The sequence below is a fragment of the Gluconacetobacter aggeris genome (assembly GCF_014174395.1).
Lineage (GTDB): Bacteria > Pseudomonadota > Alphaproteobacteria > Acetobacterales > Acetobacteraceae > Gluconacetobacter > Gluconacetobacter aggeris.
Genome location: NZ_JABEQD010000010.1, coordinates 57,672 through 164,829 on the forward strand (window position 1 = coordinate 57,672; position 107,158 = coordinate 164,829).

General features: G+C 67.1%; 88 protein-coding genes, 1 tRNA gene, 1 other RNA gene, 1 pseudogene and 1 CRISPR repeat array (1 of these 92 running past the window's edge). Of the genes and pseudogenes, 53 read left to right on the top strand and 38 right to left on the bottom strand.

Annotated elements, in window-relative coordinates:
* The 7 genes in view from HLH36_RS13850 to HLH36_RS13880 are tightly spaced (at most 27 nt apart) and all read left to right on the top strand, a layout consistent with a single transcriptional unit that may run on beyond the window.
* Positions 1–1,250: the 3' portion of a TonB-dependent receptor gene (locus HLH36_RS13850; protein WP_182986947.1), read on the top strand. Its footprint begins 1,141 nt before the window's first position; 1,250 of the gene's 2,391 nt are visible here — the last part of the coding sequence; its start codon lies beyond the left edge, outside the window; it ends in the stop codon at positions 1,248–1,250.
* 11 nt (positions 1,251–1,261) lie between these two features.
* Entirely contained in the window at positions 1,262–2,626 is a 1,365-nt protein-coding gene (locus HLH36_RS13855) for an MFS transporter (protein WP_182986948.1), read from the top strand.
* Entirely contained in the window at positions 2,623–4,158 is a 1,536-nt protein-coding gene (locus HLH36_RS13860) for an aromatic amino acid lyase (RefSeq protein ID WP_182986949.1), read from the top strand. The genes HLH36_RS13855 and HLH36_RS13860 overlap by 4 nt, the downstream gene beginning before the upstream one ends.
* The gene (locus HLH36_RS13865; protein WP_220792848.1) at positions 4,151–5,515 is read left to right on the top strand and encodes a dihydroorotase; all 1,365 of its coding nucleotides are present in this window, start codon (positions 4,151–4,153) and stop codon (positions 5,513–5,515) included. The genes HLH36_RS13860 and HLH36_RS13865 overlap by 8 nt, the downstream gene beginning before the upstream one ends.
* Positions 5,512–6,765: a Zn-dependent hydrolase gene (locus tag HLH36_RS13870; RefSeq protein ID WP_182986951.1), complete on the top strand. Its 1,254-nt coding sequence runs from the start codon at positions 5,512–5,514 to the stop codon at positions 6,763–6,765. The genes HLH36_RS13865 and HLH36_RS13870 overlap by 4 nt, the downstream gene beginning before the upstream one ends.
* A gap of 27 nt (positions 6,766–6,792) precedes the next feature.
* A complete protein-coding gene (locus tag HLH36_RS13875; RefSeq protein ID WP_182986952.1) occupies positions 6,793–7,899 on the top strand; it encodes a DUF917 domain-containing protein in 1,107 nt (368 codons plus the stop codon).
* Positions 7,900–7,902: 3 nt separating this feature from the next.
* The gene (locus HLH36_RS13880) at positions 7,903–9,561 is read left to right on the top strand and encodes a urocanate hydratase (RefSeq protein WP_182986953.1); all 1,659 of its coding nucleotides are present in this window, start codon (positions 7,903–7,905) and stop codon (positions 9,559–9,561) included.
* Positions 9,562–9,618: 57 nt separating this feature from the next.
* Here HLH36_RS13880 and HLH36_RS13885 read toward each other — a convergent pair whose 3' ends face one another.
* The 11 genes from HLH36_RS13885 to HLH36_RS13935 form a co-directional block, all read right to left on the bottom strand.
* Entirely contained in the window at positions 9,619–10,665 is a 1,047-nt protein-coding gene (locus tag HLH36_RS13885) for an aromatic ring-hydroxylating dioxygenase subunit alpha (protein WP_182986954.1), read from the bottom strand.
* Positions 10,666–10,674: 9 nt separating this feature from the next.
* The gene (locus tag HLH36_RS13890; protein WP_246376856.1) at positions 10,675–12,063 is read right to left on the bottom strand and encodes an amidohydrolase family protein; all 1,389 of its coding nucleotides are present in this window, start codon (positions 12,061–12,063) and stop codon (positions 10,675–10,677) included.
* Positions 12,060–13,061: an ABC transporter substrate-binding protein gene (locus HLH36_RS13895; protein WP_246376858.1), complete on the bottom strand. Its 1,002-nt coding sequence runs from the start codon at positions 13,059–13,061 to the stop codon at positions 12,060–12,062. The genes HLH36_RS13890 and HLH36_RS13895 overlap by 4 nt, the downstream gene beginning before the upstream one ends.
* On the bottom strand, positions 13,058–14,059 hold the full coding sequence (locus tag HLH36_RS13900; protein ID WP_182986955.1) for an ABC transporter substrate-binding protein: 1,002 nt from the start codon (positions 14,057–14,059) through the stop codon (positions 13,058–13,060). Before HLH36_RS13900 ends, HLH36_RS13895 begins: the two co-directional genes overlap by 4 nt.
* Positions 14,056–14,826, bottom strand: coding sequence for a cysteine hydrolase family protein (locus HLH36_RS13905; protein WP_182986956.1), 771 nt, complete (start codon positions 14,824–14,826; stop codon positions 14,056–14,058). The genes HLH36_RS13900 and HLH36_RS13905 overlap by 4 nt, the downstream gene beginning before the upstream one ends.
* Positions 14,823–15,239 (bottom strand): cupin domain-containing protein, encoded by a 417-nt coding sequence (locus tag HLH36_RS13910; RefSeq protein WP_182977280.1) that lies wholly within the window; start codon positions 15,237–15,239, stop codon positions 14,823–14,825. The genes HLH36_RS13905 and HLH36_RS13910 overlap by 4 nt, the downstream gene beginning before the upstream one ends.
* Before the next feature lie 4 nt (positions 15,240–15,243).
* A complete protein-coding gene (locus HLH36_RS13915) occupies positions 15,244–16,887 on the bottom strand; it encodes a CocE/NonD family hydrolase (protein ID WP_246376860.1) in 1,644 nt (547 codons plus the stop codon).
* Entirely contained in the window at positions 16,884–17,660 is a 777-nt protein-coding gene (locus HLH36_RS13920; protein WP_182986957.1) for an ABC transporter permease, read from the bottom strand. Before HLH36_RS13920 ends, HLH36_RS13915 begins: the two co-directional genes overlap by 4 nt.
* The gene (locus HLH36_RS13925) at positions 17,657–18,454 is read right to left on the bottom strand and encodes an ABC transporter ATP-binding protein (protein ID WP_182986958.1); all 798 of its coding nucleotides are present in this window, start codon (positions 18,452–18,454) and stop codon (positions 17,657–17,659) included. Before HLH36_RS13925 ends, HLH36_RS13920 begins: the two co-directional genes overlap by 4 nt.
* A 26-nt stretch (positions 18,455–18,480) precedes the next feature.
* On the bottom strand, positions 18,481–19,494 hold the full coding sequence (locus tag HLH36_RS13930; protein WP_182986959.1) for an ABC transporter substrate-binding protein: 1,014 nt from the start codon (positions 19,492–19,494) through the stop codon (positions 18,481–18,483).
* Positions 19,495–19,604: 110 nt separating this feature from the next.
* The gene (locus HLH36_RS13935) at positions 19,605–20,120 is read right to left on the bottom strand and encodes a DUF2165 family protein (RefSeq protein ID WP_182967094.1); all 516 of its coding nucleotides are present in this window, start codon (positions 20,118–20,120) and stop codon (positions 19,605–19,607) included.
* A gap of 229 nt (positions 20,121–20,349) precedes the next feature.
* On the opposite strand from HLH36_RS13935, the gene HLH36_RS13940 reads away from it, so the two are divergent.
* The 6 genes from HLH36_RS13940 (at position 20,350) to HLH36_RS13965 (ending at position 28,594) form a co-directional block, all read left to right on the top strand.
* On the top strand, positions 20,350–21,168 hold the full coding sequence (locus tag HLH36_RS13940; RefSeq protein WP_182986960.1) for a creatininase family protein: 819 nt from the start codon (positions 20,350–20,352) through the stop codon (positions 21,166–21,168).
* A 48-nt stretch (positions 21,169–21,216) separates the two neighbouring features.
* The gene (locus HLH36_RS13945; RefSeq protein ID WP_182986961.1) at positions 21,217–22,557 is read left to right on the top strand and encodes an FAD-binding oxidoreductase; all 1,341 of its coding nucleotides are present in this window, start codon (positions 21,217–21,219) and stop codon (positions 22,555–22,557) included.
* Positions 22,558–22,560: 3 nt separating this feature from the next.
* Positions 22,561–23,874: a cytosine deaminase gene (locus tag HLH36_RS13950; protein WP_182986962.1), complete on the top strand. Its 1,314-nt coding sequence runs from the start codon at positions 22,561–22,563 to the stop codon at positions 23,872–23,874.
* A gap of 725 nt (positions 23,875–24,599) precedes the next feature.
* The gene (locus HLH36_RS13955) at positions 24,600–26,711 is read left to right on the top strand and encodes a TonB-dependent receptor (protein WP_182987025.1); all 2,112 of its coding nucleotides are present in this window, start codon (positions 24,600–24,602) and stop codon (positions 26,709–26,711) included.
* A 273-nt stretch (positions 26,712–26,984) separates the two neighbouring features.
* The gene (locus tag HLH36_RS13960; RefSeq protein WP_338030462.1) at positions 26,985–27,674 is read left to right on the top strand and encodes a TetR family transcriptional regulator C-terminal domain-containing protein; all 690 of its coding nucleotides are present in this window, start codon (positions 26,985–26,987) and stop codon (positions 27,672–27,674) included.
* Positions 27,675–27,700: 26 nt separating this feature from the next.
* Positions 27,701–28,594 carry a LysR family transcriptional regulator gene (locus HLH36_RS13965; protein ID WP_182967104.1) on the top strand — a complete coding sequence of 298 codons (894 nt, stop codon included), beginning with the start codon at positions 27,701–27,703 and terminating at the stop codon, positions 28,592–28,594.
* A 15-nt stretch (positions 28,595–28,609) separates the two neighbouring features.
* On the opposite strand, the gene hydA is transcribed toward HLH36_RS13965, so the two are convergent.
* The 4 genes from hydA to HLH36_RS13985 all read right to left on the bottom strand — a co-directional run bounded on the left by hydA (position 28,610) and on the right by HLH36_RS13985 (position 34,040).
* Complete coding sequence (gene hydA, locus HLH36_RS13970) at positions 28,610–30,016, bottom strand: dihydropyrimidinase (RefSeq protein ID WP_182986964.1); 1,407 nt, start codon at positions 30,014–30,016, stop codon at positions 28,610–28,612.
* Positions 30,017–30,100: 84 nt separating this feature from the next.
* Positions 30,101–31,351, bottom strand: a complete 1,251-nt coding sequence (locus HLH36_RS13975) for a M20 family metallo-hydrolase (protein ID WP_182986965.1) — start codon at positions 31,349–31,351, stop codon at positions 30,101–30,103.
* A gap of 41 nt (positions 31,352–31,392) precedes the next feature.
* Positions 31,393–32,661, bottom strand: coding sequence for an NAD-dependent dihydropyrimidine dehydrogenase subunit PreA (gene preA, locus HLH36_RS13980; protein WP_182986966.1), 1,269 nt, complete (start codon positions 32,659–32,661; stop codon positions 31,393–31,395).
* The gene (locus HLH36_RS13985; RefSeq protein WP_182986967.1) at positions 32,661–34,040 is read right to left on the bottom strand and encodes an NAD(P)-dependent oxidoreductase; all 1,380 of its coding nucleotides are present in this window, start codon (positions 34,038–34,040) and stop codon (positions 32,661–32,663) included. Before HLH36_RS13985 ends, preA begins: the two co-directional genes overlap by 1 nt.
* Positions 34,041–34,256: 216 nt before the next feature.
* Here HLH36_RS13985 and HLH36_RS13990 point away from each other — a divergent pair, with 216 nt between their 5' ends.
* Positions 34,257–35,198, top strand: coding sequence for a nucleoside hydrolase (locus tag HLH36_RS13990; protein WP_182986968.1), 942 nt, complete (start codon positions 34,257–34,259; stop codon positions 35,196–35,198).
* Positions 35,195–35,458, top strand: coding sequence for a hypothetical protein (locus HLH36_RS13995; RefSeq protein WP_182986969.1), 264 nt, complete (start codon positions 35,195–35,197; stop codon positions 35,456–35,458). Before HLH36_RS13990 ends, HLH36_RS13995 begins: the two co-directional genes overlap by 4 nt.
* A gap of 33 nt (positions 35,459–35,491) precedes the next feature.
* On the opposite strand, the gene HLH36_RS14000 is transcribed toward HLH36_RS13995, so the two are convergent.
* The 4 genes from HLH36_RS14000 to HLH36_RS14015 all read right to left on the bottom strand — a co-directional run bounded on the left by HLH36_RS14000 (position 35,492) and on the right by HLH36_RS14015 (position 42,184).
* On the bottom strand, positions 35,492–35,899 hold the full coding sequence (locus HLH36_RS14000) for a hypothetical protein (RefSeq protein ID WP_246376873.1): 408 nt from the start codon (positions 35,897–35,899) through the stop codon (positions 35,492–35,494).
* A 501-nt stretch (positions 35,900–36,400) separates the two neighbouring features.
* Positions 36,401–36,598, bottom strand: a complete 198-nt coding sequence (locus tag HLH36_RS19860) for a hypothetical protein (RefSeq protein ID WP_246376862.1) — start codon at positions 36,596–36,598, stop codon at positions 36,401–36,403.
* A 54-nt stretch (positions 36,599–36,652) separates the two neighbouring features.
* The gene (locus HLH36_RS14010) at positions 36,653–39,079 is read right to left on the bottom strand and encodes a bifunctional YncE family protein/alkaline phosphatase family protein (protein ID WP_220792849.1); all 2,427 of its coding nucleotides are present in this window, start codon (positions 39,077–39,079) and stop codon (positions 36,653–36,655) included.
* 243 nt (positions 39,080–39,322) lie between these two features.
* On the bottom strand, positions 39,323–42,184 hold the full coding sequence (locus HLH36_RS14015; protein WP_246376874.1) for a TonB-dependent receptor: 2,862 nt from the start codon (positions 42,182–42,184) through the stop codon (positions 39,323–39,325).
* Between the two features lie 289 nt (positions 42,185–42,473).
* On the opposite strand from HLH36_RS14015, the gene HLH36_RS14020 reads away from it, so the two are divergent.
* Together HLH36_RS14020 and HLH36_RS14025 are read left to right on the top strand one after the other, a co-directional pair.
* Positions 42,474–43,100: a sigma-70 family RNA polymerase sigma factor gene (locus HLH36_RS14020; protein ID WP_182986970.1), complete on the top strand. Its 627-nt coding sequence runs from the start codon at positions 42,474–42,476 to the stop codon at positions 43,098–43,100.
* Positions 43,101–43,172: 72 nt separating this feature from the next.
* Positions 43,173–44,108, top strand: a complete 936-nt coding sequence (locus HLH36_RS14025) for a FecR/PupR family sigma factor regulator (protein WP_182986971.1) — start codon at positions 43,173–43,175, stop codon at positions 44,106–44,108.
* Between the two features lie 345 nt (positions 44,109–44,453).
* On the opposite strand, the gene HLH36_RS14030 is transcribed toward HLH36_RS14025, so the two are convergent.
* Positions 44,454–44,543, bottom strand: a tRNA-Ser gene (locus HLH36_RS14030).
* A gap of 280 nt (positions 44,544–44,823) precedes the next feature.
* Here HLH36_RS14030 and rplU point away from each other — a divergent pair.
* The 4 genes from rplU to proB all read left to right on the top strand — a co-directional run bounded on the left by rplU (position 44,824) and on the right by proB (position 47,779).
* Positions 44,824–45,138, top strand: a complete 315-nt coding sequence (gene rplU, locus HLH36_RS14035) for a 50S ribosomal protein L21 (protein ID WP_114727576.1) — start codon at positions 44,824–44,826, stop codon at positions 45,136–45,138.
* A gap of 69 nt (positions 45,139–45,207) precedes the next feature.
* A complete protein-coding gene (gene rpmA / locus HLH36_RS14040; RefSeq protein WP_114727575.1) occupies positions 45,208–45,477 on the top strand; it encodes a 50S ribosomal protein L27 in 270 nt (89 codons plus the stop codon).
* A gap of 122 nt (positions 45,478–45,599) precedes the next feature.
* Positions 45,600–46,652 (top strand): GTPase ObgE, encoded by a 1,053-nt coding sequence (gene obgE, locus HLH36_RS14045; protein ID WP_182986972.1) that lies wholly within the window; start codon positions 45,600–45,602, stop codon positions 46,650–46,652.
* Positions 46,649–47,779: a glutamate 5-kinase gene (proB, locus tag HLH36_RS14050; RefSeq protein ID WP_182986973.1), complete on the top strand. Its 1,131-nt coding sequence runs from the start codon at positions 46,649–46,651 to the stop codon at positions 47,777–47,779. Before obgE ends, proB begins: the two co-directional genes overlap by 4 nt.
* Before the next feature lie 181 nt (positions 47,780–47,960).
* Here the strand turns inward: proB and HLH36_RS14055 are convergent, their stop codons facing one another.
* Positions 47,961–48,677 (bottom strand): hypothetical protein, encoded by a 717-nt coding sequence (locus HLH36_RS14055; RefSeq protein ID WP_182986974.1) that lies wholly within the window; start codon positions 48,675–48,677, stop codon positions 47,961–47,963.
* A 431-nt stretch (positions 48,678–49,108) separates the two neighbouring features.
* A complete protein-coding gene (locus HLH36_RS14060; protein ID WP_114727655.1) occupies positions 49,109–49,384 on the bottom strand; it encodes a DUF2312 domain-containing protein in 276 nt (91 codons plus the stop codon).
* 260 nt (positions 49,385–49,644) lie between these two features.
* Here HLH36_RS14060 and zwf point away from each other — a divergent pair, with 260 nt between their 5' ends.
* The 3 genes from zwf (at position 49,645) to petA (ending at position 52,435) form a co-directional block, all read left to right on the top strand.
* Complete coding sequence (gene zwf, locus HLH36_RS14065; protein WP_182986975.1) at positions 49,645–51,126, top strand: glucose-6-phosphate dehydrogenase; 1,482 nt, start codon at positions 49,645–49,647, stop codon at positions 51,124–51,126.
* Positions 51,127–51,140: 14 nt separating this feature from the next.
* A complete protein-coding gene (locus HLH36_RS14070; RefSeq protein ID WP_182987029.1) occupies positions 51,141–51,581 on the top strand; it encodes a hypothetical protein in 441 nt (146 codons plus the stop codon).
* Positions 51,582–51,772: 191 nt separating this feature from the next.
* The gene (gene petA, locus HLH36_RS14075; RefSeq protein ID WP_182986976.1) at positions 51,773–52,435 is read left to right on the top strand and encodes a ubiquinol-cytochrome c reductase iron-sulfur subunit; all 663 of its coding nucleotides are present in this window, start codon (positions 51,773–51,775) and stop codon (positions 52,433–52,435) included.
* Here the strand turns inward: petA and HLH36_RS14080 are convergent.
* Entirely contained in the window at positions 52,419–53,405 is a 987-nt protein-coding gene (locus HLH36_RS14080; protein WP_182986977.1) for an alpha/beta hydrolase, read from the bottom strand. The genes petA and HLH36_RS14080 overlap by 17 nt on opposite strands.
* Positions 53,406–53,494: 89 nt before the next feature.
* Between HLH36_RS14080 and rnpB the strand changes: the two genes are divergently transcribed.
* The 21 genes and pseudogenes from rnpB (at position 53,495) to ligA (ending at position 80,313) form a co-directional block, all read left to right on the top strand.
* Positions 53,495–53,907, top strand: an RNA gene (gene rnpB / locus HLH36_RS14085) — RNase P RNA component class A.
* A 342-nt stretch (positions 53,908–54,249) separates the two neighbouring features.
* A complete protein-coding gene (gene mraZ / locus HLH36_RS14090; RefSeq protein ID WP_182967157.1) occupies positions 54,250–54,726 on the top strand; it encodes a division/cell wall cluster transcriptional repressor MraZ in 477 nt (158 codons plus the stop codon).
* A 5-nt stretch (positions 54,727–54,731) separates the two neighbouring features.
* Positions 54,732–55,748, top strand: a complete 1,017-nt coding sequence (rsmH, locus tag HLH36_RS14095) for a 16S rRNA (cytosine(1402)-N(4))-methyltransferase RsmH (RefSeq protein WP_408871897.1) — start codon at positions 54,732–54,734, stop codon at positions 55,746–55,748.
* On the top strand, positions 55,745–56,620 hold the full coding sequence (ftsL, locus tag HLH36_RS14100) for a cell division protein FtsL (RefSeq protein ID WP_182986979.1): 876 nt from the start codon (positions 55,745–55,747) through the stop codon (positions 56,618–56,620). Before rsmH ends, ftsL begins: the two co-directional genes overlap by 4 nt.
* Positions 56,621–56,671: 51 nt before the next feature.
* Complete coding sequence (locus tag HLH36_RS14105) at positions 56,672–58,732, top strand: peptidoglycan D,D-transpeptidase FtsI family protein (RefSeq protein ID WP_246376878.1); 2,061 nt, start codon at positions 56,672–56,674, stop codon at positions 58,730–58,732.
* Complete coding sequence (locus tag HLH36_RS14110) at positions 58,729–60,201, top strand: UDP-N-acetylmuramoyl-L-alanyl-D-glutamate--2,6-diaminopimelate ligase (protein ID WP_182986981.1); 1,473 nt, start codon at positions 58,729–58,731, stop codon at positions 60,199–60,201. Before HLH36_RS14105 ends, HLH36_RS14110 begins: the two co-directional genes overlap by 4 nt.
* On the top strand, positions 60,198–61,592 hold the full coding sequence (locus HLH36_RS14115) for a UDP-N-acetylmuramoyl-tripeptide--D-alanyl-D-alanine ligase (protein WP_182986982.1): 1,395 nt from the start codon (positions 60,198–60,200) through the stop codon (positions 61,590–61,592). Before HLH36_RS14110 ends, HLH36_RS14115 begins: the two co-directional genes overlap by 4 nt.
* A complete protein-coding gene (mraY, locus tag HLH36_RS14120; RefSeq protein ID WP_182986983.1) occupies positions 61,592–62,683 on the top strand; it encodes a phospho-N-acetylmuramoyl-pentapeptide-transferase in 1,092 nt (363 codons plus the stop codon). Before HLH36_RS14115 ends, mraY begins: the two co-directional genes overlap by 1 nt.
* A complete protein-coding gene (gene murD / locus HLH36_RS14125) occupies positions 62,680–64,074 on the top strand; it encodes a UDP-N-acetylmuramoyl-L-alanine--D-glutamate ligase (RefSeq protein WP_182986984.1) in 1,395 nt (464 codons plus the stop codon). Before mraY ends, murD begins: the two co-directional genes overlap by 4 nt.
* Positions 64,071–65,234, top strand: coding sequence for an FtsW/RodA/SpoVE family cell cycle protein (locus HLH36_RS14130; protein WP_182977588.1), 1,164 nt, complete (start codon positions 64,071–64,073; stop codon positions 65,232–65,234). Before murD ends, HLH36_RS14130 begins: the two co-directional genes overlap by 4 nt.
* Entirely contained in the window at positions 65,231–66,415 is a 1,185-nt protein-coding gene (gene murG, locus HLH36_RS14135) for an undecaprenyldiphospho-muramoylpentapeptide beta-N-acetylglucosaminyltransferase (protein ID WP_182986985.1), read from the top strand. Before HLH36_RS14130 ends, murG begins: the two co-directional genes overlap by 4 nt.
* The gene (murC, locus tag HLH36_RS14140) at positions 66,412–67,851 is read left to right on the top strand and encodes a UDP-N-acetylmuramate--L-alanine ligase (RefSeq protein ID WP_182986986.1); all 1,440 of its coding nucleotides are present in this window, start codon (positions 66,412–66,414) and stop codon (positions 67,849–67,851) included. Before murG ends, murC begins: the two co-directional genes overlap by 4 nt.
* 2 nt (positions 67,852–67,853) lie before the next feature.
* Complete coding sequence (gene murB, locus HLH36_RS14145; RefSeq protein ID WP_408871898.1) at positions 67,854–68,831, top strand: UDP-N-acetylmuramate dehydrogenase; 978 nt, start codon at positions 67,854–67,856, stop codon at positions 68,829–68,831.
* Positions 68,828–69,784 carry a D-alanine--D-alanine ligase gene (locus HLH36_RS14150; protein WP_182986988.1) on the top strand — a complete coding sequence of 319 codons (957 nt, stop codon included), beginning with the start codon at positions 68,828–68,830 and terminating at the stop codon, positions 69,782–69,784. Before murB ends, HLH36_RS14150 begins: the two co-directional genes overlap by 4 nt.
* Before the next feature lie 25 nt (positions 69,785–69,809).
* Positions 69,810–70,718 (top strand): annotated as a pseudogene (locus HLH36_RS14155) (cell division protein FtsQ/DivIB); the annotation flags it as partial.
* A 254-nt stretch (positions 70,719–70,972) separates the two neighbouring features.
* Positions 70,973–72,364, top strand: coding sequence for a cell division protein FtsA (gene ftsA, locus HLH36_RS14160; RefSeq protein WP_182986990.1), 1,392 nt, complete (start codon positions 70,973–70,975; stop codon positions 72,362–72,364).
* 80 nt (positions 72,365–72,444) lie between these two features.
* Positions 72,445–73,887, top strand: coding sequence for a cell division protein FtsZ (gene ftsZ, locus HLH36_RS14165; protein ID WP_182986991.1), 1,443 nt, complete (start codon positions 72,445–72,447; stop codon positions 73,885–73,887).
* 430 nt (positions 73,888–74,317) lie between these two features.
* Positions 74,318–75,298, top strand: coding sequence for a UDP-3-O-acyl-N-acetylglucosamine deacetylase (lpxC, locus tag HLH36_RS14170; RefSeq protein WP_182986992.1), 981 nt, complete (start codon positions 74,318–74,320; stop codon positions 75,296–75,298).
* Positions 75,299–75,459: 161 nt separating this feature from the next.
* Positions 75,460–76,434, top strand: coding sequence for an outer membrane protein assembly factor BamD (locus tag HLH36_RS14175; protein WP_182986993.1), 975 nt, complete (start codon positions 75,460–75,462; stop codon positions 76,432–76,434).
* A 40-nt stretch (positions 76,435–76,474) separates the two neighbouring features.
* Entirely contained in the window at positions 76,475–78,181 is a 1,707-nt protein-coding gene (recN, locus tag HLH36_RS14180; RefSeq protein ID WP_182986994.1) for a DNA repair protein RecN, read from the top strand.
* Between the two features lie 8 nt (positions 78,182–78,189).
* Positions 78,190–80,313, top strand: coding sequence for an NAD-dependent DNA ligase LigA (gene ligA, locus HLH36_RS14185; protein ID WP_182986995.1), 2,124 nt, complete (start codon positions 78,190–78,192; stop codon positions 80,311–80,313).
* A 72-nt stretch (positions 80,314–80,385) separates the two neighbouring features.
* Positions 80,386–82,148: direct repeats of the CRISPR family, unit length 32 nt; unit sequence GTTTCGATCCACGCCCCCGCGTGAGGGGCGAC.
* 183 nt (positions 82,149–82,331) lie between these two features.
* Here ligA and cas2 read toward each other — a convergent pair.
* The 9 genes from cas2 to HLH36_RS14230 all read right to left on the bottom strand — a co-directional run bounded on the left by cas2 (position 82,332) and on the right by HLH36_RS14230 (position 93,042).
* Positions 82,332–82,622, bottom strand: a complete 291-nt coding sequence (gene cas2, locus HLH36_RS14190) for a CRISPR-associated endonuclease Cas2 (RefSeq protein ID WP_182986996.1) — start codon at positions 82,620–82,622, stop codon at positions 82,332–82,334.
* Positions 82,623–82,625: 3 nt separating this feature from the next.
* On the bottom strand, positions 82,626–83,666 hold the full coding sequence (gene cas1c, locus HLH36_RS14195) for a type I-C CRISPR-associated endonuclease Cas1c (RefSeq protein ID WP_182986997.1): 1,041 nt from the start codon (positions 83,664–83,666) through the stop codon (positions 82,626–82,628).
* A gap of 3 nt (positions 83,667–83,669) precedes the next feature.
* Positions 83,670–84,290: a CRISPR-associated protein Cas4 gene (gene cas4 / locus HLH36_RS14200; RefSeq protein ID WP_338030463.1), complete on the bottom strand. Its 621-nt coding sequence runs from the start codon at positions 84,288–84,290 to the stop codon at positions 83,670–83,672.
* Positions 84,291–84,663: 373 nt separating this feature from the next.
* On the bottom strand, positions 84,664–85,584 hold the full coding sequence (cas7c, locus tag HLH36_RS14205; protein WP_182986999.1) for a type I-C CRISPR-associated protein Cas7/Csd2: 921 nt from the start codon (positions 85,582–85,584) through the stop codon (positions 84,664–84,666).
* Positions 85,581–87,371 (bottom strand): type I-C CRISPR-associated protein Cas8c/Csd1, encoded by a 1,791-nt coding sequence (cas8c, locus tag HLH36_RS14210; RefSeq protein ID WP_182987000.1) that lies wholly within the window; start codon positions 87,369–87,371, stop codon positions 85,581–85,583. The genes cas7c and cas8c overlap by 4 nt, the downstream gene beginning before the upstream one ends.
* On the bottom strand, positions 87,368–88,039 hold the full coding sequence (gene cas5c, locus HLH36_RS14215) for a type I-C CRISPR-associated protein Cas5c (protein WP_182987001.1): 672 nt from the start codon (positions 88,037–88,039) through the stop codon (positions 87,368–87,370). The genes cas8c and cas5c overlap by 4 nt, the downstream gene beginning before the upstream one ends.
* Positions 88,040–88,179: 140 nt before the next feature.
* Entirely contained in the window at positions 88,180–90,501 is a 2,322-nt protein-coding gene (locus tag HLH36_RS14220; RefSeq protein WP_182987002.1) for a CRISPR-associated endonuclease Cas3'', read from the bottom strand.
* A 22-nt stretch (positions 90,502–90,523) separates the two neighbouring features.
* Entirely contained in the window at positions 90,524–91,402 is an 879-nt protein-coding gene (locus tag HLH36_RS14225) for an alpha/beta hydrolase (protein ID WP_182987003.1), read from the bottom strand.
* Positions 91,403–91,425: 23 nt separating this feature from the next.
* Positions 91,426–93,042, bottom strand: coding sequence for a GH39 family glycosyl hydrolase (locus HLH36_RS14230; protein WP_182987004.1), 1,617 nt, complete (start codon positions 93,040–93,042; stop codon positions 91,426–91,428).
* 241 nt (positions 93,043–93,283) lie between these two features.
* On the opposite strand from HLH36_RS14230, the gene HLH36_RS14235 reads away from it, so the two are divergent.
* Positions 93,284–94,630, top strand: coding sequence for a hemolysin family protein (locus HLH36_RS14235; RefSeq protein WP_182987005.1), 1,347 nt, complete (start codon positions 93,284–93,286; stop codon positions 94,628–94,630).
* Here the strand turns inward: HLH36_RS14235 and HLH36_RS14240 are convergent.
* The 3 genes from HLH36_RS14240 to HLH36_RS14250 are packed head-to-tail and all read right to left on the bottom strand — an operon-like array spanning position 94,621 to position 96,187.
* On the bottom strand, positions 94,621–95,250 hold the full coding sequence (locus tag HLH36_RS14240) for a glutathione S-transferase family protein (RefSeq protein WP_182987006.1): 630 nt from the start codon (positions 95,248–95,250) through the stop codon (positions 94,621–94,623). The genes HLH36_RS14235 and HLH36_RS14240 overlap by 10 nt on opposite strands.
* Positions 95,247–95,915 carry a Rieske (2Fe-2S) protein gene (locus tag HLH36_RS14245; protein ID WP_182987007.1) on the bottom strand — a complete coding sequence of 223 codons (669 nt, stop codon included), beginning with the start codon at positions 95,913–95,915 and terminating at the stop codon, positions 95,247–95,249. Before HLH36_RS14245 ends, HLH36_RS14240 begins: the two co-directional genes overlap by 4 nt.
* A complete protein-coding gene (locus HLH36_RS14250; protein WP_182987008.1) occupies positions 95,912–96,187 on the bottom strand; it encodes a hypothetical protein in 276 nt (91 codons plus the stop codon). The genes HLH36_RS14245 and HLH36_RS14250 overlap by 4 nt, the downstream gene beginning before the upstream one ends.
* A gap of 88 nt (positions 96,188–96,275) precedes the next feature.
* On the opposite strand from HLH36_RS14250, the gene pncA reads away from it, so the two are divergent.
* The 6 genes from pncA (at position 96,276) to HLH36_RS14280 (ending at position 102,607) form a co-directional block, all read left to right on the top strand.
* Positions 96,276–96,878, top strand: coding sequence for a bifunctional nicotinamidase/pyrazinamidase (gene pncA, locus HLH36_RS14255; protein WP_182987009.1), 603 nt, complete (start codon positions 96,276–96,278; stop codon positions 96,876–96,878).
* 105 nt (positions 96,879–96,983) lie between these two features.
* Positions 96,984–98,108, top strand: a complete 1,125-nt coding sequence (locus HLH36_RS14260) for a BMP family ABC transporter substrate-binding protein (protein ID WP_182987010.1) — start codon at positions 96,984–96,986, stop codon at positions 98,106–98,108.
* Positions 98,109–98,142: 34 nt separating this feature from the next.
* Positions 98,143–99,708: an ATP-binding cassette domain-containing protein gene (locus HLH36_RS14265; protein ID WP_182987030.1), complete on the top strand. Its 1,566-nt coding sequence runs from the start codon at positions 98,143–98,145 to the stop codon at positions 99,706–99,708.
* Positions 99,705–100,790 carry an ABC transporter permease gene (locus HLH36_RS14270; RefSeq protein ID WP_408871899.1) on the top strand — a complete coding sequence of 362 codons (1,086 nt, stop codon included), beginning with the start codon at positions 99,705–99,707 and terminating at the stop codon, positions 100,788–100,790. The genes HLH36_RS14265 and HLH36_RS14270 overlap by 4 nt, the downstream gene beginning before the upstream one ends.
* Positions 100,787–101,725, top strand: coding sequence for an ABC transporter permease (locus HLH36_RS14275; RefSeq protein WP_182987012.1), 939 nt, complete (start codon positions 100,787–100,789; stop codon positions 101,723–101,725). The genes HLH36_RS14270 and HLH36_RS14275 overlap by 4 nt, the downstream gene beginning before the upstream one ends.
* Positions 101,726–101,734: 9 nt before the next feature.
* Positions 101,735–102,607, top strand: a complete 873-nt coding sequence (locus tag HLH36_RS14280) for an aromatic ring-hydroxylating oxygenase subunit alpha (RefSeq protein ID WP_182987013.1) — start codon at positions 101,735–101,737, stop codon at positions 102,605–102,607.
* Positions 102,608–102,614: 7 nt separating this feature from the next.
* Here HLH36_RS14280 and HLH36_RS14285 read toward each other — a convergent pair whose 3' ends face one another.
* On the bottom strand, positions 102,615–104,126 hold the full coding sequence (locus tag HLH36_RS14285; RefSeq protein WP_182987014.1) for a succinate CoA transferase: 1,512 nt from the start codon (positions 104,124–104,126) through the stop codon (positions 102,615–102,617).
* 291 nt (positions 104,127–104,417) lie between these two features.
* Positions 104,418–105,443: a zinc-binding alcohol dehydrogenase family protein gene (locus tag HLH36_RS14290; protein ID WP_182987031.1), complete on the bottom strand. Its 1,026-nt coding sequence runs from the start codon at positions 105,441–105,443 to the stop codon at positions 104,418–104,420.
* Between the two features lie 100 nt (positions 105,444–105,543).
* Between HLH36_RS14290 and HLH36_RS14295 the strand changes: the two genes are divergently transcribed.
* Positions 105,544–105,936: a winged helix-turn-helix transcriptional regulator gene (locus tag HLH36_RS14295; protein WP_182987015.1), complete on the top strand. Its 393-nt coding sequence runs from the start codon at positions 105,544–105,546 to the stop codon at positions 105,934–105,936.
* Between the two features lie 48 nt (positions 105,937–105,984).
* Here HLH36_RS14295 and HLH36_RS14300 read toward each other — a convergent pair whose 3' ends face one another.
* A complete protein-coding gene (locus HLH36_RS14300) occupies positions 105,985–106,554 on the bottom strand; it encodes an NADPH-dependent FMN reductase (protein ID WP_182987016.1) in 570 nt (189 codons plus the stop codon).
* Between the last annotated feature and the right edge of the window lie 604 nt (positions 106,555–107,158).

Consider the following 107,158-nt stretch of genomic DNA (forward strand, 5'->3'; position numbering starts at 1 on the left):
ACATGCCCTCGCCCAACGGCGCGCCGCTCTCCCAGCGTATCCAGACGCCCAATGTCGCACGCGGCGGCTTCCAGAGCGCGGTGACATGGAAAATCGCACGCCATGCCGTCAATGCCGGCGTGTGGTACGAATACGGCAATTTCAACGAAGGCCGCTATTTCTCCGAAGCCCCGCTGCTGGGCCAGGGCACGCTCGGCAACCCCACCACCGGCTTCCCGGCCGACAAGGTGTTCGCGACGGCCTGGCAGGAAGCGTTCTCGACCCGGACCTTCGTGTTTCACCTGCAGGATACCTACAAGGTCACGGACAATTTGACGATCAATGCCGGATTCAAGTCCATGATCGTCAATTCCGGCAATTCGGTGCCGACGCAGGACGGCACCATCAACGGCACGCGGGTCGCTCAGGGGCATCTGGAGGCCTCGAACGCCTTCCTGCCGCAGGTCTCGGCCAACTGGCGCTTCCTGCCGCATAACGAACTGTTCTTCGATGTGTCGCACAATATGCGCACCTTCCCGCTCGACGGGTACGGCACCAACGTATCGGCCACGCCATGGACCGCGTCGCAGGCCTCGTTCCAGGCCACCCGCAACACGCTGAAGCCCGAAACCGACTGGGTCTATGAAGGCGGCTACCGCTACACCTCGCCCCTGATCAGCGCGCTGGCCTCGCTGTATCGCGTCAATTTCTCCAACCGCCTGCAATTGATCACCAGCCAGGCCGGCATCAATCCGGTCACCGCGGTGCAGAATGTCGGCGGGGTCACGACCAACGGCGCCGAGGCCAGCGTGACGCTGCGCCCGGTGCGCGGGCTTTCGATCTACAATTCGTTCTCCTACGCCCATTCGACCTACGACCAGAATGTCATGACCGCGACGGGGCCGCAGCCGACGCGCGGCAAGCTGGTGCCGAACTACCCGCAATTCATGTATAAGGGGAACATCTCATACGCCATCGGCAATTTTGACGCCCATGTCGATGGCACCTACCTGTCCCGCCGCGAGCTGACCTACACCAACGACCTGCGCGTGCCGGGCTATTTCCTGATGAATTTCGGCATGCGCTATCATTTCGGCCAGGTGGGGCCGTTCAAGGGCCTGACGGCCAGCTTCAACGTCTACAACCTCACCAACAAGACCTACATCGCCACCACGAACGAGCTGGGGAACAATTTCGTCAATACGGACTTCAATTATTTCCTGATGGGCGCTCCTCGCCAGTTCTTCGGCACCGTCAGCGCGGATTTCTGACCGGAACCGTCATGACGCAACAGCCACAGGGACGAAACGGAAAAGCGCTGATTGCCGCTGCCTGCATCGGCAATCTTCTGGAGTGGTACGATTTTTCGGTCTACGCCCTGTTCGCGCCCTATATCGCCCATGCGCTGCTGCCCCCGGCCGACCGCCTGTCGCAACTGGCGCAGGGCCTGCTGGTCTTTGCCCTGGGGGCGGTCGCCCGCCCCCTCGGCGCGCTGCTCCTGGGCCAGCTTGCCGACCGAAGGGGGCGCGGCCCGGCACTGATGCTGACCTGCCTGCTGATGGGGGCAGGCACGGCACTGATCCTGTTCGACCCGCCCTATGCCACGGCAGGGCGCGCCTCCATCGTCATCCTCTGTCTTGCGCGGCTGTTGCAGGGCATTTCGGCGGGCGGCGAGATCGGCGGCGCCGCCTCCTTCCTGGTCGAAGGCGCGAACAATGGCCGCCCCGGCTTCGCCGGCTCGTTCCTGCAGGCCACCATGGGCCTGTCCAACATGCTCGGTGCCGCCGTCGCCGTAGGCCTGACCGCGCTGCTGAGCGATGCACAGATGGCCCAGTGGGGCTGGCGGGCACCTTTCGCCGTCGGGCTGCTGATCGTCCCCTTCGGCATCATCCTGCGTCGCGGCAACGCGGCACCGAAGCGCCCTGCCACCGACCATGGCCCCATCCTGCGCGACCTGGCCCGCCACCATGGCGGCCGCTTCGTCGCGGCACTCGGCCTGTCCCTGCTCTGGGGTGCCGCACCCTATGCGCTGGTCATCTACCTGCCGCTTTACGCCCAGCGATTCAGCGGCGTCATCCCCCATGGCAGCTATGTCGCCGCGCTGGCCGGCAATCTCGCCCTGGTCGCCGGTTCGCTGACGGCGGGGGCGCTGGCGGATCGGATCGGCGTCCGGCGGCTGCTGGTGGCGGCGACGCTGATGCTGATCGCCCTCCCCGGCCCGATCCTGGGCCTCCTGAAATACGATCACGGCACGGCCGCGATGATCGCGGTCGCGGCCAGCCTGTGCGGCCTGGTGGCGCTGTTCGTCGGCGCCGCCCCGCTCGGCATCGCCAGCCTGTTCCCGACCCGTATCCGCGCGACCGGTATCGCCCTGTCCTACAACGCCTCCGTTTCGCTGTTCGGCGGCTTCGCCCCTGCGCTGCTCGCCAGCCTCGGCCTGGCCTGGCACGGCATGCCCAGCCCGGCCCTTTATGTCGCGCTCGCCGGGCTTCCGGCCCTGGCGGCGCTGCTGTCACCGCCCTTCGCCCCCGCCCGCACAGCCCGGATTGCAGAAAATTCTATAGGCCTTGCACAAAAAAGCATAACCGCGCCGATACCCCGGAATGGGAGACTGGCTTCGGCAACCAGGGACGAAACGCTGTCGTGACCCCCATCTCCCTTTCCGGCGAAACGCTGCCGCTGACCCGGCTCACCGCCATCGCCGATGGCGCGCCGGTCACGCTGGGCCCGGACGGCATCGCCCGCCTGCGCATGGGCGAACGGGCACTGCACGAGGCCCTGGCCCGGGGCGACGGCATCTACGGCACCACCAGCATGGTGGGCGCCTTCAAGGATCACGGCGTCACGGATGACGACCGGCCGAAATACGCCCTGCGCCTCCTGCGCTCCCACCTGCTCGGCACCGGGTCCTACCTGCCGCGGCGGGTGGTCCGGGCCGCGATGGCGATCCGCCTCAACACGCTGCTGACCGGTCACGCCGGGGCCAGCCTCTATCTGGCTACGGCCCTGGCGGACCTGCTGAATGCCGGAATCACCCCCGCCGTGCCCGAATACGGGTCGATCGGCTGCGCGGATGTCGGCCTCATGAGCCATATCGGCGCGACCCTGCTGGGCGAGGGCCTGGCCTTCGCCCCCGAAGACGGCCCGGCGCTGCCCTCCGCAACCCTGCTGGCGCGGTTCGAACTCAAGCCCATGGTGCCCGGCCCGAAGGACGTGATGTCGGTCCTGTCCAGCAATGCGCTGGGGGTCGCGGGGGTGGCGCTGGCCGCGGCCGACCTGCGGGGCCGCCTGCCGCTGCTGCTGCACGTCTTCGTCCTGGCCGCCGCGGGTTTCGGCGCCTTCGGCATCCCGTGGGAAACCGCCCGCCTGGACGGGCTGCGGGACGAAGCCCGCATCGCCCGCTACCTGCAAGGGCTGACAAGTCCCGGCGACTGGACACCACGCCGCAACCTGCAGGACCCGTTGAGCTTCCGCTGCATGCCGCAGATCGCAGGCGCCCTGGTCGCGGCGCTCGATCGCGTCGAGGCCACGCTGGCCCACAGCATCGCCCATGCCGACGACAACCCGATCCTGTTCGACGGGCGGGCCATGACCTCCGGCGCCTCCCTGCCGCTCGCCCTGGCGCTGGACGCGCAGGCGCTGGTGATCGCGCTGTGCCATTACGCCCGCAGCACGCTCGGCCGCATCCTCGCCTCCTGCCGCGAGGATCTGTCCGGCCTGCCGCGCAACCTCACGCTCGATCCCGGCCGGCAGGTCGCCTTCGGCGCCGCGACCAAGCTGGCCGCCGACCTCACGACCGCGATCCTGCGCGAATCCACCCCGGCCTCGCTCTACCAGATCCCCGTCGCCAACGGGTTCGAGGACGAGGCCAGCTACCTGCCCTCGGTCGCCCGCGCGCTGGGCGTGCAGATGGACCTGCTCTCCCCTCTGATCGCGCTGGAAGCCATGGCCGCCCGCCAGGCCATCCGCCTGTCGGACGCCAGGCCGACCGGCAGCCCCGGCGCATTGCTGGCCGAACTCGACCGTCATGTGCCGCTTCTGGACGATAGCGGCGCCGTGTCCGACGCCGTGCATCGCACGGAAGATATCCTGGTCCGCTTCGCCACCCGCCTTGCCGACCCGCTCCCGGCGGATCTCGCCTTTCCGCCACCCCCGTTTCAGGAGAATGCCCGTGCATGACCTGCTGTTCAAAGGCCATGTCGTCACCGCGAATACGGTGCTCGAAAATGGCTGGGTGGCCGTCGATGCCGGCCGCATCAGCCACGTCGGCCAGGGTCTCCCTCCCACCGCCCGTCAGGTCGAGGATCACGGCGACGCGCTGATCCTGCCCGGCGCCATCGACGCGCAGGTCCATTCCCGCTCGCAGAAGGGGCAGGAAGATTTCGTATGGAGCACCCGCGCCGCCGCCGCCGGCGGCGTCACGACGATTGCCGATATGCCCTATGATGACGGGTTCCTGGTCTGCACGGCCGACAATCTGCGCCAGAAGGCGCGGGAAGCCGGTGAGCAGGCCCGCGTCGATTTCGCGCTGTGGGGCACCATCGCCCCCGATGACGGCCCGCACCATATCCCCGAAATGGCGCGGGCCGGCGCCTGCGGCTTCAAATTCTCGACCTTCGGCACCGATCCCGTCCGCTTCCCCCGCATCCCGCCGGACCTGCTGGCCGCCTGTTTCGAATCCGTGGCCCAAACCGGCCTGATCGCCGGCGTGCATAACGAGGATGACGAAATGGTCCGCGCGCGGATCGCGGCGGTGACCCGCTCGGGCATCACCGACTGGCGCGCCCACGGCCTGTCCCGCCCGGCGCTGGCCGAAACGCTGGCCATGGCCCAGATCTACGAGACGGCAGCCGCCACCGGCTGTTCGGGCCATGTCGTCCATTGCTCGGTCGCACGCGGCTATGCGCTGTGCGAATCCTATCGTCGGCAGGGGTTCGATACGACGATCGAAGCCTGCATCCACTATCTGGTGCTGGACGAGGAGCATGACGTCGCCCGGCTGGGCGGCCGCGCCAAGATCAATCCCCCCATCCGCCCCCGCGCCGAGGTCGAAGGCATCTGGCACCATCTGGCCGCCGGCAACGTCACGATCGTCTCGACCGACCATGTGTCCTGGTCGCTGGCCCGCAAATCCGACCCCGACATGCTGAAGAACGCGTCCGGCGTGCCGGGACTGGACGTAATCTATCCCCTCCTGCTGACCGAACTGTCCCGCCGCAACCTGTCCCTCACCCACGCCAGCCGGCTGCTGTCGGAAAACCCGGCCCGCCTGTTCCGCCTCACCGCCGGCAAGGGCGGGCTGGCCCCGGGCCGGGACGCCGACATCACCATCGCCCGGCGCGAGACCTGGCGCTACGACCCAGCCGCCAGCGACAATGTCCTGACGGACTGGAGCCCCTATGCGGGCCGCGAACTCGACTGGCGCATCGCCGGAACATGGCTGCGCGGGCAACAGGTCTTCGACGGGCGGACCGTCCTCGCCACACCGGGCACCGGCCGCTTCGTCACGCCCGAACAGCCCTCCGGCCTGCGATGAGCATCGCCACGCACGTCCGGCCCGACCGGCTCCAGGCCGATCTCGACGCCCTGGCCGCCATTACCGATCCCGGCCGCCCCCATACGCGCCGCTCCTTCTCGCCCCGCTTTCTCGAAGGCCGCGCATGGCTCGCGACGCGCTTCCAGCAGGCCGGCCTCACCACCCAAATCGACGAGTCCGGAAACCTGATCGGCCGCCGCGGCGGCACCACGCCCGGCCTCGGCACGCTCATGACCGGCTCGCATTCCGACACGGTGCCCGATGGCGGCCGTTTCGACGGCATTCTCGGCGTCCTGGCGGCGCTGGAGGCCGCACGGGCCTTCGCCGATGCCGGGATCGCCCTGCGCCACGACCTCGAAATCGTCGATTTCCTGGCCGAGGAACCCAGCGATTTCGGCCTGTCCTGCATCGGCAGCCGTGGCATGGCCGGCGCCTTGTCGGCCGAGCATCGCACCCTGCGCGCCCCGTGGGACGAAAGCCTGGCCGACGCCCTGGCCCGCATGGGCGGCGATCCCGGCCGGCTGGACACACCGCGCCGCACCGATATCCGGGCTTTCTTCGAACTGCATATCGAACAGGGCATCGTCCTGGAGCAGGCACAGACCCAGATCGGCGTGGTCGACGCCATCGCCGGCGTCACCCGGCTGGAAATCGTCTTCTCCGGCCGCGCCGACCATGCCGGCACCACGCCGATGGACCTGCGGCAGGACGCCGCCGTCCCCGCCGCCGCGATCGTCGGCTTCGTCCACCAGCGGGCCAGCGCGCTGGCCCGCTCCGGCGCAGGCCATGTCACAGCTACCTGCGGCGTGCTCGCCCTCTCCCCCGGCGCCTCCAACGTCATCCCGCGCTCTGCCCGGCTGGTCGTCGATATCCGCGTCTCCGAACGCCCGGTCGCCGAAGACCTCGTGGCATCGATCCACGCGGCCTGCACCGACGCCGCCCAGGCCAGCCGCACCACCCTCGCCCGCTTCGCGATCCAGTCCGACACGCATCCCACGCCATGCGACCCGGCACTGGCCGCACTGGTCGAGGCCGCAGCCCACGCGCAGGGCTTCACCACCCGCCACATGGTCTCCGGCGCCGGGCACGACGCCGCCTTCGTCGCACGGCTGGCGCCGATGGCCATGCTCTTCGTCCCCTGCCGCGACGGCCGCAGCCACGATCCGGAAGAATGGTGCGCGCCCGAAGACGCCACGCGCGGAACGATGGTCCTCGCCGAAGCGATCGGCCTGCGCGACCGCACCGACTGAACCAGGAACACACAGGAAAGAACCAAGATGGGCCGTATACTGGTTGAAAAGGATGTCGAATCCGCCATCGCGGGCGGTTCCATCTTCGCCTGCGGCGGCGGCGGCTGGGTCGAGCATGGCCGCATGCTGGGCACGGCCGCGGTCAATGCGGGCCAGCCCGAACTAGTCGGCGCGGACGAGATCGCCGACGACGCGATCATCGCCACCGCCGCCGCCATCGGCGCCCCCGCCAGCACCACCGAATGGCAGATGCTGGGCGTCGATTACGTCAACGCCGTCCGCCTGGTGGAGAAGGAGCTGGGCCGTCCCATCTACGGGCTGATGATCGGTCAGAACGGCAAGTCCAGCACGCTGAACGCCTGGCTGCCGGGCGCCATCCTGGGCACCAAGGTCATCGACGCGGTCGGCGACATGCGCGCGCACCCGACGGGCGACATGGGCTCGATCGGCATGGCGGGCTCGCCCGAGCCCATGATCCAGGCCGTGGTAGGCGGCAACCGCGCGAACGGCGCCTATCTCGAAGTCGTCGCCAAGGGCGCGACCGCCCGTGTCTCGCCCATCCTGCGCACGGCCTCCGACATGTCCGGCGGTTTCATCGCCTCATGCCGCAACCCGCTGCCGGCCGCCTACGTCAAGCGCCATGCCGCATGGGGCGGCATCTCGCGCGCCCTGGCATTGGGCGAGGCCGTGCTGGCCGCCCGCCCCAAGGGCGGCAGCGCGGTCATCGACACCATCACCCGCGCGCTGGACGGCGCCATCGTGGCCCAGGGCAAGGTCTCCCGGAAATCGGTGGCCTACACGCCGGAAGCCTTCGATATCGGCACCATCACCGTCGGCACCGGCGAACAGTCCGTCACGCTGCACGTCATGAACGAATATATGGCCCTGGACGATGCCGGCGGCAGGCGGATCGCCTCCTTCCCCGACATCATCACCACGCTGTCGCCCGAAGGGCACCCCCTCAGCGTCGGCGAAATCGTCGAAGGCATGGAAATCCTTGTCCTGCACGTGGACAAGAGCAAATTCCCGCTCTCGTCCAGCGTGCTCGACCCCGCGGTCTATCCCCCCGTCGAACGCGCGCTCGGGATCGACCTGACCAGTTACGCCCTCAGCTTCATCGGCGACAGGGGCTAGACCATGACGAAACAACAGTTCGGCGTCACCTCGGGCGGCAATCTGCGATGCCGCGGCTGGCGGCAGGAAGGGCTGCTGCGCCTGCTGGAAAACGTGCTGTCGGTCGGCGAGGACCCGGCCAACCTCGTCGTCTACGCAGCATTGGGCAAGGCCGCCCGCGACTGGCCGTCGCACGACGCCATCGTCCGCGCCCTGACCACCATGGGCGATGACGAAACCCTGATCGTCCAGTCCGGCAAGCCGATCGGCGTCGTGAAAACGCACGAACGCGCGCCCATCGTCGTCATGGCCAACTGCAACATCGTCGGCCAGTGGGCCCGCGCCGAGGAATTCTACCGGCTGGAAAAGCAGGGGCTGATCTGCTGGGGCGGGCTGACGGCCGGCGACTGGCAATATATCGGCTCGCAGGGCGTCATCCAGGGCACATACGAGATCTTCCGCCGCATTGCCGAACGGCATTTCGACGGCGACCTGACCGGGCGCCTGATCCTCACCTCCGGCCTCGGCGGCATGGGCGGCGCCCAGCCCCTGGCCGGACACCTGGCCGGCGCGATCATCCTGTGCGTCGAGGTCGATGACGCCCGGATCACCCGCCGCATCGAAAGCGGCTACCTGCAACATCGCGCAACCTCGCTGGACGACGCATTGCGCCTGGTCGAAGAGGCCCGCGCAACGGGCGATGCCCGTTCCATCGGCCTGTGCGGCAATGCGGCGGATATCTTCCCCGAACTGCTGGCCCGCGGCATCATCCCGGATATCGTCACCGACCAGACCTCGGCCCACGATCTGGTCTACGGCTACGTGCCGGCCTCCCTCACCCTCGACCAGGCGAAGGCCCAGCGCCAGAGCGACCCGGAATCCCTCTCCCGCCTGGCCCTGCAATCGATCGCCCGCCACGTGCAGGCCATGCTCGATTTCCGCGCCGCCGGCGCGGTCGTCTTCGACAATGGCAACCTGATCCGCACCCAGGCCCAAAAGGCCGGGATCGACCACGCCTTCGACATCCCGATCTTCACCGAAGCCTATCTCCGCCCGCTCTTCGCGCGCGGCATCGGCCCGTTCCGCTGGATCGCGCTCTCCAATGACGAAGCGGATCTGCGGAAAATCGACGAATACCTGCTGGAAACATTCGCCGACAATCCATCGATCGTAAACTGGATCACGCTCGCCCGCCGCTTCATCCCCATCGAGGGCATGCCCGCCCGCATCGCCTGGCTGGGTCATGGCGACCGGACGAAAGTGGGGCTGGCCGTCAACCGCATGGTGCGCGAGGGCATCCTCTCCGGCCCGGTGGCCTTCACCCGCGACCATCTGGACGCGGGCGCGATGGCCCACCCCAACATCATGACCGAAAACCTCAAGGACGGCTCCGACGCCATCGCCGACTGGCCGCTGCTGAACGCCATGCTCGCCTGCTCGTCACAGGCCGACCTGGTGGCCATCCATTCCGGCGGCGGCGGCTATGCCGGCTATATGACGAGCGCCGGCGTCACCACGATCGCCGACGGCTCGTCGGAAGCCGACGAACGCCTGCGCCTGACCCTGACCAACGACACCAGCCTCGGCGTCATGCGCTACGCCGACGCCGGCTACCAGGAGGCATTCGAGGAAATCGACCGCCAGCACATCCCCTATATCAACCTCGCCACGCCCCATCCCTGAAAGCCTGACCGAAAATGCGCGCTGGCGGCGATCCGACGCGCATTTCCAAACAGGCTCTCAGATCCCCGGCAGGTCCTGATGCCCCTCATCCTGCCGGGATATTTCCTGCTCGCCATGCGCCCGGAGCAGGGCCAGAAGCCGCCGGCGCATGATCAGCCCCGGCCGGTCCGAGGCCATGTGCATCTCGACCCGGCGGGAGACATCCAGGATCGCATCGCAATCGGTCGCCTCCAGGATCTCGCGATCCTCCTCGATGATCGCCCGGTCCCAGGCGATCAGCTTCTCCGCGCTGCACGCGGCCTCGGTATCGTTGCGGTAGAGCAACTGGACGAGCTGGATCTTCCCGTCTTCCACCGGGGTCGCGCAATTGATGATGATGTGCCGAATCCCCGAGGGATACAGCATGTCCATCCGGCGCGCGAAGGGCAGGTACCAGTGATTGTGCATCGTGCGCGTCGTCGTCGGATTCGGATCGCCCGTAATCGCCACCGCATGGGGCGGGTTGACCACATCCACGACGGTCGTGGCCTGGAACCCGTAATCGGTCTCCTCGATCCTGTAGACGCGGGGCCGGGGTTGCGCCATGTCGCCGAAGGTGCCGCGATGGACGAAGGCGAAATGCGCGTTGTCGAATGAATTTTCCATCAGCCGCAGCGGCGCCGTGTTCCACTGGTCGTAGAACTGGAAGATGCGCCGGAACCCCGGATCGCGATCCTCGGGAATATCGAACAGTTCCACCAGCGGCTCATCCAGCGCGACCCAGGCATAGCCATAGCGCGCCTGGCAACCATAGGCCCGCGCGCGGAAATCCGGCAGCGCCGCGCCGGGCGCCTGCTGCGGAATCGCCACCACCGCGCCCGTCCCGTCATAGCGCCAGCCATGATAGCCGCAGACCAGCTCGCCTTTGTCGCACCACCCTTTGGACAGTTTCGCAGTGCGGTGGCAGCAGCGATCCTGCAAGGCCCTCGGCGCGCCCTCCGCGTCGAGGAACAGCACGATATCCTCGCCCATCAGCCGAAAGGGTTTCGGACCGTCCGACAGATCCGCCAGCGGAACCGTCGCATACCAGAACCGGCGCAGGACTTTCTGCCGGGTCGTCAGCATCGCGCTCTCCTATCCTGCAAGGGACATCAGCCGTGCGACCACGGCGCGGGCACGCGCCATCAGGCGCGGCAGGTCCAGGCCGGGAATGGCGCCGTCCACCACCACGGGCCGCCCCGCGCACAGCACATGCCGCACCGAGGACGGGCCGCAGATGACCGGGGCAAGCAGCGGATCGTGCAGCCCCGCATGGCGCGGCGCGTCCAGCGCGTGAATCGCCAGGTCCGCGACCTGGCCGACCGCGACCGTCCCCAGTTCCGTAAAGCCCAGCATGGCGGCGCCGGATGCGCTGGACCAGCGCAGCACGTCCTCGACCCGCGCCGCATCGGGGCCGCCCATCGCCCGCTGGATCAGCCAGGCATTGTGCATCTCGCTGGCCATGTCGCACGCCTCGTTCGACGCGGCCCCATCCACGCCGATCGCCACCCGCCCGCCGGCACGCTCCAGCGCGCTCGCCGGCGCCACGCCGGAGCCGAGGCGCCCGTTGCTCTGCGGACAATGGACCATGAAGGTGCCGGTAGCCGCCAGCAGCGCAATCTCGTCGGCATCGATATGCACCAGATGCGCGAAGGACACGTCGGGCCCCACCCAGCCGCAGCGCGCGGCGAACGCCACCGGACGGCAGCCATGGGTTTCGGCGCAGAACGTCACGTAATTGGTGGTTTCCGACAGATGGGAATGCAGCCCGATCCCCAGGCGGCGGGCGGCGGCGGCCATCTCCTTCAGCTCGGCCGGCGTCGCCCCCCAGGTCGGCGTGTTCGGCGCCAGCAACACGCGCCGCATGCTGTTCGGGCCGCTATCATGATAACGCGCGGCCAGCCCCTCGACATGGCGCAGCATGCCGTCCAGCGTCTCGACGGGCATCGGCACGACATCGTCATTGTCATAGACCCGGTCGCGGGTGGTGCCGCCGCGCGACAGGCACAGGCGGATGCCCATCCGCTCCGCCGTCTCGAACAGGATCGCCGCCGGATCGTATCCGCTCTCTCCTACGGGAGAAAAGGAGGCGAAAGGATAATGATGGTCATTGACCATCGTGCAACCGGACAGCAGCAATTCCGCCATCCCCACCTCGGCGGCGGTGCGCAGCGCCTCCTCGTCGAAACGGTGCCAGTAGCGCACGGGCACCAGCCGCAGCCAGGTTTCCAGCCGGGCGTCGATCGCGGCGGGCACGGCCTTGAGCATGCTCTGGAACAGATGATGATGGGCACTGACCAGCCCCGGCGTCACCACCCCGCCGGCGGCATCCAGCACATGGTCGCCGGGCCGGGCCGCCACCGCGCCGATCTCGGCAATGCGCCCGTCATGGATGCGGATATCGCCCCGGCACCGCTCGCCGGGGCCGCGCAGCCCGGTCAGGATGCCAACGGCATTGCGAATGACCAGATCCGCGCCCATCATGCCGGCACCACCTGCGCCGCATCGGCAAAACGCGTATCGAATGCCGCGCGCCAGTCCACCCCCGGCGCGATCAGCCCGTTGCCGACCATGAATTCATATGTCGCCCGCCAGCGCGCCTCGGTCATCGACCCCAGGGCCCGCAATCCGCCCTGGCCGCCCGTCAGCACACTGGCGGCACGCATGGTCGCGATGCCATAGGCCAGCCGCGCCTCGTCCTCGCGCGCCGAGGCCTGCCGGATCAACGCATTGCCCGGCGCCGGATCGCCATGCAGATACTCCCGCCAGCCCATCATCGACGCCCGGACAAACCCTGTCACCGAAGCCGGATCACCACCGGCCAGTGCGCGGGTGGTCACGATGGCCGTGCCATAGGGCGGATAGCCCTCATCGGAAAAAGCAAAGAACCGCGCGGCGACCCCGGCCTGTCGGATATCGAACATCTCTGAACTGGCATAGCCCTGCACCGCGACGTCGGGAGAAACCAGAAAAGGCTGAAGATTGAACGTATAAGGCGCCGCCTGCGCAGCACTGAGTCCATAGCGCCGGCTGAGCCACGGCCAGAATGTCTGGCGCGACGAACTGGCGATCAGTATCCGCCGCCCCTTCAGGTCGGCCAGCGACCGGGCGGGCTCATGCAAAATCATGCCCTGTAGATCGTGCTGGAACGACGCCCCGACCGTCACCAGCGGCATGCTGGCGGCAACGCCATGCAGCGTCTGGAAATCATAACCGGTGATCAGGTCGCATTGCCCGGCCAGCAGAAGCTGGACCGCATTCACCTGCGGCCCACCGTTGGAAATCGTCACGTCCAGCCCGGCATCGCGATAGAATCCCCGTGCCAGCGCCTGATAGAATCCGCCGACCGGCGCCTGGGCATACCATGCCAGGGTGAGGCGCAACGGCTTCAGCCCCCGCGCGCGAGCCGGACGGGCACGCCCCACGCCGGCCAGCAGCATGGCGCCGAGCATCGCGCGACGCCGCGCCACTAGCGCATTCATGCCACCACCGAAGTCAATGCGCTGGCGAACGAGAAATCGCAGGCATCCTGCCAACGCGCACCAGCGGGCAACTGCCCCGTCGCCACCAGAAAATCGCGGATCGCCTGGCAGCGCGGGGCCGTGATCGTGCCGTAGCGGGCACCCGCCGGCCCGAACACCCCCATGGCGCGGAAACGCTGCCGCGACCACATGATCTGGTCCAGCCCCATCTGCGGATTGGCCGCCCGGATGGCATCGTTGCCCGGCGTGGGGTCGCCGCTCATCCAGTCCGCCCAGCCGCGCATGCTGGCCTGGAGAAACCGCACAAGATCCTCGCGACGATGCGTCAGCACATCGCGCGTCGTCACCAGCGGATTGCCGTAATCATGATAGGTGGCGTCATCGAGCGGAAAGAACCGGCAGGGCACCCCCGCCTTCTGCAACGCATAAGGCTCCGACGTCGCATAGGACTGGATGACCAGCCCGGGATCGAGGATGAAGGGCTGGATGTTGAAACTGTAAGGCCGGACCTGGCTCTCATCGAACCCGTAATGATCGCGCAGCCACGGCCAGAACGCGGCACGGATCTCGGTACTCAGCAGGATCGTATGCCCCTTCAGGTCCGCCAGCCGCGTAATGTCGGGATGGGTCAGCAGCCCCACCAGCGAACTCTGGAAACTGGTCGCGACCGCAACCGTCGGCATCCCCCGCGCCGCCGCCATCATCGTCGCGCCGATCGACCCGATGACGACGTCATACCGCCCGGCCACCAGAAGCTGCGTGTTGTTGCTCTGCGGCGCGCCATGGTCGATCGCCACGTCCAGCCCGACGTCACGATAGAACCCCCGCGCCAGCGCCTGATAGAATCCCGCATGCTCGGCCTGGGCATACCAGTTGGTCAGGAAGCGGAACGGCACGGAGACCGCTCGCGCCGGCCGGCTCCCGGCAACGCCCCCCAGCGCCGCCGCCGCCAGCAAGGCGCGCCGGGACAGGGCGCGCGACAGCACGGGCCGGGTCATGCCCCCTCCCCCGCCGCATCCAGCGGAAACGCGTCGGCACGCGCGGTAAAACCGAAACATTGCCGGACATTGTAAAGCGTCGCCTCGGCGCAGAAGCCGGGCGATGTCGTCGCTACGCAATCCTCCAGCAGCACGACGTCATATCCCAGCCCGTTGGCGTCCATCAGCGTGCCCAGCACGCACTGGTCGCTGTTCACCCCGGCGAAAAGCAGCGTGTCCACACGCAGATTCCGCAAAATCGAATCCAGAGGCGTATCCCAGAACCCGCTCATCCGATGCTTGGCGATCCGGATATCCTCCTGCGACGGGGCCAGCTCGTCCACCACCTCCGCATTCCAGCTTCCATATTGCAGGACAGCGCCACTCCCCCCCGGCAGCGTGCCGCCAATCCCGCCCCCTTCGCCGGCGGGATCGTAGACATGCAGCACCGACGGGCTCAGGTTCAGCCGGTCGGGCCGCGTCCCCCAGTTCACCCACAGGATAGGCACTCCGGCCTGGCGCAGGCGCGGCAGAAAGACCCGCAGGGGCACGATCGGCGCGCGAAGGGGCGCGATATCAACCCCGATGCCGGCCAGCCAGCCATCGGGGTGGCAGAAATCGTTCTGCATATCGATCACGATCATCGCCGTGCGGGAAAGGTCGATCGTCAGCGCCTGCGGCAGCGCCGGAACCGCCACCGGCCGCGCGCCGCGCGCCGGGCGCACCAGGCTGACCGCGTCCTGCGACACCTGCCAGCGATTGGCCGCCGTCGGGCCCAGGCCCTTCATGCGCACAGCACCCGCCGATCCTCGTCATCCAGCACGACCGGCGTGCCGCTGCGGATCAGCGCCCCGAACGCCTCGTCGGGCATCATGACCGTCAGCGTATAGAGCTTTCCCGCCCCCGTATTCTCCACCACATGCTCGCTGCCGGGCTTGACCAGCAGCGCATCGCCTTTCTTCAGCGTGGTCCGCTCACCATCGCACCAGGCCACCCCCTCGCCGCTGAGGACGAAGAACAGCTCGTCCGCCGCCTGGTGGGTATTGGGCGGCGTCCTGCCGCCGACGGCAAAGATCTCGACCACGGCGACCGACGCGCAGTCCCCCGCCTGCCGGTCGGCCAGGATCGCGAAATAATTGCTGTCGGACGGCGAGATGCGAAAGGCTTCGATCTGGTCGATCGATCTCTTGAAGAACGGCATGGGGCTACTCCTGGTCGGATCGGCGCAATGGCGCGTGCAGGCGCGATCCCGCGCGCCGGATGGTCAGGATCAGGACCTGCTGGTCGGCCAGCGCCGCCATCCATGGCGCAACGCCGGTGCCGGGATTGACGGGAAAGGCGGGAAAACAGGCCGGCGACAGCGACAGCCGCAGCCGTTCGCCCACATCCAGCGTGCAGCACGTCGCCCGCATCGCCACGTCCCCACGCCCCGGCGCCAGCGTCGCGTACCCCTCGGCCAGCGGATAGGCGGCGCCCGACGGCGTGACGCGCGACAGCGTGGCCAGCAGGTCGAAGGACAACGCATCGGTCTCGACCTCCACCGTCACCGAAACCGGCCCGGCCAGCAGCGCGGGCCGTTCGAACGGCGCCGAGGTAAAGGTCAGCACATCCGACCGCGCATCCACCTGCGCCCGGTCCACCGGCCCCGGCGGCTGGCCGAACGCACCGCCGCACGGGCCCGCCGGGCGCCAGGGGTCCAGCGTCAGGCGCTCGGTCGCGGTCACCGCTTCTGCCTCCACCGCAGCTTCGTCCAGTTCCAGGCCGCCATCGCGCATATCGATCGCCGCCCGGCCCGTGCCGCTGAGCGGCAGCGCAATCGTATCCTCGGGAAAGGACGGGAAATCACGCCAGACCGCCGCCCCCATGTCGAACAGGCACACGCCCCGATCGGGACCGGACGGTTGGTCCTTCAGCCAGCGATCGAACCAGGCGACCTGCTGCCGGTCGATATCGGTGACGGCGGCATCGCCGAAATCCAGGGCACCGATCTTGCGATCCCACGGAAAATGCGCCCATGGCCCCACGACCAGGCGCGACGGCACCGCGCCCTCCAGCGCGCGATAGGCGGCCATCGTCCCGGGCAGATGGCTGTCATACCAGCCACCGACAAACAGGATCGCCGGCCCCGCCGCGACGATCCGTTCCAGCCGTGCGGCGGGCGAAATCAGCCGCCAATAGGGGTCATCCAGCGGCGTATCGCGCCAGCGCGCGTAATGGCTGTAACGCGCCAGCAAGTCCTCATGCGCGGGAAAAGCCGGCCGCGCGCCGGAAAAGGACAGCGCGCGGCTGGCCGCGAACAGGGCGGCCTGCGCGTCATGGTCGCCCGCCAGCCGCGCGGTCTCGGCGGCAAGCTGCGTCGCCCAGCCGACATTCCCCCGCAACCCGAAGGCCCCGCCTTCATAGGCCCAGTCGTCCGCCAGATCCCAACCGATCATGGCCGGCGCCAGCGCCCGCAGCGCCGGGCACCCCTCGCCCGCCGCCAGAAGCTGGTTGCTGCCCTGGAACGAGAAGCCGAACATGCCCACCCGCCCATTGCTGCCCGGCAGCCCCGCCGCCCAGGCCACGCTGTCGGCCCCATCCTCGGCCTCATGCACGAACAGGTCGAACGCGCCCTCGGACGCCCCCCGGCCGCGCACGTCCTGAATCACGACGATATAGCCCTGCGCGGCATACCATTCGGGCGGCGCATAGCACAGCGAGGTGCCGATCCGCCGTCCATAGGCCTGGCGCATCAGCAGCACGGGAAACGGCCCCGGCGCATCGGGCTGCCAGATATCGGCCACCAGACGGGTCCCGTCGCGCGTGCGCATCGCCTCCGTGCGCGGCTTCAATACCGAAAAGCCCATCATCCCTGCGCCTGCCAGCGACGCAGGACCAACCGTTGCAGGGCCGCCGTCGCGCCATACAGGACCAGCCCGGCGACGGTGATCAGTGCGAGTGCCGCGAACATGCGAGGAATATCCATCTGGAAACCGGATTGCAGGATCTCGTACGCCAGCCCGGCGCTGCTGCCGCCGGTGCCGGCGACGAATTCCGCCACCACCGCGCCGACCAGGGCCAGCCCGCTGGAAATCCGCAGCCCGGCCATGAACATCGGCAGCGCACTGGGAATGCGCAGGCGCAGCAGCATCTGCAACCGCGACGCCTTGTGCATGCGAAAGAACGATTCCAGCCCCGGATCGACGCTGCGCAATCCCTGAAGCGTGTTGGAGATGATGGGAAAGATCGCAATCAGCGTAGCACAGACCACCAGGGCCGGCATCGTCGCCTTGACCAGGATGATGATCAGCGGCGCAATCGCCACGATCGGCGTCACCTGCATGATGATCACATACGGCATCAGGCTGGTTTCGATCAGCCGGCTCTGCACCAGCAGAAACGCCGACAGCACCCCACCGGCCACCGAAATCGCCAGCGCCGCCATCGTCACCGCCAGCGTGCTGCGCAGCGCATGCAGCAGCGCCGGGCCATTGGCGGCCAGCGACGCACCGATATCGGTCGGCGCCGGCATCAGATAGGGCGGAATATGCCACAGGCGGCACGCCGCCTGCCACGCCAGCAGAACCAGCACCCCAACCGCAATGGGCGCGGCAACGGCAATCGCACGCGGTGATACTGTCATATCCCCTCCTCCCCGGCGCGGCGAGGCGAGACCTCGCTCAACAGCGCCGTCAGGTCGCGGCAGATCCGCGCGAAGGCGTCGCTCATGCGAAAGGCCTCGTCACGCGGCATGCCGGGATCGATGACGTATTCGGCATGAATCCGCCCCGGATCGGCCGCCATGACGATAACGCGCGAGGACAGGAACGCAGCCTCATAGAGCGAATGGGTGACGAAAATCGTGGTCAGCCCGTCGCGCGCGCACAGCCGCGCCATATCCTCGTCCAGGCGGTTGCGGGTGAACTCGTCCAGCGCGCCGAACGGCTCGTCCATCAGCAGCAGGTCCGGCCGCGTCACCAGCGCCCGCGCGATCGAGACACGCATGCGCATCCCCCCCGAAAGCTGGGCGGGATAGCGTTTCGCCGCATGCTCCAGCCCCACCTGCCGCAGCGCCGGCATGATCCGCGCCTCGGCCTGGGCACGCGGCACGCCGTCCAGGTCCAGCGGCAGGCGCACATTCGTCGCGACGTTCGACCACGGCATCAGGGTCGGGTCCTGAAAGACGAAGGACAGGCGCCGCCCCTCTCGTCCGATCGCCGAGAAATCCTCGCCCCACCAGCGGACGGCGCCGCCGCTGGGCTGGTGCAGATTGGCGATCAGCTTCAGCAGCGTGCTCTTGCCGCAACCGGACGGCCCGATCAGGCTGACCAGCTCGCCCTGCCCCACGGCCAGGTCCAGCGGCGCCAGCCCGCGCACGCCATTGGGAAAAACCTTTTCCACGGACTGAAGATGTATAGTCGGTGCTGGTGCGAGCATGGAAAGCAACTCCTCTCCGGCGCGTTTCATGCGGGCAGCGTGGCGGTCAGTTGCCTGACCAGGTCCAGCGTATAGGCCCCCTTCCAACGGCCGGTATCGGCGATGCCGGCCGTCTGGCAGACCATGGTGCCGATCCGCCCCCATTGATGGTCGTCCATCGCCATCGCCAGCCCGCCCGCCGGCCCCATGCCATGGACGGCCCGCAACCGCGCCCGCGACCAGGCCAGATGATCGGCGGTGACGTTCGGATTATCGGCACGGATCGCCGCATCCCCCGGCCGGGCGTCACCATGCAGATAGTCGATCCACCCCTCGGCCGACGCCCGCAGAAAACGCAGCAGCATGTCGGGCCGCTGCTCCAGCAGCCGGCGCGAGACCACGACCGCATTCGAATAAGACGGATAACCGGCGTCGTCGAACAGCAGAAAACGGAAGGGAATGCCCTGGCGCTCCGCCGCATAGGGCTCCGAGGAAATAAAGGACTGGATCGCCATCGCCGGATCATGGACGAAAGGCTGCATATTGAACGTATAGACGCTCGCCTGCGCATCGCTGTAGCCGAACGTCCGGCGCAGCCATGGCCAGTAGGTCGCCCGCGCCTCGGTACTGATCAGGATCGGATGCCCCTTCAGCGCCGCCAGGTCCGCAATGTCGGGATGGACCAGAAATCCCGTCATGCATTTCTGAAAAGTCGCGCCGATCGTCACCACCGGCAGGCCGTTCAGCACCGCCGTCACCACGGCCTCGGGCTGGGCGATGATCATGTCGCATTGTCCGCCCAGCAGAAGCTGCATGGCATTGACCTGCGGGCCGCCCGACCGGATGGTCACGGCCAGCCCCTGCCTCTGGTAACACCCCGTGGCGACGGCGCTGTAGAACCCGCCCAGTTCGGCCTGCGCATACCAGTTGGTGGCCAGCGTCAGCGGCTCGGCGGCCTCAGCGCGGCGCATACCCGCCACGCCCACCGCCGCCATCCCGGCCAGCAGCGAACGCCGACCGATGAACCCTCCCCCCGGGGAATGCGATACGACAGAAGCCATGGACGCTCCACACTCCGTGACCATATTGGCAGCGTAACGGAAGCGCATGGAATTTTTACAGAGGCATTTTCAGGGCGCGCCGCTGCTTTTTCGGCAGCACTGCGCCCCCCTCACTCCTCCTGCATCACATAGATGCAAACCGCCAGCATGGTGATGAAAAACCGAAACGCCGGCTGCTGGCCGTTCCAGGCCGGGGACTGCCACATCACGAACCACTCGCCGCCGACCACCGAAAAACCAAAGAACCAGACCAGGAAACCCAGCGCCGTGCCCAGCGGAACAAACCGCTTCGCCCGCGCGAAGGCAGCACCATCGCCCCGAAAGGCCCGCCCCATCGCATAGGCGGCCACCGCAAACACCACGCCGGTCGCGGCCTCGCCCGCGATGATCAGCGCATACAGCGCATGCCAGGCCCATTCGGCGGAAATCGCCCGCCACATCAGCCGATTGCCGGAAAAAGTCGTATCCATGCTCAGAACATGCCGAACGAACAGGAAATTGGACCGATAGTCGGTCACATTATTGAACGCGACCAGCAGGCCGAAGACGGACAGGGCCGCAACCATGACGAGCTTCGCCGCCCGCGCCGGCCACGCATCTTCACGGGAATCGATCGGACGGGTCATTTTGCTTCCATGACGATCAGGGACGGAACCCGCTTTTACCCTGCGGACACGGCAGTCGGGCAAGCGTCGTCGCGCGACAAAAAAGGCAGCGCACGAGGCGCAATTTGATGCTTCATGTGCTGCACGCGCTGCCCCATCATAACGGATAAGAAAAGAAACGGTATCGACCCGACCAGGCACGTCCCGCTTTCGTCCGGGGCCCGTCCGGGGAAATGGAAGGACCATGGGAATGACCGACACCCTGCCCCGCCACCGGTGGGAAGACATGGCTTCGCGCGATTTCCGCACGCTGACGCCGGCAACGGTCGCCGTATTGCCGGTCGGCGCGATCGAACAGCACGGGCCGCATCTTCCCGTCTGCGTCGATAGCTGCATCAATGCCGGCCTGCTGTCCCTGGCGCTGGAACGCGCGCCCGCCAACCTGCCCATCACCGCACTACCGATCCAGACGGTCGGCAAGAGCGACGAGCACATCGCCTATCCCGGCACGCTGACCCTGTCGGCCGCCACGCTGACCGCGATCCTGCTGGAACTGGGCGCCAGCGTGCACCGCGCCGGCATCCGACGGCTGGTCCTGCTCAACTCGCATGGCGGACAGCCGCAGATCCTCGAAATCGTCGCGCGCGAACTGCGCCGCACGCACCAGATGTTCGTGGTGACCACAGCCTGGTGGGCCTTCGGCACGCCCGAAGGCATGTTCACGCCTGAGGAACGCCGCTTCGGCATCCATGGGGGCGATGCCGAAACCTCGATGATGCTGTTCCTGCGCCCCGACCTGGTTCATATGGACCGCGCGGCGCATTTCCGCCCCTGGTCGCAGGACATGACCGAGCAGTTCCGCTGGCTGGAACCGGAGGGCCGCATCGGCTTCGGCTGGCACGCGCAGGATCTGCATCCCGCCGGTGCGGCAGGCAATGCCGCCAACGCCACGGCGGAAAAGGGGCGGCTGATCGCGGACAAGCTGGTCACAGGCTTCCTGGAACTGGTCGACGAAGTGTCGCGCTACCCGCTGGACCGGCTGCGCCCCGCCTCGGCCGATCTCGGCTGACCGGGCCAGGGATCGATCGTGTCCGCCGCCAATATGGGATCTCCCGACATGACGCAGCCCTTCCTTTCGCTTCTCGGCGATATCCCCACGGTCACCGATCCCGCGATCGTCCGGCGCAAGAGCCGCGATTTCTACTGGTACAGCCCCCTGCTGAAGACCCTGCTGGACGGGCTGCATGCCGACTGCCTGGTCGTCCCGCGCGACGAGGCCGACGTGCTGGCCGTCGCGCGCGCGGCCCGCCAGACCAGCACCTACCTGACCGCGCGCGGCGGCGGCACCGGCAATTACGGCCAGGCCGTGCCATTGCATGGCGGCGCGGTGGTGGACATGTCGGCCCTCGACCGGATCCTGTGGGTCCGCGACGGGGTGGTGCGGGTCCAGGCCGGGATGAACATGCTGGCGATGGACCGCGCCCTGCGGGAGCACGGCCATGAGCTGCGCATGTTTCCCTCCACCAAGCGCACGGCGACCATCGGCGGCTTCATCGCCGGCGGCTCGGGCGGCATCGGCTCGCTGGTCTGGGGCGGATTGCGCAATATCGGCAATGTGCTGGGCGCGCGGGTCGTGACGCTGGAGGCCGAACCCCGCGCCGTCGAACTGCGCGGCGAGGAAACGCGCGCCATCAACCATGCCTACGGCACCACCGGCCTGATCACCGAACTGGAACTGCCGGTGGCACCCTTCACCGACTGGCAGGACCTGGCCTTTTCGTTCCCTACCCTGGCGATGGCCGCACGCTTCGCCCGCACCCTGGCCATGCAGAACGGCATCGACAGGAAACTGGTCTCGCTGTCCGACGGCGGCCTGCTGGCCTATTTCGCCCCCCTGCGCGACACGGCCCCGGCGGGTCATTCCATCGTCATCGCCATGATCGCGCCATCGGGGCTGGAAGCCACGCGCGCGCTGGCCGATGCCCATGGCGGCGCCCTGGCCTATCACGCCGGCACCCGCGAGGCCGAGGATGATCCCGGCCGCATTCCGCTCTACGAACTGACGTGGAACCACACGACCCTCCAGGTCCTGAAGAAGGACCGTACCTACACCTATCTCCAGGCCGCCTTCCCTGCGCGCGACACGCTGGCGCTGGTCGAGGAGATGGCCCGCCTGCTGCCCGACGAGATGATGACCCACCTGGAATTCATGCCGATGGACGGCGAAATCTCCTGCGCTGGCCTGCCGGTGATCCGTTTCACCTCGACCGAGCGGCTGAAGGAGATCATCGCCCTGTACGAACGGAACGGCATCCTGATTGCCAATCCCCATGTCTATACCATCGAGGATGGCGGCACCCACCGCGTCGTCTCGCCGGCGCTGGCAGCGGACAAATGGCGCTTCGACCCCGCCGGGCTGCTCAATCCCGGCAAGATGCGCAGCTTCGCCCAGGGCTAGCCGATGGGCAAAACCCCCTCCCTGATCCGAGACGTGCGGATTCCGGTCGACCTGCTGGCGGCGGCGCCCGACGGGCTGCCGCCGGCAAACGGGCTGACACGCTGCGACCTGCTGGTCGAACAGGGCCGCATCGGCGCCATCTTCGGCCACGGCACCGCGCCGGAGGGCCTGCCGGTCGCGCACGACCATGGCGGCCGCATCGCCCTGCCGCTATTCGCCGACATCCACACCCATCTGGACAAGAGCTTCATCTGGGACCGCACCGCCAATCCCGACGGCACCTTCGCCGGCGCCATCGCCGCCGTCACGCGCGACCGGGAAGGGTTCTGGACCCCGGACGATGTCCGCCGGCGCATGATGTTCGCCCTGGAATGCGCCTGGGCCCACGGAACCGGCCTGCTGCGGACCCATCTCGATACGATCGGCAGCCATGGCGAGGCCGTGTGGCTCCTCATTCGCGAAATCGCGGTTCAATGGCAGGGGCGGATCGCCTTGCAGGCGGTCGCGCTGGTCATGGTCGAACGCTATCTCGAACCCGGAGCCCGCGCCCTGGCCCGCACGGTCGCCGACATGCCGGGCGGCATGCTGGGCGCCGTCATCATGCAGGACAACGCAACCGACGAAAGGCTGGACGCGCTGATCGGCCTGGCCGCCGATCATGGCTGCGACCTCGATCTGCATGTGGACGAAAACGGCGTCACCCCCGGCACGGCATTGGAACGGGTCGCCGACCGGGTGATGGCCGCGCGCTTTCCCGGCCGCGTCCTCTGCGGCCATTGCTGCAGCCTGGCGCGGCAGGATGACGCGGACCAGAAGCGGATCGTCGCGAAAATCCGCGATGCCGGCATGGGAATCGTCAGCCTTCCCACCTGCAACCTCTATCTGCAGGATCGCGGTGCGGGAAAGACCCCCTTCTGGCGCGGGGTCACGCTGGTGCAGGAACTGGCGGCCGCCGGCGTACCGGTCATGTTCGCCAGCGACAATGTGCGCGATCCGTTCTTTCCTTATGGCGACTACGATATGCTGGACGTCTTCGCGCAGAGCGTCCGCATCGCCCAACTCGATGCCCCGCCCGGCGACTGGCTGGCGGCGGTGACTACCCGTCCGGCAGCCTGGATGGGCCACGACCTCACGATCCGCGCGAACGGACCGGCCGACCTGGTGCTGACCGACGCCCGTTCCCTCAACGAACTGCTCAGCCGCCCGCAATCATCGCGCCGCGTGCTGCGCGACGGCGTCATGACCATGCCGATCCCCCCATCCTACGAGCAGATGGACGGGATTCCCGGCATGAATCCTGTTTCGGCCGTTTCATAGCAAGCCAGACCGACAGGGGCCGACGGCACGGCTCTCCCAACGTTATTTGTATCGTTATCGAAATATAAATCCCCTGCCGTCCGCCCCCAAGGGCGGATTATGCGTGTCCGTGTCACGCATACCGGACCCATCACAAGGCCAACACGGCTCTCCTCGCCGGACGGATAGCGGACGCATAGAGATTGGCATTGTTTCAATGGATACAAAGCATCTCTCCACGTCACAGGTCACGATCCGTGCAAGCCGGACGACGCGGCACCCGGCGCGCGGCACCCCGTCCCCCTCGGAGACCGCCCGCCCGCTCCTCCCCCGCACCGGTTCGCGACAGGAGCGGATTTCTGTCCATACGATCAGAATCATATTGCGACTTCGAACAGACACGTATACCGTTCGTAATGAATTCCGATGCGGGATCGACACAAGATTTCACGTCCGCCCGGCCAGGTCGGGCGCCAGGCCCGCGATGCTACGATTAGGAGACCTTCGTGAGGTTCCATACACAGATATTGCTGGTCGGCACGATCCTCGCCTCATGTTCCGGGGGGCATATGGCCTGGGCCGCGACAGCCGGACACCATTCCACCCCGCAGGCGAAGGCCACCAGGAACAAGCCGCCACCGACCGGGGCGACCGTCCCCGCAACCCGAAAGCCGGCCACGGTCCGGTCCGACCCCGAAGCCATCACGGTGCAGGGCAGCCAGGCCGCCCGCGATGGCGGCGGCGGCATGATGCGGATGGAAACCGCCGCCCACGCGGTGCAGAGCGTCGGCCGCCAATATATCGAGATGCGCAGCCCGACTTCCACGGGCCTGGACCTGGTGCAGAACCTCCCCAGCGTCAGCGTCGCGATGCCGGACACCAGCGGCTTCAAGGGCGGCGCGATCTATATGCGCGGCCTGAACGATTCCGACATGGCGCTGCTGCTCGACGGCGCGCCGGACTCGCTCGCCGCCTACCTGCAGCAGAATGTCGATCCCGAAAATATCGAAAGCGTCAACATCACGCCGGGCAGTTCGCCGGTCGACGCGCCGGCCTCCAACGCGGCCGCCGGCACGCTGGAGGAACGCACCATCACGCCCAGCCAGAAGATGGGCGGAATGGTCGATTTCTCATACGGCACGAACAATCTGTCGCGTGAATTCATCCGCCTGGAATCCGGCCAGATCGGCAATTCGGGTGTGCGGGCCTATATTTCCTTCTCCAACGCGCATGCGCGGCAATGGATGGGCGCCGGGACCAACGAACGCAAGCATGTCGACGTCGGAATCCAGAAGGACTTCGCCAATGGCTCGTATCTCAAATTCTTCGGCTCGTGGCACAATTCGCTGTTCACGATCGACGCCTATCCGACCGAAAGCCAGTTCTTCGCCTACAAGCATACGGGCCAAGGCTATAACCGCACCAATGTCTGGGACCCGACATCGCCGACCGCCGGAAATTACTGGAAATCCAACCTCGATTCCTGGAACCAGTTCTTCCTGACCGCGCCGATGCATTTCGTCGTGAACCGCGCGCTCGATTTCGACCTCACGCCCTATTTCACCACCGGGTTCGGCTGGGACGGGTCCACGGGGGGCACCGTCGGCACGTTCGGCGCATGCACGGGCGGATGTTTCTACGGCAATGGAACCCAGGCGTCCGCCGGCCAGCAGCTCAGCACCTACTGGTCGCAGGGCTGGTCCCCGGATGTCGGCCTGACCGCCAAGGTGAACTACCGGATCGACCGTCACAACCAGCTGACATTCGGCTACTGGTACGAAAACAACGCCATCGATTACGCCTTCCCCTACCAGGCCACCATGCCCGACGGCCGCAATCCGACATCCAACAACAGCGCCTACAAGCTCTATACCGCCGACGGCGTGCGGACGACTTTCCAATATAATGCCGGCTACGAACTGAATTCCTTCTTCATCGAGGACACGGCCAAATATCTCGACGACCGCCTGGTCATCAATGGCGGCTTCAAATATGTGATGTCGAATTACTGGGACCGCGCATCCGGCCTCAGCACCTATACGATCGGCGCCAACAGCACGGCCCCGCTGCCGCACCTGTCGATCAGCTATCGCTTCAACGAACATCACCAGATCTATATCAACGCGGAAGGCGATTTCCGCCAGCCATCGCCTTCGGCCCTGTCGAACGCGACCACGATGCCCAAGAACCAGTATTCGATCACCGAACAGATCGGCTACCGCTACAACAATAAATGGTTCCTGTTCGATATCGCGGCCTTCAACGCCAGCATCACCAACCGCCTCCTCAGCATCTATCTGCCCAACACGGCCTACGCGACCGCCAATGCGGGCAACCAGACGATCCGTGGTTTCGACGCCATGATCGCAGGGCGCGAATTCCACCATTTCAGCCCGTACGCATCCGTCGAATATCTCCACGGCACGTTCGACAGCAACATCCCGTACGGCGACACCTACCTGCCGACGAAAGGCAAGCAATCGATCCTGACGCCCCGGGTGATGGCGAATTTCGGCCTGACCTATAACAGCAGCGGCTTCTTCGGCAATTTCAGCCTGCATTATACCGGCCCGCAATCGGTCACCCTGGTCGACGACCAGCGGATGCCCGGCTTCGTCACCAACACCCTCGCCGTCGGCTATCATTTCAAGCCCTTCATGTTCCTGAAATCGCCGACATTCCGGCTGAATTTCTCGAACATCACCGGCTCGATCATCCGGGTGGGCACCACCGGACCGGCCAACAATTACCGCCCCGTCACGCTTCTGGACGGGTCCACCCTGGCTGCCGGCAGCGGCGCGCAGTTCTACGTCCTGCCGCGTTTCTCGATGACGGGCACCATCTCGACCTCTTTCTGACCGCGCCCGCCGTCAAGGCGCTTCGATCCCGGAAAGCCGGATGCGTGGCAAACGCATCCGGCTTTCCTTTATCCTGGCAAGCACGGCCCTGAACCTCCGGCCAGACATACATTGCGGTTCCGGACGGAAAAAACCGGGTACAACCGAGCAGGGTTGCCGAACAGCGTGCCGTCTGTCACAAAACTCGGACCACATGCAGGCAGGTGAGGTGTGAGCCCAGACCGAAACGCGAGAACACCGCGACAGAACAAGGATAACAAGGATTCGGAACGCGTGGGCGTGCGCCGGCGCAATATCGTGCCGCAGATTCTCGACGCCGCCGAACAGATCTTCGCCGCACGCGGCCTGACCGGCACCCGGGTCGAGGACATCGCCCGCATCTGCGACATCCCCAAGGCCAACATCCTGTATTATTTCGGCACCAAGGAAGACCTCTATCGCGCGACCCTGTTCCGGGTCCTCGAACTCTGGCTGGCCGATGCCGATGACTGGCTGCTGGCGGACAAGGCACCCCTGGACGCCATCGAAGGGTATGTGCGGGCCAAGATCGGGTTTTCGGCCTCCCGCCCCGACGCCTCGTCCCTGTTCTCGCAGGAATTGCTGTCAGGCGCGCAGGTCATCCGGCCATTCCTGGAAAACGAACTGCGCACCCATGTCGACCGGCGCGCCGAAATCTTCCTCGGCTGGCAGCGCGCCGGCCTGATGGTCGAAATCGATCCCCGCCATTTCCTGGTCCTGCTCTGGTCGATGACTCAGGCCTATGCCGACATGCGCGTCCAGTTCCAGGCCGTACTCGGCAAGGCTCATCTGGCGCGCCCGCAATATGAAACGGGCGTCCGCACGGTCATGACAATGGTCTCTCCCCTGTTCCCCCGCCCATCGGCAAACGGCACGGACGAGACACCGCCACCACGGAAAGCCCGGCGAACCGCAAAAGACCCCGCGACCGTCGCGGCGCCCTGATGCAGGAAAAATGAGGGAAAGCCCCGTTGCATAGTCGCATCCTGCTCTACCTCGACACCGTTGCCCGCTGCGGCTCGATCCGCAAGGCGGGCGAACAGCTCAACGTCGCGTCGACGGCCATCAACCGCCGCATCCTGGCCCTTGAGGAAGAACTGGGGACGCAGCTCTTCCAGAGACTGCCGCGCAAGCTGGTCCTGACGGCGGCCGGCGAGCTTCTCGTCGCCCATGCGCGCGAAACCATGAAGGCCATGACGCATACCCGGCGCCTGATCGAGGAAACGCGCGGGCTGCATCGTGGCGAACTGACCATCGCCGCGATGGCCGGCCCCACTTCGGCGCTGCTGCCGATGGCGCTGGCCGATCTGCGCCGGACTCACGGCAATGTCCGCGTCCACGTCAAGATGCTGGGCCTGCACGAACTGATGCGCGCGGTTCACGAGGGCGATGCCGATCTGGGCATCGGTTTCGACCTGCCGCGCGAAACCGGCCTGAACGTCCTGGCATCGCGCGCCGCCCAACTGGGCGCGGTGATGAGCATCAATCATCCCCTCGCCTACCAGGAATCGGTGGGGCTCAAGGATTGCGACGCGTGGCCGCTGGTCGTCGGCGACAGCACAATGGCCATCCGCCCGCATCTCGAAGCACTCTATGCCCGCCTCGACGCCACCCTGCTACCGACGATCGAGACGAATTCCATCGAACTGATGTGCAAGATGGCCATGAGCGACGAGGCGATCACCTTCCTGACGCCGCTGGACATCATCACCGAACTGCACACGCGAAAACTGAAATACCTGCCGTTCCGCGACACGGGCCTGCGCCCCCAGCACCTGGCGCTGGTCGCCCACGCCCGCAACACCAATCCCCTCGTCCCGCTCCTGGTCGACCGGATCGAATCCCTGCTGTCGGATCTCGGCTGATCTCCTGCCGCGCTCTCAGGCGTTGGACGATGTTCTCGACACCGGCGCAAAGGCAGGGCGCTCGACATACCGCCCCGCCCCCTTCTCGGCGCGCAGCCCCCCCCGGTCCCACACGATTTTACCCTGGCTGATGGTTTTCTGCGCGACGCCGCTGACCGTCAGCCCTTCATAGATATTGTAATCGACATTCTGGTGATGGGTGCCGGCCGAGATGGTCCGGGTCGCATGCGGGTCCCACAGCACGATATCCGCATCCGCGCCGGGCACGATCGTGCCCTTGCGCGGGTGAAGATTGAAGATCTTGGCCGTGTTGGTCGACGTCACGGCGACAAACAGCTCCGGGGTCAGACGACCGGTCGCCACGCCGTAATGCCACAGCACGCTCATCCGGTCCTCGATGCCGGGCGTGCCATTGGGGATGCGCGTGAAATCGGCCACGCCCTGTTCCTTCTGTTCCTTGCAGAAACAGCAATGGTCGGTCGCCGTCGTCTGCAACTGGCCCGAGACCAGACCGCCCCACAGGGCCTCCTGATGCGATTTCTCGCGAAAGGGCGGGCTCATCACATGGCGCGCGGCGGTCAGCCAGTCAGGGTCCCGATAGACGGTTTCGTCGATGACCAGATGCTGGGGCAGCACCTCGCCATAGACATGCTGCCCACGCAGCCGCGCCTCGGCAATCGCCCGCGTGGCCTCCCGGGTCGAGACATGGACCACATAGAGCGGCGTCCCCGACAGCGAGGCCAGGGCGATGGCGCGCGATGCCGCCTCCCCCTCGACCGAGGCCGGACGCGACAGCGGATGCGCGGCCGGGCCGGTCTGCCCCTCCGCCAGCAGCATCTGCTGCAGATAGGCCACGGCATCCCCATTCTCGGCATGCACGGTGCAGAGCGCGCCCAGTTCCCCCGCGCGGCGCATGGACAGCAGGAACGCCTCGTCCTGCACCATCAGCGCATTCTTGTACGCCATGAAATGCTTGAAGGAATTGACCCCGCAGTCGTGCACCAGCGTCGCCATGTCCGCATGCACCTGCTCGTCCCAATGCGTCACCGCGACATGGAACCCATAATCCGCCGCCGCCTTGGCGGCCTTGGCGCGCCAGTCCTTCCAGGCATCCAGCAACGAGCCGCCACGGTCGGGAATGACGAAATCGATGATGCTGGTGGTGCCGCCCGCGAGGCCCGCAGCAGTGCCGGTATAGAAATCGTCGCTGGCGGTCGCGCCCATGAAGGGCATTTCCATATGCGTATGCGGGTCGATGCCGCCCGGCATGACCAGCAGCCCCGCCGCATCGACGACCTCGCAACCGGTCGGGGCCTCCAGCGCCGGACCGACCTGGGCAATCAACCCATTATCATCGCACAGCACATCGGCCCGAACGCTGCGTTCCGCCGTTACGACCGTTCCACCCTTGATCAGCAGCATCACAACCCCGCACTCAGGACGCGTGCCCGCGCCATCCGTTCCGATCTTGCAATCGTATTTTTACTCTGACCATCCGGTCAATATTCAGAACGCGGCGTCGGCCCGCAGGATCGCACCCAGCAGCACATTCGCACCCGCCTGGGCATCGGCCTGGGTAATGCTTTCCTCTTCGTTATGGCTCAGCCCGTCCTTGCACGGCACGAAGATCATGGCGGTCGGGGCAACGCGCGCGACATAGGCCGCATCATGCCCAGGTCCCGAGACGATCGAACGCGGCGCGAAGCCCGCCTCGCGCGCGGCATCCGCCACCATGGCCACGCAGGCCGGGTCGAAATGCACCGCCGGCGCATCCCATATCCGCACGATCTCCACGTCCACGCCGCCGGCTTCCGCAATCGCGCGGAAGCGCTCCTGGAACGCAGCCTCCATGGCCGCCACCACGCCGTCCTCAGGATGGCGGATATCGACCGTGAAGAACGTCTCGCCCGGCACGACATTGTTGCTGTTGGGATGGTTCTCGATCAGCCCCACGGTGCCGACCGCCGGCGCGTGGGCACGCGCCACCTCGGCCAGGGCCGCGATCATGTGGGCGGATGCCAGCAGCGCGTCATGGCGCAGGGGCATGGGGGTGGACCCCGCATGCGCGTCGCGGCCGCGCACCGTCACCTCATACCAGCGCATGCCCTGCACGCCCGCCACCGCGCCGATGGTCAGTTCCTCGGCCTCCAGGATCGGCCCCTGTTCGATATGCAGCTCGAAATAGGCGGCAATCGGATGCCGGCCGCAGACCTCCCCACCCCGGTAGCCGATGGCCTCCAGCGCGTCGCCGAAGCGCAGGCCCGCGCGGTCGCGCTTGTCCAGCACCTCCTGCTCGGTGAAAATCCCGGCGAACACGCCCGAACACATCATCGGCGGGGTAAAGCGCGAGCCCTCTTCGTTGGTCCAGTTGATCAGCTCGATCGGATGCCGGGTCACATGGCCCGCCTCGCGCAACGCCCGCAGCACCGCCAGTCCACCCAGCACGCCCAGGATGCCGTCGAACTTGCCGCCCGTGGGCTGGGTGTCCAGATGACTGCCCATGGTGATGGGCGGCAGGCTGTCATCCAGGCCGGGACGGCGCGCGAACAGATTGCCCATGGAATCGCAGGACACGGTGCAGCCAAGCGCTTCGCAGGTCTTCACGAACCAGTCGCGCACCTGCCTGTCTTCCGCCGTCAGCGTCAGCCGCTTCACCCCGCCCTTCGGTGTACCGCCGAAGCGGGCCGTCTCCATCAGGTCGGCCCACAGCGCCTCGCCATCCACACGCAGGTTGCTGCCGCTCGTCTTAAGCCCCATGTCGCTCCCTTTCCAAAATAACGCCGGGGACGCTGCCGCCGTCAGGCGGTCACCCGGCTGGGATTGTTGGGATGGTCCCGCCAGGTCTGCACGCCGTCAACCGGCTGCGGCTCCATCGTGATGCATCCATCCACCGGGCAGACATGCGCGCAGAGATTGCACCCCACGCATTCCTCGTCGATCACCTCGTACCGCCGCGCCTCGCCGTCCCGCAGCCGGGCGATCGCCTGGTGCGAGGTATCTTCGCAGGCAATATGGCACAGGCCGCATTTGATGCAGGCATCCTGGTCGATCCGCGCGAGGGTCCGGAATTTGAGGTTCAGATCGTTCCAGTGCACGTAACGCGGAATGGCCCGCCCCGTTACATCGTCGATCCCGGCATAGCCCTTGCCGTCCATCCAGGCAGACAGCCCGTCGATCATGTCCTCGACGATGCGGAAGCCATAATGCATCGCCGCCGTGCAGACCTGCAGCGTCGTCGACCCCATGGCCAGGAATTCCGCCGCGTCGCGCCAGTTGCTGATCCCGCCGATGCCCGAGATCGGCAGCGCCGACAGCTCCGGATCGCGGGCAATGTCCCCGATCATGCGCAGGGCGATGGGCTTGACGGCGGGCCCGCAATAGCCGCCATGCGTGCCCTGCCCGCCCACCACCGGCATCGGCGCCATGGCGTCCAGATCGACCCCGATCACCGACTGGATGGTGTTGATCAGCGACACCGCATCCGCCCCCCCCGCCAGCGCGGCCCGCGCCGGGGCCAGGATATTGGTGATATTGGGCGTCAGTTTCACGATCACCGGCATGCGCGTGTACTGCTTGCACCAGCGCGTGACCATCTCGACATATTCGGGCACCTGGCCCACCGCCGCGCCCATGTTCCGCTCGGACATGCCATGGGGGCAGCCGAAATTCAGCTCGATCCCGTCGGCCCCGGTCTCCTCGACGATCGGCAGGATGGATTTCCAACTGTCCTCCCGGCACGGCACCATCAGGCTGACCACCAGGGCACGGTCCGGAAAATCCCTTTTCACGCTCTTGATTTCAGCGATATTCGTCGCCAGCGGCCGGTCCGAGATCAGCTCGATATTATTCAGCCCCGCCATGCGCCGCCCCTCATAGGCCAGCGCACCGTAGCGGGAACTGACATTGACCACCGGCGGGTCTTCTCCCAGCGTCTTCCACACCACACCGCCCCACCCGGCCTGAAAGGCGCGGCGGACGTTATATTCCTTGTCCGTCGGCGGGGCGGACGCCAGCCAGAACGGATTCGGCGAAGAAATTCCGGCAAAAACCGTGCGCAGATCAGCCATTATCCGTTCTCCTGCTCCACGCCGCGTCCTCGCCCGTCCCCGGCGCGCAACGCCTTGTCAATCGCCTCGGCCGCGTCGCGCCCGTCCCGCACGGCGGCCACGGTCAGGTCTTCGCCCACAATGCAGTCGCCACCGGCATAGACGCCCGGCATCGAGGTCCGGTACTGCCCATCCACCACGATCCGCCCGCCTTCGACGGCGATATGTTCGCCCTCGGCATGCGCGGGCAGGAAAACCTGGCCGATGGCCTTCAGCACCATATCCGCCGCCAGCGTAAAACTATCCTCGGGGTCGTAGACAACCCGCCCGTCCGCACCGGCCCGGCCGCGCGCGAAGGCAATCCCCGTCAGCGCCCCATCCTCGGACAGCAGGCCCTGCGGCGCGGCCCACAGCCGCACGGTCACGCCGTTGGTCTGCGCCCACTCGCGCTCGACCGAGGTGGCGGACATATGCTCCACCCCGCGCCGGTAGACCAGCGTCACCTCGTCGGCACCCAGGCGCCTGGCCTGCACCGCCGCATCCACCGCCGTGTTGCCGCCGCCGATCACCACGACCCGGCGTCCCACAGGCACGTCCTTCTTGTCGTTCGACCGCAACGTTTCAATGAACGACACCGCATCCATCACGCCGTCCAGCGTCTCGCCCGCCAGCCCCAGCGCGCGCACGCCCGCCAGTCCCGTCGCCAGGAAAACCGCGTCATATTCCACAGCCAGGGCGGAGACGGTGACATCGCGCCCCACCGTCACCCCGCCCTGGAAGGTAATGCCGCCGATCTCCATCAGGAACGCGACCTCACGCTGGGCGAAATCGTCCGCCAGCTTGTAGGCGGCCACGCCATAACTGTTCAGCCCGCCCGGTTGCGCATGACGATCGAACAGCACCACGTCATGCCCATGCATCGCCAGGCGATGCGCGCAGGCCAGGCCCGCCGGCCCGGCCCCCACCACGGCGACGCGCCGCCCCGTCAGCGGCGCGCGGGTGAAAGGCTGGCCGCCATGGTCCATCTGCCAATCAGTCGCGAAACGCTGCAGCGCCCCGATCCGCACCGGCTTGCCCGCCTCCAGGCTGTTATGCACGCAGGCCTGCTCGCACAGGATTTCGGTCGGGCAGACCCGCGCGCACGACCCGCCCAGAATGTTGGATTCCAGGATGGTACGGGCCGATCCGGCCAGATTGCCCGAAGCAATAGCCTTGATGAATTTCGGAATATCGATGCTGGTGGGGCAGGCTTCCATGCACGGCGCATCGAAGCAGTAGAGGCACCGGTCGGCTTCCAGTGCCGCCTGCGGCGCCGTCAGCGCCGGATGCGCATCCGCGAAATTTTGTGAAAGCTCCAACGCACTCAGGCGGCCACAGGCGATGTCTGGTGTCGCGTTCATGGAAGTCTCCGCCATTCAATCCATGTGCGACACGATAAAGCCACTCTGTCCGGAACCGCAACTTTTTTCTGACCAAATGTTCAAATTCCGGCGTACCTGCCCTGCACCCTATGGCGTCACGCCGATCAATACGTTCTAGTGTCACAATGATTCGTCGTCGGCCCGTCGCGCAGCGCGTCCCGGACCCGATGGCGAATCCTTCCAGCGGGAGGGACCATGCCACGCAAGATCATCATCGACACCGATCCGGGACAGGACGACGCCGTCGCGATTTTCCTGGCCCTGGCATCGCCCGAACTGGATGTGCGCGCGATCGTCGCCGTGGCGGGCAACGTGCCCCTGCCCCGCACCAGCGAGAACGCGCGCCGCGTCCTGGAACTGGCCGGGCGGACCGATATCCCGGTCTATGAGGGCGCCAGCCGCCCGCTGGCGGCCGCCCAGACCACGGCGGAACATGTGCATGGCCCTACCGGGCTCGACGGGCTGGACTTCACCGCGCCGCCCGCCATCGCGGCCCAGCCCGAAAGCGGCATCACTTATCTGATCGACACGATCCGCGCCGGCACGCCGGGGGAGTATACGCTGGTGGCGCTGGGCCCGCTGACCAACCTGGCGATCGCGCTGAGCCTCGCCCCCGACATCGCCACCCTGGTGCGCGAGATCGTGCTGATGGGCGGCGCCTGGTCCGAGTTGGGCAACATCACCCCCGCCGCCGAATTCAACATCTATGCCGATCCCAAGGCCGCCGAAATCGTGTTCGGCGCCGGCATTCCGCTGGTGGTCCTGCCGCTGGACGTGACCCATCGCTGCCTGGCAACACCCGCGCGCCTCGCCGCCTTCCGCGCCAGCGGCAATCGCTGCTCGCTGGCCGCCGCCGACATGCTGTCCTTTTCGGAACGTTTCGACCGCGCGAAATATGGCTGGGCGGGCGCGCCCCTGCACGACCCCTGCACCATCGCCTGGCTGCTCCAGCCGGAAATCTTCGGCGGCCGGTCGGTCAATGTCCGCATCGAGACCGAAAGCCCCCTCTCGCGCGGCATGACGGTGGTGGACTGGTGGAAGGTCACCGACAGGCAAGCCAACGCCCTGTTCCTGCGCGACGTGGACGACACCGCCTTCTACGACCTGCTGACCGCGCGCCTGGCGCGCCTGCCGTGAGCCGGGACCAGGGCCATGACGCGCGCCACCGCGCGTGGCCTGCGTCGGCACCGGCGCGTTCGAACGACTGGTTCGCCAAAGGGGTGCTGAAATATCACCGCCGTATGGCCACCACGCTCAACACCCTGACCGACACGGGCTTCGCCCTGCGCCGGATCGACGAATGCGCGCCAACACAGAAACAGATCGCACAGATGCCGACCCTGGCCGAGGAAATCGAACGGCCCATGATGCTGCTGATGTCAGCGACCCGACCATGACCCGAACACGCTCCTGCCCCGACGCAAGGCCGATCACCCGGCCGCCGGTCCGCTCAACGATCCATCGACGTGGCCGCCCGTTGGCACCACCGGCTCGTTCACCGTGATGGTGGCTTCATTGGCAAAGGCGATGACATCCGCCGGCCGGTCCTTGTTCTCCTGCGCGGTCCGGGCAATGCCGGCGGTGAAGGCCCGCAATTGCGCCAGTTCCTCGCGCACATCGTTCAGGATCTCGACCAGTGCCGTATGGTCCTCGATCGCCCGCTGGTCGGTACCACGCGCAATGACCGCATTGCCGACCATCAGCGCAGGCAGCGCGACGAGCTGGATGCAGTTGCTGATATACAGCAGCGGCCCCTGCCAGGACGCATGGAGCAGCGGCAGCAGCGAAAAGACCGTGAACGTATAGACGCACCAGATACTGCCGAACATCACCGTCATCTTGACGGCCAGCCGATCATTGAATGTGTCGATCCATCGCGGAGCACCGGGCGGCCGATCCGCCCGATGGCGATCGCGGTAAAACCAGTTGAGCGGCTTCCAGACATGGGGCGGTTTCAAGGGCATGGTCCATCATCCTCTATGCCACCGGCAAATCGCCGGCAGGCACACCGATCGTTCCCAGCCAGCCCCGCACAGTCAACCGCCGGCACCCCACTTGCAACGACGACCAGCCCCTCAATGCGCGCAGTCCGGAAATGGGCCGGGCCTCGGGAAGGGAAACCGCACAGCACCAGCCGGGTGGGATACCCCGCTCCGCAGGGCTGTGAATCTGTCCTACGCGCGGATTCATGTGACGTGATCGGAGAGAGGGCGCCCGGCATCATATGTCGTGCGAATCGATACGTTAAAACCATAAGTCTCATAAGGCGTACTTACGCGGCCATTGGCCACATCGACGACCGGAAAGCCTTCCCGGGTGCCCAAACGTGTGCCGTGCCATCAATTGCCGCTTACCGCTCCACCGGTAATATAGGGCACACCGTACCAGTCGACCCGTTCGAGCACATGCGTGTGTCCCTGTAGCACCGCGATGACATTCACGGTGCCGAACAGGTCGAGGATCTCGCTCGCATTGACGACCTGCAAGGATTGATGACGTGGCGGAATCGACGACCTACGCCGATCAAGATCCATCATGCAGGTGCGTTTCGTGCAAAACGTCCGGGGCCAACGGGCAATGCGGGTTCGCCCCTAATCATCGTCGTCGATATCGGCGATATCGACGATCGGCCGGAAACGATGCGCCGGCAGGGGCATGACGGAATCCATGCCTCTGATATCTTTCCAGATCACCTCACTCAGGCCATGCATGGGAGCTTTGTCGAGACCGGAAAAATCCATCCGCAGGCTCTGTCCCGCGCCATAGGCATGGACGGAGTTGATCGCGTTCACATCGACTTTCGGTGCGATAACCGTAAAGGGGGTCGGGTCGCTATCGACACCGAAGGCCGCATACATCGGCATGGCCGCAGCATCGTACTGGCTCATCGGCGGCAGGCCCAGCAACAGTTCCATGGACCGGATCATGGAGCTGGTGGTATAGAGCGTGCTGTCGACGCGACTGCGCCGCGTATAGGGGCTGATGACCAAACCCACCGTGCGGCGCGCATCGATATGGTCGGGACCGCCACCCGGATCGTCCTCGATGATGAAGATCGCCGTCTGTGGCCAGTACGGGCTGTGACTGACCGCATCCACAACCTGCCCGATCGCGTAGTCACTGTTGGCGACCATGGCGATGGGAGTATTCGCACCCGGCCGCGTTCCCATCGTGTGGTCCTCGGGCATGCTCATGATCACGAAATTGGGCAGACGTCGTTCCGGATCCGGACTGCGATAATTTCTATCATAGGCATGGAGATCGCGGATAAAAATTCGGGCCCGGTCGGTATCCCGGTCCGGAAACCAGTTGAAATAGTCGCGAGCGACATGGCCCTTCAGATTTTCCGCCCCCGGAGCAGCCTCCATCACGGTCGGTCCCGTACTGACGCGGGTGGCGAATTCGCCATAGGAGCGATATGTCAGGCCCTTTTTTTGGGCCAGATCCCAGATATGGCCGGCAGAAGGGACCATCGCCTTGACATTGTACTCGCCCACACTGTAGCCGCCATAAAGTGGTGGCCATTGTTTTTCATTGAAATCGGTCGCATAGGCTGAATCGGACCAGGAATGGCCATCGACGCTGACCTCGCCGTCGCAATAGAGATTGTCGAAAATCATGTAAGTACTGGCCAGCCTGTGCTGGTTCGGCGTCACATCCCAGCCGAACAATGTCAGGCTGGGGTCCCCGTCCGCCTGACGCAGATCGCCGAACAGATTATCGTAACTATGATTTTCCTTGATAATATAAATGACATGCTGGATCGGCGACGGCGCGCCTACCCGCTGGGGCAGGATGCTGGGTTCGCGCGGAGGGCGTGCCTCGGACAGCAGGGAGTCACGATAGGGCGTATTCTCCACGACCTGCCGCGTCCAGGCAGGCAGCCGGCGTTTCAGGTCGGTCAGGGACAGCGAGGCGATGGTACTCAGTTGCAGCGCCATCGTGCTGGTCTGTTTCTCCAGTTCATCCATCCTCGCGCCGTCGCGTAACGGGCTGAAGGAACCGTAGGGATTGGGGCCGCGCCCGCGTTCGCCTTTCGCGTCGGCGATGTAGAGGACGCGTCCGTTATCGCCCAGGGCCAACGCGGACGGGTACCAGCCGGTCGGAATGAAGCCCAGGACAGCACTATTATCCGGACGCGCGATATCGGCGACCGCGATCGCGTTGTTCCCGGCATTGGCGATATAGAGCAGATGCCGTTCCCCGTCGATCGCCAGCGCATCGGGCGTGGCCCCTTCCGGCGCCTGGGGCGTCTGCGTGGTCAGGATTCTGTCCATGACCTTCAATGTCCGCCCATCGATCACAAAAACCGAATTGTCATTCGAACAGGCCACGAACAGCCGATCATCCGACGACATGACCATCGCATTGGGATTGGCCCCGACGCGTAGCGTCTGGAGCACACTGCTGGTCCGGGTATCGATGACGCTGACCGTGCCGTCGGACCAGTTCGAGACAAAGAGCCGCCTTCCGTCGCGGCTGGATAAGATCTGATAGGGGGTTATCCCCACCCCGACACGCGCCACGGGCTTTCGGGTCGCCAGGTCGAACGCATAGACGCTGCCCGGCTTGTGCCCGGTCGTGCGGTCCACGGCGTAAAGCCGATGACTGGACGCATCTTCGACCATGTCCGACCACCAGATCCTGGCCGGATCGTCATACCGGGCAAAATGCATCATCCGGTCGGCATCCAGCCGACCGTCCCGATAATCGAAGACATAAATCGATGCCTGGTGTCTTCTCCTGTTCTTCGGCCCCGTCGCGTTGCCTCCCGCGACATAGAGCCGCTTGCCGTCGGCCGACCAGTGCAGCCCCTGCCCCACGGCAGGCAGCGTGATCGACTGGATTTTCTCCTGTGTATTCGCGTCGATGACGTCGATGCCTTCCTTCAGCCATCCAGGATGACTGGCGACCAGGATCTTTCCATCCGGTGACAGGGAGAGGTTCGAGACCATGTCGGACAATTCGACAAAAGCCGTGCCGGCCGGACTGATCTTCCAGCCATTGGGCAGGAGCATGCCACCGGGAATGGCACCCGGCTTCGGACCATCACCAATGGCCGTCCTCGCCCTGCCGTCGCCATGTCCCATCACAATGGCGGAGGAAATGCAGAACGCGCATAGTGATGCCCTGATGGCAGGCCGACGGGCCGGACGCCCTGCCGCCCTGCATTTCTCGGCAGATGGCGTGCGGTATGACATGACGAGGCAATTCCTTCCTGCGATGCGTTTCGGGAAAGCGAACGGTCGTCCGCAAAGACTTCAATCGAAGATCACATGGAAATAGGCGCCCCGACCGTAGTACTGGTACTGGTTGATAAAGCTGACATGGCCTTCATACCCGTAGGTATTATATGGCTGCTGGTCGGCGACATTCATCAGTTCATATTTGAACATCAGATGCGGAATAACCCGGTGCCAGAAAGCCAGGTTCATCGTGAAGAGCGAGCCGAATCCGTAATACAGGCCCGGTGTGGCACCGAAACTCGTGACATAGCCACCAGAATAATTCGCCGTTACGCGAAGACCGCCATCTATCTGGGGAATCTTCCATGTCACCGCGCCATTTGCCAGGACGGTCGGCTGGTTGATCAGACTGTGGGTGGTGGCCATCTGCGTCCCGAACATGTACTGCATGCTGCCGTTCATCCACGTCGCATTGGCGGACAGGTCGAAAACCTGATGCAGGAAACGGATATTTCGCTCCGTAGCGCTGAATTCCAGCCCCATGATCGTCGATCCGTTGGCATTTTCCGGCCGATTGACCGTATAAAGCTGGTTGTTGATAGTTTGGAATGAACTAAGAGTATAGATATCGTCTTTAATCCATTTGTCAAAAAACGCCAGACTGACAAATCCGTTATTTTTGTTGAAATATTTATCGACTGAAATGTCGAAATTCTTGGCTCGACGCGGTCGCAGGTTGGGATTGCCCATCGAGATCGAGCAGTCGGTGATGCTGCCCGGCGTGCTGGTGTTCCCGCAGCTGATATATTCGGCGGCGGCCAGCTGGCTTGGGTTGGGGCGGCCCACCGTCATGCTGAAGGATGCATGAAGATTGACCGCGTAGGGAAAGTGATGGATGACATCGACGGACGGTAGCGGATTGAGATACCCGCCATGCGTGACCGTCGTCGCTCCCGTCAGCATGCTGTTGCTGATCTGCGGCGTCCAACCGGTATAATTCACCGCGTCCGTCCTGACGCCGGCGATGATCACCGTACGCGGCAGGCGATAGCGCAGCGAGACATAGCCATCATACAGATCTTCCTGGTAGGCATAATCCGACGTGCCGGAATAATATGCCGTCTGCGCGGCATTGAGGGGCAGAGTCGAGAACGGAAAACCGGACACGTTAATGACCGGCAGGGGTTTCGCGAAACCGACCAGCCTGTAGTCAGGATGCAGGAAGTATTTCGGGTCCAGAACCTGTCCCGTATTGAACATGTCCTCGCTGGCATTGCGTGAAATCGACATTTCACGCCATTCGAATCCGGCCGCCACGCCGAAGCCGCGATCGCTCTTTCCGGTGTTCCACGAATAATCCAACCGCGCGGTCGGCAGTTTCTCAATCGCGCGCTCCGCGTAAATGTCGGCGGAGTCGATCTTGAAGACGGCGTTGTTCCAGAAGCCCGGTTGATCATAACCGGTGATATAGGTCATATTATTATTCGGACCACCGCCGCCATAGGTCAGGGACTGATTGGTCGGGTAGGTCCGGGCTTCGAGGTAACGTTCGCCATTGGCATAGGTCTCCCATGTGTAGCCAGCCTTCAGCGACAGCAGCGATTGCCTGCTGCGCCACTCCAGATGGCCGAGCACACCATAGCTGTCGCGCTGCCACGTATCACCGGTGCGTTGGCTGAGATACACACTGCCGATCTTCTCGCGTCCGCCGGCTCCCGTCTGATGAGTCACGCTGTTGGTGTACATCGTGTCGTAAGAGCCGGTATTGCCCTCACCACGACGATAGGCCCATCCCATGACCGAGGCTTGCAGGTTGCTTCTGGTGGGCCTCCACTCGAATCGACCCGAACCGCCGACATTGGTGATCGCATCGGAATAGTCGGCACTTTGAAATCTGCTCGGCGTCAAAAGGCCATTCCAGCCAGGCAGGGCAGGTGAATTGATCGCTTGCCCGGCGGTATTATAATATTGCGAATAGCCAAAGGTCTTGCTGGAGTTTCTGACCCGATACTGATAGCGACCCGACAGGACGATACCGAATTCGTTGTCCTTGCCGAACTGGTCAGAGACGATCCCCTTGACGCCCTGGCCCCAGTGCGGCGTGCCGCCTTTGGCGCCATCCTTGCCCGCGATGCCCGCCAGGGTGGAATAGATCGCGTCCGCATCGATAAATTTATAGAATCCCTTATGGTCGTAGGCACTCATTGGAATCAGGTCCACGACGCCGCCGATGGCGCCGGCATCCTGCTCTGCCGTGAACGATTTATAGATATCCGTCCGCGCCGTCATGTCGCTCGGGATGTTCTGCAAGTTCACACGTCGCGCCCCGGTTCCGTTTTCTCCCACGGTTGCCAGGGCGATGCCGTCGATGCTGGTATGATTGAGGTCAGGAGAAATACCGCGCAGGCTGACATAACGCGGCTCGTCGCCATCGGTAATCGCCGTGACCCCAGGCAAAAGGACCAGGGATTGCGCGATGGACGATGCACCGCCCAGCGTCTGGATGGGGTCGTAGGCAATACTGTCCACCACGACGTCAGACGCCCTTTTATGCGAGAGAGCGTTGTGATAGCCGATCGCGAAGACGTCCTCCGTTCCCTCGACCTTCCGTACAATGGTCTCTCTCTTTGTATATTTCCTTACAATAACGACAAATTTTCCGTCGAATCGTTCTATGGACAAAGGAGAACCCTGCATCATCATGCGAAGGGCTGCCTGGTCGTCCATGCTCCCCCGCACGGCGTGAAACCTCAGGCCTTCGACATCGGCGCCCTTTGCCAGAACGCCGATCCCGCATTGCTTCTGCCACTTGGACAGGGCATCCGGCGCGTTTTCGGCCGGGATGTCGAACCGATGCGTTGCCGCCCTGGCCGCATCTGCAAAATAGAGGCTTGTCCCCATAAGAATTGCGGAAAAAGGACAAATGAACCGACGCATCACGCTCGAACCTCAGGGTTTGTGAAAAGCACAGCTAAGACGAGCGGCGATGTCGTTTTTCCCTCCCCGATGACCATAATTATTGTGAAAATTATATGACGGAAATATTGAGGATAATTTCCGTCTCGGCGCGCTCGCCCTTAAAGCATGGAAAAGGCTTTGTTTCATGAGGGCGGCCTTCAACAGCACGCGGCAGCGGCCGATCGTCAGCGGCCCGTGCCTGGCTTTAAGGGCGGAAGCGAGGCGTGATAGGTAGCCACCGTGATCTGGCAGGGGATGCCGCAAGGCCGTGGAAGAAACCAGCAGGACAGAACGCGGGGAGAGGCCTCCGAAGCCTCTCGATGAGTCCCGACTGGCATGGATCATTGACCATGTGTTGCCGCATGAGCGTGAGGTGAGGCAGTGGCTCAGGCGGTTCACGCTGGTCGATCCCGACGACGTCATCCAGGAATGTTATGCCCGTCTTTGCGCGGGGCCGGAGCGAGAAATCCTGAACGGGAGGGCCCTTTTCTTTCGCTGCGCCCATAATCTGGTCATCGAGGAGGCGCGCAAGGCGAACGTCCGCTATGTTGGCCAAGCCCTCGCATTCGATGACGGGCACGAGCCCATGACCCAGCTTACTCCGGAAAGGCATGCCGCATCGCGACAGGAGATGGCGCGTATCAGGGGACGCGTGCTGAGTCTGCCGAAGGAATATCGCGACGCTTTTCTGCTGCGTAAGATCTATTGCATGACCTACAATCAGATCGCGAAAAAACTCGGCATCACAAGACGCACGGTCGAGCGCCGCGTTCTGCGCGGGCTCAAGCTGATTTCGGATGATCTTGAAAGCACAACGATGTCAGTGTCGTCCGAAGAAATGGCGGGAGATGATACGTTCGATCATGTACGGAAACCCGAGAAGATAAAGAAATAGCGACCGATATATGATGGACTTCTATATGCGGGGCAGGAAAATGACACATATGATGCATCTCCCGGAGATCGCGTGACAGCCGCCGTGCGGAAGATCGGAACACAGCGCGCGAGACAGGCGGAAGAATGGATTATCCGCCAGGACGGCGAGCCGTTGCCCGCAACCGATTCCGCGCGTTTGGACGCCTGGCTGAAGGAAGACAGCCGCAATTTTGGCGCATATGTACGGGCTGCCGCGCTTTACCGCGCGCTGGACTATGCCGCCGCGCCGCAGAGCATGCCGGTCAATGCGCGGTTTCCTGTCTCGCGGCGAATGGCGATCGCCGGGGCCGCCGCCGCGTGCGGGGCCCTCTTCGTCACGAAGCGCGTGCCGCCGGACCCGCTCTTTTTTGTGCGCCATGCCCATGAAGCGCCCCGGCGCTATGCGTGGCAGGGGAATGTTCTTATCCTCGACGCTCTGTCGGACATGGATGTACCCCAGAGTTCCAGGGGGAGCGTCCAAGTGTTGAGCGGCCGTATCGGGGTGGAAGGAACGGGAAGCGGGTGCCACCTGTCCGCCGGCGGTTTCAGCGTGCAGACACGTCATGCGGATTTCGACCTGTCGGTACATCGCGATGGGATTGAACTGGTCAATTATGGCGGAGACGTCCGGGTGTCCTCCCATGGCTCCGTCATGCGCCTGGACGCACCAGCCGTTTACCGGTTGTCGCTGCCTGCCGAAGGCACGCCGGCCGTCGCCCGCCATGACAGCATGAAGGATGCCGAATCCCTGACCAGGCGGGCCTGGCGCGGCGGGCAGATCGTGCTACGAAACACGTCCCTTGTCGCTGCTGCGTCGCAGTTTATGAAATATTCGCCGATCGTCATTTCCATCGACAATCCCGTTCTTGCCGACCAGCTTGTGACTGGCCGCTTCAGCCTGCTTCAACCCTACGATTTCGCTCGCGCTGTGCAGAAACTGTTTCGGTGCGGCCTTCAGGCGACGAAGGACCGGATTGTCCTGACATGACCGAAGGCTGCGTGTGGCAAATCGCCACATATAGGCTGTTGCGGATGCGCGTCTATCTGTTGAACGGCGATACGCCCCGTCGATTCAACGACTACACGCAGACAATTGCGCCGTCATCCACTATACGGAGTGCCTGACCCCGGCCGGGATCGGGCGACGCCATGCTCGACAACGCCGGTCACAAGGCGCCCAGCCCGGCCATGATCCGACGGTTTTCGCAGGCCATACGCGAGCGCCCCCTGCTCGAAGGGGGGCGGCTATCGGCGGGATCACCTGCGCGCTGGCGCAACGTGTCGAAATTGCCGACAGTCGGCGCCCATTGGCATGCCCAGAGACGAACTGAAATGGCGGAGAGGGTGGGATTCGAACCCACGGTACGCTTGCACGCACAACGGTTTTCGAGACCGCCCCGATCGACCGCTCCGGCACCTCTCCGTCTTCGCTAGCGGCGATGGATCGGGCTTATAGGGTGGTGCCGCAGGGCGTGCAAGAGACCTTGATGCGTTTTTCCGACATAATATTCCCCCCTCTCCCGCCCAGCCGATCAATCGGCGGTTGACGGCGCGCGGCAGCCGGCAGTAAAAGCCGCACCTCGCCCCCGCGCTGACGAGGGGTAGCCGTGTCCGCACGGCCAATAAAAAAAAGCGACTGGGTCGCGTCGCCTGTCCCGCCACGGGGCCGCACGCGCCAAGAGATCGGAAAGACAGGTTAGAACATGTTTGCAGTCATTCGTACCGGCGGAAAGCAGTATCGCGTTTCCCCCAACACCGTCCTGAAGGTCGAGAAGCTGGAAGCCGAAGCCGGCTCCACCATCACCTTCACCGACGTCCTCGCCGTCGGCGGCGAGAGCGGCACGACGATCGGCGCCCCGCTGGTCCCCGGCGCCACCGTGACCGCCACGGTCATCGCGCAGGACCGTCTGGACACGGTCATCATCTTCAAGAAGCGCCGCCGGCAGAACAGCCGCCGCAAGAACGGCCATCGCCAGCCCGTCACCGTGCTGCGCATCGCCGAGATCAACGCCGCCTGAACCCGCCAGGCGGCCTAACAGCGCCGCCGGCAGGCTTATCAGGTCAGTTCAGAGTCAGGAGTTCAGGCAATGGCACAAAAAAAGGCAGGCGGTTCATCCCGCAACGGGCGCGATAGCGCCGGACGTCGTCTCGGCGTCAAGAAGTTCGGCGGCGAGAGCGTGATCGCCGGTAACATCATCCTCCGTCAGCGCGGCACCAAGATGAAGCCGGGCACCAATGTCGGCCTCGGCCGCGACCACACGATCTTCGCGCTGGTCGATGGCCACGTGAAGTTCGAGCGCCGCGCCGAAGGCCGCGTGCACGTGTCGGTCGAGGCGCTGCCGATCGCGGCCGAGTAAGCACCCCGCTTCTCGGGACCGTTTTCGACCCGCGAAGGGCCGGTCCTCGGGACCGGCCCTTTTTGCGTCATGGCGGGGTATTATCTCCAGCCAGGACCACAAGCTGCCACCGGACCAGTACGATGAAATTCCTCGACCAAGCCAAGATCTACGTAAAGTCCGGTGACGGCGGCGACGGCGTCGTGGCCTTCCGGCGCGAGAAATACATCGAATTCGGCGGTCCGGACGGCGGCAAGGGCGGGCGCGGCGGCGACATCGTGTTCGTCGCCGCCAGCAACCTGAACACACTGATCGATTTCCGCTACACCCAGCATTTCCGCGCCCGCAAGGGCGGCAACGGCGCCGGCTCGGACCGTACGGGTGCCGCCGCCCCTCCGGTCGTGATCCAGGTGCCGATCGGCACCCAGATCTTCGATGAAGACCGCGAGACGATGCTCGCCGACCTCGACGAGCCCGGCAAGCGCATCGTGCTGTGCCATGGCGGCGATGGCGGTTACGGCAACGCGCATTACAAGACCAGCACCAACCGCGCCCCCCGCCGCGCCGACAAGGGCTGGCCGGGCGAGGAACGCTGGATCTGGCTGCGCCTGAAGCTGATCGCCGATGTCGGACTGGTCGGCCTGCCGAACGCGGGCAAATCCACCTTCCTCTCCGTCGTCTCGGCCGCGCGGCCCAAGATCGCGGACTACCCCTTCACCACCCTGCACCCGCAGCTCGGCGTCGTGCGCCTGTCGGTGTCCGAGGAATTCGTCATCGCCGACATCCCCGGCCTGATCGCCGGCGCGCATGAGGGCGCGGGCCTGGGCGACCGCTTCCTGGGCCATGTCGAGCGTTGCGCGGTGCTGCTGCATCTGATCGACGGCGCCGCCGGCGACGTGGTCAAGGCATGGCGCACCATCCGCCACGAGCTGGAAGCCTACGATCCCGGCCTGGCCGCCAAGCCCGAGATCATCGCGCTCAACAAGATCGACGCCATGACCCCGCAGCAGATTTCCAGCCGCCGCCGCGCGCTGGAAAAGGCCAGCGGCGCCAGGGTCGTCACCCTGTCCGGCGTCACCCGCCAGGGACTGGACGACGTGCTGCGCCTGCTGCAGGACGAGGTCACCGCGATTCGCGAGGCCGAACGCAACGAGGCTCCGCCGGCCGCCACCCAACGGCCCGAGCCCACGCCGTGACCGGCGCGGCACTGCCCAGCCTGGGCGCGGCCCGCCGCGTAGTCGTCAAGATCGGCAGCGCGCTGGTGGTGGATTCGCACAACGCCACCCCGCGCACCGACTGGCTGGACAGCGTGGCGCAGGACGTCGCCGCGTTGCGGGGCGCGGGTATCGAGGTCATCCTCGTCTCCTCCGGCGCCATCGCGCTGGCACGCCACAGCCTGGGCCTGACGCGCCGCACCCTGCGGCTGGAGGAAAAACAGGCCGCCGCCTCGGTCGGGCAGATCCGCCTGGCCCAGGCCTGGACCGATGCCCTGTCGGCGCACGGCCTGGTCGCCGCGCAATTGCTGCTGACCCCCGGCGATACCGAAGACCGGCGCCGCTACCTCAACGCCCGCGCCACGCTCGACACGCTGCTGGGCCTGGGCTGCGTCCCCGTGATCAACGAAAACGACGCCATCGCCACCACCGAGATCCGCTTCGGCGACAATGACCGCCTGGCGGCGCGGGTCGCGGAAATGACCGGCGCCGACCAGCTCGTGCTGCTGTCGGATATCGACGGGCTGTATACGGCCGACCCCAGAATCGACCCCACGGCCCGCCACCTGCCCGTCATCGCTACCCTCACGGCGGATATCGAGGCCATGGGCGGCGCGCCTCCGCCCGGCTATTCCTCCGGCGGCATGCGCACCAAGCTGATGGCGGCCCGCATCGCCACCCAGGCCGGCTGCGCCATGGCGATCACGCTGGGCAAGGACCCGCACCCGCTGGCGCGCCTGCGCGACGGGGCACGCTGCTCGTGGTTCCTGCCGTTGCCCGACGGGCGGTCGGCCCGCAAGCGCTGGATCGCCGGCGGCCTCGCACCGGCCGGCCAACTGGCCATCGACGACGGCGCCCGACAGGCCCTGGCGGCAGGGTCGTCCCTGCTGCCGGCCGGCGTGCGCGCGGTCCACGGCACGTTCGAACGCGGCGACCTGGTCGTGGTCACCGACCTGGACGGCAACGAAATCGCCCGCGGCCTGTCCGCCTACGGCGCCACCGACGCCCGCCAGATCGCCGGCCACCGCTCGGACGATATCGAATCCCTGCTGGGCTGGCGCGGACGCGACGAGATCATCCACCGCGACGACCTCGTCCTCACAGCCTGAGCGGAAATGCGCGCTGGTGGCGATCCGACGCGCGTTTCCTGCGCTCCGATGCTCACGGCCATCAAGGCCGCTCCGCTTCGGTGCTCGGAAACACACGCCGGCCGCGCCGCTTCGCGGCGCTCTCGCTCACCAGCCCACATTTCCGCCCAGGCTTTGACGGTCTGACGGGAGTGCCCGCCGTTCAGGTTCTAGGGGGCCAGCGCAAGGTGGGCTCCGACCGGGGCCTCTCATCCCATTCATCGTCGCGCTGCGGCCGGACCGCGCGCTCGTCAGGCACGCGATAGGCCGGCCGAAACGGCGCCTCTTCGGCTGCCGGCGGCGCGTCGGGAACGGTCGGCGGCGGCATATGAGGCGGCCGTGCCTCTTCCGGCGGCACGAAAAAAATCGGATCGCGCGGGGCGGCGGCCGGCCGGTCATGCCAGGGCATGGGCCGGCTGGCATCATGCGAAACCGGTGCGCCCGAACGCGGAACATAGGCCGGCGGCTCGACCGGCGGCGCGGCGCGTACACTGGCCGGCGCCGAAGGCGGCGGATCGAAACGGGTCGGACGCGCCGAAACCGGCCGCTCGGGCCGCGCCACATAGGCATCGCTGGCCGAAACGGGCCCGGGCGACCGCACGGGCGGCGGCGCGGGGGCCACAGGTTCCACCACCGGCGCGGCAGCCGCCGCCGGGCGCGGGGCCGGCACCGAAACCGGTGCCCGCTCCTCGGGCCGAAGGGCCAGCACGCGCAATTCGGCCTGCAGATCCTCGATCTGCAACGCCAGGGCATCCAGCCGCCCCTTCACGCCGAACACCGCGAACGGCACCAGCATCCAGAGGAAGATGAACAGCATCCCCAGGATCAGCAGCACAAGCTGCAGCCACCAGGGCATCCAGTCGGAAAACGGAAACGGCATCTGCGCACGACCACGGAAAAAACGAACCCCGCCGCGCATGTGACCAGATCAGCCACCACCCGCGCAAGGATCGCGTGAACGCCTAGAGACTGCTTCAAAAGCCCCGCTGGCGGTGGCCTGACGGCGCTTTTCTGCGCTTCGGTGCTCACGGCCCACAAGGCCGCTCCGCTCCGATGCTCAAAAACCACCGCCAGACGCGCGGCTGACACCGCGCTTCCACTCACCATCGGGGCTTTTGCAGCAGCCTCTCAATACCCGAGACAAACATCCCTTGAAACGTAAAGTCTGCCTTGAAAGCTGGCCTGCTGAGCGAGAGCGGCGCGTCCGGCGTGTATTTTCGAGCATCGGAGCGGAGCGGCCTTGTGGGCCGTGAGCACCGAAGCACAGAAAATGCGCGTCGGGTCGCCAGCAGGGCGGCTTTCAAGGCAGACTTACATGCCCAGGGCGCGGCGGTAGATGTCCAGCAGCGTCTCCTGCTCTTCCACCTCGGCCGGCTCCTGCTTGCGCAGGCGGATGATCTGGCGGATGACCTTCACGTCGAAGCCGGCCGATTTCGCTTCGGTGAAAATGTCCTTGATGTCGCCGGCCAGGGCCTTGCGCTCTTCTTCCAGGCGCTCGACACGCTCGATAATGCTGCGCAGCCGGTCCGCCGCAATCCCGCCGACCGCCGCCGCCTTGTCGTCATCACCGAAATTTTCCGCGTCCATGGAACGGCCTGCCTCCAGCATGGGGATGGAATCTCGCCCCTCCGATCCGCCCCGGATCGAGGATCGGGCCGCAACCGGTCAGGGAACGGGGGGCTTATCGTGACGGTGGCGGCCGGTCAATGGCAACTTGACAGGGTACGGGGCCTCGGCCCAAACCCGTGCAGGCAGGTCATCCCCCCCCATGACAACGGTGCCGGTCTCGACAAAGGCCATGTGCGCCCCCGCAATGCTCCGACCCGATGCAAGGAGGCCGTATTTCGATGCCCCAGCTCCCTCCCGTTGATGTTTTCGACTATATCGTCTTCGGTGCCACCGGCGACCTGACGATGCGCAAGCTGCTGCCGGCGCTGTATTATCGCTACCGCGACGGGCAGATCCCCGATCAGTCCCGCATCATCGGCACCGCGCGCTCCCCTCTGTCACGCGCCGACTATCAGGAGCGCGCCGAAAAGGCCCTGACCGAGTTCGTCAAGCCGGCGGACCTCGACGGGGCCACCGCGCGCCGCTTCCTCGACCTGCTGCATTATGTCAGCCTGAACGGCGCCGAAGCCGACAGCACCTGGCCCGCGCTGAAGGGCCTGCTGGAACAGGCGCCCAAGGACCGTATCCGCGTCTACTACCTGGCCACCGCCCCCGGCCTGTACGGCCAGATCTGCGAGAATCTCAGCGCCCAGGGGCTGGTGACCGGGCAGTCGCGCGTGGTGCTGGAAAAGCCGATCGGCACCGACCTGCAAAGCGCCGACGCGATCAACGACCATGTCGGCCGGTACTTCCCCGAAAACCACATCTTCCGCATCGACCATTACCTGGGCAAGGAAACGGTCCAGAACCTGATCGCCCTGCGCTTCGCCAACCCGGTGTTCGAGCGCCTGTGGTCCAGCGACGCGATCGACTATGTCCAGATCACGGCGGCCGAAACGGTGGGCGTCGAAAGCCGCGGACCGTATTACGACAAGTCCGGCGCGCTGCGCGACATGATCCAGAACCACCTGCTGCAGGTGCTGTGCCTGGTGGCGATGGACCCGCCCGGCTCGCTGGAGGCCGACAGCCTGCGCAACGAGAAGCTGAAGGTGCTGCGCGCCCTGCGCCCCATCGCGCCCGGCGACGTGGCGGCCTTCACGGTGCGCGGCCAGTACGCACGCGGCCGCACCGGTGACGGCCACACCCTGCCCAGCTATCTGGAAGATCTGGGCGAGGACGCCACCAGCAACACCGAAACCTACGTCGCCATCCGGGCCGAGATCCATTCCTGGCGCTGGGGCAACGTGCCGTTCTACCTGCGCTCGGGCAAGCGCCTGGCCGAGAAGTGCAGCGAGATCGTCATCCAGTTCAAGGCCGCCCCCTGGTCGATCTTCCCCGGCACCCCGCGCGCCAACCGGCTGGTGATCCGCATCCAGCCAGACGAGGGCGTGACCCTGTCGGTCTCGACCAAGGACCCGACCCCCACCGACAGCCTGACCCTGCGCCAGGCCGACATCAACATCGCCTTCGAGAAGGCATTCGGCACCCGCTACCCCGACGCCTATGAGCGCCTGCTGCTCGACGTGGTGCGCGGCGACCCGATCCTGTTCATCCGCCGCGACGAGGTCGAGGCCGCATGGCGCTGGGTCGACCCGATCCTGCGCGGCTGGGCCGAGAACAAGGCCCCCCTCCAGACCTATCCGGCCGGAAGCTGGGGCCCCGAAGCCGCCCGCGCGCTGCTGGCCGAGGACGGCCATGCGTGGCATGAGGACATGACATGAAGTCACCCGCCGGCATGGCTGCCACCCCGTCCGGAACGCCACGCCGCCCCCGGCGGACCATGCGCCAGCGCATCGTCCGCCGGGTGGTGATGGTGGTGCCGCTGGTGCTGCTGGCGACGGTCGCCGCCCGCATGGGCTGGCTGGACCAGGCGGCGGACCAGATCACCTTCCGCCACGCCAACTGGTTCGACGACACCGCCCTGGTCGAGCATTTCCGTACCGTGGTGACGCATAACGGCATGACCGACACCCCCGGCCGCTGCCTGCTGTTCATCGTCAACGGCAACGACCCGCCGGATGCCGCCCGCTTCGACGTGATGGAAAAACATTCCGGCTCCTGCCCCGGCGACAGCAAGACATTGCCCAAGCTGTTCACGCTCAAGGTCAACCGCATCGACCAGACGGTGCAGACCGATTGGGGATCGCCCAACACCTTCCACCCCATGCCCCACTAAGCCTGCCTGGAAATGCGCGCTGGTGGCGATCCGACGCGCGTTTCCTGTGCTTCGGTGCTCACGGCCATCAAGGCCGCTCTGCTCCGATGCTCGGAAACACACGACGGGCGTGCCGCTTTGCGGCACTCTCGCTCACCAGCCCACATTTCCAGGCAGGCTCTGACCTATCGACCGAAATTCGGTAAATCCACATGACAACGACCGGCCCAACCGAAACCGACAGCTCCGCGACCGATACCCCGGCCACCGGCAACCGGCGCGATTTCCTGACCCTGCTGACGCTGGCGGCCGGCGGAGCCGGGGTGGCGGCCTTCTCCTGGCCGTTCCTGGACAGCCTGCGCCCCGGCGATGCGGGCTCGGTCCGGCCGCCGATCGATGTCGACGTATCGAAACTGCCCCCGGGCCAGCAGATCACCGTGGTCTGGCACGGCAGCCCGGTCTTCATCACCCACCGCACTCCCCAGGCGCTGGAGCGGCTGCAACAGGCATCACTGGCCGCCCGGCTGCGCGACCCGTCCTCGGGCGCGTTGCAGCAGCCACCCTACGCCGCCAACTGGCATCGCTCGATCGTCCCCGCCTATGGGGTGGTGGTCGGGATCTGCACCCATCTGGGCTGCGTACCCACCTATTCTCCCGCCCCCGACCCCACCACGCCGGTCGCCAACTGGCCGGGCGGCTATGCCTGCCCCTGCCACGGCTCCAAGTTCGATCTCGCCGGCCGGGTCTTCATCGGCGCACCCGCACCCTACAACCTGCCGGTTCCGCCCTACGCCATGCCCACCCCGACCACGATCCGCATCGGCGAGAACCCGCCGGGCGTGGATTTCGACTTCTCGTCTATCCAGCAGATCTGACCGCCCGACCGGCCGCCCCGGCAAAGGCCGCGCGCAGCCGCCGCCCGCCAAAGCGGATCGCCGCCTTCCCCCACGGCATGAACGAATACATGTTCAGATAGCCATGGATGGTCCCGGGAAAGCAGCGGATTTCCGCCTGCCCCCCAGCCTCCCGCAACGCCTCGGCATAGCCCGTGGCCTCGTCATACAGCGGGTCGAACTGGGCGGGCACGATGACCGCCGGCGGCAGCCCGGCCAGCGAATCGGCAAAGATCGGCGCCAGCAGCGGATGAGTCAGGTCCTCGGGCGTACGGGCATATTGCTGGCCGTACCACTCCATCAGCCGGGCCGTCAGCATATAGCCCTCGGCATAGCGATGCCGCGACGGCACATCCCGCGCGCCATACAATGACGGATAATAGAGCAGTTGCATCGCCAGGTCCGGCCCGCCCCGGTCCCGCGCCAGCAGCGACAGCACCGCCGCCAGATTGCCGCCCGCGCTGTCCCCCGCCACGGCAAGCGGCCCACCCCAGCGCCAGGCCTCGCCCGCCAGCCAGTCCAGCGCCGCCAGGCAATCCTCGACCGCGGCGGGAAAGCGATGTTCCGGCGCCAGACGATAATCGTAGGACAGAACCGCCGCTCCCGATTCCCGCGCCAGCCGGCAGCAGATCCCGTGATGCGAATTCAGCCCGCAATGCACGAACCCGCCTCCATGCAGGAACAGCACCGCACCCCGCACCCGGCCATGGGGCACATACAGCCGCGCCGGCCGCAATTCCTCCGCCCCCGGCACCCGCAGCGCCAGAACCCGCCGCAAGGGCAGGCCGGACAGCGCCTGCGGGAAACAGGGCTGGTCCAGCGCCCGGCGCAGCGTATCGAGCGTGCGCGGCCGCCCCGCCTGCCGCCCGCCGCGCCCGCGACCGGCCAGATGCCGCATCAGCAGGCGGGCCATCACCCCGGGCTGCTCCCGTCGCGCCACCGACTGATCCATGCGCCATCTCTCCCGCTCGCTCTCTCTATATTTTTGATGCGGCGCATTCCCCCTTGACGCAACCCGGGGTGACAGTCAGTTTCCGCCAGCCAGGCGGTCGGGCGACCGCTGTCGCATGGATTTCCATGCGATGGAGGAAAGTCCGGGCTCCACGGAGGAACGGTGCCGGCTAACGGCCGGCGGGGGCGACCCCAGGGAAAGTGCCACAGAAAACAGACCGCCCACACGGCATTCCGGTTCGCCGGAGATGGTGCGGGTAAGGGTGAAACGGTGCGGTAAGAGCGCACCGCGCCCGCGGCAACGCGGGCGGCAGGGCAAACCCCACCGGGAGCAAGACCGAATAGGAACGGCAGACGGGTCGCTTGCGGCACCGTCGGGGGCTCCTCCGCCCCGTCGTTCGGGTTGGTCGCGTGAGGCGTGCCGCAAGGCGCGTCCCAGAGGAATGGTCGCCCATCCTTCTCCGGAAGGTGGACAGAACCCGGCTTACAGACCGTCTGGCCTCGTTTCCCTCTTGTATCCATCGCCGCGCCCGCCGGGCCACCCATCGGCCCGGCAGTCATGCGAACAATATCTGTTCTCGTTTTGATCTCATCAAACTAGAACATAACATAAACATCCATCATTCAGCCTCATTGCTCTCCCAAGCTGGGACGAGGACTGCACGTCCGCAATGTCACGACTGCACGAATTCTCAAAAAACAGCGGTTTTCCGCCAGAATTTCCGCGCGTTTAATTTGACGTCCCATAAAATCCCATGATATCCCATGCAGACCCAGCATGGCACCATCCGGCGCCCGGCAACGCCTGCGTCCAGAACCATTCCACCAAGGGAGCATCGCATAGCGTGAGTGTGTTCCTTGGCACCCACCAGAACCGTCTCGACGCCAAGGGCCGCGTCTCGATCCCGGCCGCCTTCCGCACCGCCCTGCGCACGCACGCCACCCCCGGCGAATCGCTGGTGATCCTGCGCCCCTCGCACCTGCATCCCTGCATCGAAGCCTGGCCGCCCGCCGCATTCGCGGCCCTGAGCCAGCCGCTGGATCGCATGGACATCTTCTCCGACGACCATGACGACCTGGCCGCCGCCCTCTATGCCGACGCCTATCCCATCGACGCGGACCGCGAGGGCCGGATCATCCTGCCCGACCCGCTGAAGGAGCATGCCGGCCTGACGGAAACGGTGGCCTTCATGGGCGTGGGCAAGATCTTCCAGATCTGGGAACCCGCCGCCGCCGAACGCCGCCGCGCGGAAGCCCGGACCCGTTCGCGCGCCCTGTCCGGCGCCCGCCCCGCCGCTCCGCGCCCGGAAGCCGACGCATGAACGCCATGACCACTCCGCCCCTCAGCACCACGCCGCCGCCCGGCCATGTCCCCGTCATGCTGGCCGAAGTGCTGCAGATGCTGGCTCCCAGGGACGGCGCGACCTATCTCGACGGCACGTTCGGCGGCGGCGGCTATGCCCGCGCCATTCTGGCCGCCGCCCGCTGCACCCTGTGGGCCATCGACCGCGATCCCGCCGCCATCCGCCGCGGCGAGGCCCTGCAGGCCGAACTGCGCGCCGCCGAGGGCACCTGCCGCCTGCACATGGTCCAGGGTGGATTCGGCGACATGCGCGCCCTGCTCGAAGCGCGCGGCGCCCCGGCGCTGGACGGCGTGGTGCTGGATCTCGGCGTCTCGTCCTACCAGATCGACGAAGGCGCGCGCGGCTTTTCGTTCCGCCATGACGGGCCGCTGGACATGCGCATGGGCGATACCGGCCCGACGGCGGCGGATATCGTGAACCGGACGGATGAATCCGACCTCGCCGACATCCTCTATCAATATGGCGAGGAACGGCTCTCCCGCCGCGTGGCGCGCGCCATCGTCGCCGCCCGCGCCCAGGAACCGATCCTGACCACCTTCCGCCTGGCCGAGATCATCCGCTCGGTCGTGCCCGGCGACCGCTCGGGCATCGACCCCGCCACCCGGTCGTTCCAGGGCCTGCGCATCCACGTCAATGACGAGCTGGGGCAGATCCGCTCCGGGCTGGACCAGGCGCTGGAGATGCTGGCCCCCGGCGGCCGGCTGGTCGTCGTGTCCTTCCATTCGCTGGAGGACCGGCTGGTCAAGCAGGCCATGCATCGCGCGGCCGGCCGCCTGCCCGGCCCGTCGCGCCACGATCCCCGCTCGATCCAGGCAAGGGACGACGCGCCTGCCTTCCGGCTGCTCACCGGCCGCACGCTGCGCCCCGGCGACGCCGAATCCCGCGCCAATCCCCGCGCCCGCAGCGCCCGCCTGCGCGCGATCGAACGCCTCCCCGTCCCGGACACATCAGATACCAGCCCCACGGAGCGCCGCCCATGATGCGATCCTTCACCGTCCTCTGCGCCGTGATGGCCGGCCTGTCCGGATTGTTCCTCTATTCCAAGAAGCACCAGACGACGCTTCTCGACCATCAGATCGCGCAGATCGTCGGCGACACGCAGCACATCCGCGAGCAGACGGCGATGCTGCGCGCGGAATGGGCCCTGCTGAACCAGCCCGACCGGCTGGGCAGCCTGTCCGCGCGCTTCCTGCCGGACATGCACCCGATGGCCCCGGCCCAGTTCATCCAGATGGCCTCGCTGGCCGAACGCCTGCCCGCGCCCGGCTCGCGCCCGCTGGCGGCGGTCGATCCCCGCGCCCATCTCGATGACAGCCTGGCCTCCCACGCGCCGGCCCCCGCCGACAGTCCCGCAGCACCTCCCACCCCGATGGCGGCGGCGTCGGTCCCGCCGGCGCCGGCCCATGCCGCCCAGCCCCCGATGGTGGTCGCGGCGGCAGTGCAGCACCCGCTCGCAACGCGCCACCTCTCCGTCGCCGATTCGACCCCGGCCGCGGCCCGCCCCGAGCGCCCGATCGTGATGGCCCAGGCCGCGATCGAGCCGGTCGTGGCCCATGTGGCGGCCCCGAAGCCGCGCCTCGCCCCGGTTTCGCCCGATTTGACACATAATGCCGACCGTCATGCCGCTCTCTCCGTTGCCCGCGCCGCGCGCCCCGTGCTACCGCCAGCGGCCGCATCCACACCGCGCTTCGCAGCCGCCAGGCCGGTCCATCCGCTGCCGGTCGCGGTCGCGGCCTGGAGGCCGGCAGCACCCCCCACGCCATATGAGGAGGCAAGGGGATACGGCAGGGGCTCCTCTCTCGGCTTCTCCCGTTCCGGCGCACTTCCTCCTCCCGTTCCAGTCAGCAACTGACGACCCCCCACAGGTGACATGACCCACGGCCCGACCGACACACCAGACGACATGCGGGACGGGCCCACCCGGCCCGCGCGAATGGATGTGCGTGTCACCGGCGACGATCTGCGCACGCGCACGGCGCGCGAACGCACCCAATCCCGCCTGCTCGCCATGTCGGCCGGTTTCTTCGGCCTGTTCGGCGCCGTGGCGCTCAAGCTGGCAACCGCCACGGTCATCATGCCGATGGCGCCCGAACAGCGGCAGATCGCCCCCCAGGTCCCCCCGATTCCGCGCAGCGATCCCAAGGGCATGCTGGCCGGCGATTTCGCGCTGCCGCAGGTCCACCGCGCCTCGGTCACCGACCGCAACGGGCAGGTACTGGCCATCTCGCTGCCGGTGGCGCAGGTCTATGCCAACCCGCAGGAAATGATCGACGCCCAGGACACTGCCAAAAAGCTGCGTACCGTCCTGCCTGCGCTTGACGAAGCCGAACTCATCCGCCGCCTGTCGACCAAAAAGCAATTCGTCTACCTGGCCCGCGACATCTCGCCGATGCAGGAAGTCGCCATCAACAATCTCGGCATTCCCGGCATCTATTTCGAACCGGGCGAGCGCCGCCACTACCCGCTGGGCCGGGTCGCCGCCCACATCCTCGGCGCGGTCGATATCGACGATCACGGCGTGGCCGGCATCGAACGCTCGATGGACAAGCGGCTGGACCACGACCGCACGCCCCTGCGCCTGTCGCTCGACGTCCGCATCCAGGCCGTGGTGCGCGACGAGCTGGCGGCGGCCAAGGATCTGTTCCAGGCCATCGGCGCCTGCGCCATCGTGATGGACGTCAATACCGGCGAGATCATCGCCATGGTCAGCCTGCCCGATTACGACGCCAACGATTTCGGCCGCGCCGACCCCGACGCCCGCTTCAACCGCGCCGTCACCGGCATGTACGAACCCGGATCGACCTTCAAGCTCCAGACGGCGGCCATGGCGCTGCAACTGGGCGTGGCCCATCCGTGGGACCGGTTCTCCTCCATCCCCATCCATATCGGCCGCTTCACCATCGCGGACATGAAGAGCGATCATTTCGCCCCGTGGCTGACGCTGAACGAGGTGATGGCCTACTCGTCCAACCCGGCCGCCGCCCATATGGCGCTCGACGTCGGCGCCCAGCGCCAGCAGGACTGGCTGCGCGGCATGGGCTTCTTCGCACCGGTGCCGATCGAACTGCCCGAGGCCGGGCGCCCCATCGTGCCGCATGTCTGGGGCATCTCCACGGTCATGACCGTCGGCTTCGGCCACGGCGTCGCCGAACCCCCGCTGGCCATCGTGCGCGGCACCGCCGCCACGGTGAATGGCGGCATCCTGCTCCACCCGACCCTGATGGCCCGCGACGGCGAACAGCCGGACGACACCGCCCCGCTCACCCCGGCTGTCGCGGACGGGGCCGCCCCCACCCTCACCCCGGCAGTCCTCACCACGCCCGCCACCGCCGAAACCACGGAAACCGCCAACGCCGCCAGCATGCCGGGCGCCACGCGCGTCATCTCGCCCGAGATCTCGGCCCTGCTGCGCCGCATCCTGCGCCTGGACGTGACCAAGGGCACCGGCAAGACGGCGGAATCACCCGGCTATTTCGTGGGCGGCAAGACCGGCACCGCCGAGAAGATCGGCCCGCATGGCGGCTATCTGAAACATGTCAACATCGCCGCCTTCACCAGCATCTTTCCGATGAACGCCCCGCGCTACGCCGTCTATGTCATGCTCGACAGCCCCAAGGCGACCCCGCAGACCCACGGCTGGACCACGGCCGCGTGGAACGCCGCGCCCACCGTGTCGAAGATTGTGACCCGCATCGGGCCGATGCTCGGCCTGTTCCCCAACACGACCAATCCGCAGGCGGTCGAAGACGCGCTGGCGATCCCGCTGGAACCCGCCGTGCCGCGCGGCTACCGCCCGCTTGGTCCCGGCAACGATCCGGGCGACCCACGCAACCAGCCGAAGGCCACCGCCCACGAGGCCGCACACACCGCCTCCGCCACCCGGACGCCCCGCGCGCGGCTGCACGCCGCGCGGGCCGAACAGGCCGTGCCAGGGCGCCCCACGCATCCGGAGGTCCGGGGATGACGCACATCCTGTCCCATCTGCTGGCCGCCGCCGGCCTGCCCGCCCCCGAAATGACGGACCCCGCGATCGGCCTGGTGACCGCCGACAGCCGCCAGGTGCGCCCCGGCACGCTGTTCGTCGCCATCCCCGGCACACGGGCCGACGGCCGCGCCTTCATCCCCGCCGCCCTCGCGGCGGGTGCCGTCGCCATCGTCGCCCCGCCCGACGTGTCGCCCGACACGGCCCCCGGCATCCCGCTGGTTCACGCTCGGGAACCAAGGCAGGCGCTGGCCCTGCTGGCCGCCGCCTTCGCAGGCACGCAGCCGGGCCGGATCGTCGCCGTCACCGGCACCAACGGCAAGACCAGCACCGTCGATTTCCTGCGCCAGCTCTGGACGCGCCAGGGCCGCCAGGCCGCCAGCATCGGTACGCTGGGCGTCATCGCGCCGGTCGCCCTCCCCCCCACCGGCCCGGTCCTGACCACGCCCGACAGCGTCGGGCTGGCCGACACGCTGGCCGCCATGGCACGGGGCGGCGTAAGCGACGTGGCGATCGAAGCCTCGTCCCACGGGCTGGAACAGCACCGGCTGGACGGGCTGCACCTCACGGCGGCCGGCTTCACCAACCTCACCCGCGACCATCTGGACTATCACGGCACGCTGGACGCCTACCGCACCGCCAAGCTGGCCCTGTTCGACCGGCTGCTGCCGGAAGGCGCGCTGGCGGCGGCCAATGCCGACATGGCGCCCGAAACCCTGGCCGCGCTCCGCGCCATCGCGGCCCGGCGCCGGTTCGACCTGCGATTGGTCGGCATGGCAGGCGACGCGATCCGCCTGATCGACAGCACCCCGCTGCCCGAGGGCCAGCGCCTGCGACTGGACTCCGGCGGCACGATCCACGACATCACCCTGGCCCTGCCCGGCCGCTTCCAGGCCGACAACGCCCTGCTGGCCGCCGCCCTGGCCGCGCCGGGCGCCGAGGGACTGGCCCAGGCCATCGCCCTCCTGCCCACGCTGACAGGGGTGCGCGGCCGCATGGAGCGCGCGGCCCTGCTGCCCAACGGCGCCGCGGCCTATGTCGATTACGCCCACACGCCCGACGCCCTGGCCCGCCTGCTGGACGCGCTGCGCCCCCACGCCACCGGCCGGCTGATCGCCGTGTTCGGCGCCGGCGGCGACCGCGATCGCGGCAAACGGCCCCTGATGGGGCAGGAAGCCGCCAACCGCGCCGATATCGCCATCGTCACCGACGACAATCCCCGCACCGAGAGCCCGGAAGCGATCCGCCGCGACGTGCTGGCCGGAGCGCCGAACGCGATCGAAATCGGCGACCGCGCCCGCGCGATCGCCGAGGCCCTGTCGATGCTGCGGTCGGGAGACGTGCTGGTGGTGGCCGGCAAGGGCCACGAACAGGGCCAGACCATCGGCACCACCACCCTGCCCTTCGACGACGCGTCCGTCATCCGCCAGACGGCCGGGGTGGCGGCATGACGGTCTTGTGGACCCGCGACGCGCTGGAAGCGGCCACCGGCGGCCATTTCGCCGGCGACGCACCGGTCAGCGTGACCGGCATCTCCATCGACACCCGCACATTGGCCCCCGGCGACCTGTTCATCGCCCTGGTCGGCGACAGCAGCGACGGCCACGCCCATGTCCGCACGGCGCTGGAGCGCGGCGCCTCGGCGGTGCTGATCCATGACCGCGCGGCCGCCGGTACCGCTGCCGCCGACCCGCGCGTGCTGCCGGTGCCCGACACGATGGCGGCGCTGAACGACCTGGCCCGCCATGCACGCTCCCGCTTCACCGGGCGCATGGTCGCCGTCACCGGCAGCGTGGGCAAGACGACGACCAAGGACATGCTGGGCCTGGCACTGGGCGCCATCGGGCCCACCCATGTCGCCGCCGCCTCCTACAACAATCATTGGGGCGTGCCGCTGACCCTGGCCCGCCTGCCCGCCGATGCCGCGTTCTGCGTGTGCGAGGTGGGCATGAACCATCCGGGCGAGATCGCCCCGCTGGCCGCCCTGGTCCGTCCAGAGGTCGCGATCGTCACCACCATCGCCGGCGCCCATCTGGGCCATATGGGTAGCCTGGACGCCATCGCGCGCGAAAAATCGGACCTGATCGCCGCCCTGCCGCCCGGCGGCACCGCCATCGTCCCCGACGATGCCGAGGGCCAGCCGATCTTCGCCGAACAGGCGGCCCGCGCCGACGCACGTTTATGGCGGGCCGGACAGGCCCCCGACAGCATGGCCATCCTTTCGGACCTCACCCTCGCCGCCGACGGCAGCGATGCCGTCGTCACCATCGCCGGCCGGCCCTACCCACTGCGCCTCGACGCCCCCGGCCGCCACCTGGCGCGCAACGCCACCACCGTGCTGGCGGCGGTGGCGGCACTGGGGGCCGATATCGCGACGGCGGCATCCGCCCTCGCCGCCTTCCGCCCCGGCGCCGGACGCGGCCAGCTGGCGCCGATCCTGGGCGGACGGGCGGCGCTGCTCGACGAGAGCTACAACGCCTCCACCCTGTCCATCCGCTCCTCGCTCGCGGTGCTCGACCTGCTCGCCGCCGCCCGGCGCGTCGCGGTGCTGGGCGACATCCGCGAACTCGGCGCGTTCGCGCGCGCCGAACATGAATCCCTCCTGTCCGCCACCCTGGCACATGCGGACCTCGTCTTCTGCTCCGGCCCGAACATGCAATATCTCTTCGACCTGCTCCCTCCCTCCCGACGCGGCGCATGGGCGCCCGATGCCGCCACCCTGGCGCCGATGGTCCTGGCCGCCCTCACCCCCGGCGACACCGTGCTGGTCAAGGGCAGCCTGGGCAGCCGCATGCGCGACGTCGTCGCGGTCCTGACCACCGCCGGGACGGATACGCACTGATGCTCTACGATCTCGTCCAGCATCATGCCGGGGGCCATGTCACGGCCCTGAACCTGTTCCGCTACATCACCTTCCGCGCCGGGGCGGCCTGCCTGACGGCGCTGGTCATCTCGCTGCTGCTGGGCCAGCCGCTGATCGCGCAACTGCGGCGCATCCAGCGCGGCGGCCAGCCGATCCGCGCCCTGGGGCCGGAACGCCATATCCTGGAAAAGGCCGGCACCCCCACCATGGGCGGCGTGCTGATCCTGGTCGCCCTGTTCGCCTCCACCCTGTTGTGGGCGGACCTGACCAACGGCTTCGTCTGGGCGGTGCTGCTGATCACGCTCGGCTTCGGTGCCGTGGGCTTCGCCGACGATTACCTCAAGCTTTCGCGCCGCAACACGGCGGGCGTGTCCAAGCGCGCCCGGCTGGGCAGCGAATTCGCCGTCTCGCTGATCGGCGGCTACTGGCTGCAAAGCCTGATGCCGGCCGACCTGGCCAATCACCTGGCCTTTCCCTTCATGAAGGACTGGCTGCTGCCGCTGGGCTTCGCCTTCCCGCTCTTCGCCATGATCACGATCACCGGCTTCGGCAACGCGGTCAATTTCACCGACGGGCTGGACGGGCTGGCGATCGTGCCGGTGATCATCGCCGCCCTGGTCTTCGGGCTGATCGCCTATCTGGTCGGCAACCATGTCTTCGCGGACTATCTGCAACTCCACGCGGTGCCGGGCACGGGCGAACTCTGCGTCTTCTGTTCGGCCCTGGTCGGCGCGGGCTTGGGCTTCCTGTGGTTCAACGCCCCTCCGGCGGCGGTGTTCATGGGCGATACCGGCTCGCTCTCGCTGGGCGGCGCGCTGGGGGCGGTCGCGGTCGCGGTCAAGCATGAGCTGGTGCTGTGCATCGTCGGCGGCCTGTTCGTGGTCGAAACCCTGTCGGTGATCATCCAGGTCTTCTGGTTCCGCCGTACCGGCCGGCGGGTGTTCCTGATGGCCCCCCTGCACCATCATTTCGAAAAGAAGGGCTGGCAGGAGCCCAAGATCGTGATCCGCTTCTGGATCGTCTCCATCGTGCTGGGACTGTGTGGCCTCGCCACGCTGAAGCTGCGATGAGCCGCTTTCCCACCCTCCTCTTCGCCGGGCGGCGCTACGCCGTGCTGGGCCTGGGCAATAACGGCGCCCCGGTGGTCCGCGCCCTGGCCGCCATGGGCGCCTCGGTCCGCGCGTGGGACGACAATGCGCCCGCCCGCCAGGCGCTGGGCGACATCCCCGGCGTCACCGTCGCCCCCTTCGAATCCCTCGAAGGCCTGGACGCGCTGATCCTGTCGCCGGGCATCCCGCATCTGCTGCCCAAGCCGCATCCGGTGGCGCTGATGGCGCGCGAGGCCGGCATCCCCATCCTGTCCGACGCCGACCTGCTGTTCCAGGCGGTACGCCGCGCGGGTTCGCGGGCCCGCTTCGTCGGCATCACCGGCACCAACGGCAAATCGACCACCACGTCCCTGCTGACGCACATGCTGGTCACGGCCGGCATCCCGGCGGTGGCGGGCGGCAATCTGGGGCCGGCATCGCTGTCCCTGCCGCTGCTGCCCGACAATGGCGTCTACGTGCTGGAAATGTCCTCCTACATGCTGGAACGCCTGCAGGACCTGCATTTCACCGTCGCCTGCCTGCTGAACCTGACGCCCGACCATCTGGACCGCCATGGCGACATGCAGGGCTATCTGCGCGCCAAATGGCATATCTTCGACAGCCAGCGCATGGGCGACCTGGCCGTGCTGGGCTTCGGCGACGCGCCGGGGGACAGCGTCCCCCGCATGGTCGACAGGCTGGCCGCCAGCGGCGACCGGGTCCTGACCATCTCGGGCACCTCCCCCAACGCCGACCTCTCCGGCGCCGGCGGCATCCTGCGCGACGAGGCGGGCGAGATCGCGGACCTGGCCGAGGCCCCCGCCCTGCCGGGCGCGCACAATGCCGAAAACGCGGCGGCGGCCACGGCCATGGCCCTGGCTCTGGGCGTGCCGCGCGTGGCCATCGCCCCCGCGCTGCGCAGCTTCGCCGGCCTGCCCCACCGGCAGAAACCGGTCGCCACGGTGGCTGGCATCCTCTTCATCGACGACAGCAAGGCCACCAACGCCGATTCCACCTCCCGCGCCCTGGGCTGCTACGACCGGCTGGTCTGGATCGCGGGCGGGGTCGCCAAGGCCGGCGGGATCGCGGACCTCGCGCCGCTTTTCCCCCGTATCGCCCATGCCGTGCTGATCGGGCAGGACGCCCCGGCCCTGGCCGAGACACTGGCGGCGCATCATGTCTCCCATACGCTGGCGGGCACGATGGAAGCAGCCGTTCCCCTCGCCTTCGACCTGGCACGCCAGGCCGGCGCCGGCACCGTCCTGCTGTCCCCCGCCTGCGCCAGCTTCGATCAGTACAAGAGCTTCGAACATCGCGGCCGGCATTTCGCCGAGCGCGTCCACGAACTGGCCGGCACGAAGGAAGAAGGCTGATGGCCGCGTCCCGCGTCGATACCTCGTTCCTTGCCCGCTGGTGGCGCAATGTCGACCGCGTGACGCTCTCCTGCGTCTGCATCCTCATCGGCTTCGGCTATGTGCTGATGCTGGCCGCCAGCCCGGCCGTGGCCACGCGCATCGGCGCCTCGCGCGACATGTTCATCCTCAAGCAGGTGGTCTTCCTGTCCCTGGCCGGCCTGATCGTGGTGGCCACCTCCCTGCTCTCGCCGCGCGGCATCCGGCGGCTGGCGCTGGCGGGCTTCGTCCTGGCCACCGCCGCCACGGCCCTCACCCTGGTCCACGGCATCGAAATCAAGGGCGCGCGGCGCTGGATCGCCCTGCCGATGATGTCTGTCCAGCCCTCGGAATTCCTCAAACCCTGCTTCGCCGTCGTCACCGCCTGGCTGCTGACCGAACGCCGCCACCGCCGCCTGCTGCCAGGCATGCCCATCGCACTGGGCCTGTTCGCAATCATCCTGCTGCTGCTGAAATCGCAGCCCGATATCGGCATGCTCAGCGTCATCACCACGGTCTTCATGGCCCAGCTCTTCATCGACGGGCTGAACATCTTCTTCGTCGGCGCCGGCGCCGGCTGCATGATCGCGGCCTTCCTGGGCGCCTACGTGGCCTTCCCCCATGTCCGCTCGCGCGTCGAGCGCTTCCTGCACCCCAATGTCGGCGACCATTACCAGATCGACACCGCATTGCGCGCCTTCGGCAATGGCGGCCTGATGGGGCGCGGCCCCGGCGAGGGCCGGGTGAAGGACCTGCTGCCCGACGCCCATGCCGATTTCGTCTTCGCCGTCGCGGGCGAGGAATTCGGCATGCTGGTCTGCCTGTTCATCATCGGCGTGTTCTGCCTGATCGTGGTGCGGACCCTGCTGAAACTGCTGCGCGAGGACGACCCGTTCATCGTCGTGGCAACCGTGGGGCTGGTCACCGGTTTCGGCCTCCAGGCCTTCGTCAACATGGGCTCGACCCTGCATCTGATCCCGACCAAGGGCATGACCCTGCCCTTCATCTCCTATGGCGGCTCGTCGGCCATGTCGGTGGCGCTGACCATCGGCATGGTACTGGCCCTGACGCGGCACCGCGTGGGCGAAAGCCGGATTCCGCGCGGGCGCCCCGCCTTCCGGGCACGAAAGGCCACCGCATGAGCACGCAGCCCTCCTCCGGCACGCCCCGCCCCATCGTCATCGCCGCCGGCGGAACCGGCGGCCATTTCATTCCGGCCGAGGCCCTGGCCCACGCGCTGGCGGCGCGCGGACACGCGATCGCCCTGATGACCGACCGGCGCGCGGGCGCGCGCGACCACGGCATCTTCGCCCAGGGGCAGCAATTCGTCCTCCCCGGCGCCGGCATCGCCGGACACGGGCTGGCCCGCGCCGCCCGCGCCGCCATGGCCCTGGCCCGCGGCACGCTCCAGGCCCGCACCATCCTGCGCCGGCTGGACGCGGCGGCGGTGGTGGGCTTCGGCGGCTACCCGTCCGTGCCCCCGCTGCTGGGCGCGCGCCTGCTCGGCCGCCACCGGCCGCTGATCGTCCTGCACGAAGGCAATGCCGTGCTGGGCCAGGCCAACGCCCAGCTCGCACGCTTCGCCGACGGCATCGCCACCTCCTTCCCGCAGGTCGCCCGCCTGCCGGCCGGCGCCCGCACCACCCTGACCGGCATGCCGGTGCGCGACGCCATCGCCGCCCTGCACCACCAGCCCTACACCCCGCCGCATGCCGAAATCCGCCTGCTGGTCTGGGGCGGATCGCTGGGGGCCCGCGTGTTCAGCGACGTGGTGCCGGACGCCATCACCCGCCTGCCCGCCGCCCTGCGCGCGCGCCTGCGCATCACCCAGCAGGCCCGCGCCGAGGATGCCGAGCGCGTACGCGCCACCTACGCCGCCCTGGGCATCCCGGCCGAGATCTCGCCCTTCTTCGCCAACGTCGCCGACCTGCTGGGCGCGGCCCATCTGGTGATCGGCCGCGCCGGCGGCTCCTCGGTGGCCGAGCTGACCGATGCCGGGCGGCCGGCGATCCTGGTCCCGCTGCCGATCGCCGCCAGCGACGAACAGGGCGCCAACGCGGCCTCCCTGGTCGCGGCCGGTGCCGGCTGGATGATCCGCCAGCCCGATTTCACCGCCCCGTCCCTGGCGGCACGGCTGGAGTCCCTGCTCTCCGACCCCGCCACCCTGGCCGGCGCGGCGGCGGCCGCACGCAGCCTCGGCCGGCCCGACGCCGCGGAACGTCTGGCCGATCTGGTCGAAGGACTCTTGCATCACCGCCCCGACCCCGCCTATCCGACAGCCGCCGCCACGCTGACAGCCGCCACCACGGAGACCACCTCATGAGAGCCCTGCCCCTTTCCATCGGCACCATTCATTTCGTCGGGATCGGCGGCATCGGCATGTCCGGCATCGCCGAGGTGCTGCACATGCTGGGCTATGCCGTGCAGGGGTCGGACATCGCCGAGAGCGCCAACGTGCTGCGCCTGCGCGCGGCGGGCATCCCGGTCGCGATCGGCCATGACGCCGCCAATCTCGGCCAGGCCCAGGTCGTCGTCACCTCCACCGCCGTCAAGCGCGACAATCCGGAGGTCGTGGCCGCACGCGCCCGCCTCATCCCCGTCGTGCGCCGGGCCGAGATGCTGGCCGAACTGATGCGCCTGCGCTGGTCCGTCGCGGTGGGCGGCACCCACGGCAAGACCACCACCACCAGCCTGGTCGCGGCGGTGCTGGAAGCCGCGAAGCTCGACCCCACCGTCATCAACGGCGGCATCATCGAGGCCTACGGCACCAACACCCGCATGGGCTCGGGCGACTGGATGGTGGTCGAGGCCGACGAGAGCGACGGCTCGTTCCTGCGCCTCCCCTCGGTCATCACCGTGGTCACCAACATGGACCCGGAACATCTGGACCATTGGGGCACGCCGGAGGCCATGCAGGCGGCCTACGACCAGTTCGTCTCCAACATCCCCTTCTACGGCTTCGCGGTCCTGTGCATCGACCACCCGGCGGTGCAGCAGATGATCCCCCGCCTCTCCGACCACCGCATCGTCACCTACGGCTTCTCGCCCCAGGCCGACATCCGCGCCGAGAAGGTGATCACCGACAAGCTGGGCGCGACGTTCGAGGTCGTGGTGACCAACCGCAACCGCAACCGCACCCGCCGCGCGGGGCCGTTCCGCCTGCCCATGCTGGGCCACCACAATGTGCAGAACGCGCTGGCCGCGATCGCCGTGGCGGTGGAGATGGATATCGACGACGCCACCATCCGCTCGGCCTTCGCCGGCTTCAGGGGCGTCAAGCGCCGCTTCACCCGCACGGGCGAGACCGGCGGCATCACCGTGATCGACGATTACGGCCACCACCCGGTGGAAATCGCCGCCGTGCTCAAGGCCGCCCGCCAGGCCGGCGCGCGCGACGTCATCGCCGTGGTGCAGCCGCACCGCTATTCGCGCCTGCAAAGCCTGTTCGGCGAATTCTGCACCTGCATGAACGACGCCGGCACCGTGATCGTGGCCGATGTCTACGCGGCCGGCGAGGCCCCGATCGACGGCATCAACCGCGACACGCTGGTCGACGGCCTGCGCGAGCGCGGCCACCGGTCGGTGGTGCCGCTGCCCGACCCGGAACATCTGGCGGAAATGGTCCATGCCATCGCCAAGCCGGGCGATTTCGTCGTCTGCCTGGGCGCCGGCAACATCACCAACTGGGCGCAGGCCCTTCCCGCCCAGCTCGCCGCCCTGCAGAACCCCAATGCCCGCAAGGGCGACTGCGCGGCATGACCATGCCGGCCGCCACCACGAACCAGAACTGGACCGACACGGTCCGCGCGGCCCTCGCCGGCCTGCGCGGCCGGCTGAGCGCCGACGCGCCGCTGGGCCCGCGCACCTGGTTCCGCGTCGGCGGCCCGGCGGACCTGCTGCTGCAACCGGCCGACGCCGACGATCTCGCCCACGCGCTGCGCCACCTGCCGCCGGACCTGCCGGTCACGGTGCTGGGCGCCTGCTCCAACGTCATCGTGCGCGACGGCGGCATCGACGGGCTGGTCATCCGCCTCGGCGGCGGCTTCGCCGACATCACGGTCGAGCCCGACGGGCTGGTCGTCGGCGCCGCGTGCCTCGACATGGTGGTGGCCGAACACGCGGCCGGCGCCGGCCTCAAGGGGCTGGAATTCCTCGCCGGCATCCCCGGCTCGATCGGCGGCGCGGTGGCGATGAATGCCGGCGCCTACGGCTCGGACATCGCCACCATCCTCGACTGGGCGGACGTCGTGACCCGCGACGGCGGGACCGCGCGCCTGTCCGGCCCGGCGCTGGGCTTCGGCTACCGCCGCTCGCGCCTGCCGGCCGGCGCCGTCGTCACCCGCGCCCGCCTGCGCGCCACCCCGGCCGACCCGGCCGAGATCCGCCAGGCCATCGCCACCATCCGCCAGTCGCGCGAAGAGTCGCAACCCACGCGGGCCCGCACCGGCGGCTCGACCTTCCGCAATCCCGAACACGGCAAGGCGTGGGAACTGATCGACGCCGCCGGCTGCCGGGGCCTCGCACTGCACGACGCGCAGGTCAGCGAAAAACACTGCAATTTCATGCTCAACACCGGTCATGCCAGCGCCGCCGACCTGGAAGAACTGGGCGAGACGGTCCGCGCGCGGGTGCAGGCCCGCACCGGCATCCTGCTGGAATGGGAAATCAAGCGCATCGGCCGCGCCACCCCGCCAGTCGATGCCGGCCCCACCGACGCCGGGACAGGAGAAACGCCATGACCCCCCGCACCCCGGCCCGGCGCGTCACCGTCCTGATGGGCGGCGTCTCCGCCGAGCGCACGGTCAGCCTCTCCAGCGGCGCGGGCATCAGCACCGCATTGCGCGAGGAAGGGTACGAGGTCCGCGTGCTCGATGCCGGCCCCGACCTGGGCGCCATCGTGGCCGACCTCACCACCCACCGCCCCGACGTGGTATTCAACGCCCTGCACGGCCGCCTGGGCGAGGACGGCGCGATCCAGGGCGTGCTGGACTGGATGGACATCCCCTACACCCATTCCGGCGTCCGCGCCTCGGCCACAGCCATGGACAAGGCAGCGGCCCGCGCCGTCTTCCTCGCCGCCGGCCTGCCGGTGGCCGCGGGCGCCGTCATCGACATCGCCGGTTTCCCGGCCGCCGACCCGCTGCCCGCCCCCTATGTCATCAAGCCGCTGAACGAGGGCTCGTCGGTAGGGGTCGAGATCGTCCGCACCGGCTCCAACCGCCGCGCCACCATCGCCGCCGCCTGGACCTACGGCCAGCACGCCCTGGTCGAGGAATTCATCCCCGGCCGCGAGTTGACGGTGGGCGTGATGGGCGACCGCGCCCTCACCGTCACCGACATCACCCCCAATCCCGCCACGGGGCACGAATTCTACGATTACGCCGCCAAATACCAGGCCGGCGGATCGCAGCACGTCCTGCCCGCGCGGATTCATCCGGACGCCTTCGCCCAGGCGCTGGACCTCGCCGTCGCCGCCCACCGCGCGCTCGGCTGCACCGGCGCCACCCGCACCGATTTCCGCTATGACGACACGCGGTGCGGCGACGGCCCCGGCCGCCTCGTCATCCTGGAGGTCAACACCCAGCCCGGCATGACCCCGACCTCCCTGCTGCCCGAACAGGCCCAGACGCAGGGGATCGGCTATGGCGCGCTCTGCCGCTGGATGGTCGATCACGCCGCATGCCGCACATGACGCGCGGCCACCCCACGACCCTTCCATGAGACGGACAGGAGACAATCGCGACGACCGCCCCTCACGGCTGTCGATCTTCCTGCGGCGGCGACGCCGCATGGTGCGGCCGCTTGCGCTGGCGATCGTCCTCCTGGCCGCCGGGGCCGGCGGCGCGGTGCTGGTGCGCGACATGAAGTCCGAGGAACAATTCGCCCCGATCCGCGCCCGGCTGGTCAGCATGCTGCCGCTGCGCATCACCGACATCCAGGTCAGCGGCCGCGTGCTGACCAGCGAGGCCGCATTGCGCGACGCGCTGGGCGTGCATGTGGGCGATCCGGTCCTGGGCTTCTCGGTCGAGGGCGCGCGCGAACGGATCGACGCCCTGCCCTTCGTCGATCATTCGGTGGTCGAACGCCACCTGCCGGGCACCATCGTCGTGCGCCTGACCGAACGCAGCCCCTTCGCCGTCTGGCAGAACCAGGGGCGCTTCATGCTGATCGACCGCGCCGGCAACCAGGTGCGCGACCAGGGCATGACCGGCAAGGACGCCCAGGCCTTCATGCAATTGCCGCTGGTGGTGGGGCTGGGTGCCAATGAAGCCGCCGCACCGCTGATCGACGCGCTGGCCGGCCAGCCCGTGGTGCGCGACCATGTGGCCGCCGCCGTCCGCGTCGGCCTGCGCCGCTGGAACCTGGTCCTGCGCGACGGCACCACAGTGCTTCTGCCCGAAGGCGAGGAGATCCCGGCCCTGAAACGGCTGGCCGATCTCCAGGCCGCGATGAAGCTGCTGGACCGCCCGGTCATCAGCATCGATTTGCGCCTGCCCGACCGGATGGTGGTGGAACAGCCACCGCCGGCCGACCCCGCCGCCGGCGGCCAGCCCGTGGCAAACCCGCAAGCCCCGGCCACGCCGGGCGCACCGAAGCCGGCCGCCACTCCCCATGACGGTACCGCACCCGCCGCCTCCGTCGGCAACGGCAGCGCTCCGCCGCCCAGGGCCGCCCCCCGGGTGCCGCCCGCCGACCAGCGGGCGCCCACCCACGCGCCCGCCGCCGCGCCGCACGGCCTCCCACCGCCGGTTTCGGCACTGGCGCCGCCAGCCGCCTTCCCGTCCACCACCCCATCCGGGCAGGCCCAGCCCCACAGGGCCCTGCCCCCACCGGTTCCCAACCTGCCGCCGAATGGCGAGCCCGAAGCGAGGAGGCGCGCATGAACGATCTGGTCGTGGTCCCGCAGGATAGCGAATCCGCGCCCCGCGCCCCGCGCCGCCGCCGTGCCCGGCGGCGCGAGCAGTCCCTGGCGCCGGCCACGCAGTCCGGCCGCAGCGTGGCACTGCCGCCGCCGGACGAACCCGCGCCGCCACGCGCCTGGCGGCCGGGCACGTTCGGGGTGCTGGATATCGGCTCGACCAAGATCATGTGCCTGATCGGGCGGGGCGAGGCCGACGGCACGCTGCGCGTGCTGGGCCATGGCTGGCGCCGGTCGCACGGCGTGCGCTGCGGCGGCATCGTCAACCTGCATGAGGCCGAGGCCGCCATCCGCGCGGCGGTCGGCCAGGCCGAGGACGCCGCCGAACGGCGGCTGGACCGCGTGTATGTCAACCTGTCCTGCGGCCATCCGGAAAGCCGGCTGTTCAATGTCCGCTGGCCCGTGGGCGGGCGCGAGATCACGGCCGCCGACGTCCGCCGCGTCGTGACCGAGGGCCAGATGCGCGCCCAGACCGAGGGCCGCTCGACCATCCACACCATCCCGCTGGATTTCTCGGTGGACGAGACCGCCGGCGTGCCCGATCCGCGCGGCCATCTGTGCGACCAGCTCACCTCGCGCCTGCATGTCATCGACGCCTCGACCACCGCGCTGCGCAACCTGGAAACCGTGCTCTCGCGCGCCGAACTCAAGATCGCGGAACTGGTCTCCGCCCCGCTCGCCTCCGGCCTGTCGGTGCTGGACGAGGACGAGCGTGAACTGGGCGTCACGGTGGTCGACATGGGCGGCGGCACCACCTCCATCGCCATCTTCGGCGAGGGCCATCTGCTGCACACCGCCTGCCTGCCGGTCGGCGGCATGCATGTCACCCGCGACATCGCCCATGTGCTGTCCACCTCGATCGACAGCGCGGAGTGGCTGAAGACGATGTACGGCTCGGCCGAACTGTCGGCCGATGACGATCTGGACGTGCTGCCGGTGCAGCTCATCGGCGACAACGAACATCAATTCGTCAATATTTCCCGCTCCAAGGTGGTCTCCATCATCCGGCCACGGATCGAGGAAACGCTGGAGATGGTGCGCGACCGGCTGGAATCGGCGGGCGTCGGCCGGGCCACCGACGGGCGCGTGGTGCTGACGGGCGGCGCGTCGCTGCTGGACGGGGTGGGCAACATGGCCGCGCGCATCCTCAACCGCCAGGTGCGGCTGGGCCGGCCGAACAATATTCGCGGCCTGCCCGAGGACGCGGCGGCCTGGCCCTCGTTCGCCACCTCGGCCGGCCTGCTGGCCTGGGCGGCCGGCGGCGGCGGCGCGCTGGGCGACATGGATTTCTCCGAGCCCCGGCCGCGCGGTTTCCTTCGCCGCGTCGTGGAATTCATACGAGACAGGGTATAGGAAGATGATTCACAATATCCCCTGAAAATCCGCATGCGAATCGGTACCCAAAATCCAACGACTCGTCCTGGGAGACGTCGATGACCCTCAATCTCAGCATTCCGCAGCAGAACCATTCCGATTTCACGCCGCGGATTACCGTGATCGGCGTGGGCGGCGGCGGAACCAACGCTGTCGACAACATGATCCAGTCGCAGCTCCAGGGCGTGGAATTCGTCGTCGCCAACACCGACGCGCAGCAATTGTCCCACAGCCGGGCCGATCGCCGCGTCCAGCTCGGCCCGCACCTGACGCAGGGCCTCGGCGCCGGCGCCAAGCCGGAAATCGGCCGCGCCGCCGCCGAGGAGGCCGCCGACGAACTGGCACGCCATCTCGAAGGCGCGCACATGGTCTTCATCACCGCCGGCATGGGCGGCGGCACGGGCACGGGCGCGGCACCGGTCATCGCCCGCATGGCGCGCGAGCGCGGCATCCTCACCGTGGGCGTCGTCACCAAGCCCTTCACCTTCGAGGGCGGCCGCCGCACCAAATCGGCCGATGCCGGCATTGCCGAGCTTCAGCAATATGTCGACACGCTCATCGTCATCCCCAACCAGAACCTCTTCCGCCTCGCCACCGAGCGGACGAGCTGGAAGGACGCGTTCAAGATGGCCGACAACGTCCTGTATATGGGCGTGCGCGGCGTCACCGACCTGATGATGGCGCCCGGCCTGGTCAATCTCGATTTCGCCGACATCCGCACCGTCATGGCCGAGATGGGCAAGGCGATGATGGGCACCGGCGAGGCCGAGGGCGACAACCGCGCCATTTCCGCCGCCGAGGACGCCATCTCCAACCCGCTGCTGGAAGATACCTCGATGGCCGGCGCACGCGGCCTGCTGATCAACATCACCGGCGGCGACGACATGACGCTGTACGAGGTCGACCAGGCCGCCAACCGCATCCGCGAGGAAGTGGCCGAGGACGCCAACATCATCTTCGGCTCGGCCATCGACGAATCGCTGACCGGCCGCATCCGCGTGTCCGTGGTCGCCACGGGCATCGACACGCCCTCGGTCCGCGCGGCAGAGCCGCAACCCGCCGAAGCCGCACCGGCGCAGGGCATCGACACCCAGCCGGCTTCGGCCGCTGCCCACCCGACGGCCGAAGCTCAAACCCAGGCCCAGGCCGACGCCGCCGCACAGGCCGCCCGCCCCGCGCCCAATTTCATGAACACCCCGCCGGTGTCGGCCCCCTCGCCCCATTCCACGCCGCAGCAGATGTTCCACCAGGGCGCCCGCCCCTCGCCGCGCTCGTCCCTGTTCTCCGAACAGCCGCGCGCGCCCGAACCGCAGCCCGCGGCCCAGCGCGGCAGCCTGTTCAACATCGTCACCGGCGTCCTGCGCCGTGGCGCGACCCCGGCGCAGGACACCCAGCGCGCCGAACCCGCCCTGCCGGAACAGGAACCCTCCGCCACCGTCCGCCAGGCCTCGGCCGACGAGGTGGGGTTGGATATCCCCGCCTTCCTCCGCCGCCAACCCTGACCCTGCTCGTAAATGCGCGCTGGCGGCGATCCAGCGCGCGTTTCCTGTGCTCCGATGCTCACGGCCATCAAGGCCGCTCCGCTTCGGTGCTCGGAAACACACGCTGGGCGTGCCGCTTCGCGGCACTCTCGCTCGCCAGCCCACATTTCCGAGCAGGGTCCCCTCCCTTCCACGGTTTTCCCCGCGCTCAACAGCGCGTAAGGGCTGGCGGCGATCCAGCGCGCGTTTTGGGATGCTTCGGAAAATCCCCCTAAATCGAACTTTGTGTCTTTATTTTGTCCTTATGTTTCAGACTGTTAAGTCGTAATAGTCGGCAATAAACAGTGACTCGCACTCCCGCTTCCGGGTCATTACAGATCATGCTGTTCGTGCTGTCGGTTCTGTAACGGCCAGGCAAGAAGAATACGGTAACAACCGCAGGGGGACTGTAATGGACGGTATGCTGACGATGTCGGGACAGGATTCCTCATCCATCGGCGACACCGTTTCCGCCCGTCCCCTGCCCACGCGCATCGCCCGCCAGCAGACGCTGCGCCAGAGCATTTCCTGCGTCGGGGTCGGCCTGCATACGGGCCTGCGGATCAGGCTGGCGCTCCATCCGGCCACCGAGAATACCGGAATCGTCTTCCGCCGGACCGATCTCGACGGCCGCACCATTCCCGGCCGCTTCGATCATGTCGTCGATACCAGGCTGTCCACCGTCATCGGCGATCCCACGAACCCCGCCCTGCGGGTCGCGACGATCGAACATCTGATGGCCGCGCTCTCGGCCGCCGGAATCGACAATGTGCTGATCGACGTCGACGGGCCGGAACTGCCGGCACTGGACGGTTCGGCGTCCGATTTCGTCTTCCTGCTGGATTGCGCCGGCGTGGCCGAACAGGCCGCCTCCAGGGCTGCGATCGACATCCTGCGCCCCGTCCGCGTGACCGACGGCGACGCCTTTGCCGAACTGCGTCCGGCGCGCGAGCCCGGCCTGACCCTGACGATGTCCATCGCCTTCCCCGCCGCCGCGATCGGCGAACAGAGCTTCACCGCCCGGCTGGACCGCCGCAGCTTCCGCGACCAGCTCGCCAATTGCCGTACGTTCACCCTCCGGCAGGAAATCGAGGCCCTCCACGCCGCCGGCCTGGCGCGCGGCGGGTCGCTGGACAATGCCGTCGTGGTCGACGGCGCCACCATCCTCAACCCGTCCGGCCTGCGCCACCCCGACGAGTTCGTGCGCCACAAGATGCTCGACGCGGTGGGTGACCTGTCGCTGGCCGCCGCCGCGATCAACGGCGCGTTCACCGGCCACAAATCGGGCCACGCGCTGAACAACCGGCTGCTGCGCACCCTGTTCGCCGACGCCGAGGCCTGGCGGCCGCGCGCGCGTGCGCCGCGCCCCCAGCCCCTGCGCGCGGCGGCCTGAAACCCTGCCCGCGTCAGGAATACGGACCGCGCGTACTGCCCGACAGGCTCCGACCGCGCGCCCACCGACCAAAATCGGGCCGGATCGCATTGAAAACGACGCCATGGCCTTCACCCCGGCCCGCCGCATGATATAAGGCAGACCGAACTGGAAGAGCCGGCATGTCCCTGCGCAGCATTCGAAACCATTCCGCTGACCGTTCGGCCGGCCATCGTGCCGCCCGATACGCCTCGATCGCCGTCATTCTGTCGCTCGCGGCATGCAGCGGCGACAAGAAGACGATCAACGACCTGGAATCGCATGTGCCTCCGGTCGACACGCTCTACAATAACGGCATCGACGCCCTGCGCGACCAGCGCTACGCCCTCTCGGCGGCGGAATTCGACGTCCTGCAACAGAATTACCCCTATTCCGCCTATGTCGCGAACGCGCAGTTGATGGGGGGCTACGCCTACTACCTGCAGGACAAGTATCCCGAGGCCGTGCAGCAGCTCGACCGCTTCCTGGAACTGCACCCGACCAGCCCCGACGCCGCCTATGCGTTCTATCTGCGCGCGCTCTGCTATTACGAGCAGGTCGCCGAGGTGCAGCGCGACCAGCAGGGCACGATCGAGGCGATGAACGCGCTGGAAGAGGTCATCACCCGCTTCCCGCAATCGCCCTACGCGCGCGACGCCCAGCTCAAGGTCGATCTCTGCCGCGACCATCTGGCCGGCAAGGAAATGCTGGTCGGCCGCTTCTACCAGCAGCAGCGCGCCTATCATTCCGCAGTCAACCGCTACCAGCGCGTGGTGCAGGATTTCCAGACGACCAATCACGTGCCCGAAGCGCTGGAGCGGCTGGTCGAGGTCTATCTGGACCTGGGCCTGACCGACCAGGCCCGCCGCACCGCATCCGTGCTGTCCTACAATTATCCCGGCAGCAAATGGTACCGCTACGCCTACGACACGCTGCGCAGCAAGCACCTGCTGTCCGCCAGCACTCCGGTGCCGGGCCTGGTCGCGGACAACGCCCCCGCCAGATCGGCCGACGCGGCCGACACGGCCAAGCCGCTGGCCAAGGCCCCGCCGCCGCCGTCCCAGGCCACGCACGCCCAGCGCGGCTTCTTCTCGCGCGTATGGCATTCCGTCTTCTGACGGGCGTGGAGCCCCTCCTCCCGCCATCCGGGGCAACCCGATGCTGACCCATCTGTCGATCCGCGACGTCGTCCTGATCGAACGGCTGGACCTGCCCTTCTCCCCCGGCCTCACCGTGCTGACGGGCGAGACCGGGGCCGGCAAGTCGATCCTGCTCGACAGCCTGGGCCTGACCCTGGGCGAGCGCGCCAGCGCCGGCCTGGTGCGGGCCGGCGCCGAACAGGCCAGCGTCACCGCCTGTTTCGACCTGCTGCCCGACCATCCGCTGCCCACCCTGCTGGCCGAACAGGGAATCGTCATCGACGACCCGCGCGAACCGCTGGTCCTGCGCCGGATCGTCACCGTGGACGGGCGGTCGCGCGCCTATATCAACGACCAGCCGGTGGGGGTGAACCTGCTGCGCCGGGCGGCGGCGCTGCTGGTCGAAATCCAGGGCCAGCACGAACAGATGGGCCTGGCCGACCAGGGCACCCATCTCGATCTGCTCGATTCCTTCGGCGTGCCACCTGCCCTGCGGGCCGACACCGAAGCCGCCTATCGCGCCTGGATGGCCGCGACGGCCGAACTGGCCGCCGCCCGCGCCACGATGGAAAACGCGGCGCGCGAGGAAGAATGGCTGCGCCAGTCGGTCGAGGACCTGTCCACCCTCGCCCCGCAGGAAGACGAGGAAACCCACCTGGCCGGCATGCGCCAGAGCCTGCAACAGGGCGAACGGCGCGGCGAGGCCATCGCCGCCGCCCTGGCGGAACTCTCGCCGCGCGACCGCCGCTCGTCCGGCCCCGCCGCCGCCCTGCGCGGCGCCAGCCGCACCCTGCAACGCCTGCTCCCCTCGGCCGGCGATACCGCGACCGATGGCGCCGACCGCCTGGCGCACGAGGCCCTGGCCGCCCTGGAACGCGCCGAAGAGGCACTGGGCGAGGCCGAAACCCTGCTCTCCCGCCTGGCCGCCGAAGCCGATTCCGACCCCCGCCTGCTGGAACAGACCGAGGAACGGCTGTTCGCCCTGCGCGCGGCCGCCCGCAAGCATGGCGTGTCCGTGCCGGAACTGCCGGGCCTGCTGGCGGCACTCGGCGACCGGCTGGCGGCGCTGGATTCGGGCAATGTCCGCATCGGCGCGCTGGAGACCATGGTCCGCGAACGCCGCGCCCGGTTCGAGGACGCGGCCGGCCTGCTGTCGGCGGCGCGCGAAAAGACCGCCCGCCGGCTGGAAGCCGCCGTCACGGCCGAACTCAAGCCCCTGCGGCTGGAACGCGCCCGCTTCTTCGTCACCCTGCCGCCCCTGCCGCCCGAGGCATGGAACGCGCGGGGCCGCGAGCAGGCGGCCTTCCAGATCGCCGCCAATCCCGGCCAGCCGCCCGGCCCGCTGGCCAAGGTCGCCTCGGGCGGCGAACTGTCGCGCCTGATGCTGGCCTTGAAGGTCGTGCTGGCCGGCCGCTCCGCCGTGCCGACCCTGGTGTTCGACGAGGTCGATTCCGGCGTCGGCGGCGCGACCGCCTCGGCCATCGGCGAGCGCCTGTCCCGCGTGGGGCAGGATGTCCAGGTCCTGGTCGTCACCCACAGCCCGCAGGTCGCGGCACGCGGCAACGCCCACCTGCGCATCAGCAAATCGGTGGCCAGGGGCCGAACCGAAACGCGGGCCGAACCGTTATCGACCGAACAGCGGCGCGAGGAAATCGCCCGGATGCTGGCCGGCGACACCATCACCGAGGCCGCGCGGGCGGCGGCCGACAGCCTTCTGCAAGGGTAATGACCCCCATGTCCCCCGATACCCGAGCCGACACCCCCGATCCCGCCACGATCGACCCCACAGACCTGACCGAAGCCCAGGCCACCGCCGAACTGGAGCGTCTGGCGCACCTGATCCGCACCCTGGATCGCGCCTATTACGAAAACGACGCCCCCACCGTCACCGACGCCGAATATGATGCGCTGCGCCGCCGCAACCTGGCGATCGAGGCCCGCTTTCCCGACCTTCGCCGCGCCGACAGCCCCTCGCTGCATGTCGGCGGCGCGGCCGCCCCCACCTTCACCCGGCACCGCCACCTGGTGCCGATGCTATCGCTGGACAATGCGTTCGACCGCGAGGAATTCGAATCCTTCGTGACCCGCGCAGCCCGTTTCCTGGGCCTGGACGAGGACCGAACCCGCGCCCTGCGCTTCGTCGCCGAACCCAAGATCGACGGTCTGTCGATCAGTCTCACCTACGAACATGGCCGCTTCGTGCGCGGCACCACGCGCGGCGACGGCACCGAGGGCGAGGACGTCACCGCCAATTTGCGCACGCTGCGCGACCTGCCGCAGCACCTCAGGGGCCACGCCCCGGCCCTGATCGAAATCCGGGGCGAAGTCTTCCTCTCCAAACCCGCCTTCCTGGCCATCAACGCGGCCCAGGCCAGTGCCGGCCAGAAACTGTTCGCCAACCCCCGCAACGCGGCGGCCGGCTCCCTGCGCCAGCTCGACCCGTCGATCACCGCCCGCCGGCCGCTGTCGCTGTTCGCCTACGCGCAGGGCTTTTCGTCGGAACGCGTGGCCGATACCCACGCCCATTATCTCGACCGGCTCCGCGAATGGGGCTTCACGGTCAACCCGCTGTCAAAGATCGTCGAAAGCGCAACGGCCGCCGAATCCTTCATGGACGATATCGCGCGCGAACGCTCGGGCCTCGAATACGATATCGACGGCGTCGTTTATAAAATCGACGATCTTACCTTGCAGGATCGCCTGGGCTTCGTCGGCCGCGCCCCCCGCTGGGCCATCGCCTGGAAATTCCCCGCCGAACAGGCCATCACCCGCCTGACGCGCATCGACATCCAGGTCGGCCGCACCGGCGCGCTGACCCCGGTTGCGATCCTGGAGCCAGTGAATGTCGGCGGCGTCATCGTCACCCGCGCCACATTGCATAACGAGGACGAAATCCAGCGCAAGGACGTCCGTGAAGGCGACCTGGTGCAGATCCAGCGCGCGGGCGACGTCATCCCGCAGATCCTCGGCGTGGTCCCGCGCAAGGAAGGCGATCCGCCGCGCGGCGAGCCCTTCGCCTTCCCCCACACCTGCCCGATCTGCCACGCCCATGCCGAACGCCCGCCCGGCGAGGTCGTCTGGCGCTGCACCGGCGGCCTGACCTGCCCCGCGCAGGTGGTGGAACGGCTGATCCATTTCGTCTCGCGCGACGCCTTCGATATCGAGGGATTGGGCGAACGCACGATCACCGAATTCCACGCGGACGGCCTTCTGAAAACCCCAGCCGACATCTTCCGTCTTCCGAACCACGAAGATGAGATCGCCAAACGCGAAGGCTGGGGCGAACTCTCCGCCCGCAACCTCACGGCCGCGATCCGCGCCCGCCAGACCATCCCGCTGGCCCGCTTCATCTACGCGCTGGGCATCCGGCGCATCGGCTCCAGCAACGCCCGCCTGCTGGCCCGCCATTACGGCTCGTACACCAACTGGCGCGAACAGATGCTGGCCGCCACCACCATCGGCTCCGACGCAAGGCTCGCCCTGGGCTCGATCACCGGCATCGGCACCGCCATCGCCGACGAACTGGCAGCGTTCTTCCTGGAAGCCCACAACCTCACCACCCTCGACGACCTGACAGCCATGCTGACGACGATCGAGGACGAAGAACCCCAGACCGAAGGCACCCTCTCCGGCAAGACCATCGTCTTCACCGGCACGCTGACCACCATGACCCGCCCCGAAGCCAAGGCGATCGCCGAACGCCTCGGCGCCCGCGTCACCGACAGCGTGTCAAAGAAGACCGACCTCGTCGTCCTGGGCACCGACGCCGGCTCCAAAGCCCGCAAAGCCGCCGAACTCGGCCTCGACACACTGGATGAACCCGGCTGGCGCGAACTGGCCGGCCTGCCGGAAGCGTAGGCCGGCAGGCCCGCTTCAATTCACGCCCTGCCCGAGCCCCCGCGACCAGATCGCCTTCATGCAGGATTACAAGCTTCAATCCACGCCCCCACGTGAGGAGCGACCAGCAGCCAGCGCCTCGTCCTGCAAGTCCCACCAGTTTCAATCCACGCCCCCGCGTGAGGGGCGACGCCCGATGCACGCCCAGCACGCGCACCCGCGCCTGTTTCGATCCACGCCCCCGCGTGAGGGGCGACCGCCAAGGCCGGCGAGGCATGCCTGACGGGAAATGGTTTCGATCCACGCCCCCTCGTGAGGGGCGACGCGCGTGAGCGGCGGCGCTGCGACCGTCACCCTCGTTTCGATCCACGCCCCCGCGTGAGGGGCGACGCGATTGCCGCGTCGATCAGCGGTCTGTCGAGATGTTTCGATCCACGCCCCCGCGTGAGGGGCGACGTGTGTCGTCCAGAGCCTGGAGCGATTTGCTCATGTTTCGATCCACGCCCCCGCGTGAGGGGCGACGTCTGCGATCCGCTCGAACGTCGCCCACGGCATGTTTCGATCCACGCCCCCGCGTGAGGGGCGACGCACGAGTTGACGCTGCCCGCCACGATCGAAATCGGTTTCGATCCACGCCCCCGCGTGAGGGGCGACCTGCCACCTCATCGATATTCCGCCGCAGGACATCGTTTCGATCCACGCCCCCGCGTGAGGGGCGACAGCCCGAGAACCCGGCCTGCGCGCCGTAGCCCGAGTTTCGATCCACGCCCCCGCGTGAGGGGCGACACCAGGCCGCCACCTATATCGGCCGCAATCGTGACGTTTCGATCCACGCCCCCGCGTGAGGGGCGACGCGCAGATCGCCAGGGCCTCGACGGTGCGGAACACGTTTCGATCCACGCCCCCGCGTGAGGGGCGACTCTATCGGCCGTCGCCCGCCAACCCGATGCGGTAGTTTCGATCCACGCCCCCGCGTGAGGGGCGACCTGGCGGAGCTTCGCAACCCGGAGCCGCCGGCGGAGTTTCGATCCACGCCCCCGCGTGAGGGGCGACCTGCCAGATGGAAAACCATCGATCCCAGCAGTCATCGTTTCGATCCACGCCCCCGCGTGAGGGGCGACGCGGCAGCGATACATTCATATTGTCGCCGTTGGTGTTTCGATCCACGCCCCCGCGTGAGGGGCGACCCAGTCACGCCTAGGGTAAGCGGCTGAGGTGTGCAGTTTCGATCCACGCCCCCGCGTGAGGGGCGACCGAAGGTTGAGGCCATGACCGCGCCAAGCTGGAAGTTTCGATCCACGCCCCCGCGTGAGGGGCGACCCTATGTGAGCACGTCATCGCTGCCGCTCGGAGCCGTTTCGATCCACGCCCCCGCGTGAGGGGCGACCATCCGGTCTGGGGCTCAGTACCTCCGGACGATCTGTTTCGATCCACGCCCCCGCGTGAGGGGCGACCCCGTCGACCCGCGGCAAATGCCACACTCGCCAAGTTTCGATCCACGCCCCCGCGTGAGGGGCGACCACGTATCCAACGACGCAATCGTAGGCGAACCATAGTTTCGATCCACGCCCCCGCGTGAGGGGCGACCCCAGGCCAATGGCACCGATGTAGTGCCCGAACTGGTTTCGATCCACGCCCCCGCGTGAGGGGCGACCCGCGCATTCTTGCTCGTGACGGGTCCATATCAGATGTTTCGATCCACGCCCCCGCGTGAGGGGCGACCGCGTCAGCCCCAGAAGCTTGGCCGCCCCCAGAGCGTTTCGATCCACGCCCCCGCGTGAGGGGCGACCGCACTTCATGGAGCGTGCTCCTCTCCGGTGACCGGTTTCGATCCACGCCCCCGCGTGAGGGGCGACCCCCAGCCAGCATTACACGATGAGAAAAAACATAAAAATGGGCGGCCAGCGCGAATGCCCCGGCCTCAATGCCGCTACCAACGCGAGAGATCCCTCCCGCAAACTCAAAATGCAGAAATTCCATAACGTTACGCCCTGCGCGAACCTGCCGGCATTTGATCAACAGCTAACGGTTCGCGGGCGTCAGAATAAAAGAGGGCCGTCCAGATTGAGCACAGGCTTTGCCCCGACATGTTCCACCCGGCGTTTCCCCGATGCGCCCAACTGGTAAAACCGCAGACTATCCTTGCTCGGGTCGATTTCTGCCATCAGGCTCGCTTTCAGCATCGCCCAGCGCGCCGGATCGACTTCACACTCGAATACCGAGTTCTGCACCCGCTGTCCAAAATCAAGGCAGGCTTTCGCGATCCGTCGAAGGCGGCCCCGCCCGGCCGCATCCTGCGTATTCACGTCATAGGTTATCAATACCAGCATCGATCACTTCCAGACAAAGGCAGGATAGCCATCCAGGTCGCCGCGCAGATGGCGCGCAAGCAATTGAGCCTGCACATGGACGACAAGACCGAAAGACAGGCTTTCGCCCAGAAACGGATGACGCAATTCCTCCTTCTTGCGCTCCTGCCAGGCCACCAGCACCGCCTTGCGCGCATCCTCGGTCATCTGCACCGCCCCACCCTCTTCCACGATGAAATCCCGTGCTCCGATCTGACGACGATTGATCAGGCTGAGCGCCAGCCGATCCGCCAGAACAGGACGCATTTCCTCCATCAGGTCGAGTGCGAGACTGGCCCGGCCCGGACGGTCGGCATGCAGCAGGCCGACCTGAGGATCGAGCCCCACGGTCTCCAGCGCCGACCGGCAATCATGCCCAAGCATCGCATACAGGAAGGACAACAGGGCATTGACCCGGTCCAGCGGCGGTCGCCGCGACCGCCCCCCGAAAACGAACGCCGGGTCGTCGGGCCGGATCAGATGATTGAACACGGAAAAATAGAGGCGCGCGCAATCGCCCTCAATTCCACGCAAGACATCGATCGTGTCGGAAACCAATGTCCGCCTGGCCGCATGGGAAAGCTGACGCTCGACCGTCCGGAGCGCATCGCGTGCGTCCTCGCTCATCGTGACGCTATGGTCACGCAACGCCCGCATGATGACAGTACGCTGATTGGCAGCCTTCGCCGCAACAACCCCCCGCACGATGGGCACAGCCCGCTCGGGGGCGTCCGCAACCCGATATTGTGTCCGCCGCAGCAGGACATTGCCGCTACGCTGTCCTTCGACCCGCGCCAGGAAGCGTCCGTTCGGCGCGAGAAATGACAGGGCGATACCGCGTTCCGCGCACGCCGCCATAATGGCTGGCGATGCCCCTACCCTGGTAAAACAGACAACCCCGTCCAGCAGATGGAGCGGCACACGCCCCCGCTCGGCCCCCTCGACCTCGATGATGATATTCTCGCGATCCTTGCGCAGCCAGGCATCTTCAGTCGTGACATAGATCGTATTGAGCAGACGGCGCATATCTCATTCCGGACCAAGGCTGGCATCGATCTGCCGCGCCAGCCACGCCCCGACATGGGACGCCTTTTCGACCACGCGCGGAACGCATAAATCCTGAAGCGAACATTGCTTGCAGGCCGGCGTATAATGCGGCGCCGGCGTTTGGCCCGACGCCAGCATGGCTCGGACCGCATGCGCGGCATCCGCCGTCACCCGCCGCAATTCCGGCGTGAAATCGACGGCCAGTCGCCGCCGTGTCTCGCCATAGAACAGGGCCCCCGCCGGCACCGGCACACCGAACATCTCCTCCAGGCAGAGCGCTTGCGCGCAAAGCTGCACTTCGTCGGCACGATGGGCTTTCGGGCGACCACGCTTGTACTCGACGGGATAAGGAACGGACTCCGCGCCCTCGCGGTGAAATTCCACCGCATCGGCCTTCCCCGCCACCCCCAGCTCCAGCGACCGGATCACCATGCCCCGCACCGTCCGGACCCCAGCCCGCCGATCCGGACGCCCGGAATCCACCCGCTCATGCATCAACCGCCCTTCGGCCGTCGCGCCATCTTCAGCCCAGACCTGCTCCACATGGATCAGCGCACATTGCCGAGGGCAAAAAAGATAATGCTGCAACGCCGACAAAGGCACGAGAGCATCCTCAGCGGCGGGATCAGGTGGCTGCGCCTGTTGGACCATATGGTTCCCTTAATCGTAATGCGCCACCTTCGTTTCCACATTGCGGCCAGGTATTTAACCATTGACCCGCCCGCCCGAACAGTGCTTCTTAGGCGCTGTGGTCTCTCCACCAGCGCACACAGCGCAAAACTGAGTAAGCCAATGCGACATCAGAGACGGATACGCGTAAAAATCTTCGGAGTGTGCTGCCTGGAAATCGAGTGGCTACCTCCATAGTGACAAAACAATGTCGCCATCCTTGGATGGCGTGGATCGAAACCACATCGCAGCGAGGTAATTAATCTCTACCGTGCGGGTCTCGCATCACCCGAGACCCGCCTTTTTCCTACCGTTCGATCATCTCCACCCCCGCAGGCAGGTTTTCGCTATCGATCGACACCTGATAATCCGCCCATTGCCGCGCCGCCGGCCAGTTGTCGGTCGCCGGGCTGCCGACCGGCTGCACCGAACCCTGATGCACCCGCTGCACGCTCACCCGGTCGAACAGGCTCTGCGCCCGGGCATTGCCCAACGCGCTGGCATGGCGGAACAGGATCAGCTTGCGCGTCGCCATCTCGCCGCGCGCCGCCGACCGGTCATGGTCGAACATCTGCTCCAGCGCCCGCCACAGCAATTCCAGATCGTCTTCCGAAAAGCCGGTCCCCTTGACCGGGTGCGACGCCAGCGGCGCCGAAACAAAGCCATGCACCCGATACAGCCCGTAGGGCACGATATGCTTGCGCCCCATGGTGCGTCCGCCTTTTTCCTCGGCATCCTTCTCGGTGGTAGCAGCCAGCCGGGTGATGGAAATTTCCAGTGGCAGGATCGGCTCGACCGAACGGGCGAACGAGAACTGCACAGGCCCCCGCACCTGCCCGGCATTCACGCCGGTCGTCATCACGGCCCCGAACGTCCGGATGTCCCAGAAATTCGCACACATCCATGCCGTCAGCGCCCGGGCCTTGGCCTCGTCCTTCGGTAGCTTCTTCATCTCCTCCGCCTTGGTGACGTCGGGCATGATCGCCTTCCAGGCTTCGGCATGCTCTTTGTTCAGCGTCGCACCGTCGGACATATAAATTTTATTGTCCGAAGCCAGGGCAACGAAATTGCGCACCTTGCGCTTCAACGCCACATCCGACACCAGCCCCTGATTGGTTTCGGGGTCGAGACGCGGCATGTTCCCCGCATCGGGGTCTCCATTCGGATTGCCGTCGGTCACATCGAAGAACAGGACGAATTCATAACGGTTGGTAACAGGCGTGCTCATTGATCGCTTCCCTCGTCATCGTCCTGAATCGCGGCAGCCACATCGGGGCGGCCTTTGAATTGTTCTTTGCGCTGATGGTAATATCCCACCACAAAACGTCCCTGTTCGAGCAAAGGCAGGGATCGCGGCAGATCCGGCGGCAATTTGTCCAGAATGTCCGTTATCTCCCGCTCCACCCAACCGCCCCTGCCATCCTTGCGCAAACGGGCCAGATGGTTCTGCACCCCGCGCAGCAGCAGCGGAAAGACGGTGGCCGGAGTGGCCGAGGCCGCGCCGAAATAGCGGTCCCTGATCGTGGCGTTGACCTTGCCCAGGGCCATGCGCTGCGCGGCTTCCAGCACCGCGAACAGCCGCCCCAATTGATAGGCCTTGTTAGGCTCGTCCGGTGCCAGGCTCACAGGCACATCCTCCTTTTTACGGTCTTTGCGATGGTCACGGGTCAGCACGGCGCGAATGACAGCCACATGCCAGCCCGAGAGCGGGTCATCTCCGGCGCGCAGGCGGATCATCACCGCCGCCAGCAGGCTTTGCGGGTAGCGCCCGCCCGTCAGCACCGCCCGCATGACCTCGCCAGCCAACTGGGGCGGAATATTCTTCGCCTCCTGAAGCAGGGCGGTGGTCCTGACCAGCAGGCGAAAGACCGAAGGCGCGCCGCCCCAGTTGAAAGGGCGCGGTTCGATATGCAGATCCCGGTAATGCGCGGCCAGATTTTCGGCGAATTCGCTGAATTCCCCCGTCAGCCAGAAACGCACGGACAGGCGCGCCGCATTGGGTGACAGCCCCAGCACGTAAAAACGCGTCCCCGGCAGAATGTCGGGGCGCAGATCGGCAAGCGCCCGCCCCTGCGCGATGGCATCCATATCCCGCCCGATCTTCGCCTCTTCCTCGGCATCCGTCGGCGGGTCGTTCACGCCGGCAAACCAGCCTTCCGCCGCTTCGGCCGCATCGGCATGGCTTCCCTCGGCATTGCGCGCATCGGCCCAGAACACCACCGTCGCATCTCCGATCGGCCGGCGAACCCGATTCGGCCCATCACGGGTCAGCAGATGATTCAGCGCCGCCCCATACCGAAAAGCCGCCACCGCGCTGGTCGGCGCATTCGCCCCCTGCTCCTTGCCCAGCGAAGTAAAGGCATCGAGATTGAACGAAACCAGCGCCGCACCCGCCGTCTGGGCCCCTTCGACGCCCTTGATGCTCGGATGCAGGCGCGCGATCGGCGCCTGCTCGCCCGTAATCAGACAGAAGGCTGTCGCGGCCCCAACATCCGCCTCGCCCTTTTCGACCAGGGCACGCGCCGCAGGCCGCTGGTGAATAAAACGCCGTTCTCCAGCCAATCGGAACATGACGTTGGCATCCAGCATCTCAGGCCGGAACCGCGTTCCGTCAAAATGCTCTGGCCGCCAGCGTTCCAGAAACCGCAGAAGCGCCGTCAGGCCTTCATCCGTCTGCCCCGCGAGACGCTGCTGGTGAAATGCGACAAATCTGGCATGCTCCTCCGCCGTGCGTTTGTCATTGCCCGCCGTGCGGCCCAGAACATAGGCCGTCTTGTCCCACAGGAAATTCGGCACAATTCCCACCGTCCGCTTGACGGCCGCCGGCACCTGATACAGCACGGTCTTCGGCTTCTTGCCGCGCGTATCGTGCAGATCGATGACATCGATCAGTCCGCCATCGGCATCGATTTCAATAACCCAACCAAATTTTTCCGAACTCCATCCCGGTGATGCCACCGCGCCACGCTCGGCCAGACGATGATAATATCCCTCCAGCGCCTGAAGGATCGTCATCGCGCCGCCCCGCGTGCCAGACAGGCATTCACGTCGATCACCCCGTCTTCCATCACCGCACGATAGAAGCGTGACGCCCTGTCATGGGCAAAATCGATATCGTGCAGCATCCAGCCGAAATCGACAGTGCGCTTGTCCGCCGCCAGTTCGCACGCAGGAAACGTCGCATCGTCCGTCACCAGTGCGAATTCCGCATCGAACTCGCGCGTGCCAAGACAGGGCCGATGGAAACATTGCCCCTGCGCGGCACGGCGGTTGAACATCGACGCATGCTTGGCCGCCGTATCCTCCGGCCCGGCTTTCGCGGTCAGGGTGAAATGGGCCTCGATCACATAACCCACGTCCACAAGCGCCAGCGTGGCGCGCTGCTGGCGGTTTTCCTCCACCACCATGCCCAGCCCCTCGGTCGTGCCGCGCTTCATCGCGCTGGCCGCATTGGCGGCACTGGCTTTGGCCCCGACCTCATTGCGGCGGATGGACTGGAAACGGATCGGCTTCAGCACATGAATCCGGTCGATATGCCAGCATATCGCCGGCTTCCAATGAATGGATTCAAGAATACCGCGTGCCGCCGAAGGGGTTATCACATCGTAACTGACACGTTCGACCTTGAGTTCGGGCCGTGTAAAACAGGCCCGTTCCCCCCAGACATGCAATCGGATGCTCATCCTGCTCCTCGACCTGACTGGCCCGACACCACGCGCATCCAATGCGGTATCGGTTCGTCATCATGATGGGCATTTATTATGTTCCGGCGCAACCATGCCAAAGAACATTCCTCCTACGCACGCCGGCCACGTCTCCGTTACTAGAAAATATTATCCTCCCCAGCCCGCCATAGCGGATTGTCCAATCGCAGCCCCGACTGCTCGTCATAAAGCGACCGATTCTCCAGAACGGCAAAGCGATCCCCATAAGCCTCCGGGCGGATACATTGCACCGCCCCCACCCCGATCATGGCCAGACGCACGCGTGAAGGCACCGGCACGACGTAACGCTGCAACCGGCGCACGACCATCCGTGGAGGAAACGGTGCCCCGCGTAGAATCTCTATGGCCTCCACCGCTTCGTCATCGAACGGCACGATCACCGGGTCCATGATCTCATCGATCATGCGAAATGCCTGCGCGATATCGGCAAACGGCCAGGTCAAACCCCTCTGCGTGTCGGCCAGCGCCTTCAATATGGAATAATCGCGCCCTTCCAAAGTGGCGGCGTCCAATGCGGCCTCGCCTTTCTGCCAATAGAGTTCGCGATAATATTCCCGCACCGCGTCCAATCCCAGCGGATCGTCCCGCTCCTGCCGCAACACCGTGCGGGCGGGGGCATAGAACGCATTGATGGCATCCGGAATCCGATGCTCGGCGGGCTCGAACAACACCACCCGGCCGAACGCCTCCCCCAGGGGCCCCAACTCGCCACCTCTGTTGCAGCGCCCCGCAGCCTGCGCCAGGCTGGGCAACCCGGCCGCCGCGCGCCAGACCTCGGGGAAACTGATATCGACACCAGCCTCTATCAGACTGGTCGCGACCAGCCGCACCGTCCTTCCGTGAACCAGATCCTCGCGTATCTTTTCCAGAACTTGCTGGCGATGAGTGGCGCACATCAATGTCGTCAGATGCACCGCCCCGTCCTGCCCCTCCTCGCGCAGGCGCGAGAACAACAGCCGCGCATGGTTACGGCTGTTGACGATGCACAGCATCTGTTCGCATTCGGCAAAACGCGCGACGAGTTCCCCGTCGGTGACGGCATCCCGCCGCCATTCCACCTTCACCCGTCGCAACCGCTCGTATAACCGCGCAGGCTCCGGCGCCAGTTCGCGCCCATCGGGAATGACCAATCCGTCCGGCGCCTTGTCCACCCCCTTGAACAACGCCTCATCCTCCCGCCGCAGGGCAGGCTGCGTTGCCGTACACAGGATCACGCTGGCACCGTAATTTTTTGCCAGTTCCTCGATCGCCGCCAGGCAGGGACGCAGAAGATGCACCGGGATCGACTGCGCCTCGTCAAGGATGATCACGCTGTTCGCCAGGTTATGCAGCTTGCGTGCCCTGCCCGTCCGCGCGGCAAACAGGCTTTCGAAAAACTGAACCGCCGTGGTGACGATCACCGGCGCATCCCAGTTCTCGGCGGAACGACGCAGCTTTTCCAGCCCGCTCGCCCCTTCATGCTCGCTGTCATCACTGGCCGGGCGCCGCCGGTCCCAGTCGAAACCGGCATGATGTTCCAGCACCGCGTCGCCCAGCCCCACATCATCACGAAACACCGAAGCCGTCTGTTCGATGATCGAGGTAAAAGGAATGACATAGACGATCCGCCGCAGGCCGTGGGCCGCGGCATGTTCCATGGCAAAGCTCAGCGAGGTCAGCGTCTTGCCGCCACCGGTCGGCACGGTCAGCGTAAACAGGCCCGGCTCCAGGGCCGCCTTGGCATTCGCATGGTCGAGAATGCGCGAACGCAGGCGATTGACGTCCGTATCCTCACGCCGATGCCGTGCCAGGAAGCCACGCACCATCTGAAGATGGTCCGGCGTAAGCTGCCCCCCACGCTCAGGCGGATCGCCCCCTTCCGCTGCGCTATAGAACGCCTCCGTTTCCACAAAATCCGCGTCAACCAGGCACGAAAAAAGCATCCGTGCCAGAAAGGGCAGCGAAAACGCGGCATCGATATCATTGCGGCGGGGCGGCTTCATGCTCCGCTCAAGGTCCTTCGGTAACTCTCCGGTACAGGCCTGCCACCCATCATGGCTCTCGACCGTTTTGCCCAGGCGGGTCGTCAGGCTGCCGCCTTCATGGCCGTCGCCATTCATCAATCCGCTATGATGCCCGGCGATCCCGAAACCCAGCAACCGGCCGACCAATCGCCCATAAATCTCCACGGCCCTCTGCGCACCGGCCGTACTGTGATCCGGCCCCTTCCGGCCCCCTCCGTCGGTTGGGCGGCGAATATATGCCTGATAGGCTGCCGAACATTTGCCGATATCGTGCAGCAGCCCCATCGCCATGGCCCACTGGGCCGCCCCGAAAGGGGCCGCATTTGCCGCTGCCCGCGCACCCACATTCTTCAGATGGCACGCCAATCGCTCCCAATCGCCTTCTCCCCGGTCGTCGAGCGAGTGCGCATAGATCATCACACGGCCTCCTGGCGCCCAATCAATGCCGGAACTGCTCCAGCCACGTCACCAGCCGCGCCGCCAGCGCAATCCGGGCATCGGAAAAACTGTGGTCGGTCTCGACCATCTCGGCCTCCAGATGCCGTGCGCCCGCCTTCTGTGCCGCCCGGGCGGCCGCCTCCGCCATCGTACCGATGCCATGCGTCGCCCCGATCAACGCCAGCGGCCGCCCGGCCAGCGCCGGCATCGCGGCGACCAGATCCAGCGACCGGCCGGCATGCGCCGTCTCCGCCATGATCGCCTCCTCGCTGGTGCCCGCCAGCGGCGGCATATCGCCCCGCACTTCACCCAGCAGAAACGCCTCGCGCTTCTTCGGGTCGACAAAACCACGCCCGATCGCCGCGAAATCTGCCGGATCGATCAGGAACGTTCCGATCACACCCGAATCATCCGCTCCAACCCGCGCCGCGACCATGCCCCCCATACTGTGACCCGCCACCGCAATCCGGGACGGATCGATCCCAAACCGCGCGATCACGTCGGGTTGGCGCAGATATGCCAGCGCGGTCGCCCCATCCTGCAGGCAATTGGCGAATGAAAAGCGCCCCGGACTCCCCCACGACCCGCGATAATGGAACGTCAGCACATTCCACCCCGCCCGCCGCGCAGCCTGCGCCAGGTCGAGATTCTGTTCGTTGCCGGGAAATCCATGCAGCAGCAGAAGCGTCGGATGCGGCCCGGCACCCGCCGCGCGATACATCACCGCATTCAGCGCCCCATCCTGCGCGGGAATGACGAACGCTGCCATCCCCGCCGGATGCAGCCGATCAACAGGCGGATCGGCAATCACGGCCACCGGCGGCGCGGCCAGCCCAGCGGCAGGAAGAGTGAGAAAAAGCGGAAAAAGAAAATATCGCATCAATACGATCCTGTCTTGCAGCATCATTTCGGCTGGGCCGGCACCAGCAGCAAGGCCAGACTCTCGGGCGCAAGCCTGACATCACACTGGCGCGCATTTCTGCAATCCGCCGCAGGCTGCGGCGCAGGCAAGCGCGCAGCCGCAATCAACGCATCCGCCTGCTGGCGGGTCGGCGAGACCGGCCGCCCCATGGCCTCGAACAACGCGGCCGGCGTGCCATGATTCCGATCGATCACGATCACCGTCGCCCCTTCGACGGACGCCAGCCCCCTGAACGCCAGATGCGCATCCCGCACCCCGCCGGCATCCCGGTTCCACAGCGCAACCGCGATCGCGCCATCCTCCCGGCGCGTCGCAAGCACATCGCCATCGTCCGATCCGGCCGGCAACCGCCGGTTCCCCAGACGATGCAGCAATGCAAAGGCATTGAACGCAGGCTTGGGAATGCCATGGGTGGTCAGCAACCCATAGGCGCCCGGCAGTTCGCTGGCGACCACCCCCTGTTCCTCGAAATCGTCCGAAAACGTCCAGTAGGACATGATCGGCGCCAGCCCGTCGCAATCACGCACCGTCTGCGCAATCCACGGCGCGATCCACGGACGATCGGCGCTGCCATTATGAATATCCCAATCCGCACCGAATTCGGTGATATACAGCGGCAGGTCCGGATGCCCGGAACGGTCGATCGCCCGGCGTGCCGTCCGCGTCGCATCGCACACAATATTGCCCGTATTCGCAGGCGATTTCGGCAATCGCAGCAGATCCGGCGGATCATTCGCATAGATATGCGTGGAGACGAAATCGACCGGCACATGCTCGCGCATGACGTGATCGACGAAATCCCCAACCCAGTGAATGGCCCCCGTCGCAGGCCCACCGACCCGCAGCGCCGGATCGACCGCCTTGATGGCGCGGGCGGTATTGTCATAAAGCGCGAAATACGTCGCCATTTTCGGCTGCGCCACCCAGGTCGCCTGATCGGGCTCGTTCCAGACCTCGAAGGGCCATTGCCGGACTTCCTCGGCACCATAACGCTGTTCCAGATGCGCGACGAAGGCACGGATCAGCGCATTCCAGTCCGCCATGTGCGCGGGAAACGTCACATTGGCCCGATACCAGAGCGTCCCGCCGCTATAATCGGTGATCGGCCTGGCCTGTTCGTCCGCCTTCCAGTGAACCAGCGGCTCCAGCCCCCCATCGCGGCGCAGCACGTCGCTGCCGATGGCGCTGGGCATGAACGAAAGCTCGACCAGCGGCCGGATATGATGCGCCAGAAGCCCGTCATACACGGCATCGACCTTGCGGAAATTGTAATGCATGTGGCCGTCCGCATCCGGCGCCATGATGCCCATCGCATCGTCGAAGATGCCGTGGAACCGCACATAGCGGAAGCCGGTCGCCTCCCGCGTCCGGTCCGCGTTCCGCAGATAGCTCTCCGTCAGCGCCATGTCGGCGCGATCCGAACCGAACGCCTGCTCCCAACTGTGCCGGAACGGCGTCCCGCTCCCGGTGGCATCGATCTCTATGGCGGGCACCGTCTCATCGGACCAGGCCGGACCCGACCACGACGCGCCACCCGCCAGAAGAGCGATCACCGCCGAACAGGCCCGAACAATCCGAAATCCAGCCACCCTTTTCATAAGCGCAGACGCTCCTGGTTGAGGAAGCGGGACAGCATCGCAATCGACGCGCGCTTGTCAAACCGCGCTTCCCCGCCCCCGTACCGGCCCCCCCTCCATCCGGCTGGCCGAAAGAGGCGCGGATGCGCTAGGCTGCTGATCTCATGACCCATCCCACCCAGGGGCACCCGGCCCCCACCCGCCATCCCGCCGCGTTCCCGGCCCCCTGCCCCGGCCCCGCCGCACGGGCGGAGGCACGGCCATGATGCTGCTGGCCGGGCTGGTCGCGATCGTGGTCCTGATCGGCTTCAGCATCCTGATCGCCCTGTCCGAGATCTCGTTCGCGGCGGCGCGCGAGGTGCGGCTGCGCACCCGGGCCGAGGCCGGCGACAGCCGGGCCGTGAACTTCCTGCGCCTGCGCCGCAACAGCGGGCAGGTGGTGACGGTGCTGCAGATCTGCCTCAACGCCGTAGGCGTGCTGGGCGGCGTCATCAGCAGCGACATGGTCACTCCGCCACTGGCCGACATCCTGCACCGTGCCGGTCTGGAAGCGGGCCTGGCCGGGCACGTCGCCTCCACCGCGTCCTTCATCCTGATCACGGGCCTGTTCGTGCTGTTCGCCGACCTGCTGCCCAAGCGCATCGCCATGAACGCGCCCGACCGCGTGGCGCTGAGCATCGGCTGGTTCCCCGCCATCGCGCTGAAAGTGCTGTACCCGTTCGTCTGGATCTTCTCCAAGATGTCGGACGTCATCCTGCGCGCGCTGAAAATCCCCGCCGCCTCGGCCGTCGAGCCCGTGACGCCGGAAGACCTCCGCGCCATCCTGGCCGCCGGCACCGCCTCGGGCGTCCTGCTGGAGCAGGAACACCAGATGATCCAGAACGTCCTGGGCCTCCAGGACCGTTCCGTGACCTCGGCCATGACCCCGCGCGACGAGATCGTGTTCCTCGACATGCAGGAAAGCGCCGAAAGCCAGCGCGACAAGGTGCGGGCCAAGCCCTATTCCCGCTACCCGCTCTGCAATGGCGGGCTGGACAATGTCATCGGCTCGATCCGCGCCGAGGACGTACTGGCCGCCGTGGTGGAAAAGCCCGAGGATGTCGACCCCACGGCCACCATCCTGCCGGTAGCCAAGCAGATCTCCCGCATGCGGCGCGACGTGCTCTCGCTGCCCGACACGCTCAACCTGTGGGACACGCTGGCCCAGTTCGACACGCATGGCGCCGGCTTCGCCCTGATCGTCAACGAATACGGCCTGGTGGTCGGCCTGATCACCTTCAAGGACATCATGGGCGCGCTGATGGACGGGCTCGCCAACCCGTTCGAGGAACAGGCCATCGTCCGCCGCGACGAGAATTCGTGGCTGATCGACGGCGCCGCCCCGATCGGCGACGTCATCCGCGAACTCGGCGTGCCGGACCTGCCCGACAGCCACAATTTCGATACGATCGGCGGCTTCGTCATGCACCGGCTGCGCCGCATGGCGCGCAAGGCCGACAAGGTCGAGGCCGCCAATTTCCTGTTCGAGGTCGTGGACGTCGAGGGCTTCCGCATCAACCAGCTCCTGGTCACGCGCCGCCCCCGCCGCCCGGACGCCGATCAGCCGTAATCGGGAATGCCGGGCATGGTGACGAAGCCCGGCAGCCCCCGCACCGCCCGCACCCAGCGCCGCAGCGCGGGATAGGCGGAATATTCCTCCCCCCAGTCCCGACACAGCGCGGCGGCGGGAAACAGGGCGATATCCGCCACCGTCGGCCCATCGCCCACAAACCACGCACCGCCCTCCAGCCGCCGACGGGCCAGATGGTCCTCCATGATCCGCAACGCCCCCACAGCCGCCCGCCGGCGGGCGGATTGCTCATCATCGCCCACTCCACCAAACAGGCAGGCCCGCCGCATCAGCAGCGTCGCGCGCAACGGCCCAGCGGCAAACTGCAACCAGTGCGCCACCCGCGCAAACGCCACGCGCGCCTCAGGCAGCCACGCCGGCCGCCCATGCGCCAGCGCCAGCAGCGCCCCCCCGGCCCCACAGACCATTTGCCCGTCGATCCGCAGCACCGGCAGCAACCCGGCCGGCGAAACAGCACGAAAACCCGGACGATCCTGTTCGCCACCAGGCACGACATCGACCGCGACCCGACGCGCCTCAAGCCCCAGCAGCGACAGGAACAGCCGCACCCGATAGCAATCCTCGTCCAGCTCGTCGTCGTGCAGCACCAGCTCACTCATGCCACGCCCCCCGCCAGAAAAACCCGCCCGGCCCGTTCCTCCGCCCGCGCCCGCACATCCTGCCCCCAATCGGCCAGATCATGCAGCCGCTCCACCCCGGCAGGCGCCGCCGCCAGCAGATGCAGCATGCACGCCCCCTCACGCACCGGCAGCAGCGCCGCCAGTACCCGGCCCTCCACATCCCGCTCCAGCACGGCGGCCCGATGCCCGTCCGGTATCCCGACCGCACGCGCCACATCCTGCCACGGGGCCTCGATCCGCAGCGAGCGCACCGGCACCCACACCGCCGCATCCACCTCCGGCAAGGGCCCGTCCTCCTCCACAGAAGCCCAGATCAGCCCATGACATTCCGCAACACGCAAAGGCGCGGCCCGGATCGTCCCCGGCGGCGACAGGTCGGGATGCGCCGGAATATGCACGCACCGCCCATCCGCCCCGAAGCGCCAGCCATGATACAGGCAGGCCAGCACCCCCTCGCGCACAAAGCCCAGGCTCAGCCGCATGCCGCGATGCGGGCACCGATCGTCCCACACATGCGCCTGCCCCTCCCCGTCCCGCCAGACCGCAAGGTCACGCCCCTGCACGGTACTGCCGGCCACCGTACCCGGCTCCAGATCCGCCGACAGCATCAGCGGATACCATCCGCCCTCCCGCATCCCGCTCATTCCCTCTCCCCCTGAACCCCATCCTCGCCAGGCACGGGCAGGCAGCGCACCACCGGCACCACACACCCCGCCGGCCCCAGACTGCACGCCATTTCGAAAGCCCCCACCAGCGGCTCCGGCCCCGCAACCTCGAATACCACCCGCGCGGGCCCGGTCTCGACCACCACGCACTCCAGCGCCATCAGGGCGGCACGCTCGCGGGCAAGGCACAGAATGGCCTCCACCGCCATGCATCCCTCCAGTTCCAGGCGCATCCGCTCCCACCGGCTCATGCCCGTCTCCCGTCCCCGAATCCCCGATAGCCCGCCCGTTCGAAACGTGCCATCCCTGTTCCGAAACCGTACCGAACGGAGAGAGGCCATGATCCATGTCACATCCCATGATGCGCTGCTGGTCATCGACCTCCAGAACGATTTCCTGCCCGGCGGCGCCCTGGCCGTTCCGGACGGCGACGCGGTCATTCCGGTCATCAACCACCTGACCCTGCTGCCCTTCGGCCAGCAGGCGGCCAGCCAGGACTGGCATCCGCACTTCCATGTCTCCTTCGCCAGCACCCATGGGCGGAAAGCCACGCCCGATCACTGGCCCGACCATTGCGTGGCAGGGACCCACGGCGCCGAACTGGCGGCCACGCTGCATCAGGGGCGGATCGGCATGGTGATCCGCAAGGGCCGCGACCCGGATGTCGACAGCTATTCCGCCTTCATGGACAATGACCGCGCCACCCGGACGGGGCTGGATTCCTGGCTGAAGGGGCTGGGCATCAGCCGCGTCTTCATCACCGGGCTGGCGCTGGATTATTGCGTGCGCTTCACCGCCATCGACGCGAAGGCCCTTGGTTTCGAGACGATCGTGGTCGAAGATGCATGCCGCGCGGTCGGCCCCGGCCCGCAGGCCACATGGCAGATCCTGGCGCAACACGGCATCGAACGTGCCCATGCCACCGATCTGGCCGGTCTGTAGTCACGGGGCACGGCCCGTTCCGGGGGGAACAACCCGGCGCCGGGTGGGACCGGCCCGGGCGATCATCGAGGGGGAATGCGGAACCATGACCATTCCAGGTCAGGTATGACCACGCACGCGCCGACCAGGCGGCTGCTCGCATCACGACGACACATGCTGGGGCTGGCCGCCGGAGCAGCCGGCAGCGGGCTGCTCCGGCCACCCGCCCTGCGGGCACAGCCACGGACATTGCTCCCGGTGGCCGAGGCCGACGCGCTGGTCGCCTTCGGCCATACCAGCCCGGTCACCGACGGCGGCTGGACGATGGCGCACGACCAGGGCGTGCAGGCGGTGCGCAAGGCCTTTCCGCGCCTGCGCACGGTCTATGTCGAAAGCGTGCCCTACTCGGCCGACGCCACGCGTATCTTCCGCCAGTTCGTGGCCGAAGGCGCGCAGATGGTCATCGCGACCTCCAACTATGGCGATTTCATCCGCGACGTCTCCGACCGCGCGCCCGATGTCGCCTTCATGGAATGCGACGGCCACGCCACCAGCGGCAATCTGGGCTGGTATTACATCACCCACTGGTACGCCAGCTACGTCATCGGCATCGCCGCCGGGCTGATGACACGCACCAACAAGATCGGCTTCGTCGGCTCCTTTCCCATCCCGTCCGTCTATGCGGGCGCCAACGCCGTGCTGCTGGGCGCACGCTCGGTCAACCCGGCCGTCACCCTGCAGGCCATCTCGATCAATGCGTGGTTCGACCCGCAGGCCGCCACCCAGGCCGGCAGCGCGCTGGCCGATAATGGCTGCGACTTCCTGTGCGGCATCATGGACGAACCCGCCTATCTGCGCGTGGCCGAACAGCGCGGCATCAAGGCGGCGATGTGGAACACCGACATGCGCCAGTACGGGCCGGACGCCTATGTCAGCTCCGTCACGCTGGATTTCCGTGATTACTATGTCGAACAGGTGCGCGCCCGCCTGGCCGGCACCTGGCAACCCCAGGGCCATTTCCTGACCCTCGGCCACGGCGTGGACCGCGACCCGTGGGGCCGCACCGTCCCACCCGAAGTCGCGGCCCGGGCCGACGCGATGCGCACGCGCATCATGCAAGGCTACAACCCGTTCCAGGGCCCGATCCACGACGCCGCCGGCCGCCTCCGCGTGCCCCAGGGCCAGGCGATGGACGACGCGCTGATCTATCAGTGGGACTGGGCCGTGGCGGGAGTGACCGGCCTTGACTGACCTGCGCCACACCCAGCCCGACGCTCCGCCCCCGATCGCGCCCGGCACGCCCCCGATCCTGCAATTGCAGGGAATCTGCAAATATTTCCCCGGCGTGATCGCCAACCAGGATGTCAGCCTCGACATCGCACCGGGCGAGATCCACGCCCTGCTGGGCGAAAACGGCGCCGGCAAGTCCACGCTGATGAACGTCGTCACCGGCATCTACCAGCCCGATGGCGGCGAGATCATCCTCAATGGCTACGGCCAGAGCCTCGCCGCCCCGCAGGACGCGATCCGCGCGGGCATCGGCATGGTCCACCAGCACTTCAAGCTGGTCCCCGCCTTCACGGTGGCCGAGAACATCCATCTCGGCTGGCGCGAAACCCCGTTCCGCGCCTCGGCAAAAACACTGGAAGCCCGCACCCGCGCCCTGTCGGACCGGTTCGGCTTTTCCGTCCGCCCCGACGCCATCGTGGCCGACCTCTCGGCGGGCGAACAGCAGCGGGTGGAAATCCTGCGCGTGCTGGCACGCCAGGCCCGGCTGCTGATCCTCGACGAACCCACGGCAGTGCTGACCCCGGCCGAAACGCGCGACCTGTTCCGCGCCCTGCGCGCCTTCCGCGCCCAGGGCAACGCCGTGATCCTGATCAGCCACAAGCTGGACGAGGTCATCGACATCTCCGACCGCATCAGCATCCTGCGCGCCGGCCGCAATGTCGGCACCTACCGCACGGCCGACTGCACCGCCGCCGGCCTCGCCACCCTCATGGTCGGCCGCGAGATCGTCCGCCGCGACCTCCGCGCCCGCGCCCCCGGCGCCGCCCCCATCGCCCCCGCCCCGGTCCTGAGCCTGCGCGCCGCCACCTGCCGCGATCCGCGCGGCGTGGAAACCCTGCGCGACGTCACGCTCGACCTGCATGGCGGCGAAATCCTCGGCATCGCCGGCGTCGCCGGCAACGGACAGCGCGAACTCACCCAGGTCCTCACCGGCATGATGCCCCTCTCGGCGGGCGAGATCCTGCTCGACGGCACCCCAGCCCCGCTGGCCGACCCGGCCGCCTTCGCCCGCGCCGGCATCGGCCACATCCCCGAAGACCGGCTGCGCAGCGGCCTCGCGCCGTCGCTCGACATCACCGACAACATGGCCCTGCGCGAATATGACCGCCCGCCGATCGGCCGCCACGGCCTGTACGACCGCGCCGCCGCCGCCCGTCTGGCCGGCACGATCGTCGAGGCCGCCGAGGTCCGCGTGCCCGACCTCGCCACCCCCATCCGCAACCTGTCCGGCGGCAACCAGCAGCGGCTGGTGGCCCGGCGCGAGATCCGCATCGCCAGCCGGGTGCTGGTCGCGGCCTATCCCAGCCGGGGCCTGGATATCGGCGCCATCGCCACCGTCCTCCGCTATTTGACCGAATTGCGCGACCAGGGCGTGGCGGTGGTCCTGGTGTCCGAGGACCTGGAGGAACTGCTGAACGTCGCCGACCGCATCGGCGTCCTGTTCCACGGCCGGCTGATGGCCACGATCGACGCCGCAACGGCCGATATGGAAACGATCGGCCTGCTGATGGGCGGCCGTTCGACACAGAACAGCCCGGCACGGGACGGAGGACAAGCCTGATGGCCGGCACGCTGCAACGCCAACCCACCGTCACCCCGGCCCGCCGGCTGGCCTGGCGCGCGGGCGCCGTCGTCACCGCCCTGGCGATCACCACCCTCTTCCTCGCTTTGTCGGGCCGCGACCCGCGCCTGCTGGCCGACCTGGTGGTGCGCTCCACGGTGGGCTCGCGCTTCGGGCTGGAAGACCTCGCCCTGTTCCTCACCCCCCTGCTGCTGACCGGCGCGGCCGTGACCGTGACGGGGCGGATCGGCGTATGGAATATCGGCGCCGAGGGCCAGTTCTATGCCGGCGCCATCGGCGCCACCGCCATCGGCCTGTTCCTGCCCGGCCCATCCTGGCTGCTGCTGCCGCTGATGGCCGCCAGCGGCATCGCCTGCGGCATGGGCTGGATTCTGGTCCCCGCTTTGGCCCGCGCCTATGCGGGCGTGAACGAGATCATCACCACCCTGCTGCTCAATTTCGTCGCCGGGCTGCTGACCACCTATCTGGCGGTCGGCCCATGGCATGACCGCGTCACCGGCGCGCTGGCCTCGACCGGCCGCCTGCCGGTACGCATCCCCGAAATCTGGGGCGTGGTCCATTGGGGGTTCCCCATCGCCCTGGCCATCGTGCTGGGGCTGGCATGGCTCACCACCCGCACACGCTGGGGCTACCAGATCACCATCGGCGGCGCGAACGAACAGGCGGCCCGCTACGCCGGCATCCCGGTCCGCGCCCGCATCCTGGGCGTCATGCTGCTCTCCGGCGGCCTGGCCGCGCTGGCGGGCATGTTCGAAGTCGCGGGCACGGTGCACCGGCTGCAAGGCGGCCTGGCCAATAATTTCGGCTATTTCGGCATCGTGGTCGCGGTGCTGGCGCGCGGATCGTGCCTCAACGTGCTGCCCGCCGCCCTGCTGATGGCCTTCATCCTCAATGCCGGCATCGTGCTGCAAACCCAGCAACTGACAAGCTCGGCCGTGCTGGCCATCACCGGACTGGTCCTGTTCATGATCGCCATCGCCGACGAACTCGCCCATTACCGCCCGGTGACGATCCGTCCCGTCACCCCCCGCCCTGCCACAAGCGCGGAGGCCCGGCCATGATCGACCTGCTGACCGGCATGCTCTCCACTGCAATCCTCGCCGGCGGCGTGCTCGCCCTGGCCGCACTGGGCGAGGTCCTGGCCGAACGCGTGGGCGTCACCAATCTCGGCGTCGAGGGGCTGATGTCGATGGGCGCGGTGGTCGCCATCATCACCGTGGTCGCCACCCCCAACCCGTGGCTGGGCCTGCTGGCGGCCACGCTCGCCGGCGCGGCGGGCGGCATGGCCTTCGCCTTCGCCACCGTCATCGTCCGCGCCAACCAGGTCCTGTGCGGGCTGGCCGTCACCTTCCTCGGCCTCGGCCTGTCGGCCAGTATCGGCCATGATTACGCGGGCGTGCCCTCGCCCGCCACCTTCGGCCGCGTGCCCGTCCCCGGCCTGTCGGCGCTGCCGGTCATCGGCCCCGCCTTCTTCGGCCAGAATGTGCCGGTCTACCTCATCTACCTGGTCCTGCCGGCGGCGGCGCACTGGGTGATGTTCCACACCCGCCACGGGCTGGCGATGCGCGCGGTGGGCGAAAACCCGGCGGCGGCCGACGCGGCGGGCCTGCCTGTCACCGCCTTGCGCTTCTGGTACGTCACGCTGGGCGCCGGCCTGGCCGGGGCCGCCGGCGGCTACCTCACACTCACCTACGTGCCCGTCTGGTCCGAGGGGCTGGTGGCGGGACGGGGCTGGATCGCCCTGGCCCTGGTCATCTTCGCCGGCTACCGGCCCTTCGGCGCCACCCTGTCGGGCCTGCTGTTCGGACTGATCACCGCGCTCTCCTTCGTCGGCCAGGCCCGCAACTGGCCGATCGCGCCGGCCTTCCTGAACATGCTGCCCTATCTGGGCACGATCGCGTTCATCATCGTGCCGGTGGTCGTCTGGCACCGCATGCGCCGCATCATGGCCGCCCCGGCGGCGCTCGGCGTACCGTATCATCGCGACGTGAGGTAAGGAGCCCCAATGACCCATCGCGTGGACCCCACCGACCGCGCCGTGCTCGATGCCTGGCACGCGGTCGGCTTCCTCGAAACACTGGCAGCAGGCCCCACCCATACGCGCCTGCTGGGCGAGGCCCTGACAATCCAGCGCACCGCCGACGGCACGATCCAGGTCCGGGCCGAAGGGCACGATACCCCCCTTCCCATCGCCGAACGCCATGGCTGCCTGTGGACCAGCCTCGGCACGCCCCCCGCCACCCCACTCGCCATCCCGGAAGCCGACGAGCCCGATCGCCGCCTGGTCTGCTGCGGCTCGATCGACGTCCATGCGTCGGGCCTGCGCGTGGTCGAGAATTTCCTCGACATGGCGCATTTCCCCTTCGTCCACACCAATATCCTGGGCGCCGAACCGCAGACCGAAGTCCTGCGCTACCACACGGAATGGCGGCGCGACGTGGACGAGGTCTGGGCCACCGACTGCCGCTTCCACCAGCCGCAGGCCGCCCTGTCGGCATCGGGCGGGCAGGATACGGGCTATATCTACCGCGTCGCCTCGCCCTTCGTGACCCTGCTGTACAAGACCTGCCCCAACGACGCGCTGCGCCCCGACGTCATCGCCCTGTTCGTCCAGCCGACGGAACCCGAACGATGCCGCGCCCACCCCGTCATGTTCCTGATCGACGAACTCTCGGCCCAGGCCGACCTGATCCAGTTCCAGCAGAAGATCTTCCTGCAGGACCGCATCATTCTCGAAAACCAGCGCCCCCGCCTGCTACCATTGGACGCGCGCGCCGAAATCCCCACCCGCGCCGACTCCCTCTCTGTCACCTACCGCCGCTGGCTGAAGGAAAAACAGGTCCGCTACGGCGCTACCGGCACCCTGCCCACCTCTTGAGAGGCCGTCAGATCCGCATCGAGCCCGTGTCGATAAAACGCTGATGCCAGGACAGCGCCTCGCCCAGCAGGTGAGGCGTATCGCCCCCGCCTCCATCCACCCTCTCGGCCCGCGCCAGATAGTCCCGCAATTGCGGCCGGAAATCCGGATGGGCGCAGTTCTCGATAATCACCCGCGCCCGCCGCCGCGCCGACAGGCCGCGCAGATCGGCCAGCCCCTGTTCGGTCACCAGCACATGAACATCCTGATTGATGTTGTCGACATGCGACACCATGGGCACGATCGAGGAAATCGCGCCATTGCGCGCAACGGACGGCAGCATGAAGATCGACAGCAGCGCGCTGCGGGCAAAATCGCCCGACCCGCCGATCCCATTCTGCACCCGCGACCCCATGACGCGGGTGGAATTGACGTTGCCGTAGATATCGGCCTCGATCCCCGCATTCATCGTAATACAGTTCAGGCCCCGCGCCACCGCCGGATTGTTGCTGACCTCCTGCTGGCGCAGCACCAGACGGTCGCGCAGCACCCCCATGTCGGCCTTCGCCGCCGCCGCCTGCACGTTGCTCAGATACAGCGACGCGCCGGAGACGACGCGCATCTTGCCGCTGCGCACCATGTCCAGCATGCCGTCCTGGATCACTTCGGTATAGGCGGTCAGGTTCTCGAACGGCGCATCGGCCAGCGCCGTCATCACGGCATTGGCGATATTCCCCACCCCCGATTGCAGGGGCGGCAACGCCTCCGGCAGCCGGCCGCGCGCCACCTCGTGCTTGAGAAATTCGATGATATGGCCGGCAATACGGGTGGCATCGGGCACGGCACGAAACGACTGTCCCAGATCTCCCTCGTCAGTCCGCACCACTGCCGCGATCTTTTCCGGCGGCACCCGCAGCACCGTTCCACCGATGCGCTCGCCCGCCCATGACACCACGGGCAGCCGGGCGCCGGCCTCGCGGTCGCCGGCCCAGATATCGTGAATGCCCTCCAGTTCGGTCGTATGCCAGCCATTCACCTCGATGATCACCCTGTCGGCCATCTCCAGCCAGGTCTTGGCATTGCCGATCGCCAGCGTCGGCACGATGCCGCCATCCTCGCGGATCAGCGCCGCCTCGATGACCGCCACATCGACCTTGCCGAAGAACCCCGCGCGCGCCCAGGGCGCGACACGGCTCAGATGCGTGTCGACATAGGCCACCTTGCCTTCATTGGCCTGCGCCCGCAGGTCGGCATCCCCCATATAGGGCATGCGGAAACTGATCGCCTCGGCACGGGCCAGCACCCCGTCCACATCCGGCGTGGTGGATGCCCCCGTCAGCAGGCTGATCGCGAACGGCTCGCCCTGTTCATGCCGCGCAATGGCCCGGCGGGCCAACGCCCTGGGCAGCGCCTTGGGCGTGCCGCCGGGGCCGAACCCGCCCATCCCCACCACGTCCCCATGCGCGATCAGGCCCGCCGCCTCATCCGCGTCCATGATCCTGTGCCTGAACGCCGCATTGTGGACACGCTCTTCGGCCATGGCGTTCTCCCGTCATCATTCTTGTTCTTGTTTTTTCCGGTTTCCGGCGGTCATGACCGCATATTCCCGGAACGCACAGCCACTCTCAGTCTCTCAAACGCACACAAAATACCAATCATTTGTTAGGTTAACTCGTGTAAAGCCCGACCCCGCGCCTGTCGAGGCCGAATATGAAAACGCACCATCACACGTGATTGAACGCCCATACACCGCAAGCCGTTTCCCCAGCCCGACGCACCCGCCCATCTCGGGCGACAGGAAAAGCAGCTCCGCCGCCCGAGGCCGCCAGTCTCAGAGCCTGTCCGAAAACCCCTCCAGCACGATCTTGCCCCGCGCCCGCCCGCTTTCCAGCAAAGCATGCGCCCGTTTCAGATTGGCGGCACAGATCGGCCCGAACTGCTCGGCCATCGTGCTGCGCAGCGTCCCGGCATCCACCAGCCGCGCCACTTCGTCCAGAATCTCGCCCTGGCGCCCCATATCGGGGGTAGCGAACATCGAGCGGGTGAACATCAATTCCCAATGCACCGCCACGCTCCTGGCCTTGAACGGCAGGATGTCGAAGGCCGGCGGATCGTCGATCAGCCCCATATGGCCCTGCGGCGCGATCAGTTCCGCGATATCGGTCCGATGCCGGTCGGTCTGGGTCGTGGAAAAGACGAAGCCGGGCGCCCCACCGGGCAGCGCCGCCACCTGCGGGGCAAGAGAACGGGCATGGTCGATCACATGCGTGGCCCCCAGTTCCACGACCCAGTCCCGCGTCTCGGGCCGCGAGGCGGTCGCAATCACCTCCAGCCCCGTCAGCGCCCGCACAAGCTGAATGGCCACCGACCCGACACCGCCGGCCCCGCCGACGATCAGCACCGAAGGCGCCGCACCCGGCACCGGGCGCCGGATATCCAGCCGGTCGAACAGCATTTCCCACGCCGTCAGCGCGGTCAGCGGCAGGGCGGCGGCCCGGGCCCAGTCCAGCGTGCGCGGCATGTGCCCGACGATGCGTTCATCCACCAGATGATATTCCGCGTTCGTCCCCTGCCGCCCCAGCGCCCCGGCATAGAAGACCGGGTCACCAACCCTGAAGCGCGTCACCTCCGGCCCGACGGCGGCTACCACCCCGGCGGCATCCCAGCCAAGGACTTTCCACGCGCCCGGCTCGGCCTGCGCGCGCAGGCGCACCTTGGTATCCACCGGATTGACCGACACCGCACGAACCGCGACCAGCAGGTCGCGCCCGGCGGCAACGGGCACCGGCAGATCGAGATCGACCAGCGCGTCATCGGCGCTGATGGGGCGGGAAAACTGATAACCGACGGCGCGCATGGCCATGTTCCTTCCTTGTCGTGCCGCCAGGTGAACCCCTATGATGCGCTATACGCAAGAACGCACATTTATCGCCCATAGTGTCGGAAATGATACCGTCATGACCCGTACCCGCCACCTCAACCAGGATTGCTCGCCCGGCTGCGCCGTCGAGGCCACGCTCCAGGTCATCGGCGGCAAATGGAAAGGCGTGATCCTCTATCACCTGTTCGAGCGCACCATGCGCTTCAACGAACTGAAGCGCCGGCTGGCCAACGTCACCCAGCGGATGCTGACCACACAATTGCGCGAACTGGAACGCGACGGGCTGATCACCCGCACCATCTTTCCGGAAGTCCCACCCAAGGTGGAATACAGCCTGTCCGAGCGCGGGCGCACCCTGCACGCCGTCATCACGGCGCTGAAGGATTGGGGCGACCACCACGCCCCACCCGCGGAAAAAAAGCCCCTATCCGTTCAGGAACATCCCCTGCCCCAAACACACCTCCCCTGAACGAATCAGAGTTTTTTGGTTCTTTTTTTCAAAAAAGAACGTCTTCCCTTATGCCTTCAACTTCCGCGCCAGAACCGCCAGCGCCACCAGTTGCCGCGCCAGGAAATCGCGCGTCGCGGTGTCGGTCAGTTCCTGCGCCTCCGCATCGATCTTCTGCGCGGCCTGCCCGATCATGGCTTCAGGCCGGTTCAGCACCATGGCATCGAGGGAAACCAGGCTCTGGCGCAGATGATATTGCGCCCGCGCGCCGCCGATCACCCCCGGCGAGGCCGTCTGGATCGCCACCGGCTTTCCCGCCAGCGGCTGCGGCGCGAGGCGCGACAGCCAGTCGATGGCGTTCTTCAGCACACCGGGCATCGAGTAATTATATTCGGGCGTCACGATGATCACCCCATCCGCCGCACGGATCTGCTCCGCCATGAGCTGAACGGGTGCCGGAAATCCCTGATCCTGCACATCCGCGTCATAGAGCGGGAACGCACCGACCGAGCCCAATGGGCTGATCGTCACCCCCTCGGGCGCCAGCGCGGGCAGCGCCTTCGCCACCGCGCGATTGAGCGATTTCCTGCGCAGGCTTCCCAGCAGGGTCACGAAATGAAGAGGAACCAGATCCGTCATGATGCACCTCCGGCCAGGAGCGGAACACGCCCCCCATCCGCCATGTCCCATGCCGGCCCCGCCCCATGCAATCACGATATGAACCGCCCACGGCCGAAGGCCGCCGATGCTCATCACAAGAGCGGAGCGCCTTGTGGGCCCCGAGCACCGAAGCGCAGAAAATGCGCGCCGGATCGCCAGCAGGGTGATTCCGCAAACAGCCTCTTTCAGTCACCCAGCCATATCGACATTCTCAGGACGGCCATCGGATCTACCCAGTATCAGGTCTCGCAATCCCTGCCGGCGTCAGGCTTTCCGCGCCATACGCCCGCCAGATAGCGTCGCCATGCCCCACACCGATATCAGGAGGCCCCGCAGTGGCTTCACGCCTCGGGTAGAGGCACCCTGCGACACCCGCCCTCGCCATGACAGGGCCACGCTCCCCGGTAGTACCTTGCCGCGCGGCGATGAGACGCGCTGATACGCAGACCCGAATCAGGTCCGCGAACATCATTCAGAACGTCACGCGCACGCCGCCAAACCCGCCGATCGGCGCGGCGGGGCTATAGCTGCGCGGGTTGCTCGCCCCCGGCGCCTGCGCCAGATAGACCGAGGAGGTCGCCGA

What these genes read in the sequence shown, in the direction of transcription:
- HLH36_RS13855 (WP_182986948.1), top strand. Translation starts at nt 1,262, where the DNA reads ATGACGCAACAGCCACAGGGACGAAACGGAAAAGCGCTGATTGCCGCT.
- HLH36_RS13870 (WP_182986951.1), top strand. Translation starts at nt 5,512, where the DNA reads ATGAGCATCGCCACGCACGTCCGGCCCGACCGGCTCCAGGCCGATCTC.
- HLH36_RS13875 (WP_182986952.1), top strand. Translation starts at nt 6,793, where the DNA reads ATGGGCCGTATACTGGTTGAAAAGGATGTCGAATCCGCCATCGCGGGC.
- HLH36_RS13880 (WP_182986953.1), top strand. Translation starts at nt 7,903, where the DNA reads ATGACGAAACAACAGTTCGGCGTCACCTCGGGCGGCAATCTGCGATGC.
- HLH36_RS13885 (WP_182986954.1), bottom strand. Translation starts at nt 10,665, where the DNA reads ATGCTGACGACCCGGCAGAAAGTCCTGCGCCGGTTCTGGTATGCGACG.
- HLH36_RS13890 (WP_246376856.1), bottom strand. Translation starts at nt 12,063, where the DNA reads ATGATGGGCGCGGATCTGGTCATTCGCAATGCCGTTGGCATCCTGACC.
- HLH36_RS13895 (WP_246376858.1), bottom strand. Translation starts at nt 13,061, where the DNA reads ATGAATGCGCTAGTGGCGCGGCGTCGCGCGATGCTCGGCGCCATGCTG.
- HLH36_RS13900 (WP_182986955.1), bottom strand. Translation starts at nt 14,059, where the DNA reads ATGACCCGGCCCGTGCTGTCGCGCGCCCTGTCCCGGCGCGCCTTGCTG.
- HLH36_RS13905 (WP_182986956.1), bottom strand. Translation starts at nt 14,826, where the DNA reads ATGAAGGGCCTGGGCCCGACGGCGGCCAATCGCTGGCAGGTGTCGCAG.
- HLH36_RS13910 (WP_182977280.1), bottom strand. Translation starts at nt 15,239, where the DNA reads ATGCCGTTCTTCAAGAGATCGATCGACCAGATCGAAGCCTTTCGCATC.
- HLH36_RS13915 (WP_246376860.1), bottom strand. Translation starts at nt 16,887, where the DNA reads ATGATGGGCTTTTCGGTATTGAAGCCGCGCACGGAGGCGATGCGCACG.
- HLH36_RS13920 (WP_182986957.1), bottom strand. Translation starts at nt 17,660, where the DNA reads ATGACAGTATCACCGCGTGCGATTGCCGTTGCCGCGCCCATTGCGGTT.
- HLH36_RS13925 (WP_182986958.1), bottom strand. Translation starts at nt 18,454, where the DNA reads ATGCTCGCACCAGCACCGACTATACATCTTCAGTCCGTGGAAAAGGTT.
- HLH36_RS13930 (WP_182986959.1), bottom strand. Translation starts at nt 19,494, where the DNA reads ATGGCTTCTGTCGTATCGCATTCCCCGGGGGGAGGGTTCATCGGTCGG.
- HLH36_RS13935 (WP_182967094.1), bottom strand. Translation starts at nt 20,120, where the DNA reads ATGACCCGTCCGATCGATTCCCGTGAAGATGCGTGGCCGGCGCGGGCG.
- HLH36_RS13940 (WP_182986960.1), top strand. Translation starts at nt 20,350, where the DNA reads ATGACCGACACCCTGCCCCGCCACCGGTGGGAAGACATGGCTTCGCGC.
- HLH36_RS13945 (WP_182986961.1), top strand. Translation starts at nt 21,217, where the DNA reads ATGACGCAGCCCTTCCTTTCGCTTCTCGGCGATATCCCCACGGTCACC.
- HLH36_RS13950 (WP_182986962.1), top strand. Translation starts at nt 22,561, where the DNA reads ATGGGCAAAACCCCCTCCCTGATCCGAGACGTGCGGATTCCGGTCGAC.
- HLH36_RS13955 (WP_182987025.1), top strand. Translation starts at nt 24,600, where the DNA reads ATGATGCGGATGGAAACCGCCGCCCACGCGGTGCAGAGCGTCGGCCGC.
- hydA (WP_182986964.1), bottom strand. Translation starts at nt 30,016, where the DNA reads ATGCTGCTGATCAAGGGTGGAACGGTCGTAACGGCGGAACGCAGCGTT.
- HLH36_RS13975 (WP_182986965.1), bottom strand. Translation starts at nt 31,351, where the DNA reads ATGGGGCTTAAGACGAGCGGCAGCAACCTGCGTGTGGATGGCGAGGCG.
- preA (WP_182986966.1), bottom strand. Translation starts at nt 32,661, where the DNA reads ATGGCTGATCTGCGCACGGTTTTTGCCGGAATTTCTTCGCCGAATCCG.
- HLH36_RS13985 (WP_182986967.1), bottom strand. Translation starts at nt 34,040, where the DNA reads ATGAACGCGACACCAGACATCGCCTGTGGCCGCCTGAGTGCGTTGGAG.
- HLH36_RS13990 (WP_182986968.1), top strand. Translation starts at nt 34,257, where the DNA reads ATGCCACGCAAGATCATCATCGACACCGATCCGGGACAGGACGACGCC.
- HLH36_RS14000 (WP_246376873.1), bottom strand. Translation starts at nt 35,899, where the DNA reads ATGACGGTGATGTTCGGCAGTATCTGGTGCGTCTATACGTTCACGGTC.
- HLH36_RS19860 (WP_246376862.1), bottom strand. Translation starts at nt 36,598, where the DNA reads ATGATGGATCTTGATCGGCGTAGGTCGTCGATTCCGCCACGTCATCAA.
- HLH36_RS14010 (WP_220792849.1), bottom strand. Translation starts at nt 39,079, where the DNA reads ATGCTCCTGCCCAATGGCTGGAAGATCAGTCCGGCCGGCACGGCTTTT.
- HLH36_RS14015 (WP_246376874.1), bottom strand. Translation starts at nt 42,184, where the DNA reads ATGCGTCGGTTCATTTGTCCTTTTTCCGCAATTCTTATGGGGACAAGC.
- rplU (WP_114727576.1), top strand. Translation starts at nt 44,824, where the DNA reads ATGTTTGCAGTCATTCGTACCGGCGGAAAGCAGTATCGCGTTTCCCCC.
- rpmA (WP_114727575.1), top strand. Translation starts at nt 45,208, where the DNA reads ATGGCACAAAAAAAGGCAGGCGGTTCATCCCGCAACGGGCGCGATAGC.
- obgE (WP_182986972.1), top strand. Translation starts at nt 45,600, where the DNA reads ATGAAATTCCTCGACCAAGCCAAGATCTACGTAAAGTCCGGTGACGGC.
- HLH36_RS14055 (WP_182986974.1), bottom strand. Translation starts at nt 48,677, where the DNA reads ATGCCGTTTCCGTTTTCCGACTGGATGCCCTGGTGGCTGCAGCTTGTG.
- HLH36_RS14060 (WP_114727655.1), bottom strand. Translation starts at nt 49,384, where the DNA reads ATGGACGCGGAAAATTTCGGTGATGACGACAAGGCGGCGGCGGTCGGC.
- zwf (WP_182986975.1), top strand. Translation starts at nt 49,645, where the DNA reads ATGCCCCAGCTCCCTCCCGTTGATGTTTTCGACTATATCGTCTTCGGT.
- HLH36_RS14070 (WP_182987029.1), top strand. Translation starts at nt 51,141, where the DNA reads ATGGCTGCCACCCCGTCCGGAACGCCACGCCGCCCCCGGCGGACCATG.
- petA (WP_182986976.1), top strand. Translation starts at nt 51,773, where the DNA reads ATGACAACGACCGGCCCAACCGAAACCGACAGCTCCGCGACCGATACC.
- HLH36_RS14080 (WP_182986977.1), bottom strand. Translation starts at nt 53,405, where the DNA reads ATGGATCAGTCGGTGGCGCGACGGGAGCAGCCCGGGGTGATGGCCCGC.
- rsmH (WP_408871897.1), top strand. Translation starts at nt 54,732, where the DNA reads ATGACCACTCCGCCCCTCAGCACCACGCCGCCGCCCGGCCATGTCCCC.
- ftsL (WP_182986979.1), top strand. Translation starts at nt 55,745, where the DNA reads ATGATGCGATCCTTCACCGTCCTCTGCGCCGTGATGGCCGGCCTGTCC.
- HLH36_RS14105 (WP_246376878.1), top strand. Translation starts at nt 56,672, where the DNA reads ATGCGGGACGGGCCCACCCGGCCCGCGCGAATGGATGTGCGTGTCACC.
- HLH36_RS14110 (WP_182986981.1), top strand. Translation starts at nt 58,729, where the DNA reads ATGACGCACATCCTGTCCCATCTGCTGGCCGCCGCCGGCCTGCCCGCC.
- HLH36_RS14115 (WP_182986982.1), top strand. Translation starts at nt 60,198, where the DNA reads ATGACGGTCTTGTGGACCCGCGACGCGCTGGAAGCGGCCACCGGCGGC.
- mraY (WP_182986983.1), top strand. Translation starts at nt 61,592, where the DNA reads ATGCTCTACGATCTCGTCCAGCATCATGCCGGGGGCCATGTCACGGCC.
- murD (WP_182986984.1), top strand. Translation starts at nt 62,680, where the DNA reads ATGAGCCGCTTTCCCACCCTCCTCTTCGCCGGGCGGCGCTACGCCGTG.
- murG (WP_182986985.1), top strand. Translation starts at nt 65,231, where the DNA reads ATGAGCACGCAGCCCTCCTCCGGCACGCCCCGCCCCATCGTCATCGCC.
- murC (WP_182986986.1), top strand. Translation starts at nt 66,412, where the DNA reads ATGAGAGCCCTGCCCCTTTCCATCGGCACCATTCATTTCGTCGGGATC.
- murB (WP_408871898.1), top strand. Translation starts at nt 67,854, where the DNA reads ATGCCGGCCGCCACCACGAACCAGAACTGGACCGACACGGTCCGCGCG.
- HLH36_RS14150 (WP_182986988.1), top strand. Translation starts at nt 68,828, where the DNA reads ATGACCCCCCGCACCCCGGCCCGGCGCGTCACCGTCCTGATGGGCGGC.
- ftsA (WP_182986990.1), top strand. Translation starts at nt 70,973, where the DNA reads ATGAACGATCTGGTCGTGGTCCCGCAGGATAGCGAATCCGCGCCCCGC.
- ftsZ (WP_182986991.1), top strand. Translation starts at nt 72,445, where the DNA reads ATGACCCTCAATCTCAGCATTCCGCAGCAGAACCATTCCGATTTCACG.
- lpxC (WP_182986992.1), top strand. Translation starts at nt 74,318, where the DNA reads ATGGACGGTATGCTGACGATGTCGGGACAGGATTCCTCATCCATCGGC.
- HLH36_RS14175 (WP_182986993.1), top strand. Translation starts at nt 75,460, where the DNA reads ATGTCCCTGCGCAGCATTCGAAACCATTCCGCTGACCGTTCGGCCGGC.
- recN (WP_182986994.1), top strand. Translation starts at nt 76,475, where the DNA reads ATGCTGACCCATCTGTCGATCCGCGACGTCGTCCTGATCGAACGGCTG.
- ligA (WP_182986995.1), top strand. Translation starts at nt 78,190, where the DNA reads ATGTCCCCCGATACCCGAGCCGACACCCCCGATCCCGCCACGATCGAC.
- cas2 (WP_182986996.1), bottom strand. Translation starts at nt 82,622, where the DNA reads ATGCTGGTATTGATAACCTATGACGTGAATACGCAGGATGCGGCCGGG.
- cas1c (WP_182986997.1), bottom strand. Translation starts at nt 83,666, where the DNA reads ATGCGCCGTCTGCTCAATACGATCTATGTCACGACTGAAGATGCCTGG.
- cas7c (WP_182986999.1), bottom strand. Translation starts at nt 85,584, where the DNA reads ATGAGCACGCCTGTTACCAACCGTTATGAATTCGTCCTGTTCTTCGAT.
- cas8c (WP_182987000.1), bottom strand. Translation starts at nt 87,371, where the DNA reads ATGACGATCCTTCAGGCGCTGGAGGGATATTATCATCGTCTGGCCGAG.
- cas5c (WP_182987001.1), bottom strand. Translation starts at nt 88,039, where the DNA reads ATGAGCATCCGATTGCATGTCTGGGGGGAACGGGCCTGTTTTACACGG.
- HLH36_RS14220 (WP_182987002.1), bottom strand. Translation starts at nt 90,501, where the DNA reads ATGATCTATGCGCACTCGCTCGACGACCGGGGAGAAGGCGATTGGGAG.
- HLH36_RS14225 (WP_182987003.1), bottom strand. Translation starts at nt 91,402, where the DNA reads ATGCGATATTTTCTTTTTCCGCTTTTTCTCACTCTTCCTGCCGCTGGG.
- HLH36_RS14230 (WP_182987004.1), bottom strand. Translation starts at nt 93,042, where the DNA reads ATGAAAAGGGTGGCTGGATTTCGGATTGTTCGGGCCTGTTCGGCGGTG.
- HLH36_RS14235 (WP_182987005.1), top strand. Translation starts at nt 93,284, where the DNA reads ATGATGCTGCTGGCCGGGCTGGTCGCGATCGTGGTCCTGATCGGCTTC.
- HLH36_RS14240 (WP_182987006.1), bottom strand. Translation starts at nt 95,250, where the DNA reads ATGAGTGAGCTGGTGCTGCACGACGACGAGCTGGACGAGGATTGCTAT.
- HLH36_RS14245 (WP_182987007.1), bottom strand. Translation starts at nt 95,915, where the DNA reads ATGAGCGGGATGCGGGAGGGCGGATGGTATCCGCTGATGCTGTCGGCG.
- HLH36_RS14250 (WP_182987008.1), bottom strand. Translation starts at nt 96,187, where the DNA reads ATGAGCCGGTGGGAGCGGATGCGCCTGGAACTGGAGGGATGCATGGCG.
- pncA (WP_182987009.1), top strand. Translation starts at nt 96,276, where the DNA reads ATGATCCATGTCACATCCCATGATGCGCTGCTGGTCATCGACCTCCAG.
- HLH36_RS14260 (WP_182987010.1), top strand. Translation starts at nt 96,984, where the DNA reads ATGACCACGCACGCGCCGACCAGGCGGCTGCTCGCATCACGACGACAC.
- HLH36_RS14275 (WP_182987012.1), top strand. Translation starts at nt 100,787, where the DNA reads ATGATCGACCTGCTGACCGGCATGCTCTCCACTGCAATCCTCGCCGGC.
- HLH36_RS14280 (WP_182987013.1), top strand. Translation starts at nt 101,735, where the DNA reads ATGACCCATCGCGTGGACCCCACCGACCGCGCCGTGCTCGATGCCTGG.
- HLH36_RS14285 (WP_182987014.1), bottom strand. Translation starts at nt 104,126, where the DNA reads ATGGCCGAAGAGCGTGTCCACAATGCGGCGTTCAGGCACAGGATCATG.
- HLH36_RS14290 (WP_182987031.1), bottom strand. Translation starts at nt 105,443, where the DNA reads ATGCGCGCCGTCGGTTATCAGTTTTCCCGCCCCATCAGCGCCGATGAC.
- HLH36_RS14295 (WP_182987015.1), top strand. Translation starts at nt 105,544, where the DNA reads ATGACCCGTACCCGCCACCTCAACCAGGATTGCTCGCCCGGCTGCGCC.
- HLH36_RS14300 (WP_182987016.1), bottom strand. Translation starts at nt 106,554, where the DNA reads ATGACGGATCTGGTTCCTCTTCATTTCGTGACCCTGCTGGGAAGCCTG.